Genomic DNA, 113583 nt, shown 5'->3' with positions numbered 1-113583 from the left:
GGGTTGAGTCATCGTTGTCTCTCCTGCGGTTGCAGTGGGTCGAAGGCACCCAGGCGCACGGTGCCGACGGTCTTCGCTCCCCGGTGGTTCTCCACCTCAGCGCGCCAGTCGCGACGCCCTCACCCTATCGTGCGCTCGACGATCTGCCGGAAGGGTGTGGTCCTCGGAAGCGTGCCGAACACACCGCCCCAATCGCCGGCCAGCCTGGACGCGACGAAGGCGTCCGCGACCTCCGGCGGCGAGTACCGGACCAGCAGCGAGGCCTGCAGGCACAGGGCCATCCGCGCCGCCAGCCGCCGGGCGCCGGCTTCCGCCTCGGACACATCAGCAAGCGCTTGCAGTACGTCGTTGACCGCGGCATCGAGCCGGTGATCGGCACCCTGGCAGGTGGCCAGCTCGGTCAGCCAGGCCTCCAGCGACTCGGGCCGGCGCAGGGCCCGCAGGACGTCGAGTGCGTTGACGTTGCCGGAGCCTTCCCAGATCGAGTTCAGCGGCGACTCCCGGAACAGCAGCGGCATCCCCGACTCTTCGACGTACCCGTTCCCGCCCAAACACTCCAACGCCTCAGCCACCATGAACGGCGTCCGCTTACACACCCAGAACTTCGCCAACGGAAGTGCGATCCGCCGGAAGGCGGCAGCCTGAGCATCACCCGCGAGCGAGGCGTCAACCGCGGCGGCTAGGCGCATGCCTAGAGCGGTGGCGGCTTCGCTCTCCAGGGCGAGGTCGGCGAGGACGTTTTGCATTGCGGGCTTTTCGCTGAGGAGGCTGCCGAAGGCTGAGCGGTGGCGGGTGTGCCAGACGGCCTCCACGAGGGCGCGGCGCTGGAGGGCGGCGGAGCCGAGCACACAGTCGAGGCGGGTGGCGGCGACCATCTCGATGATGGTGCGAACCCCGGCGCCCTCGTCGCCGAGCCGGTACCCGACCGTGCCGTGGAACTCGACCTCGCTGGACGCGTTCGACCGATTGCCGAGCTTGTCCTTCAGCCGCTGCAGGGCAAACGCGTTCCGGTTGCCATCGGCAAGGACCCGCGGTACGACGAAGCAGCTCAGCCCCTCCGGCGCCTGCGCGAGCACCAGGAAGACGTCCACCTGCGGCGCCGAGCAGAACCACTTGTGCCCGTTCAGCTGGTACTCGCCGTCGTTCCCGGTCGGCGTCGCGGTGGTGAGGTTCGCGCGGACGTCGGACCCGCCCTGCTTCTCGGTCATCCCCATCCCGGCGAGCACACCGGTCTTCTCGGCCGCGGGCAGCCGGCGTACGTCGTACTGGGTGGAAGCGAGTTGCGGGATCCACTCCTTGGCGAGCCGCTCGTCGGCCTTCAGCGCGGGCACGGCGGCGTACGTCATCGAGATCGGGCAGCCGTGGCCGGGCTCGACCTGCGACCAGAGGTAGAAACCGGCGGCGCGGGTCAGGTGCGCCGACGGACGGTCGCTTGTCCACGGCGCCGCCTGCAGGCCGAAACCGACGGCCTGCTCCATCAGCCAGTGCCACGCCGGATGGAACTCGACCTCGTCGACCCGGTGCCCGTAGCGGTCGTGGGTGCGCAGGACGGGCGGGTTCTGGTTCGCCGGAAGCGCCCGGGACAGCGCCTCCTCGGACCCGGCCAGCTCACCGATCCGGTGCAGGGCCGGATCGTCCGCGAGCGCGGCGTACGGGCGCAGAGCGTCACCGAGCGCCGCGTCTCGGGTGAAGAAGTTCACTCCGCGCAGTGGGGGAGCCTGGTTCGTTACCGCGAATGGGTCCGCCATGTCAGTACGGTAAGCGGTATGGCACGTTCTGGGGCAGGACCCACGGGTGGGAGCTCCTTCTCATCGGCATGGACCTGGGTCCGCAAGATCCCCGCGACGACCTGGAAGCTGCTCAGCCAGACTGTCGGCGTCTGCCTGCGCTACCGGGTCACCGGGCTCGCGGCCGAGGGGGCGTTCTTCGCCATCCTCTCGCTGCCTCCACTGATCTTCGGGCTGGCCGGAAGCCTCGGCTACATCGCCAGCCGGTACTTCGAGGTCGAGACGATCGACGAGATCAAGGAGCAGATCGCCGACCTGGCGGCCCGGGCGCTGACCGTCGACTCGGTCCAGAGCGTGATCGTGCCGACCCTGGACCAGGTCCTCAGCGGCGGCCGGCCGGACGTCATCTCGATCGGTTTCGTGCTCGCGCTCTGGTCCGGCAGCCGCGCGCTGAACGTGTTCGTCGACACCATCACGATCATGTACGGGATGGGCGGCAAACGCGGCATCGTCCGCACCCGCGCACTGTCGTTCTCGCTGTACTGCGCCGCCTTGGTGATCGGCGTGATCGTCCTCCCGCTGGTGCTGGCCGGACCGGACGCGGTGGCCGCGCTGCTTCCGCATCGGCTCGACTTCCTGAACCAGCTGTACTGGCCGGTGGTGACGATCCTGTCGGCCGGCTTCCTGAACACCCTGTACCACCTGTCCGTGCCGGTGCGGACGCCGTGGGTGTCGGACCTGCCCGGGTCGTTCCTGGCCTTGTCGATCTGGATCCTGGGCAGCTTCATCCTGCGCTGGATCCTGCAGAGCACGGTCGGCGGTACGTCGATCTACGGCCCGCTGGCGGCGCCGATCGCCGTACTGCTGTGGCTCTACATGACGGCGATCGCGGTGCTCATCGGGGCGGCGCTGAACGCGGTGGTCGACCGGTTGTGGCCGCACAAGGCCCGGGCGACGGAGCCGGCCGCGCAGGCGCCGACGCGCAAGGACGCCGAGGACGAGGTGGAGCCGGTGATGAAGGCCGAGCCGGAGCCGCGCCACGAGCACACCCTGACCCCGGTCGACCGGCCGGCGCCCGTCGTCACGCCCGACGGTGCGAAACCGGCGCCGACCGAGGCGGAAGAAGAGGAAGCAGAGCGCAAGCCGGCGCCGGTGGGAAAATCCGGTGCGCAGAGTGAATCCGACGACCTACGCTGACGACATCAGCCGGTCCTTGATCAGGACCCCGGGACTTCGAAGGGAGGCGGACGCCATGAAGGTCGATCAGGCCCGCCGGGCCGACACCGCCTCCCGTACTGTCCGTCCGCTGAGCTGACCTCGCGGCCGGACCCTCCGAAAGGTTCGCCGCATGTCAGCAACGCTCCAGGCCCTGGGACTCGACAGCTCCACGGCCGAATTCCTCGCAGCCGTTCCGGACGGGCTCGTACCGGGTCGGGTCGCCCGGGTCGACAAAGGCCTGGCGACGGTTCTCACCGAGGACGGTCCGGTCCGCGCGACGTGGTCCGGTGCGCTCCTCGCTGCGATGGCCAGTGACCCTCAGGCCGGCCCATGTACAGGGGATTGGGCCGTACTGCGGTACTGGCCGGACGACCGGATCACGCTGGAGTTCCTGGGCCCACGCCGTACGGCGATCGTCCGGGCAGAGGCCAGTGGTACCTCGAAGGGCCAGGTACTGGCCGCCAACGTCGACGTCGTCGCCATCGTGGTCGGCCTGCATCCGGAGCCGAACATCGGCCGGATCGAGCGCTTCCTGGCCCTGGCGTGGGAGAGCGGTGCGCGACCGGTCGTCGTACTGACCAAGTCAGACCTCGTCGGTGACGCGGATTCGATTGCGGAGGACGTGGCGCAGGCCGCGCCGGGTGCCGACGTACTGGTCTGCAGTGCGACGACCGGAGACGGGCTCGCGTCGGTGCAGGCGTTGCTGGCGGGTGATGCGACTGTTGCGCTGCTCGGGTCGAGCGGTGCGGGCAAGTCGTCGCTGGTGAATGCACTGGCCGGTGTGGAGTTGCTGGACGTGCAGCAGATCCGTGACGACGGCAAGGGGCGTCACACGTCGGTCCGGCGTGAGTTGATCGTGCTGCCGAGTGGTGGCGTTGTCATCGACACACCAGGGCTGCGGGGGATAGGGCTGCAGGAGTCAGGGGAGGGTTTGACGGCTGCGTTCCCGGATATCGCGGCGTTGGCCGCACACTGCAAGTTCAAGGACTGCGTGCACGTGACGGAGCCCGGCTGTGCGGTGCGCGCCGCGCTGGAGGACGGGACACTGCCTCACCGCCGCTACGAGAGCTGGATGAAGCTCCAGCGCGAGGCAGCCTTCATGGCTCGCCGCTCCGACGCCCGCCTCCGCTCCGAGGCCAAGAAGGAATGGGCCCGCGCCTCCAAGTCGTACCGCCGCGACTTCAAGCCTCGGCCGTGATGAAAGGATCGGGGGCATGGATCGCGCAGTACTGGTCACAGGTGCCTCCCGAGGAATCGGCGCAGCCACGGCTCGAGCATTCGCCGCCGCCGGCGACCGGGTAGCGCTCCACTACAGCTCGTCCGCCGAGGCCGCGGCGATGGTGCTGAAGGAACTGCCGGGGTCGGGACATGTGCTCGCCCAGGCCGACCTCGCCGATCCGGACGCGATCCGGACCATGGTCGACGACGCCGCCGCGGCACTGGGCCGCATGGACGTCCTCGTGAACAACGCCGGCGTCTACCACCCGCACCGGATCCGCGAGACCACGTACGCCGAATGGCAGCGGGCCTGGGCCGACACCCTCGCGGTGAATCTGGTCGGCCCGGCGAACGTCGCATGGTGCGCGGTCCGGCACATGGGCCGCGGCGGGCGGATCGTGAACGTCTCGTCGCGCGGTGCGTTCCGGGGCGAACCCAACCAGCCCGCGTACGGCGCCTCGAAGGCCGGGATCGTGTCGTTCACCCAATCACTTGCTCGCGCCCTCGGCCCGGACGGGATCGCGGTGACCGCGATCGCACCAGGTTGGACCACCACCGACATGGCGTCCGTGCACCTCGCCGGCGAGGGCTACGACCGTCGCCGGCTGGAGAGTCCGCTGGAGCGCGTCGCCGTACCGGACGAGGTCGCCGCGGCCATTCTCTACCTCGCTTCACCGGAGGCCGAGTTCGCCACCGGCACCGTCCTCGACTTCAACGGCGGCTCCCACCTGCGCATGTAAACGGCCCTAGTCGGTTGCTCAACCTCCGCCACCGCTGTCGCCGCCTCCGCCGCCGTCACCCCAGCCGGCGTCCAAGCCCCCGTCGTAACCACCTCCGTGGGTGCCGGTATCGCCCCAGCCTCCGCCGGACCCGGTCTGTGCATCGAAACTGGCGATCGCGATGTAGCTCGAGCCGGCCCCGGCCGCGAAGTAGCCATGCCCGTACGGCGCAACCGCCGCACCGGCCTCCCAGTATGGGACCCGCCGGCTCCGGAACTGGACGAACCGGACCTCAGGCTCCTCCCCGGCCCGAATCCGCGCGGCGTCCTGCGCGCACGCCGGAACGGTTCGCGTCCCGACCTTCGGCTGGGTCCAGACCACGTCGGTCGTCGACGGACCGTGCTGCGGATTGAAGAAGCACGGCACCCTGCGCTCGGGCACCGGCTCGCCGCGCACCCGAGCCTGCACACAGACGATCGCGTATCGCCCGGTCGCCAAGGTGTCGGTCACCGCGCTGATGTCGTCGGGTTTGCGGATTCCCTTGACCGTCCGCTGTGCCGCCTCGTACGCGTCGAGCGCGACCTGGTAGTCCGCCCGCCCATCGGCGTCGAGCGTCTGCCCGGCCACCTGCGCGTCCAGGCGCCGCAGTTCCTCCCCGAGCAGCGTCACATCTTCGTCGGCAAGCGTGCGGATCTGCTCCAGCTCCTCCGCATCACCTTGCCGCGCGGCCCGCCGGTCCCACACGTACCGACCCGCCAGCACGACCCCGCCGCCCCCGAAGGCGGCCAGCAACCACCACACCCACCGACGGTACCTCCGCAACCATTCGCGGGGCAGCCCTTGGCGTGGACCGGCCGGCGGCTCCCGGAAAAGGGGTCGGTGGTTGGGGCGGCGGGTTGTTAGGGTCGCGGACGTGCATCGGATCATCACTCCGCCGGCCGCCGCTTAGCGGACGGCCGACCTCACCGCGCCCAGGTTTCTGACCTGGGCTTCTTCGGGCTGTTCGCAGACGCCCCGATCTTTTCGTGCGAACACCCTGGAGTGTCTGATGCATCACCGTCTCGCGCCGTCGTCGGCGCGCGGTCTCCTGTACGTCGCCCTCGCTGGAATCGCCTGGGGCACCGGCGGCCCCACCGGCGCCTTGCTCTTCCAGCACAGCGGCCTGAACTCGACAGCGATCTCCTTCTGGCGCCTGCTCGGCGGCGCCGTCTGGCTGGCAGCCGCCAGCTGGGTGCTCTGCCCGGCACGCCGACGCGGCCCGATCGTCGCGCAGTTCGCGGCCGCCCCGCTGCGCTACATCCTGAGCGGCCTCGGCCTCGCTGTCTGCCAACTCGGCTACTTCGCCGCCATCACGCGAGTCGGCGTCGCCGTTGCCACCGTCATCTCACTCGGCGCCGGGCCACTCTTCATCGCCCTCGGTGCTCGCGAGCGCATCACCGGCACCCTGCTGCTCGCCGTACTCGGCCTGGCCCTCCTCGTCTCCGACGGCGGAGGGACCGGTGGCGGGTCGATCGCGGGCGTCGCCTTCTCGCTGCTCTCAGCGGCCGGCTACGCACTCACCACATTGCTCAATCGCGACCAGCAGGACCCCATCACCAGTGCCTTGCTCGGTTTCACCACCGGCGCAGTCATCCTGTTGCCCTTGGCAATGGCCGGAGGCATCACCCCGGCAGCGGGCAGCTGGCCGTTGCTGGCGTACTTCGGCCTCGTCCCGACCGCGCTCGCCTACGCCCTCTTCTACACCGGCCTCCGAGCGATCCGCGCGTCCACCGCCGCGGTCATCGCGCTGATCGAACCACTCCTGGCAGCGCTGATCGGCGTACTGGCGTTCCACGAGCACCTGACCACGCTCAGTCTCACCGGCGCCGCCGTACTCCTCGCCGCGGTCCTTCTCCAAGCCCGCCGCGAGTAGCTTCTCAGCCGACCGGTCAGACCGGCTGACGCACGGGCGTCAGCCGGTCGCGACCTCCTCGGCAGCGCGGTGCAACCACTCCCGGACGCCGATCGGCCCGGCCGGGCTCGGGTTAGAGTCGCGTCATGTCGAGACGATCACCGCACGGCCCCGTCCCCGATCCCGCCGTCCTGCGTGCCAGGCTGGAGCGTGCCCGCGAGGCCGCCGCCGGGACGGGGTTGCTGATCGCGCCCGGATCGGACCTGCGGTATCTGCTGGGGCAGGCCGGCGGTTCGTTCGAGCGGCTCACCACGTTGGTCATCCCGGTCGACGGCGCGCCGACGCTCGTCGTGCCGAAGCTCGAAGCGCCCGGATTCGCCCACCTTCCCCTGGCGGAGTTGGGCGTCGAGGTCGTGACGTGGGTCGACGGTGACGATCCGTACGGCGTTGCCGCGGAGCGCCTGCGTGGATCGGACCGCGTGGCGGTCAGCGACTTCACGCCGGCGTTGCACGTGCTGGCGCTGCGCGAGGCGTTGCCGAAGGCCGAGCAGGTGCTGGCCGGACCGATCGTGCGTGAACTGCGGATGCGCAAGGACGCGGCCGAGATCGACGCCCTGCGGACGGCCGGTGCCGCGATCGACAGGGTGCACGCGCGCGTCGGCGAGTGGCTGCGGCCGGGCCGGACCAGGCCGAGGTCGGCGCGGACATCGCCGCCGCCATCGTCGAGGAAGGTCACGTGGCTGCCGACTTCGTCATCGTCGCCAGCGGCCCGAACGGCGCGAGTCCGCACCACAGTCTGTCCGACCGGGTGATCGAGTCCGGTGACGTCGTGGTCGTCGACATCGGCGGACCGGTTGCCGAGGGCTACAACTCGGACTCGACCCGGACGTACTCCGTCGGCGAGCCGCGGGAGGCGGATGTCGCCGGGACCTACGCCGTACTGCGGGACGCGCAGCAGGCGGCCGTGGACGCGGTACGGCCGGGGGTGTCCGCCGAGTCGATCGATGCGGCGGCGCGGGACGTGATCGCGGCAGCCGGATTCGGTGAGTTCTTCATCCACCGGACCGGTCACGGCATCGGGCTGGACGTGCACGAAGAGCCGTACATCGTCAGTGGCAACGGGCTGATTCTCGAGCCGGGGATGGCGTTCAGCGTCGAGCCGGGCATCTACCAGCCGGGGCGGTGGGGTGCGCGGATCGAGGACATCGTCGTGGTCACCGAGGACGGCGTCGAACCCATGAACCGCCGCCCGCACGACCTGGTGGTTGTCTGACGTCAGCCGGCCCGGAAGGTCTTGCGATAGGCGAGGGGGGAGACACCGAGTTCCGAGCGGAGGTGGTGACGCAACGAGGCGGCAGTACCGAGGCCGGCGGATTCCGCGACGCGGTCGACGGGCAGGTCGGTGGTCTCGAGCAGGTGGCACGCGTGCCGGATGCGTTGCTGCAGCAGCCAGGTGCCCGGGGACTGACCGGTCTCGGCCTTGAACCGCCGGCTGAAGGTACGCACGCTCATCTGGGCGTGCGCGGCCAACGCGGCGAGGCTCAACTCCTCGCCGAGCCGTTCCAGCGCCCACGCGCGGGTCGGCGCCGTACCGTCGCTGCCCTCCTCCGGGACGACACGTTCGATGAACTGTGACTGCCCACCGTCCCGCCACGGCGGTACGACGCAGTGCCGCGCGGCCCGGTTGGCGACCTCGCTGCCGAAGTCGCGGCGGATCAGGTGCAGACAGAGGTCGACTCCCGCGGCGAGACCGGCCGAGGTGACGACGTCGCCGTCGTCGACGAACAACAGGTCCTCGTCGAGTTTCACCTGCGGGTAGAGCGCCCGGAACATCTCGGCCCGGATCCAGTGCGTGGTCGCCGGCCGTCCGTCGAGCAGACCGGCCGCACCGAGCACGAACGCGCCGGTGCAGATGGAGGCGATCCGCGTCCCCGGCCGGATCGTGCCGAGCGCCTTCGCGAGGTCGTCCGGCAGCGTGCCTTCGTACCGCGGCTGGCGGATGTAGGTGCCGGGGATGATCACGGTGTCCGCCTCGGCCAGCGCCTCCGGTCCGTGGTCCGGGATCAGGCTGAACCCGGCGCCGGCGCGGATCGGGGCTCGCTCGAGTCCGCAGATCCGCACGTCGTACAGCGGCGTACCGTCGGCCTTGGTCGCGGCGCCGAACACGGTCGGCGGAATGGTCAGATCGAATCCGACGACCGGCTCCAGGGCCAGGACGGCGATCACATGCGGTCCGACCGCCTTCAGCCGGCGGGTCCGGGAGGTGTTGGTGCGCATGGCCATATCTTGACACATGATGGCGTTCTGGCCACTGGTCTGCCGGTACGCCAGACTGCACCCTGTCCGGGTGACGCAGATTCTGGAGAAGAAGACTGCCCGGGTGCACCTTGCCTGGGCAGTCGCCGCGGTCGGGTTCGTGACGCTGATCGGTGCGGCCGGGTTCCGCTCCGTGCCGGGGGTGCTGCTCGACCCCTTGCACGACGAGTTCGGGTGGTCGCACGCGACGATCTCGTCGTCGGTGTCGATCAACCTGTTGCTCTACGGCCTGATCTCGCCGTTCGCCGCGGCGCTGATGGACCGGCTCGGCTTGCGTCGTGTGGTGAGTGGTGCCCTCGTGCTCATCGCGCTGGGCAGTGGGCTGACCGTGTTCATGACCGAACCCTGGCAGCTTCTGCTCTGCTGGGGCTTGCTGGTCGGTGTCGGCACCGGATCGATGTCGATGACGTTCGTCGCGACGATCACCGGTCGCTGGTTCGTCCGTCGCCGTGGGCTTGTCACCGGCATCCTCACGGCCGCCGGCGCCACCGGGCAGCTCATCTTCCTCCCACTCATCGCCGGCCTGGCCAGTGCCTACGGCTGGCGTGTCCCCGCTCTCGTCGCCGCTGGTACGGCGTTGGCCGTCGTACCACTGGTGTTGCTGTTCCTGCGCGACTACCCGAGTGACGTCGGCCTGACGGCGTACGGCGCTCCAGAGGGCAGCACCGTGGGCCAACGGGTCCAGACGACGGGCAGTAGCGCGGTGCGGGCGCTGACTGCGTTGTGGTCCGCGATGCACCGGCCTGTGTTCTGGCTCCTTGCGGGCGGATTCGCCATCTGTGGTGCGTCGACGAACGGGTTGATCGGCACGCACTTCGTCACGGCGGCACACGACCACGGCATGCCCGTGACGACTGCTGCCTCACTGCTGGCCCTGGTCGGGGTCTTCGACGTCGGTGGCACGATCGTGTCGGGGTGGCTGACGGACCGCTGGGATCCGCGGTACCTGTTGATCGCGTACTACTCGCTGCGTGGGCTGTCGCTGCTCGTGTTGCCGTCCCTGCTCGGTCCGACGGCCGAGCCCAGCATGTGGGTGTTCATCATCTTCTACGGCCTGGACTGGGTTGCCACCGTGCCGCCGACCGTTGCGCTCTGCCGCGAGTGGTTCGGCGTCGACGGGCCAATCGTGTTCGGCTGGGTCTTCGCGTCGCACCAGATCGGTGCCGCACTCGCAGCCACCGGCGCCGGCGTGATCCGCGACGTGCAGGGCAGCTACAACCTCGCCTGGTACCTGGCCGGAGGGCTGTGCGCGGCAGCCGCTCTCATGTCCGCGAGCATCGGACGCCGCCTCGTAACCGCCTGAAGCTGTCGGCTAGCCTCGATCCAGGTCGAGGTCGGAGGGACGAGCGGGTGGACATCGAGCCGGGTGAGTTGACGGTCGGGCAACTGTCGCAGCGCAGCGGAGTGGCGATCTCCGCGCTGCACTTCTACGAACGGCAGGGCCTGATCGTCAGCCGTCGTACGGCGGGCAACCAGCGAAGGTACAAGCGGGACACGCTCCGCCGCGTCGCACTCATCCGGATCGCGCAGCGGGTCGGCATCCCACTCGCCGAGGTGGCCGCGATCCTCGCCCTGCTGCCGGAGAACCGCACGCCGACGCGCCAGGACTGGGAGCGCATCTCCGAGTGCTGGCAGGCCGAGCTCGACAAGCGCATCAAGCATCTGGAGCAACTCCGCGACGACTTCAAGGACTGCGTCGGCTGCGGCTGCCTCTCCCTGGACCGCTGCGCCCTGGCCAACCCGTACGACGCTCTGGCCGCCAAGGGCCCTGGTCCGCAGCGGCTGGTCGGCGCCGGTGGCGAGCCGTGCCACCCCGGGAAGTGCGCCTGATCCCGGTAGTTGTCCACAGGTGAGCGACCGGCACGAGAAAAGTGGGGGCGCGGGCGTCTAGGGTCGGTGCCATGGCTGACACCAGTTCGACCACCAGCACTCTGACCGAGGCGCGCGCGGAGATCGCCGGCGGCGTGATCCGGGCGATCGCGGGTGAGAGCGCGCGACTGCGGGCGGACCAGGAGACCGCGGTCGCGGCGCTGTGCGAGCCGAGTGCGCGGGTGCTGGTCGTGCAGGCGACCGGGTGGGGGAAGTCGGCGGTGTACTGGGCGGCGACGGCCATCCGCCGCGCCGAGGGTGCGGGGCCGACCCTGGTGGTGTCGCCACTGTTGTCGTTGATGCGCGACCAGGTCGCGGCCGCGAGTCGGGCCGGTCTGAGGGCCGCGACGTTGAACTCCAACAACATCGACGAGTGGTCGGGTATCGAGCACGACCTTCGTTCCGGGGTGATCGACGTACTGCTGGTCTCGCCCGAGCGGCTGGCGAATCCCGGTTTCGGGCGGCGGGTGCTCGACGGTTTGGCCGGACAGGTCGGGTTGCTGGTGATCGACGAGGCGCACGCGGTGTCGGACTGGGGGCACGACTTCCGGCCGGACTACCGGCGCGTGTCCGACGTCCTCCAGCAGCTCAACCCGAAGACGCCGGTGCTGGCGACGACTGCGACCGCGAACGCGCGGGTGACCGACGACGTGGCGCATCAACTGGGAGAGTCCACGCTGGTGCTGCGTGGCCCGCTGGCTCGGTCGAGTCTGCAACTGGCCGTTGTCGATGCGTTGTCGCCGTTGGACCGGTTCGCCTGGGTGGTCGACCATCTGCCGAAGCTGCCGGGGTCGGGCATCGTCTACACGTTGACCGTGTCCGACGCGCAGCGGCTGGCGGCGGCGATTCAGGAGGTGCACGGCCGGGACGTGCCGGTCGCGGCGTACACGGGCGGGCTGGACGCGGGGGAGCGGGAGAGTCTCGAGGACGCGCTGCTCGCGAACGAGTTGAAGGCGCTGATCGCGACGTCGGCGCTCGGGATGGGATACGACAAGCCGGATCTCGGGTTCGTGGTGCACGTCGGTTCGCCGCCGTCGCCGGTGTCGTACTACCAGCAGGTCGGTCGTGCCGGTCGTGGGATCGACCACGCGGTGGTGGCGTTGCTGCCGTCGGACGCGGATGCGGGCGTGTGGGACTACTTCGCGACCGCGACGATTCCGGTGCCGGAGAACGTGAACCGGCTGCTGCGCGGGCTGGACGGATACGGGCCGGACCAGCCCGCCACCGTTCCCGCGCTGGAGGCGGAGACCGGTCTGCGCCGCGGCCGGGTCGAACTGATGCTGAAGCAACTCGCGGTCGACGGCGTGGTCGAGCGGGTCGAGCGCGGCTGGGTGCGCACCGGTGCGGAGTGGACGTTCGACGCGGCGCACTACGACGGCATCGTCGCGGTCCGGCGACGCGAGGCGGACATCATGCGGGCCTACACCCGCGGCGAACGTTGCCTGATGCAACTTCTGCAGGAGTCGCTGGACGACCCCACGGCCGAGCCGTGCGGGCGGTGCTCGGTCTGCCTCGGCGGGTTGCCAGATCCGCTCGGGGCGAAGCCGGAGCCGGAGACGGTGCAGTCGATCATCCGGTTGCTGCGCGGCGAGGTGCACATCCTGGAGCCGCGCAAGATGTGGCCGGGCGGTGCGTTCGGCGCGAAGGGGCGGATCCCGCCGGCGCTGGCGGCCGAGCCCGGGCGGACGATCGTGTACGCCGACGCGCCCGAGTGGCGGGAGGTGCTGCGCGGCACCTTCACCGACGGAGCGCCGGATCCCGAGTCGCTCGAGGCGCTGAAGGCCGGCGCCGTGGCGGCGTTGTCGCGCTGGCGTGGTTCGTGGTCGAGCCGTCCGGAGGTCGTCGTACCTCTCGCGGCCGCGGGTCATGGACGCCTGACCAACGAGATCGCGGACCACGTCGCCACGGTCGGTCGCCTCGATCGGGCCGAGCTCACTGTCAACCCGGCCGGGTTCTCCGACGATCTGTCTTCCGCCGAGGAGGCGAGGGTCTGGCGCGACGGCATCCACGTCGACGACCCGACGGCGCAGGCCGTTGCCGGCCGGACCGTCCTCCTCCTCGCCGACGCAACCTCCTCGCAGTGGCCGATCACCGTGGCCGCGGCCAAACTCCGGGAGTCCGGCGCCGCCGCCGTCCTCCCGCTCCTGATCCACAAGCGTCCGTAGGCCCCGGCGCTCGAACGGTCGGCGGCTGCGCGCCGTGGTCAGCGCGCGGCCGGTATGCGCCGCGGTTGTCGGCAAGCGCCGTACCGGCTCGCCGGGCGTTACCTGACCGCGGCGAGTTCGGGGGTGGACTCCACGAAGGACTTGAGGTCGGAGACGAGCTGGACCCAGCCCCCGGACACCATCTCGCGGATGGCGCTGCCCGGTTCGAAGCCGGTGTGGACGACGGTGAGCTTCACCTGGTCGCCGACGGGTTCGAGCTCGAAGCTGGCCTTGGACAGTGGCTCGCTGCTGGCCCTCCGGTAGACCTCGTCATCCAGCTCGAAGGTCTTCGCGAACTCCGGCGTGACGTGGTGCCAGGTGTACGCGAGGCGCCGGTACGGATCGTGCTCGAGGACTACCTGGCCCGGCCCCGCCATCGTGATGTCACCCATGTGCCAGATCAGCTCCGAGCCGGCCTGCCAGTCGGTCTCGAACTGGACACCCCAGTACTGCTCGGTGAACTTCGGGTCGGTCAGTGCCTGCCACAGCCGTTCCGGCGTGGTCTTGATGTAGGTCGTGTAGACGAAGTCGTTGTCGCTCATGGTCTCGGCCTCCAGAGCCGTCTTGAGATCGGCGAACAGTTGCGCCCGCCGGCGGTCGTACTGGTTCATCCAGCGGTCGGCGATGGCATTGATCGGCTCGGCGTTGAGGTAGTGCAGCTTCTCCCGCCCGCGCCAGACGGTCGTGACGAGGTTCGCGCCCTCCAGTACGGCGAGGTGCTTGCTGACCGACTGCCGGGCCATGTCGAGACCGGCGCAGAGCTCGCGCAGGGTCTGCCCGTTGCGGGCGTTCAGCATGTCGAGCAACTGCCGGCGGCTCGGGTCGGCCAGCGCGCGGAACACTTCGTCGTCCATCGCCCCTCCGATCCAGTTGTGCAGCCGCCTGGCTGCACAACCGACAATAGGCAGCCGTACGGCTGCATGTCAACCGCCCGAATCAGGTTGACGCCGTTCGGAGGATGGACGGGTGAAGATCGAGAGCCTCGGGTTCCGGACCGACCTGCTGTTGCTGAAGCTCGGCGGGAGCGAGTTCGAGGACGCCGGCGAATACATCGTGGTGCGGACACCGGACAACCCCGGCTACTGGTGGGGGAACTTCCTGCTGTTCCGGGCGCCGTTCGAGCCCGGCGATGTGGAGCGCCGGCTGGACGCGTTCCGGTCGGAGTTCCCGGTGGCGGACCATGTTGCCTTGGGCATCGACAACGTCGACGGCCTGATCGGGGCCGAGGACGACGTGGTGGCGGCCGGGTTGGCCGTCGACCGGAACGTGGTGATGACGACGGGCGAGGTCGTCCCACCGAGCCGGCCGAACGACGAGTCGACGTACCGGTTCCTGAACGGCGACGACGACTGGGAGCAGTTGGTGCGGCTGAATCTGGCGACTGCGCCGGTGGCGGTCGACGACGGCTACATCGACTTCACCCGGCGTCGGGTCGAGTCGCAGCGGTCGCTGGTGGACGCCGGCCACGGCAAGTGGTTCGGCGCTTTCGACGGGGACCGGCTGCAGAGTTCGCTCGGGCTGATGTTCGACGGGCAAGGGCTGGCGCGGTTCCAGAGCGTGCAGACGCACCCGGACGACCGCAGCAAGGGCATCGCGAGCACGCTGGTCCACCATGCGTCGACGTACGGCCTCACCGAAGGCGGCGCGACGACGCTGGTGATGGTCGCGGATCCGGAGTACCTGGCGATCCGCATCTATCGCGCGCTCGGCTTCACCGACACCGAGACCCAACTCCAGTTCAGCCGCCGGCCGTCCTGATCCGGTCGTCGGTGCCGGGGCGTGGCAGGGTTGGGGTATGGCTGAGACTGACGTACGGCGTGGGGTCGTTCTGGTGACCGGTGGTAGCCGGGGGATCGGGGCCGCGGCCGCGGCGGCACTGGCCGCGGACGGGTGGGACGTCGGGGTGAACTACCGGTCCCGCGCGGACGAGGCGGCGCGGGTCGTGAAGGCGTGCGAGGACCTGGGTCGGCGGGCGGTCGCGGTGCAGGCCGACGTCACCGAGGCGGATCAGATCGAGCGGCTCTTCGACACGGTCACCGCCGAGCTCGGGCCGATCGGGGCCGTGATCAACAACGCCGGCGTTGTATCGCCGTCCGGGCGGGTCGCGGAGTACGACGTCGCCCGGCTGGAGCGGGTGTTCCGGATCAACTCGATCAGCGCCATCCTCGTCGCGGGTGCCGCGGTCCGGCGGATGTCCACGGCGTACGGCGGATCCGGCGGAGTCATCGTCAACGTGTCGTCGAGGGCCGCTGTGCTCGGGGCGGCGGGGGAGTACGTCGACTACGCCGCGAGCAAGGCCGCGGTCGACGCACTCACCGTCGGACTGGCGAACGAGGTCGCCAAGGAAGGCATCCGCGTCCTCGGCATCCGTCCCGGTCTGATCGAGACCGAGATCCACGCGGAAGGGCGGCTCGAGCGCATCGGCAGCACACCACCACTCGGCCGGCCGGGCAAGGCCGAAGAAGTCGCCGAGCTGATCACCTTCCTTGCCTCCGACCGCGCCTCCTACATGACCGGTTCCACCGTCGACGTGGCCGGCGGTCGCTGATCACCTGCCACACTTGGCGAGGTTCCAGACCTGAGGAGGAGGTACCGCGTGGGACTGCGGCCGGTGGATCTGGCGCGGCGGGCCGGGATCTCGACGCAACTGGTGCGCAACTACGAGGCGGCCGGAATCCTGCCGCCCGCGCCGCGGTCCGCGAGCGGGTACCGGCAGTACGGCGAGGAGCACTTGTCCGCGTTGCTCACCTATCGGGCGCTCGCACCGGGGTTCGGCGCCGAGGTCGCGACGGACATCATGCGCGCTGTTCACGCCGGTGACGAAGCATTGGTCTACCGGCTTGTGGATGCGACGCATGCCGGGTTGCATCAGCAGCGACTCGCGACGGATGCGATGAGCGAAGCGCTGGGTGCCGCGGCCGCCGAGTTCCTCGACGAGCAGCCGGTGTCCGGGCCGTCGTTGCTGGTGGGGGAGTTGGCCCATCAGTTGGGCGTGCGTACGTCGGCCTTGCGGGTCTGGGAGGCAGCCGGGTTGCTGACGCCGACGCGGGAGCCGGGGACGAAGTACCGGCGTTACGGGCCGGAGCAGGTGCGGGACGCCCGGATCATCCACATGCTCAGGCAGGGGCGGTACTACTTCGAGCAGATCAAACCGGTGCTCGAAGGACTACGGCGTACCGGGAGCACGGAGGCGTTGCGCGCCGCGATCGCGGAACGCCGGGCCGCCCACGACAACCGCACCAAGGCCATGCTGTACGGCGCCGCGCTGCTGCACCAGCTGATCGAGGACAAGCGGTCGCTGCAAGCCGGCTAGCTGGATCGGTTCGTCGAGAGACGTGGTCAGTGCGGGACGGCTAGGTGGGTCGGCTCGTTGCGGCCTCGGAGGGTCACCTGGGAATCGGGGTTCCAGTGGGCGGCTTCGTCCGCGGATGCCTCGTTCACAGCCGTCATGGAGGCGATCAGGCGAGTCGGTGTGGTCTTGGCAAGCTCGGTCAGGCGGGCGGCCTCGTTCACCGGGTCGCCGATGACGGTGTACTCATGCCGCCGTACGTCGCCCACCGTGCCCGCGACCACGACGCCCGCCGTCACGCCGATACCTGCTGTTGCCTCCGGCAACTCCTCGGCCAGGCGCCGGGCCAGCGCCCGCCCGGCCCGCAGCGCGCTGCCGGCGGCGTCCGGCAGCTCGGTCGGTGCACCGAAGACCGCCAGCGCCGCGTCACCGGCGAACTTGTTCACGAAGCCGCCGTGCCGGACCACCTCGTCGACCACGATCGCGAAGAACCGGTTGAGCAGTCGCACCACCTCGGTCGGCGGCCGGTCCGCCGCGAGCCGGGTCGAGCCGACGAGGTCGACGAACAGGACGGCGGCGAACCGCTCCTCCCCGCCGAGCCGGTCACTGTTCAGCGCCTCCCGCACCACCTCCGGACCGACGTACCGGCCGAAGACGTCCCGGATCCGTTCGCGCTCGCGCAGCCCTTCGGCCATCGTGTTGAACCCGGCCTGCAACGACCCGAGCTCGGTGCCGTCGAACACCGGGATGCGAACGTCGAGCTGTCCCTCGCCGATGAGCGTCAGCGCGTTCCGCACCGACCGGACCGGAGCCACCACGGATCGCGCCGACAGCATGGTGAGCAGCCAGCCGTTGAGCAGCACGACCATGCCCAGGGCAAGGATCATCACCGAGAGCCTGGTGGGGGAGACATCCTTCTCGATCAGCGCGAGTACGGCGGCCAGCATCAGGCCGGCGACCGGGACAGCCGAGCCGGCCGCCCAGAAGAACACGGTCCGCGCCTTCAGCCCGGCCGCGAGGAGTCGCCGCGGCGGAGACGAATCGGCCAGCGCCCGGGCGGCGACGGGCCGAAGGGCGAACTCGGTCAGCAGGTACGACACCGAGCAGGTGACGATCGCGCCGTCGAAGATGGTGACCGCGATCCGCAACGCGTTCTCGGGTTGGAGTACGAGCGTCATCACGGTGAACAGCACGCAGGCCAGCAGCCACAGGAAGAGCTCGATCAGGGTCAGCCGGAGAGGTAGCCGCAGCGTGGCGATCTGTTCTTTCCGGGTGGCCGGCCGCTCCTCGTCGACCCACCGGGTCACCCGGCGGGTGAGTCGCGTGCTCCAGACACAGCCGATCACGACCGCGATCAGGAAGTACGCCGGGATGGTGATCGTCTCGAGCAGCTGGAGCTTGTCGACGAGCGGCGGACCGGGCAGCACGAACACCGCCAGCGCGAACACCACCGCAGCGCCGATCAGATTGCTCCCGATCGAGAAGGTCATCATCAGGACCCGCAGCCGGATCCGCAGGACCCGCGGACTCTGGTCGACCGGTCCGAGCAGCCAGGATCCGAACGGACGCCGCTTGAGCACCAGTTCCGGACTTCCCTGGGACATCATGCTCACAGTCTGCTGGTAAGCACCTGTGAATCCGCAACCGCCTTGCCGCACAGCAGGATTGAAGACCTGGCTACCGTGGCCGTATGGCCGCACGGTGGCAGGTCGCGCTGGCTGCCCTCGGGGCGGCCGCTCTGGTCGCCTGCTCCGAGTCCGCGTCACCCCGTACGGCGCCCGCCCCGGCACCCACCTCCGCAGTCACCCCCGCTACCACTCAGGCGCCACCGGAGACGACTTCGCCGACTCCGACTCGGACGACGCCTGCGCCAACCCAGCCGCTGGTCCTGGCGATCCACCCCACCCGCGCAGCTCAGGACGTCGACCTGGCCACGGCACGCTCGATCGCCCGCGGCACTGTCAAGTCCTGGCGAGGCTTCCAGATCGGCTCGCTTCGCCAGGCCCAACGCTCGGCCACCACCCTCGCCATGGTGCCCGCCTCCGCAGCCGGGCCTTCGATCCGTCCACTGACCGTCGCTGGAATCGACCCGTTCAAGGAGCCCGCCCGGTATCCGCTGCGCACAACAGGACCTCAGCCCACCGCACCAGTCGTCGATCTCACCATCGGCGGCGACGTCATGCTCGGCCGCCGCGTAGCCACCGCCGCCGCCAGAACCGGTGATGTCTCCAGACCGCTGCGGGCAATCGGGCCTCGCCTCGCCGCCGCAGACCTGACCGTCCTGAACCTCGAGAGCACGCTGTCGCGCGCTGGTACGCCGCAGCAAGGCAACGACTCCTTCGCCGCCCCACCAGGTGTGGTCGCCGGACTGCGTGACGCGGGTGTCGACGTACTCTCACTCGCCAACAACCACACCGGGGACTTTCAGCAGCGGGCGCTGCTCGAGACCGTCCGGCTGGTGCGCGCCGGCGGCATTCAGCCGCTAGGGGCTGGAAGCAACCTCACCGAGGCGGCCCGGCCGGTGATCGTGGAGCGCGATGGAGTCCGCTTCGGTTTCGTTGCCTTCAACGCGATCGGCGAGACTCCGCGCGCGACAGCCACCAGTCCGGGTGTCTTCAGTCTGCGGATGCCGCCACGCACCGGACCGCTGAACATGGCCGATCTGGCCGCAGTGATCCGTGCCATCCAGAGGCTGAAGGCTGCTGTCGACGTGGTCGTCGTACTGCCGCATTGGGGACAGCAGTACACGCATACACCCGTGCCGGCCCAGCACACCGTGGCTGCAGCGCTGACGAAGGCCGGAGCCGACCTGGTGATCGGAGGGCACCCGCACTGGGTGCAGAGTGTGGAGTTCCCGCCGGGCAAGGTGGTGGCTCACTCGCTGGGAAATCTGGTGTTCGACATGGACTTCTCCCGCCAGACCCAGGAGGGCGTGCTGCTGGAGCTCACCTACTGGGGTAAGACGCTGAAGGCTGCCCGACTCACGCCTTACGTGATCGGCAGCGACTTCAGCCCACGTGTGGTGACCGGTACGCGGGCCGAGCAAATCCTCGCCAGTATGCGCTAGCTGGCGAGCCAGGCGGCGACCACGCGACCCACACGGCCGAGTTGAGCAGGTGACACGACGCGGGGCAGGTCTCGCGCGCTGTGGTACTCGGCGTACGGCGTACTGCCGAGACGGACCCCTGGCAGTCCGGAGCGGGCGAAGGACCAGTGGTCGCTCGATCGGTTGACACAAGCCCTGCTCTGTACGCCGGCACGCGTCGCAGCAGCCCGAAGCTGGTTCCGCAGAGTTAGGTCGTCCGCCTGGGCGGAGCAGATCGGTACGACGGTTCCGACCCCTACACGATCGAGGGAGACCATACCTCGCAACGCACTGCGCTGTGCTGCGGGCAGGGCGGCGACGTACGCGCGAGAGCCGTAGTGATGCCGGTTGTCGCCGTCGCCACGCGGTTCTTCGGCGCCGAAGGCAACGAACACGGTGGGGAGACTTTGCGGGAGTTGAGCGGTGCCGAGCAGCACGGCGATGCCGGAGGCGTTGTCCTCGGCACCCGGGGCTTGCGGGACGGTGTCGAGGTGGGCTCCGACGATCCGGTGCGGAGCGGCCGGGTTGAAACCGGGCTTCGTGGCGATCAGATTCCAGGTGGTGCCCGCGCGGACCGGGACACCCCACGAGACGCCTGCCGGCACTCGCAGCGGTTGGCGGCGGGTCTGGTACCCGGCGGCGCGGAAGCGCTGTTCGAGCCAGCTGAGGGCTTGCGCGTACGTCGTACTGGTGGCCTCCCGCGGACCGAGCCCGGCGAGGTGGCGGACGGTGCTCATGGCGGCGGCGCTGTCGAAGACCGCCGGTCGCGGAGCAGGAGTCGCCGGCGCCGGGGAGGCGGCCGACGGGGACGGTGTCGACGGGGACGGTGTCGACGGGGATGGTGACGACGGGGATGGTGACGATGGAGCTGGGGCGGAGGAGGTGGTGACCGGTGGTGGCGCCACGGAAGGTGTCGGGGCGCGGGTGGAGGCGTCGCCGGTGCACGCGGCGGCGGCCAGCAGGGTGACGACGGCGGCCAGAGGTCGGGTGGCGGCCCGCATGGGTCCATGGTGCCCGGTCTGATCAAACCCGGGCCTTTTGGCACGGTGGTGCTGCTGGCTCAGATTGGCCGTCGCTTCCGGGCCGGCCGTGGGTACTGTTCCTCGGACTACCTGACTCGGGGAGCATTCCGTGACGCACGATCGCCACTCCTACGCCGAACCTGCCCTGGTTCGGACCACCCACCTGGAGCTCGACCTCGAGCTGGACTTCGACGAGAAGGTGCTGGCCGGAAGTGCCACCCACACCCTTGACTGGGTCGGCGCCGGCGACCGGCTCGTGCTCGACACCCGTGATCTGACCGTGCTGGCGGTCGAGGGTGCGACCGCGGACGGGTGGGAGCCCCTCGAGTACAGCCTCGCCATCCCCGACCTGGAGCTCGGCTCCGCGCTGCGGATCCGCACCGCGCGGCACGAGCGGGTCCGGGTCAGCTACCGCACCGCGCCGACCGCGACCGGTCTGCAGTGGCTCGAGCCGTCCATGACCGCGGGTGGCGTGATGCCGTTCATGTTCAGCCAGTCGCAGGCGATCCACGCCCGCAGCTGGGTGCCGGTGCAGGACACCCCGGGTGTGCGGTTCAGCTACTCCGCCCACGTCACCGCACCGCCGGAGTTGATGGTGCTGATGAGCGCGGACAACGGTACGACGTCGCGCCGTACCGGCTCATACCACGTGGTGATGCCCGAGCCGATCCCGTCGTACCTGCTGGCGATCGCGGCCGGGGACCTGGTGTTCGAGCCGATCGGTGAGCGGACCGGGGTGTGGGCCGAGCCGGAGATGGCCCGGCGGGCGGCGACCGAGTTCGCCGACACCGAGGAGATGATGCGGGTCACCGAGGCGCTGTTCGGTCCGTACCGGTGGGGCCGTTACGACCTGCTGGTGCTGCCGCCGTCGTTCCCGTACGGCGGGATGGAGAACCCGCGGATGACGTTCGCGACGCCGACCGTGGTGATCGGGGACAAGTCGCTGGTCAGCGTGGTCGCCCACGAGCTCGCGCACAGCTGGTCGGGCAACCTGGTGACCCAGGACAGCTGGGACGACATCTGGCTCAACGAGGGCTTCACGTCGTACGTCGAGAACCGGATCGTCGAGGCGGTCTACGGCACCGAGTTCGCGCTGATGGAGACGGCGATCAAGCAGCACGCGACGGTCGTGAAGCTGGACCCGCTCACCCCGGCCGAGCTGGCGGTCGAGCTGCCGGGGCTGAACCACGGGTCCGAGTACCACGGCACGACGTCGTGCGGTCCGCTCAAGGGCTCGTGGTTCCTGTCCTGGCTCGAGGAGCGGTTCTCGCGGGAGGTCTTCGATCCGTTCCTGCGCGGTTACTTCGACCGGTTCGCGTTCCGCAGTATCAACTCCGGCGACTTCGTCGCGCACCTCGAGGAACATCTGCTCGCCGAGCACCCCGGCGTGGTGACCGACGACGAGCTCGCCGCCTGGCTCGACGAGCCTGGCATCCCGGCGTTCGCTCGGCGGGCCGTGTCCGCCCGCTTCCTGGTGGTCGACCAGGCAAGGAACCTGTGGCTGACGACCGGCGAGCTGCCGGCTGGTGCGGCGCAGTGGACGACGCAGGAGTGGCTGCGGTTCCTCGACGCGGCTCCGGACGTGCTGGGCGCGACGCAACTCCAGCAGCTCGACCGCGAGTTCGGTCTGACCGGTACGGCGAACGGCGAGATCGCTCGGCGCTGGTACCAGATCGTTGCCGCCAGCAGCTACGAGTCGGCGTACGCCGACCTGGCCTCCTTCCTGACCCAGGTCGGCCGGATGAAGCTCGTCCTGCCGGTCTACCGGGCGCTCGCCGGTACCGACCGCGCCTTCGCCACCGAGGTCTTCACCAAGGCCCGCCCCGGCTACCACCCCATCACCACAGCAGCAGTCCAAAAGATCCTCGGCCAGTAAGCCCGGCCCCCGTACCGGTTGGCCGGGTTCCTAGACGGCGAGGGTGCGGCGGTTGTCGGTGTGGGTGGGGTGGTAGCCGAGGCGAGTGTTGATGTGCTGCATCGGGGTGTTGGTACTGACGGTGTCGGTCACGAGGGCCTCGAGGTTCGGGAAGCGGTCGCGGGTCTGGCGGATTTGTTCTGCCTTCATCCAGAGCGCGAGACCGCGGCCGCGGTGGGCCGGGAGGACGGCGGTGCCGTAGTGCTGGGCCTCGCCGTTGCCGTCTCCTGGTACGACGAGTTCGGTGAACCCGGCGATAACGCCGGTGGACTCCTCGACGGCAGCGACGGTGATGAGGTGGTCGCCGCGCTGCTCGATCACCTGAGCGGCGTACCGGGTCCGCTCCACGTCCCACGCATCGTCGCCATACGTGATCCCACCCGTCGGCGCGTCGTCCATCCCGGCCCGCGCGTCGGTGAAGGTCTGCGCCAGCTCGTCCGGTACGACGCCGGCCCACGACACCAGCCGATAACCAGGCGACTCCGGTACGTCGAGGCGAGCGTCGGCGAGCCGCAGTCGCGCGTAGACCAGCGTGAAGCCGACCGTGAACCCGTGATGCTCGAGGAACAGGTCGGCCGGCGAGCCGACCCGGGCATCGGCAGTCACCATGCGTACGTCGTGATCGCGAGCGGCCGCCACGACCGCGCCGAGGAGATGGGAACCGACGCCACGCCGGCGTTCGGCGGGGTGGACGTTCAGTTCGAGTTCGGCCAGGTGCGAGTGCGATGTCCGGCTGTTCAGCCGGAGGAACGCCGACCCGACCGGATTGCCCTCGCTGTCGGCGGCGAGCCAGGCGATCCGGCGGCTGAACGGCCGGAAGTCGGGATCGGTGAGAGGAGTCAGTCTGATGCTCAAGGCGCCAACATAACGCCGACCCGGGATCACGTGCCGCCACGACCGCGGATCGGTTAGCGTGACGCGAACAGCACGCGGGGGAGAGGAGACGGTCGGGTGGACCACACGGGTGAGGTGCGGACGATCGGTGCCGACCATGTCGCCTTGCGCGAGCAGGTGCTCGCGGAGCTGCGCCGGAGGATCGTGGACGGTGACTACGCGCAGGGTGAGCGCCTGACCGAGACCCGCCTGGCCGACGACTTCGGCGTCTCCCGCAACCCGGTCCGCGAAGCGCTGCGAGTGGTCGAGGCCGAGGGCTTCGTCCACATCCTCCCGCGCCGCGGCGCGGTGGTCGCGACGCTCGACGAGACCGCGGTCCGCGATCTGTTCGCCGTCCGCGAGCAACTCGAGACCTTGGCTGCCGGGCTCGCGGCCGAGCGGGCGACGCCGAAGGACGTCGACCGGCTGCGCAGACTGCTCGACGACGCGAGCGCGGCGACCGAGGACAAGGACTTCGACCGGGTGGCCGAGCTGAACAGCGCCTTCCACCGCGCGGTGATCACGATCAGCGGCAATCGCTGGCTGCTGTCGATCTCGGCCGCGATGTACCACCACGTCCACTGGGTCTTCCGCGTCGGCGCCGCTCAGCGTGCGCCCCACTCGTGGGAGGAGCACATCCGCCTGGTCGAGGCCATCGCGGCCGGTGACCGCGAGGCCGCGACCACGGCGGCCCGCCTGCACGTGGAGGCGGCCGCAAGGGCGGCGCTGAACGGCCAGGCTCAGCGGCCGACCGCGTAGCCCTGCATTCCGCGCGGGTTCGCCGCGGCGGCCAGGACGCCGTCGGCCTCCTTGCGTACGGCGCACAGGCGGCCGAGGCTCCATGCGTCGCTTTCGGTGACGACGTGCCCGCGTCGTACCAACTCGTCGCGGATCGCAGGGCCCAGGCGGCTCTCCAGCACCAGTCCGCCTGGCTCGGTCGCGCGCGGGTAGAACGACGACGGGAAGCCGGTGGTGTGCCAGGCCGGCGCGTCGATCGCCTCCTGCAGGTCCATCCCTTTGCCCAGGTGCCGAAGCAGGAACAGCAGTTGCCACTGGTCCTGCTGGTCCCCACCCGGTGAGCCGCAGGCGAGGACAGGCTGATCGTCCCGCAGCACCAGGGTCGGCGTCAGAGTGGTCCGCGGCCGGACGCCTGGCCGGAGTGACGACGCCAGTCCTTCCTCGAGCCAGAACATCTGCAGCCGGCTGCCGAGGCAGAACCCGAGGTCCGGGATCGTCGGCGACGACTGCAGCCAGCCGCCGCTCGGCGTGGCCGAGATGACATTGCCCCACCGGTCGATCACGTCCACGTGGCAGGTGTCGCCGCGCGTCACACCCCCGGACGAGACGGTCGGTTCACCGGTCGTCGCGTCGCCGAGGTCCTTGCTCGCAGCAACCGACGGCAGGATCGGCTCGCGACCGTCCGGCCGTCCGGGCCGAAGCTCCCTGGACGCGTCCGGCCCGACGAGCTTCGCGCGCTCGGCGGCGTACGCGGGGGACAGCAGCGTCTTCAGCGGTACGTCGGCTCCGTCGCCGTACCAGGCCTCGCGGTCGGCGTACGACAGCTTCATCACCTCGACCGTGGTGTGCACGCCCTCGGCACTGTCCAGGTCGACGTCACCCAGTTCCGCGAGTACGGCGAGGGACTGAAGCAGCCCCGGACCCTGCCCCCACGGACCGGTCTTGGCGACGGTGTACCCGTTCCAGTCGAGCGTCGCCGGATCCTCCCAGGTCGCCTCGAACGCCGCCAGGTCGTCCCCGGTGATGAGCCCACCGTGATCGGAGCCGCTCGAGTCCCGGTACGGCAGCCGGGAGAACGTGTCGATCGCCTCCGCGACGAAGCCCTCACGCCAGGTCTTCCGGGCCTGCTCGACCTGAACCTGCCGATCCGGGCCGGCCGCTTCGGCCTCTGTGACCAGTCGCTCGAGGGTGGCGGCGTACGCCTCGTTGCGGAACATCCCGGTCGGCGGACGCCCGCCCTGCAGCCAGAGAGCGGCCGACGTCGGCCAATGCTCCTCGAACAGTTCCTGCACCGTCGCAACCGTCTCCCCGACCCGAGGCACCAGAGGGTGCCCGTTGCGCGCGTAGTCGACAGCAGGCTCCAGTACGACGCGAAGCGGCAGGCTGCCGTGATCACGCAGCAGGAGCAGCCACGCGTCGACTGCACCGGGCACAGTCGCGGCAAGGGGGCCTGATCCTGGGATGAGCGTGAGTCCGAGCGACCGGAAGTGCTCGATCGTCGCACCGGCCGGAGCGACGCCCTGACCGCACAGCACACGCGGTGTGGGGTCGTCGGCGGTGGCGATGATCGCCGGCACCTCACCGCCCGGACCGTTGAGGTGCGGCTCCACCACGTGCAGCACGAACCCCGCGGCGGCTGCGGCGTCGAACGCGTTGCCGCCGAGCTCCAGGATCCGCATGGCCGACTGCGAGGCCAGCCAGTGCGTGGACGACACCATCCCGAAGGTGCCCCGCAGCGTGGGCCGGGTAGTGAAGGTCATGGGGTAGCTCCTTCGACTGTGCGTACGTCGGGGCCGGTGCCGTCGTCGTGGACCAGGTGGCAGGCGACCTGGTGTCCACCCTCGCCGATCACCCGCTGCTCCGGAACGACTGTCCGGCATGTGTCGACCGCCACCGGGCATCTGGTGTGGAATCGGCAGCCGGGTGGCGGGTCGATGGCCGACGGCAGGTCGTCGCCGAGCAGCACCGGCTTCCGCGCGCGCTGCTCGGCCGGATCGGGTACGGGCGCCGCCGACAGCAGCGCCTGCGTGTAGGGATGAGCCGGTGCGCCGAAGATGCGGGCACGCGGACCGTGCTCGACCAACTGGCCCAGATACATCACCGCGACCTCGTCAGCCAGGTACTCGACGGCAGACAGGTCATGCGTGATGAACAAGCAGGCGAAGCCCAGATCCCGCTGCAGGTCCGCCAGCAGGTTGAGCACTGCTGCCTGCACCGACACGTCCAGTGCGCTCGTCGGCTCGTCTGCAACGAGGAGACGCGGCTCAGAGATGAGTGCGCGGGCGATACTGACGCGCTGTCGCTGACCACCGGACAGCTCGTGGGGTGCACGTTGCGCGACCTCGGGACGGAGCCCGACCCGCCGCAACGACTCGGCGACCTTCGACGGAATGTCCTTGCGCCGCATCAGCCGAAGCGGCTCACCGACGATGTCTCCGACCGACAGCCGCGGGTCCAGGGAGCCGGCCGGGTCCTGAAAGACGATCGACACGTCACGACGGTGCGGACGCAACTGCCGGCGGTTGAGGTGGGTGATGTCGGCACCGGCCAGCCGGATCGTCCCTCCGGTCGGCTCCAGCAGTCGCACGATGCAGCGGCCCACTGTGGACTTGCCGGAGCCGCTCTCGCCGACCAGCGCGACCACAGAGCCTTGGCGAATCCGCAGTGTCACGCCATCCACGGCGCGAACAGGACCGAAGTGCATGACGAGGTCTTCGACCTCCAGAGCAAGAGCGTCCATCAGACCTCCACCGGTTCCCTGACCGGGTTCCAGCACGCGACTCGGTGCAGACCAGGCGTCAGTTGCGGTTGAGACGCCGTACAGGTGTCGACCGCTCTCGGGCAACGGTCGGCGAAGGTGCAGGCGTCGGGCTGTTCGGAAAGGACCGGGACGAGACCGGGGATCTCGTTGAGCCGGTGTGTCCCGGCGTGACGTCCGGCTGCCGGTGACGCACCCAGCAGGCCGGCTGTGTACGGGTGCTGCGGGCGGGCGAACAGGTCGTGGACCTCGGCCGTCTCCACGACACGTCCGGCGTACATCACCGCGACTCGGTCCGCCAGGTCGGCGACGACGCCGAGGTCGTGGGTGATGAGCACGATGCTGGTCCCGAGCCGTTCCCGCAGCCCACGCAGTACGTCCAGGATGCCTGCCTGGATCGTGACGTCGAGGGCCGTGGTCGGCTCGTCGGCGATCAGCACCTTGGGGTCGCAGGCCACCGCCATCGCGATCATCACTCGCTGGCGCATCCCGCCGGAGAGTTGGTGCGGGTAGTCGCCGACGCGGCGCTCGGCGGACGGGATGCCGACGAGTTTGAGCAGTTCGATCGACCGCGCCCGGGCGGCCTGGCGGCTGAGACCGACGTGCGTGCGCAGCACCTCGCCGATCTGGTGGCCGATGGTGAAGACCGGGTTCAGCGACGTCATCGGCTCCTGGAAGATGTACGCCACTTCGCGGCCGCGGATCGAGCGCAGGGTCCGCTGGTCGGCACCGATCAGTTCGACGCCGCCGAGTCTGACCGACCCGTCGACCGTGGCCGTGCGGGGGAGCAGACCGGCCAGGCTCATCGCGGTGACGCTCTTGCCGCAGCCCGACTCGCCGACCACCGCGAGCACCTCGCTCTCACCGACCTCGAAGCTCACCCGGTCGACCGCGGACAGGGTTCCGTCCTCGGTCCGGAACGTGACGGAGAGGTCCTTCACCTCGAGCACTGTCGTCATCCGCGGCTCGCTTTCGGGTCGAGCGCGTCGCGCAGGCTGTCGCCGACGATGTTGAACGCCAGGGTGAGCAGCATGATCGCGACGCCGGGCATCACCGCGGCCCACGGAGCGCGGGCGGCGAACTGCTGGGCGTCGGACAGCATCGTGCCGAGGCTCGGAGCCGGCGGCTGGATGCCGAGACCGAGGAACGACAGCACCGCCTCGCCGAGGATCGCGGCCGGGATCGCGACCGAGGCCTGGACGATGATCACCGACGCGGCGTTCGGCAGGACGTGCCGGCCGAGGATCCAGGCGTCCCCGGCACCTTCGACGATCGCGGCCGCGACGAAGTCGAGCGACTTGAGCCGCAGCGTCTCGGACCGGACGATCCGGATCACGCCCGGGATCTGCGCGATCCCGATCGCGATCGCCGCGTTGCCGAGGCTGGCGCCGCGAATCGCGGCCAGCCCGACCGCGAGGATCAGGAACGGGAACGCCAGCACCAGATCGGTGAACCGCGAGATCAGTGCGTCGATCGCCCGGAAGTACCCGGCCATCAGCCCGAGCGGTACGCCGATCACCAGCGAGGTGGCCACCGCGAGCAGACCGACATGCAGGGACGCCCGCAGCCCGTACATGATCCGTGCGAGCACGTCACGTCCCAGGTCGTCGGTGCCGAGCAGATAGCCGGCGGTCCCGGGCGGTGCGAAGGCACGGTCCAGCTGCGTCTGCGTCGGCTCGTGCGGTGCCAGCCAGGGTGCGAACACCGCGAGGATCACCGCGATCCCGAGGACGACGAGGCCGGTGATCGCGAGCGGGTTGCGCAGCATCCGCCGTACCACCTTGCGGCGGTTGCTGCGCAGCGGCGTACCGGCCGTGACGGTGACATCGGTGATCGCCATCAGGCATCACCTCGCACCCGGATGCGCGGATCGATGACCGAGTAGAGCAGGTCGACGAGCAGGTTGATCAGGATGTACGCCGCCGCGGTGACCAGGACGACGGCCTGGATCACCGGGTAGTCGCGCTGGAAGACGGCATCCACGGTCAGTTTGCCGAACCCGGGCAGCGCGAAGATCCGCTCGGTGACGACCGCGCCGGAGATCAGTGCGCCGAGTTGCAGACCGACGATCGTGACCACGACGATCAGGCTGTTGCGGAGTGCGTGCCGGCCGATCACCGCGCGCGGCGGGAGACCTTTGGCCTCCGCCGTCCGGATGTAGTCGGCACCCAGCGCGTCGAGCATCGACGACCTGGTCTGCCGCATGATGACCGCGGCCAGGCCGGTGCCGAGGATCAGGGCGGGCAGGATCAGGTGGTGCAGGTTGGCCACCGGGTCGGTGAAGAACGGGACGAACCCGGACGCCGGGAACAGGCCGAGGGCGACCGACAGGTAGAGGATCGCCATCAGGCCGAGCCAGAAGTTCGGCACCGACAGGCCGAGCAGGGCCAGCGCGTTCGCCGCCCACTCGGCCGGACCGCCGCGTCGTACGGCGGCCACGACGCCCGCACCGATCCCGATCACACTCGCCACGACGATCGCCAGGACCGACAGTTCGATCGTGACCGGCAACGCGTTCGCGATCATCGTGGTCACCGGCTCGCCGGTCCGGATCGACTGACCGAGATCACCACGGGCCGCGTGACTCACGAACTGCCAGAACTGCACCAGCAGCGAGTCGTCCAGCCCGTACTGCTCCCGGATCGCCCGCAACGACTCCGGGTCCCGGTCCTCACCGGCCAGCGCGAGCGCAGGATCACCCGGCAGCGCGCGCACCCCGACGAAGACGACGATCGTCGCCAGGATCAACGTGACGATCGACTGCCACAACCGCCCGAGCAGATAGCGTTTCACTGCGCGAACCCGGCGAAGGCCGCGCGGAGGACGCCGTCGGGGAAGACCTGGATGCCGAGGACCTTCTTGCTGACGCCGGTCAGGTTGCGCTGGCGGTACAGGTAGATGATCGGGGCGTCCTGCTGCAGCTTGGTGACCACGTCGCCGTACAGCTTGATCCGCTCGGCCTTGTCGGTCGACTGGCGCGCGTCGGTCAGCAGCTTGTCCACCTCGGGGTTGCTGTAACCGGCCACGTTCTGGCTGCCCGTCGTACCGACGAAGTTGAAGATGTTCGCGTCCGGGTCGACCCGGCCGGACCAGCCGAGCTGGAGCAACTCGAAGTCACCGCGGTCCTGCTGGTCGAGCAGCGAGGCGTACTCGACCGGCTTGATCACCAGGTCGAACCCACCCTCCTTGACCATCGCCTGCAGTGCCTGGGCGAGCCGGAGGCTGTCGGGGTTGTTCGAGGTGATCATCGTGACCTTGTACGGCGTACTGGCGCCGGCCTCGGCCAACAGCTGCTTCGCCTTCGCCGGGTCGTGCGGCGGACACACCTGTGCGGCGTCGGAGGTGAACTCGCTCTTGGGTGAGATCGGCGAGCAGGCGACCGTGTTCAGTCCGTTGAAGATCGACCTGACCAGGGCCTCGCGGTCGATCGACAGCGCGAGCGCCTGCCGGACCTTGGGGTCCTTCGCGATCGGGGTGTCCAGCGGCGTCAGCGGGTTTCCGATGCCGTTCGCGTTGGCGATGTTGATCGTCAGGCCCTGGTAGCCGAGCGACTGTGACTGCAGCACCGTCATGCTGCCGTCCTTCTGCAGTGACGGCGCGTCCTGGGTCGACAGCGAGTCGGCGACCTGCGCGTCACCGGACTTGAGGTTGGCCGAGCGGATGCTCGAGTCGGTGATGATCCGGTACTCGATCGCGTCCAGGTGCACCTTCGCGGCGTCGTAGTACAGCGGATCCTTCACCACCCTGATCGAGTTCTGCGCGACCCGGCGGGCGAACTTGAACGGGCCGACACAGACCGGCGCGGTGGAGAAGTTCGCCCCGAGCTTCGCGACCGCGGCCGGGCTGAGCACCATGCCGGCCCGGTCGGCCAGTGCGGCGGTCAGCGGCGCGAACGGCTTCGACAGCTTGATCACCACGGTGTTCGGGTCCGGGGTCTCGACCGCGCTGATCGGGCCGAGCTCGCTCTTGCGGCCGGAGCCGGCCAGGGTGAGGCCGCGCTCGATCGAGACCTTCACCGCCGTCGAGTCGAGGGTGCCGCCGTCGGCGAACTTCACCCCTTGGCGCAGCGGGATCGTCAGGCGCAGGCCGTCGGCGGAGATCGTCGGGAGCGCGGTCGCGAGTTGCGGCACGATCTTCGCGTCCGGGCCGAGGTCGTACAGCTTCTCGCACATGGTGTGGAAGACGTACCGCGAGTAGAGGCTGCGCGACAGCGTCGGGTCCAGCTTGTCCGGATCGGCGGACAGCGCAACGGTCAGCGTGCCGCCGGGCTTCACCCGCGCCGGGTCCGCCGGGTCGCCGAACACGTCCTGACTCGTGGCGTCCTGACCGCCGCCCGAATCGCTGCCGGCCGGCTCGACGGGGGAGCAGGCGGTGCCGATCACGGCCAGCGCGATCACCCCGGCGGCGACTCCGGCGTACTTCGGGCCGCGGGACCGGCTGGAGCGGTTCAGTAGGAACGAAAGTCGACGAGTAGTAGTCATCACGTGCTCCTGAGTAGGCGGTCTCGTCGACTGTTTCATGTATACAAGGGGCCTGCGCAAGTGAATCGGCGAGTTCGGGGTGAACCTTTTACGAGTAGGCGCCGTACCTCGTGGTGAACGTTCCGAGCCGACGGCCGACCGGGCGCCGGAGGCTGCTGTGTGCCTCCGGCGGCCGTCGGGTCAGGCGTTCACCGGATACCGGAGGTCGCCCGCCGGGAGCGGTGCGCCGGTGAGCGACAGCGCCATCAAGTTCGGGCCGTCGTACTGCGGATGATGGATGCCGAACCCGGTGGCCTGGCGGAAGCCGAAGCGCGGGTAGTACTCGGCGTGGCCGAGCACCAGCACGGCATGCTCACCTCGATCACGGGCTGTGCCGAGGGCGGCGATGATCGCCGCACTGCCCGCACCTTGCCGCTGGTACGACGGCAGGACGGCGACCGGACCCAGCGACAGGACCGGGGTGTCGCCCACATGGCAACGGGTCAGCAGCGCGTGGGCGACCGGCCGATCGTCCACGGTCGCGACGAACGACAGGCCGTCGATCCAGGCGACCGGGTCGGCACGCAGTGCGTCCAGGAAGTCGACCTCGAACTGACGGCCGAACGCCTGCCGGGTGAGATCACGGATGGTTTCGATGTCCGCGCGCGTCTCGGCGCGGGTGGTCCAGGTGATGGACAACGGAAAGATCCCTTTCGGGCAAGGGGGCACCGCCTCAGGCGGAACCCAGAGTGAGCTGAATGACCGGAACGGCTGCCGCGCACGCGACAGCAGCCAATGACACGGTCATCAACTCACCTCCTCCTTCTGCCGAAGCCGCCGTCACCTTACCCCCGACCCGACCCGGAACGCACCGGTATTTGCCATCCAGAGGCCCCCGGGCGAACATCCAACTCGGCGGGGGTTCACCAGCCCATGGCCGCCGCGGTCACCAGTCCATGGCAGGCGCGGTCACCACTCCCTGGCCGGCGCGGTCACCACTCCGTGGCCAGGGCGGCGGTTGGGTCGGTGGTGGGTGGGGCAGCAGGGGTCCAGGTGCCGTTGATCAGGTGGTACGGGTGCCAGCGGCCCTGGTGGTCCAGGCGGAGTTGGACGTCCTCGCCCACGGTGATGCGATTGGCGGTGATGTCGATGGTGAGGTCTGCGGCAACGAGTTCGGTGCGGGCCCGGGCGAGCTCGGCGGCATCCGGCGTCCAGGTGTGTTCGAGCACGTCGAGTCCGGGCGCTCCGCCGTACCTCCAGGCCTGAATACCCAAGGCAAAATCGTCCCCGCCGCCGAGTGACGAGACGAGCTCCGGGAAGTCGGCGGCCAGACGTACGGCGTCCTGCCGCTCGTCGAGCGGCTGTGGCTCCGGCGTGCCGTGAAGCAGCGCGTTGAGCAGAGCCCGAGCCCGTCGCGACGCGTCCAGAACCAGCAGCGGGAGTGTCGCCGGCGCGAACCCTTGCGGCGGCTCGATCCCGCTCACCGCCAGCTCATCGAGCGTCACCTTGGCGGGCAGCTCCGGTACGTCGGGCAGCGTGCCGACGGGCTCGCTCGAGACATCCGCGACCGGCACCCCGGCCGGGGACTCCTCCGTCGGCTCGGATGCGCTCCGGCTCTGGAGCTGGTCGAGCAGCTCCTCCCGCGAACGCCCGCGCAGCAGCAGCAGAACGAACGGGTCGGAGTCGAGCAGCCAGGCGACCTGATAGCACAGACCGGCGGCGTGCTGACAGGGAAGCTCCCAGGCGTCGCAGGTACAGCTCGGATCGAGGTCGCCGATACCGGGGAGCAGCGGGACGCCCGCGTCGGCCGCGGCCTCGACGAGATCGTGCGGCATGTCGCCGTCGAGCAGCGCGGCGATGTGGCCGGCCCGCGCCGCGACCTGGTCGAGGAAGCGACGCCACTCGTCCTCGCTCAACTGGTCGACCCGGACGACGGCTTCGTAGGTGTCCTCGGGGGAGTAGACCGACGCCGCGATCCGCCCCGGGCTGATCGTGATCGTGCCGACCTGCCCGGAGTTCGCGTACCGCCGGCCTCTCCGCAGCTGGTCGTTGTCCAGCGAGGTGTCCTCCAGCGCCTGCACCCAGGCGCGGCCCCACCACGACCGCCCGCGCGTGCTGCGCCGCTGAGCCTCGAACGCGGGGAATCCCCGTGCTTCGGTCATCGCAGCCCACCTCGCAGCTCGACCAGGTCGGCCAGTTCGGCGTCGGACAACTCGGTGAGGGCCGCTTCGCCGCCGGCCAGAACGGCGTCGGCGAGCTCACGCTTGCTGTTCAGCATCGCGGCGATCCGGTCCTCGATGGTGCCCTCGGCAATCAGCCGGTGGACCTGGACCGGCCGGGTCTGGCCGATCCGGTACGCGCGGTCGGTCGCCTGGTCCTCGACCGCCGGATTCCACCATCGGTCGTAGTGCACGACGTGGTCGGCCCGGGTCAGGTTGAGCCCGGTCCCGGCCGCCTTCAACGAGAGCAGGAACACCGGTACGTCGCCGGCCTGGAACCGCTCGACCAGCTCCTCACGCTTCCGCACCGGCGTCCCGCCGTGCAGCAGTTGCGAGCCGATGCCGCGTTCGGTCAGGTGACGCTCGAGCAGACGCGCCATCTCGACGTACTGCGTGAACACGAGAACCGCGCCGTCCTCCGAGACGATCGTGGCCAGCAGTTCGTCGAGCAGTTCGAGCTTGCCGGAGCGTCCCGCCAGCCGAGCGTTCTGGCCTTCCTTGAGGTACTGCGCCGGGTGGTTGCAGATCTGCTTGAGGCCGGTCAGCAGCTTGACGATCAGCCCGCGGCGGGCCATCCGGTCGCTCGCCTTCACCTCGGCCATCAACTCACGGACCGTCGCCTCGTAGAGGGCGGCCTGTTCGCGGGTGAGCGAGACCGGCTGATCCGTCTCCGTCTTCGGCGGAAGCTCCGGCGCGATGCCCGGGTCCGACTTGCGCCGCCGCAGCAGGAACGGCCTGACCAGCTTCGCCAATCGCTCCGCGACCTCTTCGTCCTTGTCGGCCTCGATCGGGGTCGCCCACTGGTTGCGGAACGTCCCGAGCCGGCCGAGCAAGCCCGGCGTCGTCCAGTCCAGGATCGCCCACAGCTCGGAGAGGTTGTTCTCCACCGGCGTACCGGTCAACGCGACGCGCGCCTTCGACGGCACGGTCCGCAACGCCCTCGCCGTACCGGACGACGGGTTCTTCACATGCTGGGCCTCGTCCGCGACGACCAGCGCCCACCGATGACCGGCCAGCCGTACGGCGTCGCGCCGCAACGTGCCGTACGTCGTCAGGACGAAACCGTCATCGGCGCCGTCGAGTGACCGGGCCGAGCCGTGGAAGCGCCGTACCGGCGTACCTGGCGCGAAGCGCTGCACCTCCCGCTCCCAGTTGCCGAGCAGCGACGCGGGACAGACGACAAGGGTCGGGCCGGCGGTGTCGGCGGAGGTCTGGCGATGGAGGTGGAGCGAGATGAGGGTGATCGTCTTACCGAGACCCATGTCGTCGGCCAGGCATCCGCCGAGGCCGAGCGAGGTCATCCGGGCCAGCCAGCGGAGACCACGCAGCTGGTAGTCACGGAGGGTCGCCTGGAGGCCGGCCGGTGCCTCGATCGGCTCGTCGGCGCGGTCCGGGTCGGCGATCCTGGTCCGGAGGTCCTCGAGCCAGGGCGTCGGCTTCACCGCGACCTGGCGGCCGTCGACCTCGGTGGTGCCGGTGAGCGCGGCGCCGAGGGCGTCGATCGCGGTCACCGGTTTGAGGATCCGATCGCGCGCCTTCCGGGCGAGCTCCGGGTCGATCAGCATCCACTGGTCGCGCAGCCGGACCACCGGGCGGTTCGCTTCGGCCAGCTGGTCCAGCTCGTCCTCGGTCAGCGGGTCGTTGCCCAGCGCAACTTGCCAGCGGAACTCGAGGGTCGCGTCCCCGCCGAAGAAGCTGGGCAGATCACTCGGCGGCCCGTCGGACGAGGTGATCGCCGCCCGGGCCGTGAGCGCCCGACCGAGACTGCGCGGCCAATGCAGATCGACCCCGGCTGCCGTCAGCCGTTGCGCGCCACCCGCGAGCAGCTCGGCGACCTCTTCGTCGGACAGCTCGATCCGATCCGGTACGGCGGAGTCGAGCAGGCGGCCCAACGGCGCCCACACCCGCCCGGCCCGCCGGATCGCCAAGGTCGCGTCGATCCGTGCGCGCGGCCCGAAGCCGGGGATGTCCTCGGCCCACACGTCACCCGCGTCCCGGACCAGCGTCGGATCCTGCAGGCTGTGCAGTTGAACGACTGCCCGGAAGGCCATCGACTCGGGCAACTCGATCCGCAACGAGATCCGCACCCCGCTGTCGAGCCCCACCGACACCTCGTCGGCCCACGATCGCAACCGTTCCGCCGGCTGAGGCCGGGCACTGGTGAAGAGGTCGGTCCGGTGAGCTTTCGCCGCCGCGGGCGACCGCGGCATGCCGTCCGCGACGGCGTCGAGGAAACTTCGCAGCAGATCTTCGGCGACCGGCAGCCGTACTTCGGCCTGCCCGGGCAGCGGAAGGGCGCGGGCGGTCGGCGGCATCGCCTCGGCGAGCGCGAGCAGGCGGCTGACATCCGCGGCGTCCAGAGGTCCTACCCGCCAGGCGTCGTGGCCGTCGGGGGAGACGCCGGGCAGGAGCTTGCCTCGGGCCACCAACTGGAGGGCGGCCAGCGACGCGGCGCCCCAGAAGGCGGCCGACGAATGCGCCCCAGGCGTCTGGCGGGCGCGACCCAGCAGCGGGACCGCCTCGCCGACCGGAAGCTCGATCGCGCGGACGGTGATCGGCTCGGAATCGACGACCAGGTCGAGCTGCGACTGTTCACCGACGCCGAGCGGTAGTTCACCGCCGTCCGGATCCCAGAAGCACGCCCGTCCTTCTCTTGGCGGATCAGCCGGCCTGAAGACCACCGCACATCCAGCCAGCTCCTGCTGCCCCGCACCCGCCAACCCCATGCCCTCCTAGCTCGTCACCATGCCGATCACCGCAGCGCGCACCCGTCAGACCGCGACCACCTCCGCGTCGGCGGCGCCGGTGCCCGGCTGGTCGAACTGGGTCCGGTACAGCTCCTCGTAGCGGCCACCCGCTGCGAGCAACTCCGTGTGCGTGCCGCGCTCGACTATCTGTCCGTCCTCGATCACGAGAATCTGGTCGGCCGCCCGGATGGAAGACAGCCGGTGCGCGATGACGACCGCTGTCCGTCCTTCCAGCGCTTCGGTCAGCGCCGCCTGGACCGCGGCCTCGTTCGTGGAGTCCAGCGCGGCGGTCGCCTCGTCGAGGATCACCACCCGCGGCTGCGCCAACAGCAACCGGGCGATCGTCAGCCGCTGCCGCTCACCGCCGGACAATCGGTACCCGCGCTCGCCGACGACCGTGTCGAGCTGGTCGGGCAACGACCTGATCAACTCAGCGAGCCGCGCTCGTGACAGCGCGTCCCACAACTCGTCCTCGGTCGCCTCCGGTCGCGCCAGCAGCAGGTTCTCCCGGATGCTGTCGTGGAACAGGTGGCCGTCCTGGGTGACCATCCCGAGGGTGTCCCGCAACGACTCCGCGGTCACGTCCCGTACGTCGACACCGGCCAGCTTCACCGACCCCGAATCGACGTCGTACAGCCGGGGAATGAGCTGAGCGATCGTCGACTTGCCGGCCCCGGACGAGCCGACCAGTGCGACCATCTGTCCCGACTCGGCGCGGAACGACACGTCGTGCAGGACCTCGACGCCACCGCGGGTGTCGAGTTTCGCGACCTCCTCCAGCGACGCCAGCGAGACCTTGTCGGCTGACGGGTAGGCGAAGTGCACGTGCGAGAACTCGACCGACACCGGCCCGGGCGGAACGACCCCGGCGTCCGACTTGTCCTTGATCAACGGCTCGAGATCGAGCACCTCGAAGACCCGCTCGAAGCTGACCAACGCCGTCATCACCTCGAGTCGCGCACTCGCCAGCGCGGTCAGCGGCGAGTACAGCCGGGTCAGCAGCAGGGCCATCGCGACGACGGCACCCGCGTCGAGCTGGTCGCGCAGCGCGTAGAACCCGCCCAGCCCGTAGACCACGGCCAGGGCCAGCGCGGACACCAGCGTCAGCGAGGTGACGAACACCCACTGCACCATCGCCGTCTTCACCCCGATGTCGCGCACCCGGCGCGCCCGGATCGCGAACTCCAGCGACTCCCGCGTCGGCCGCCCGAACAGCTTCACCAGCGTCGCGCCCGGGGCCGAGAACCGCTCGGTCATCTGCGTGCTCATCGTCGCGTTGTAGTTCGCCGCCTCCCGCTCCAGCGAGGCCAGCCGGTTGCCGATCCGGCGCGCCGGGATGACGAAGATCGGCAGGATCACCAACGCGAGCAGCGTGATCTGCCACGACACCCGCAGCATCACCACGAGCGTGAGCACCAGCATCACCAGGTTGCTGACCACGCCGGAGAGCGTGTCGCTGAAGGCTCGCTGGGCACCGATCACGTCGTTGTTGAGCCGCGACACCAGGGCGCCCGTCCGGGTCCGGGTGAAGAACGCGATCGGCATCCGCTGGATGTGGTCGAACACCGCGGTACGCAGGTCGAGGATCAGCCCCTCACCGATCCGCGCCGACAGCCACCGCGTGAGCAGACCGATCCCGGCCTCGGCGACCGCGATGACGGCGATCAGCAGGGCGAGCTGAAAGACGACCCGGAACGGCTTCCCGCCGACAATCGCGTCCACCACCTGCCCGGCCAGCACCGGTGTGGCCACCGCGAGGACCGCGGCACCCACGCTGAGCACCAGGAACAGGCTCAGCGCGCGCCGATGCGGGCGCGCGAACGACAGGATGCGTTTCAGTGTGGCCCGCGAGAACGGGCGCTGCTCGTCCTGGCGGTGCATGGCGTGGTACATCGACGTCCATGCGGTCATTTCCATACTCACGGCGAGACTCCGGCGGCTCGGTTGTTCAGGAGGAGCCGATGATCCCGCAGACCACCGACAGTTTCCGACCGTAGAACCTCAACCATCCTTGAGGTCAACAAGCATCCTTTATTGGGTACGCTGTACGAAGTAGCCGGACGAGTGTAGCCACTCGGGAAGAATTGCGCACATGAATCAGGAGTACAGCGGCAGCGGCGACCCGGCGAAGAGTCTCGAGCTGCTCTGGCGCAGGCGACCGCAGCCGACCCGCGGCCCGAAGCCGGCACTCACCGTCGAGGGGATCGTCGAGGTGGCGCTGCGGATCGCCGACGCCGAGGGGATCGGCGGGATGTCCATGCGCCGGGTCGCCGAGGAGCTCGGCGTCGGCGCGATGACGCTGTACCGCTACTTCCCTGGCAAGGGCGAGCTCCTCGACGTCATGCTCGACACCGTGTACGGCGAGTTGCCGCGCCGCGAGGTGGACGGGGACTGGCGGGCGAAGCTCGACGAGGTCGCCCGGGAGAATCGCGGGTTGTACCTGCGGCACCCCTGGATGCTGCAGATCGCCGTCAGCCGGCCGCCGCTCGGCCCGAACGTGATGGCCAAGTACGAGTACGAGTTGTCCGCGGTCGAGGGGATCGGCCTGACCGACATCGAGATGGACGCGACGGTCGCCCTGATCAACGGTTACGTGCACGGCGCCGTCCGGACCGCGGTGGAGGCGCGGCAGGTGATCCAGCGGTCGGGGATGACCGACAAGGAATGGTGGCTGGCGCACGTTCCACACCTGGACAAGATCGGTGACGCCCAGAAGTTCCCACTCGCGTCGCGGGTCGGGAGCGCGGTGGGGAATGAGTTCGACGCCCCGTACGACGCCGAGCACGCGTTCGAATACGGTCTGGCGAGGCTTCTGGACGGCGTATCCGCGCTGGTGGCGAAGCGGTCCGGCCCGGAAGGGTGAATCCGGTTGTGAGTGAGTACTCACTCAGTTAGCCTCGACGCGTGACACCACGAGCGACACCACTGCCTCCCGACGAGCGACGCGCCGCCATCGTCAAAGCGGCCCTGCCGTTGCTGGAGGAGTTCGGCGCCGAGGTGAGCACCAAGCAGATCGCGGAGGCGGCCGGGATCGCCGAGGGCACCATCTTCCGTGCCTTCGGCAGCAAGGACGCGCTGATCGACGCTGTGATGGCAACCGCCTTCGACAACACCCACCTGATCACGGCGCTGGAACAGATCGACCGTTCGCTGCCGCTGGAGGAGCGGATGGTTGCCGCGGTCGAGGTCGGCCAGGCCCGGCTGCGCAGCGTCTTCAAGCTCATGTTCGCGCTGGGGCTGCGCCGGCCGCCCGACCTCAAGTCCATGCCGATGGACGAGGCCCGGCGCAAGCGCCAGTCCGACCTGGCCAACGCGGCGTTCGCCGACCTGATCCGGCCGGACGCCGACAAACTGCGCTTCCCGCCCGAAGAGGTGGTCCGCCGGATCGGGCTGATCACCTTCTCCGCCACCCACCCAATGATTTCGGGCGGCGTCGTGCTGTCCGCCGAGGAGATCGTCGACTTCGCGCTCGACGGTCTCCGGCGGCGGGACGACCGGCGACCGGCCGCCCGGGAGATCGCCGAGTTCGCTCTCGACGGTCCCCGCAACCACGACTCTGGGGATGACTGATGCTTCTTCGCATCTTGCGTACGCACTTACGCCCGTACGCGGGAAACCTGTCCCTGGTGGTCGTCCTGCAGTTGATCGGGACGATCGCCTCCCTCTACCTGCCCAGCCTGAACGCCGACATCATCGACAACGGCGTGGCCAAGGGCGACACCGGCTACATCATGGAGACCGGCGGCTGGATGCTCGGCGTCAGCCTGGTCCAGATCATCTGCACGGTGCTGGCCGTGTACTTCGGTGCCAAGACCGCCGCCCTGCTCGGCCGGGACGTGCGCGCCGCCGTCTTCCACCGGGTCGGGGAGTTCTCCGCCCGTGAGGTGAATCAGTTCGGCGCGCCGACGCTGATCTCGCGCAGCACCAACGACGTCACCCAGATCCAGATGCTGGTCGTCACCACCTGCACGATGCTGGTGGCCGCGCCGATCACCATGGTCGGCGGCGTGGTGATGGCGATCCGTGAGGACGTCGGCCTGTCCTGGCTGGTGGCCGTCGCGGTCCCGTTGCTGGCGGCATCGATCGGTCTGATCGCCAGCCGGATGGTTCCGCAGTTCCGCAAGATGCAGGTCAACATCGACGGGGTGAACCGGGTCCTGCGCGAGCAGATCACCGGCATCCGGGTGGTCCGGGCGTTCGTCCGCGAACCGCACGAGGTGGACCGCTTCCGGGCCGCGAACGCCGACCTGACCGACACCGCGATCCGGGCCGGCCGGCTGATGGCGCTGGTGTTCCCGGTGGTGATGCTGATCCTGAACCTGTCCAGCATCGCGGTGCTGTGGTTCGGCGCCTCCCGGGTCGAGAACGGGTCGATGGAGGTCGGCGCGCTCACCGCGTTCCTCAGCTACCTGATCCAGATCCTGTTCTCGGTGATGATGGCGACGTTCGTGATGATCATGGTGCCGCGCGCCTCGGTGTGCGCGGACCGGATCGCCGAGGTGCTCGACACCGAGTCCTCGGTCCGGCCGCCGGTCACCCCGATCCGCACCTTCACCGGCCGCGGTGAGCTGGTCCTCGAGAACGCCTCGTTCCAGTACCCCGGCGCCGCCGAGCCGGTCCTGCGCGACATCAGTTTCGCCGCCGCACCGGGGCAGACGACCGCGATCATCGGCAGCACCGGTGCCGGCAAGACGACTCTGCTGTCGCTGGTGCCGCGGCTGGTCGACGCCACCGCCGGCCGGGTGCTGGTGGACGGAATCGACGTCCGGGAGATCGAGCCGGAGGCGCTGTGGGAGCGCATCGGCCTGGTGCCCCAACGCCCGTACCTGTTCTCCGGGACGGTCGCCAGCAACCTGCGTTACGGCAACCCGCAAGCCACCGATGAGGAGCTTTGGGCCGCCCTGGAGATTGCCCAGGGCAAGGACTTCGTCGAGGCCATGCCGGAGGGGCTGAACGCACCGATCGCGCAGGGCGGCACGAACGTGTCCGGTGGTCAGCGACAGCGGCTCGCGATCGCCCGGGCACTGGTCCGCAAACCCGAGATCTACCTGTTCGACGACTCGTTCTCCGCACTCGACCTGGCCACCGACGCCCGGCTGCGGGCGGCGCTGCGACCGGTGACGGCGGACGCGTGTGTGGTGATCGTCGCCCAGCGCGTGTCCACGATCATCGACGCCGACCAGATCCTGGTCCTCGAGGACGGCGCGATCGTCGGCAAGGGCACCCATGACGAGTTGCTCGAGAGCTGCCCGACGTACGTCGAGATCGTCGAGTCCCAGCGTTCCGCGGAGGAGGCAGCATGACCGAGGAGCAGAAGTCAGCGCCTGCCTCGCCGAACGGACAGGCTCCGGCTGAAGGCGGTGCCCCGGCGACCGTGAAGGCGACCGAGCGGCCGACGACCGGCCGCGCGTTCGGGCCGCCCGGCGGGATTCCGGGGGACAAGTCGATGAACTTCGTCCCGTCCGCGAAACGGCTGCTCCGGCGGCTGCGCCCGCACCGGATTCAGCTGTTCGGCGTCATCCTGCTCGCGGTCGGCAGCGTCACGCTGTCGGTGCTGGGCCCGAAGATCCTCGGCAAGGCGACCGACATCATCTTCGCCGGCGCGATCGGCAAGCGGCTGCCGAGCGGTGTCAGCAAGGAGCAGGTGATCGAGCAGACCCGGGCCGCCGGCAACGACCGCCTCGCCGACCTGCTCCGAGGCATCGACCTGATCCCGGGCGTCGGCATCGACTTCGATGCCTTGCGCAACGTCCTGCTGCTGGTGCTGGGCCTGTACGTCGGCGCGTTCCTGCTTTCCTGGCTGCAGGGGTACATCCTGAACGGCGTCGTCCAGCAGACGGTCTTCGACCTGCGTTCGGAGGTGGAGGACAAGCTCAACCGGCTTCCGCTGAGCTACTTCGACGGCGCGCCGCGCGGCGAGCTGCTGAGCCGGGTGACCAACGACATCGACAACATCTCGACCAGCCTGCAGCAGACGCTGAGCCAGCTGCTCACCTCGCTGCTGACGGTGATCGGCGTGGTCACGATGATGTTCGTGGTCTCGCCGCTGCTGGCCCTGATCGCCCTCGTCACCATCCCGATCTCGATGGTGGTGACGGCCGCGATCGCGAAACGCTCGCAGGCCCGGTTCGTCGCGCAGTGGCGGCACACCGGTGCGCTGAACGGCCAGATCGAGGAGGCGTTCACCGGACACGAGCTGGTGAAGGTCTTCGGCCGGCAGAAGGAGATCGAGGCGAACTTCGCGCAGAAGAACGAGGAGCTGTACCAGGCCGCGTTCGGGGCGCAGTTCATCTCCGGCCTGATCATGCCGCTGATGATGTTCATCGGGAACGTCAACTACGTGGTGATCGCGGTGGTCGGCGGTCTGCGGGTCGCCTCCGGGACGATGTCGCTCGGCGACGTGCAGGCGTTCATCCAGTACTCCCGCCAGTTCACCCAGCCGCTCACCCAGGTGGCGTCGATGGCGAACCTGCTGCAGTCCGGGGTCGCCTCGGCCGAGCGGGTGTTCGAGGTGCTGGACGCCGAGGAGCAGGTGCCGGACGCGGCGGTACCGGCGAAGGTGACCGAGTCCCGCGGCCGGGTCGAGTTCGAGCACGTGTCGTTCTCGTACCACCCGGACAAGCCGCTGATCACCGACCTGAGCCTGGTCGCCGAGCCCGGCCAGACGGTCGCGATCGTCGGGCCGACCGGGGCCGGCAAGACCACGCTGGTGAACCTGATCATGCGGTTCTACGAGCTGAACAGCGGCCGGATCACCCTCGACGGCGTCGACATCACCAAACTGACCCGGCACGACCTGCGGTCGCGGATCGGCATGGTGCTGCAGGACACCTGGCTGTTCGGCGGCACGATCCGGGACAACATCCTGTACGGCAACCTGAACGCGACCGAGGAGGACATGCTCGCCGCGGCCAAGGCGACGTACGTCGACCGGTTCGTGCACAGCCTGCCGGACGGGTACGACACGGTGATCGACGAGGAGGGAAGCAACGTCAGCGCCGGTGAGAAGCAGCTGCTCACCATCGCCCGCGCGTTCCTGGCCGATCCGCAGCTGCTGATCCTGGACGAGGCCACCAGCTCGGTCGACACCCGGACCGAGGTCCTGGTGCAGCGGGCGATGGCTGCCCTCCGCTCGGACCGCACCAGCTTCGTCATCGCGCACCGCCTGTCCACGATCCGCGACGCGGACCTGATCCTGGTGATGGAGAACGGCGCCATCGTCGAGCAGGGCAACCACCAGCAACTGCTCACCGCCAACGGCGCCTACGCCCGCCTCTACAACGCCCAATTCACCGGAGCAGCCATCGACATCGACGACCAACCCACCCTGCCCACCCCCGCCGCCGCCACACCGCGCTGACCCGGAAGGGGACGCCACCCCAGCGTCCCCTTCCACCATGCCTGCGAGACGTCAGAATGCTTTTCAGCTCAGGCGCGGACAAGTGGAGGTGGCATGGGCAGCCGGGACGAAGGAGATCCGACGGCGGACTGGTTGGCGCTCACTGGGTTGAGCGAGTTTGCTGACGAGTTCGCGGACCTGTCGGACTCCCTGACGTCGGGCGGGCCGCCGCCGGAGGTCGGGCCGCCGGTGAGCGTGCGGGCGCCGATGATCATCGACACGGATGCCGGTGGGGATCCGGATGACGCGGTGGCGCTGGTGGTGGCGGCCCGGAGGGTGCCGGAGTTGGCGCTGGTCGTGACCAGTGACGAGTACGGCGGGGAGCGGGCGCGGTTCGTGCGGCATCTGCTGGACGTGGCGGGGCGGCCGGACGTGAAGGTCGTGACCGGATCGGATCTCGGGAACAGCCGGCTGTATGTCGTGGACGGGTTGTTTCCGGATGACGTGCCGAAGCAGCAGGGCGATCTGGTCGAGGCGGTGGCGGACGTCTGTGCGTCGACCGCCGGGCCGGTGCGGTGGGTGGGGATGGGGCCGCTGTCGAATCTGGCGAGGTTGCAGGACGAGCGCCCCGAGCTCGTCGCGAAGCTGCTGGTGACGCAGATGGGTGGCGCGATCAACTACCGGAATCCGTCGCAGGCCGAGCACAACTTCCGGATGGATCCGGACGCCGTGATCCGGTTGCTGCCGGCGCTCGAACTCTGGGGTCCGACGTTCGTGGTGTCCGACGTGACGTTCAACCCCGCGATCGAGATCACCGCCGACTCACCGATCTACCGGAGGTGGGCCGAGCCCGGCGCACCGCCGTGGGCGCCGATCCTCAAGCAGCACTGCGATCGGTGGATGGAGCGGTATCCCGGCACGATGCAGCACGACGGGCTCACCCTGGCCGCCGCAATGCTGTGGCCCGGGATCCGCTTCTCCAGGGAACGCGTCGCCCTGGACCACCTCGGCCGGATGACCCTCGCCGAGGACGGCACCGAGATCAGCATGTCGGTCAGCGTGGACTACGCCGCCTTCATGTCCTGGCTCGATGCCACCCTCAGCTGAGAGCATCCGCGCCCCGTTCTCAGTCCTTCGGGACGACCAAGTGCGGTCGCAGGGCCAGTAGGAGGCCCAGAGTGGCGTAGCCGATGAGCAGGTGGGTGCCGCCGACCCAGCGGGAGGCCTGGTCGCCGAAGACGATCATCGCCGGGAGCGTCACCATCACCCAGCTCTCCGCGACCAGCGGCCACCAGCGCAGCACGCCGCGCCAGCGACCGGCGAACGCGAGCTTCACCGCGATCACCATCATCCCGAGCATCGACAGCGGCCAGCAGATGTCCATCGGTATCAACCACGCCGCGTCCTGGTGCGCGGACGGCAGTACGCCGTGCAACAGCGACCAGGCACTCGCGATGGCGAGGATGACTGCCTCCACCTTCACCAGTGCGACGGATCCCCGGCTGAGCCCGGTCGCCCGGGTCTTGAACTGGATCGCCAGCAGGCAGAACAGGCCGAGCTGGAAGGCGAATCCGGTCAGGTTGCCGATCCGCTCGGGCACCCCTTCGTTCACCGTGCCGAACATGAAGATGCTCGCCGCCCAGGCCAGCGTCCCGGCGGTCAGTCCGAGGCCGAGCCGCCGGATCGTGCGCTCTGGCGGCCCACCGCGGACCTGAAGCGTCGGTGCGACGTCGGTGCGGGCTCTGGCAGGTGTTGTCGTCATTGCGGTTCCTCCCCCTGAGGTGCTTCTCATGGCCACCGAGTCTTCGCCGCCGGCCGACCTGCGAGACAGGGTCCGCGGTCCTTCGAGGTGTCCCGTCGTACGACGGGACAAATGACCCGCGACGGCGGGACACACTCTGGGTGACAATGCATCAGTGGGGGAGGACACCAGGAGGGGACGGGGGCCGGCTGTACTCGGGGCAGCCGCGCTCCTGCTGGTCGTCGCCACCGTGGTCCTCGACATCAGGAACGGTGGCGGCGCCCCGGCAGCGGCCGAGCTGGACGAGGGCTGGTCTGCCGGCGTGTCCGGGCTTGCGCAGGTCGTGCCGGGGCTGCTGCTTCTGCATCGCCTCCCGCGTCATCCGATCGCCTGGATCCTGACCGGCTCCGGCGTGCTGTGGATCGTCGACGGGTTCGCTTCGAGCTGGGCGACGTACGCGGTCTACACGTCGCCGGGGCTGCCGGGCGCGTCGGCGGCGTACTGGTTCTACTCCCGCTTCGGCGCGTTCCTGTTGCTCGGGTTGCCGCTGCTCATCCTGCTGTTCCCGGACGGCAAGCTCGCCACTGCCAGGCTCTGGCGCCGGCTGTCGATCGCCAGCCTGGCGCTGACCGTTCTGCTGCCGCTCCTGCTGATCGTTGCGCCGATGGACGTCATGCAGCGCTACCACAACGCGGCGCTCCCGCCGGAGATCACGCGGCTCTCGCTGGACCCGTTCAGCATCGGCCTTCCGTACGACGTGTGGGAACCGTTGCTCCGCGTTGCGTACACGGCCGTCCTGGTCAGTCTCGTCGTACCGTTCGCCGTCACGGTGCACCGTTACCGAGCGGCGACGCGGGAACGGCGGGCGCAGATCCGCTGGCTGATGTGGGCCGCGCTGGTGGACATGGTCGTGCTGATCGTCCCGTTCGAGAACCCACCGGCCGTGCCGGTCGTCCTGTTCGGCCTCGCCATCGCGCTCACCTCGGCGGCGATCGTCGTCGCGGTCACCAAGCACCGCCTGTACGACGTCGATCGGTTGCTCTCGGCCACCTTCCTGTACGGCGTTCTCGCGGTGCTCGTGGTCGGTGTCGACCTGGCCGTGTTCGCTATCGCCGGTGGCGTCATCGGCGAACGTGACGCGGCACTGGTCGCCATCGCGGTCGTCGCGGTCGTCTACGCGCCGCTGCGGAGCCGGCTGTGGCGCTGGGTGCGCCGGCTCGTCCGCGGCTCCCGCGACGATCCGTACGCCACCATGTCCACGCTCGCCGAGCGACTCGAGTCGGCGGCCGATCCCGACGAGCAACTCCGCGCGGTCGCCCGCACGCTGGCCGAGGCGTTCCGGCTGCCGTACGTGCGGGTGGAGATCGAGCGGTCCAGCGGTCGGCTGGCGATCGTCGAGCACGGCCGGGAGTCCGGTCCCACCCACGCACTCCCTGTGGGTTATCGCGGGGAGTCGGTCGGCCGGCTGGTGTTCTGCCCTGGCGACGGTACGGCGCTGTCGGAGCGGGACCAGCGACTGCTGGGTGACCTGGTGAGGCAGGCAGCCGCGGCGGCCCGGGCGAGCGAGTTGAGCACGGAGTTGCAGCAGGGCCGGAGTCGACTGGTCGCCGCCCGCGAAGAGGAGCGACGCCGGATCCGGCGAGATCTCCACGACAGCCTGGGCCCCAGTCTCGGCGCGGTCGCGCTGCGGATCGAGACCGCCCGGAATCTCGCCAGGTCCGCGCCGGCGGAGGCGGACCGGATGCTCGAACAGGCGACGACCGAGGTGGCTGCGGTGCTGGCTGAGGTCCGCAGGCTGGTTCACGACCTACGGCCGCCGGCGCTCGACGAACTCGGGCTGGTACGGGCGATCGAGCAGCAGGCGGAGCGTTTCCGGCTCGCTGGACTGGCGGTGTCAGTCGACGCGGACGCGCTGGGCCCGTTGCCGGCCGGCGTCGAGGTGGCGGCGTACCGGATCGCCTCCGAGGCGCTCACGAACGTCGCCCGGCACGCCGAGGCCCGCCGGTGTGACATCAGCCTGCGGGTCGACGGGAAGACACTGGAGTTGTCGGTGAGCGACGACGGGATCGGGATCGGCGAGGAGGTGACGGCGGGCGTGGGCATGCTGTCGGTGCGGGAGCGCGCCGCCGAGCTGGGCGGCGTCTGCAGCGTTACCTGCCCGGCGAGCGGGGGCACCGTCGTCCACGTGACGTTGCCGCTGGACGCCGTACCGGAGGTCGTTCATGGCTGAGCCGGTGCGGGTGCTGCTGGCCGACGACCATCCCGTCTACCGCGACGGCCTGGCCGCGCTGCTCGGCTCGCTGGACGGCGTCGAGGTCGTCGGTACGGCGGCCGACGGGGTGGAGGCGGTGGACGGCGCGCGCGAGTTGCAGCCGGATGTCGTCGTGATGGACGTGCAGATGCCGCGGCTGGACGGGATCGAGGCGACCCGTGCGATCACCGGGGAGAGCCCGCACATCGGGGTTGTCGTGCTCACGATGGCCGAGGAGGACCAGACGCTGTTCGCCGCGATGCGCGCCGGGGCCCGCGGCTACCTGCTGAAGGGCGCGAACCAGGCCGAGATCGTCCGGGCGATCACCGCGGTCGCCGAGGGCGAGGCGATCTTCGGCCCGGCGATCGCCCGCCGGGTCGCCGAGTTCTTCTCCGGCGCTCCGGTGGCCGAACCCGGCAGCCCGTTCCCGCAGCTCACCGCGCGGGAGAACGAGATCCTCGCCCTCGTCGCCGCCGGCCGCCCCAACGCCCAGATCGCCGCCGAGCTCTACCTGTCGCCGAAGACCGTCCGCAACAACGTCTCGAACATCTTCGCCAAACTCCACGTCGCCGACCGCGCCGAAGCCATCATCCGGGCCCGCAACGCCGGTCTCGGCCGGTAGGTGTCAGCCCGCCTGCTCGCGGGTGAGGCGGCGTACGGCGAGTTCGGCGAGGAGGGCCGCGGCGTCGGGGAGGATGGAGTCGTCGAAGGTGGCCAAGGGGGAGTGGTTGTCGGCGGCGGCGTCCGGATCCGGGGAGGCGCAGGCGCTGATGTTGAGGTAGACGCCGGGGACCTCGTTGAGGACGTAGGACATGTCCTCGGCACCACACCTCGGGTTCGGGCGTTCGCGGAAGCGATCTGGGCCGAAGAGGTCGACGATGGTCTGCCGGGCGAACAGGTACTCCTCCGCGTTGTTGACCGTGACCGGGTAGCCGAGGTGGTAGTTCACCTCGACGGTCAGCCCGTGCGCGGCGGCCATCGACTCGACCAGCCGCGTCGCCGCCTGCTGCACCTTGGTGCGGGTCTCCTCGGAGAACGTCCGTACGGTCGCGTCGAAGTGCACGTCGTCCGGGATGATGTTCTCCTTCGTCCCGCCGGCGATCCGCCCGACGGTGAGGACAACCGGGTCGAATACGTCGAACTGCCGGGTGATCATCGTCTGCAGCGCGGTCACCATCTCACAGGCCACCGGGATCGGGTCCTTGCCGCGGTACGGAGTCGCCCCGTGCGTACCTTCGCCCACGACGCGCACCCGCAACTGGTCCGCCGCGGCCATGAACGGGCCGGGCCTGCTGCTCCACATCCCCAACGGCTGGCCGGCGGACCCGACGTGCAGGCCGTACGCCGCCTCGGCCCGGCGACCGGCGGCGTCGAGCACGCCCTCCCGGATCATGATCGGCGCGCCGCCACTGGTCTCCTCGCCGGGCTGGAACATGAACACCACGTCACCGGCCAGCTCGGCCCGCATCGCCGACAGGATCTTCGCCGCACCGACAAGTCCGGCGACGTGCAGATCGTGGCCGCAGGCATGCATCATCCCCGGATGCTGGGAGACGTACGGGACGTCGACCCGCTCGGTGACCGGGAGAGCATCCATGTCTCCGCGCAGCAGCACGACCGGGCCGGGTCCGCGTCCGCCCCGCAGTACCGCGGTCACCGAGGACAGCTCCTTGCCGAGGGTGATCTCCAGCGGCAAACCCTCCAGGGCGCCGAGAACCAGCTGCTGTGTCTTCGGAAGGGCGAGGTCGTACTCGGGGACCTGGTGGAGGGCGCGGCGCAGGGCGACGATCTCGTCCCGGAACCCCTCGGCCAGCTCGACGGTCCGGCTCATGCCTTCGGGCCCAGGTTCAGCGCGGCCATCACGCGCTGGGCGCTGCCGCCAAGCTCGAGGAGCTCGACCAGGTCGAGCCAGCGCTCGGGGTCCTTCACCTCGCGCGGGATGGTCGCGTCGAACTGACCGACCGGGGCGTCCTTGGCCACCGCGACCACCTTCGGGGCCACGTCGAGATAGTCGCTCGCGTCCAGGATCTTGCGCTTCACCGCCGGGGACATCGGCGAGCTCGGGTCGGCCGCCGCCTTCCGGATACCGTCCAGGTCGCCGTACGCCGCGACGAGCGAAGCGGCCGTCTTCTCGCCGACGCCCTTCACGCCCGGCAGGCCGTCGGAGGCGTCACCGCGCAGGGTGGCGAAATCGGCGTACCGGTTGGCGGGGATCTCGTACTTCGCGAGCAGCGCCTTCTCGTCGTACACGTCGGCCCGGCCGACGCCGCGGGCGGCGGTGTAGACGACGCGGATGCCGCGGCTGTCGTCGATCAGCTGGAACAGGTCACGGTCACCGGTGACCACGTCCACCGGCATCGTCGCCCGGTACGCCAGGGTGCCGATCACGTCGTCCGCCTCGTGGTCCGGCGCGCCGACGACCGCGATGCCGAGGGCCTCCAGGCAGGCGCGGATATACGGCACCTGGACCTCCAGCCGGTCCGGCACGTCCTCGACCTGCTCACCCTTCGGGGTGACGAACTCGACCCGCTGCGCCTTGTACGACGGGATCAGCGCGACCCGCCAGGACGGCCGCCAGTTGTCGTCCCAGCAGGCGACCAGATGGGTCGGCCGGTGGTTCTCGGCCAGCCGGGCGATGAAGTCGAGCAGGCCGCGGATCGCGTTGGTCGGCGTACCGTCGGCGGCCTTCATCGTGTCCGGCACGCCGAAGAACGCGCGGAAGTACAGCGACGCGGTATCGAGCAGCATCAGCCGCTGCGCAGTCTCACCCATGGGGTGATGCTTTCATGCCGGGCGGTCGCGGCAGTAGGGTCTCCAGGGTGGAGGACCTGGACCGCAAGATCGTTGGGCTGCTGGCGAGCGACGGCCGGATGAGTTTCACCGACCTGGGCAAGGCGACCGGCCTGTCCACGTCGGCGGTGCATCAACGGGTCAAGCGGCTGGAGCAGCGCGGCGTCATCAAGGGATACGCGGCAACGGTCGACCACACGCAACTCGACCTGCCGCTGACCGCGCTGATCGCGATCCGGCCGATCGACCCGTCCCAGCCGGACGACTCGCCCGAACGGCTCCGCGACGTCCGCGAGATCGAGTCCTGCTACTCGGTCGCCGGCGACTCGAGCTACATCCTGGTCGTCCGCGTCGCCTCCCCGGCGGCTCTGGAGAACCTCCTGGCCGTCATCCGCGCCCGCGCCAACGTCTCCACGACAACCACCATCGTCCTCAGCACCCCCTACGAACGCCGCCCCCCGGCGCTGTGAAGCAGGCCCTACTGCTCGACCTGTTCAGCACGCTCGTGCCCGGCGGTGAGGCCGAACGCGCCGTGGTCAACCTGGCGATGGCCGACGTGCTCGGAGTCGACTCTGCGGCGTTCACCCGTGAGTTCGCCGCCACGAGGTACGGGCGCTTCACCGGTGTGTTCGGCGACCTGCCCAACACACTCCGCGTGATCGCCCGCCGCACCGGCGCCGACCCGACGGACGAACAGGTGCACGAGGCAACAATCCTGCGTCGGACCCTGACCCGTCGACTGCTCAACGCCTGCCCACCCGGCACCCTGAGCGCACTGGCCGAACTCCGCTCGGCTGGCTGGCGCATCGGCCTGGTCAGCAACATCACCGCCGAGACGCAACTCCAGTGGCACCAGAGCCCGCTCCCGCCGTACTTCGACACCACCGCGTTCTCGGCCGAGGTGGGAGCCGCCAAGCCGGAACCGGAGATCTACCTGACCGCCTGCAACGGCCTCGGTGTGGCGCCGACCGCCTGCGTCTACGTCGGCGACGGGAACGACAACGAACTCCCGGCCGCGGCCGCGCTCGGGATGCACGCCATCCGTACCACCGAACACTCCGACAGCGACCCGGCTTGGCGTGGACCGACGGTGGCGTCGTTCACCGAGTTGCCCGGGCTGATCGGTGCACCGTACTGACCGTTGGTCAGACGACCTCGAGGGGCGCGTGTGGGCCGTCCGGTTGCTCGATCAGGATTGCGTCGTCGGGGTGAATCACGCCGCCGGTGAGGACGACCGACATGACGCCGGTCTTGCGTACGACGGTGCCGTCCGGCTCGGTGTGGATGACCTGCTTCAGCAGCCCCGGCCGGAACTTGTTGATCTGCTGACACGGGCTGCGGAGACCGGTGAGTTCCAGGACGGCCTCGGAGCCGATCCGCAGCCTGGTGCCTCGGGGGAGTCCGAGCAGGTCGACGCCCCGGGTGGTGATGTTCTCCCCGAGTTCGCCGGGCTCGACGTCGTACCCGAGCTCCCGGAGCTCGTCGTGCAACTCGGCCTGGATGAGGTGGACCTGCCGGAGGTTCGGCCGGGCCGGGTGGAGCCGCTTGGGGTGCAGATGCTGGACCGTCGCACCGGCGTGGGCGTCACCCTCGACCCCGTGGCCCGCGACCACCCGGATCGATTCCACCGCCGGCTTGCTGAACCGATGCCGGGAATCCCGGCTGACCCCCACCACAGAAGCGCTCACACGCCCAAGTAGAACACCTTCGGTGCCACCCCTGCATCGGTGGCACCGAAGGTGGGATCGGTCAGTTGATCTGCAGCAGCTTCTGGGACTCGGCGGCCTCGCGGGAGGCGGCGGCGCGCTTCTCCGCCTCGGCCAGTGAGGTGCCGGCGTGCTGCTTCCACCACTCCTGGCCCTCGGCCGGCAGGGTGTCGATCGGGTCGTAGTACTCGTAGGTCCGGTTCAGAGCCTCCGGGTCCTGCTGCTCGATGCCGGTCCGGTAGTTCTTCTTCCAGTACGAGATGCCGCGCACCTCGTCGTACTCCGACACCTGGTGCACCCAGCGCTTGCCGACGTACGGGACGTCGCAGACGATGCGCGGCGTCGCGAAGCCGGGGAGGTAGCCGAGGATCCCGTGCTGCAGGTGTTGCGCGTCGCGCACCGAGACCCGCCAGTGCTCGGAGAACGGGATCATGTCGCACATGTAGAAGTAGTACGGCGTGATGGTCGCGCCGTCGAGCAGCGCGAAGCACAGGTCGAGGAGCTGAGGCACGGAGTCGTTGACGCCGCGCATCAGCACGCCCTGGTTGCGGACGTCGCGCAGACCGGCCTCGAACATCGCCTTGGTCGCCTCGGCGACCAGCGGCGTCACCGACTGGGCCGCGTTCACATGCGTGTGCATCGCGAGCATCACGCCGCGGCTGCGCGCCACGGTCGCGACCCGCTCGACACCGGCCCGTACGTCGTCCGACAGCCAGTGCTGCGGCATGCCCATCAGCGCCTTGGTGGCCAGCCGGATGTCGCGGATGTTCTCGATCTCCAGCAGGTGGGTGAGGAACGCCTCCAGCCGCGGCCACGGCATGTTCGCCACGTCGCCACCCGACACGACGACGTCCCTGACTCCCGGCGTACGGCGCAGGTAGTCGAGCATGTCGTCGAGCCGGGTCTGCGGCTTCGCGACGAACTTCAGCTTGTCGATCACCGGCGTGGAATTGCCGACCAGGTCCATCCGGGTGCAGTGCCCGCAGTACTGCGGACAGGTCGGCAGAACCTCCGCCAGCACCTTCGTCGGGTAGCGGTGGGTCAACCCCTCCGTGGCCCACATCTCGTGCTCGTGCAGCGAGTCCCGAGTCGCGTGCGGGTGCGACGGCCAGTCGGTCCGCCGGTCGCTGAAGACCGGCAGCATGTAGCGGCGGACCGGGTCCGCGTAAAAGGCCTCGGTGAACGTTCCCGCGTAGTCGTCCGTGGGGACGATCGTGTTCAGCATCTGCGGCGGCAGCAGCATCGACATCGTCGCCCGCTCCGCCTGGTCCCGGGTGAGGTCCTCGTAGAACCGCTCCTCGAGCAGGTCGCCCATCACGTCGCGCAACTGCTTGACGTTCTTCACGCAGTGCGCGCGCTGCCACTGCGCCGACCGCCACTCCTCGGCCGTGACGTCCTTCCAGCCGGGGATGCGGGTCCAGTCCGGCTCCACCAGCTCGGCCCGCCGGTACGCGTACGGCTGGCCGGCGAGATCACGCGGCTCCGGTACGGCGAGGTCGGGGCTGATCAGGTCGGTCACGAAGGCCTCCGGGGCTTCAGGGGCGATGCGGTCATATGTGAGGATAGCGATAGAACGTCCCGTAGATCCACCGATGTGCCGGAAGAATTCCCGTCGACCCGCAGTTTCAGTAGTCTTTTGCCTGACTCAGAAGGAGGCCTCGTGTCGTCTAGCCCGGTTGGACTGCACCGCGTGATCGCGCCGTCCGGCGTCTTGCCGCAGGCGGCGGAGAAACTCGATGCGCGTCCCGAGATCTGGCCGGACGAGGTCCGCATCGCGGTCGAGCGGCTGAACCTGGACGCCGCGTCGTACCGCCAGCTGGCCGAGGCGCACGGCGGCGACGGTACGGCGATCCGCCGGGCGGTGCTCGACATCGTCGAGTCCCGCGGCAAGATGCAGAACCCGGTCACCGGCTCCGGCGGCATGCTCGTCGGCGTGGTCGACGAGGTCGGCCCGGAGTCGCCGCTCGGTGTCGCACCCGGCGACCGGGTGGCGACGCTGGTCTCACTGACCCTCACGCCGCTGCGGATCACCGACGGGCTCGCCGACTGGGACGGCCGGAGCGAGCAGGTGCCGGCGCGGGGTCACGCGATCCTGTTCGCCCGCTCCATCGTGGCCAAGCTGCCCGACGACCTGAAGCCGGAGCTGTCGCTGGCGGTCATGGACGTGTGCGGGGCGCCGGCGTTGACCGCTCGCGTGGTGCGCCAGTATGTCGACAAAGGCACAAAACCTGTCGTGTCAGTTATTGGCGGCGCAGGTAAGAGCGGGTCCCTGTCGTTGGCCGCCGCCCGGGACGCCGGTGCGGCCCGGACCATCGGCATCGTGCCGGTGCGGCACGAATCGGAGCGGCTCACGGCTGCCGGTCTGGCCGACACGGTCGCGCTGGCCGACGCCCGCGACCCGGTGGCTCTCGCCGAGGCGGTCGAGAAGGCCGGGGGACCGGCGGACATCACAGTGGTGTGCGTCGACGTACCGGGGTGCGAGCACGGCGCCGTCCTCGCGACCGCTGCCGGTGGCACGGTGATCTTCTTCTCGATGGCGACCTCGTTCTCAGCTGCCGCACTCGGTGCCGAGGGGCTCGCCGCGGACGTGACCATGCTCGTCGGCAACGGGTACGTGCCGGGCCATGCGGAGTACGCGATGGACCTGTTGCGCAACGAGCCGGGTGTCCGCGGACTGTTCGAGAGCAGGCTGGCGGAGGATTGAGCCGTGCGCACACTTCTGACGAACGGTTCCGTCTATTCTCCCGCCGACCCTCACGCGACCGCGATCGCGTTCGACGACGGCGTGGTCACCTGGCTCGGTGACGACACCGGCGCCTCGTCGTACGCCGACGGCGCGGACGAGGTGATCGACCTCGACGGCAAGCTGGTCACGCCGGCCTTCGTCGACGCCCACGTCCACACCGCCCAGACCGGCGCGTTGCTCACCGGCCTCGACCTCGCCGGTACGACGTCGCTCACCGAGGCGCTCGACAAGCTCGCGGCGTTCGCGGCCAAGCTGCCGGCCGACGCGGTGATCGACGGCGCCGGCTGGGACGAGACGAAGTGGCCGGAGGGCCGCCCGCCGACCGCCGAGGAGCTGGATCTAGCCGCCGGCGGACGCCGCGTCTATCTCTCCCGCGTCGACGGCCACTCCGGAGTGATCTCCTCCGCCCTGGTCCCGGTCGCGACAGGAGATGGGTACGACGCGAGTGGCCGGGTGGAGCGCGACGCGCACCACGCCGTACGCGATGCGCTGAGCGAGCTGATCGGACCGAACCAGCGACGCAAGGACGTCGAGGCTGCACTGCGGGCGATGGCGTCGAAGGGGATCGGGGCTTTCCACGAGATGGCCGCGCCGCACATCGGGCCGCTCTGGGAGCTGCCGATCGTGCGGGAGGTCGCCGACCAGCTTGGTCTGTCGGCGACGCTCTACTGGGGTGAGCCCGGCGTCTTCGAGCACATCGGCACGTTCGGCCTTGCCGGGCTGGCCGGCGACCTCAACGCCGACGGCGCTCTCGGCTCGCGTACGGCGGCGCTGCGGGAGGCGTACGCCGATCGTGCCGATCACCGGGGTCATGCGTACCTGACTCCTGAACAGATCGCCGAGCATGTCGTCGCGTGTACCGAGCGGAACGTGCAGGCGGGCTTCCACTGCATCGGCGACCAGGCGCTGGACAACATCGCGCGCGGGTTCGAGCTCGCCGCCGAGAAGGTCGGCGTCCAGGCCCTCGTTGCCGCCCGGCACCGGCTGGAGCACGTCGAGATGCCGAGTGAGGACGCGATCGCGACGCTGACCCGCTGTGGTGTGGTCGCCAGCGTCCAGCCGATGTTCGACGCACTCTGGGGTGGCCCCGACGGCATGTACGCCGAGCGCGTCGGCGATCGCTGGCAGGGCATGAACCCGTTCGGTTCGCTGGCCCGTGCGGGCGTCGTACTGGCGTTCGGTTCGGACTCGCCGGTGACCGAGCTCGGCGGCTGGGAGGCCGTGCGGGCGGCCGCGTTCCATCACGAGAAGGCCGAGCGGATCACCGTGCGGGCCGCGTTCCAGGCGCACACGCGGGGTGGCTGGCGCGCGGCCGGGATCGACGACGCCGGCGTTCTGGCTCCCGGTACGGCGGCGACGTACGCGGTCTGGCAGAGCGATGCCGACCTGGTCGTCCAGACCCCGGACGAGCGCGTCGCGGCGTGGTCGACGGATCCGCGGGCCGGGGTGCCGGTGCTGCCCGACCTGAGTGAGGGCGCGCCGGTGCCCACCTGTCAGCGGACCGTCGTCGGAGGCCGCGTGATCCATGAAGTCGAAGGATGGTCCCAGTGACGCGTGCGGTGAAGAAGCTCGACCTGGATCCGGTCACCGTCCGGAAGGCACGGAGCCTGGCTCGTAAGGCGGGGCGGCCGATCGTCAACCTGGCCCGGCAGCACACGACAGTGTCGGTCGAGCGGGCGGTACTGCGGTTGGCCGGGCTGACCGGCGCCGACAGCGACGGCATTCCGTGGGTCAACCGGCTCGCGGACACGGTCCGCGCCGACGTCGGGCTGGAACACGGTCTCGCGCTGCCGGTGTGGGACGCATTGGTGCGCGGTGAGGCCGAGGACCTGAGTGTGCTCGCGCAGAAGGCCGCGTCCGGGTCGGTGACGTTCCGGCTGCCCGAAGGACGCGACGCCGTACGGGCGCGATCCACGGCGCGGAAGGCCGCGGCGGCCGGGCTGCGGCGGATCGACGCGCGGCGGCGGGAGCGGGACCGGCTGATCAAGCGGCACGGTGACCCGGAGCAGCGGCCGTGGATCTACCTGATCGTTGCCACCGGCGACATCTACGAGGACATCCCGCAGGCGCAGGCGGCGGCGCGGGAGGGCGCGGACATCATCGCGGTGATCCGGTCGACCGGGCAGTCGCTGCTCGACTACGTGCCTGAGGGCGCGACCCGGGAAGGGTTCGCGGGAACGTACGCGACGCAGGAGAACTTCCGGCTGATGCGGGCCGCGCTGGACGAGTCGTCGAAGGAACTCGGCCGCTACGTCCGGCTGACGAACTACGCGTCCGGGCTGTGTATGCCGGAGATCGCGACCCTGGCCGGGCTGGAACGGCTCGACATGATGCTGAACGACTCGATGTACGGGATCCTGTTCCGCGACATCAACCCGATCCGCACCTTCGTCGACCAGCGGTTCAGCCGGCAGATCCACGCCCGCGCCGGGATCATCATCAACACCGGCGAGGACAACTACCTGACCACCGCGGACGCGGTCGAGGCCGCGCACACCGTGACGGTGTCGCAACTGCTGAACGAGTACTTCGCGAAGGAAGCGGGCCTGGCGGACTGGCAGCTCGGCCTCGGGCACGCGTTCGAGATCAACCCGGACCTGCCGGACTCGTTCCGGCTCGAGCTCGCGCACGCGCTGCTGGCCCGGCAGCTGTTCCCGGACGCGCCGCTGAAGTGGATGCCGCCGACCCGGCATATGACCGGCGACGTGTTCCGCGGCTACCTTCTCGACGGGTTCTTCAACCTGGCCGGCGCCCTGACCGGGCAGGGCATCCTGCTCGTCGGGATGATGACCGAGGCCGTCGTCACGCCGTGGATCTCCGACCGCGACCTGGCGCTGCAGAACGTCCGATACGTGTTGGGTGCCGCAGGCAACCTTCACGAGGACTTCCGGCCGGCGCCGGACGGGTTCATCGCCCAGCGGGCCCGGCAGGTGCTGGCCGAATCGGTCGAGCTGCTGGAGGAGATCGTCGACGACGGCCTGCTGAACGCCATCGGCGACGGCACCTTCGGGTTGATGAAGCGCCCGCAGGACGCCGGCCGCGGCCTCGACGGCGTCGGGAAGCGCTCGGACGCGTACTACAACCCCGCCATCGAGCTGCTGGAGGAGGACCGGTGAGCATCATCCGGCCGTACGGCGACACCACCGGCGACGGCATGGTGCAGATGTCGTTCACGTTGCCGATCCCGCACGACAAGCGGGCCGAGGGCGCCGCCGTCCAACTGGCGAACAAGATGGGCATGGACCCGGCGCTGGTCGTGCACGCCAAGGCGATGGGACCGGACTTCACCTTCTTCGTGGTCTACGGACCGGTGAACCACCTGGTCGACACCGGCAAGGTCGAGGTGGTCGAGCGCGACTACCCGCTGCTGTCGCCGAAGGAGGTCAATCTCGCGATCCGCAAGCACCTGCGCCGCCGGCTCACCGTGGTCGGCGCCTGCATCGGCACCGACGCGCACACCGTCGGCATCGACGCGATCATGAACATCAAGGGGTTCGCGGGGGAGAAGGGCCTGGAGTACTACCGGGAGCTCAAGGTGGTGAACCTCGGCGCACAGGTCGCCGTACCGGAGCTGGTCCGGCGGGCCAAGGCGGAGAAGGCGGACGCGATCCTGGTGTCGCAGGTGGTCACCCAGCGGGAGGCGCACGTGCTGAACACCAAGGAGATGTCGGCCGCGTTCCGGGAGGCGTACTCCGAGGACACCCGGCCGGTGCTGGTTGCCGGCGGCCCCCGTTTCACCGAGCAGATGGCCGGCGAACTCGGTGTGGACCGGGTGTTCGGCCGCGGCACCACCCCCGGCGAGGTGGCCAGCTACCTCGTCGACGCACTCGTGACCCGGCGTACGACCTCGCACAGAAAGACCGCGTGAACAAGGTGTCAAAGGCAACTGTCGGGCTCACCGTCACCCATCGGCGCTACGTGCCGTACAGCCACGCGCACTACGCCGGGAACCTGGTCGACGGCGCGTACGTCCTCGGCCTGTTCGGCGACGTCGCCACCGAGGTGTGCATCCAGTCCGACGGCGACGAGGGACTGTTCGCGTCGTACTCCGACGTGCAGTTCCTGCAGCCGTTGCGGGCCGGCGACGTCGTCGAGGTGACGGCGACCATCACCAGGGTCGGGAACCGCAGCCGCGAGCTCGAGTTCAGCGCGTCCGTGGTCTGCCGCGGCCGGCCGGACAAGTCCGAGTCGGCGGCCGAGGTGCTGGCCGAGCCGCTCGTGATCACCCGCGCCACCGGGACGGTCGTCGTACCGGTTGCGTGACGATTAGTTGCCCTCGGTAACGAACACGTGGAGTGCCGAGACGGCTCTGTAACGTGACACCGGTGAGGGATGTTCGTTTTTCCAGGTAGGACAGGCGAAAGTGTTACAACGGCCTCAAGGAGCCGGTGGAGAGGTTGACACCACCGCCGTCAGCGAGCATCGTTTTGGGAGTCGTCACATCCCGTTTTGTCAACGGTCACACGAAGTTCGGCCACCGGATGATCCCGCGACGCTGACCAGGCCAGTGCCAGGCCTGAGTCGACGGGGGCTGAGATCGCCGGTGGTTAGCCCCCCGCGGGGCAGAGGTGGAAGAGGCTCGGCGGCCAGTAGACAACAGCCGGACGGTTCGCAGCCAGCGGATCGACGGTTGGTCCGAAGGAGCGCCGAGCCTCTTTCCTCTTTTCCGGCCCTTTGCCTTTCCCGGCCCCTTGCCGAGGGGATCTCACGTCCGCGCGTCCTGGCCGGCCCCGCTCCCTGTCCCCGATCGGTCCCGAATTGCTACTGACCGGATACATTTGCTTGTCCGGGACGTTGTACGGTCGTGCGACCGGCGTGCGCCGGGACAGTGAGGACAAGGGGTACCGCGTGGACCGGTTGAAGGCTCTGGGACGGGTCCTGCCGAGGGTCGCCGTGGCAGTCGCCGCCGGCGCCATGCTCGGACTCGCCTTCGAACCGCACGACCACCCGTGGCTGACCCTCCTCGCCGTACCCCTCTTCCTGGGCGCGCTGACCGGCGCCTCGGCCAAGGGCGGCTTCCTGATCGGCGCCGGCTTCGGCATCACCTACTACCTCGTCCTGGTGCCGTGGCTCAGCGTCATCGGCGGCGACGCGGCGATCGCGCTGGCGATCCTCGAGGGACTGTTCTACGCGGTCTTCGGGGCGTTCGCGCCCCAGGTCCTGAAGCTGAAGTGGTGGCCGCTGTGGATCTCGTGTCTGTGGGTGGCCACCGAGTTCGCGACCGCGTCGATCCCGTTCGGCGGGTTCCCGTGGGGCCGGCTGGCGTGGGCCTTCGCCGACTCGCCGCTGGGCAAGCTGGCGTCGCTGGTCGGCATCCCCGGCCTGAGCTTCGCCGTCGCCCTGCTCGGCGTCCTCGTGTACGCCGTACTGCGGCCGAAGACCGCGCTCAGGCTCCGGGCCGTCGCGCTGGTGGCCGGCGTCGCGGTCGTCGGCGGCAGCGCGCTGATCCCCCTGTCCACCGAGGGCAACGGCAAGGTCGTCAACGCCGCGATGGTGCAGGGCAACGTGCCCGGCAAGGGCCTGGAGTTCCTCGGCCGCGCCCGGACCGTCACGCGCAACCACCTGAACGCGACGCTCGACCTGCAGAGGCGGGTCCAGGAGGGTTCGGAGCACAAGCCGGACATCGTGATCTGGCCCGAGAACTCGACCGACATCGACCCGTTCAAGGACACCGAGACGCGGGCCGACATCGAGCAAGCCGTCGAGGCCGTCAACGTCCCGATCCTGGTCGGCGCCGTACTGGAAGGACCCGGCCCGAACGAGCGGCAGACCACCGGCGTGGTGTGGGACCGGAACGGGCCGGGTCAGATCTACGCGAAGCGGCACCCGGTGCCGTTCGGTGAGTACATCCCGTTCCGCGAGCAGTTGCTGCCCTACATCAAGCGGCTGGAGATGGTCGGCCGGCAGACGGCGCCCGGCACGGTGCCCGGCGTGATGCCGATCGCGGGCGTGACGTACGGCGACGTGATCTGCTTCGAGGTCGCGTACGACGACGTGGTCGCGGACGTGATGAAGGGCGGCGCCCAGGTCCTCGTCGTCCAGACGAACAACGCGACGTACGGCGGCACCGGCCAGCCCGAGCAGCAGTTCGCGATCACCCGGATGCGCGCGATCGAGACCGGCCGGACCGTGCTGGTCGCGTCCACCAGCGGGATCTCCGGCGTCATCCGGCCCGACGGCACCGTCGAGCACAAGTCGGCACAGTTCGTGCCCGACGTGTACGTCGCGTCGGTCCCGGTCCGCGACGCGCACACGCTGGCCACGAGGCTCGGCGGCTGGCCGCAGTGGATCTTGACCGGCCTGGGGATCCTGGGAGTGGTCCTGGCGTTCGTGGCTCGCCGCAGGCGGCCCGCCGACGGTCCGCAGACGCCGCCGGCGGCCACTCGCAGCCGCGAGAAGGTCCCGGCCTGACCGCTCGGGCCGGCGCGCAACACTGGAGGGGATCAGGCTGGCCGTGGCACGTCAGCTCCCGGGCTTGGTGAGGAAGGGGTAGGACATGCCGTGGTTGGTGGCGCTGGCGCTGCTGGTGGTGCCGATCCTGGAGATCTACGTGATCATCCAGATCGGCCAGGTGATCGGCGGCTGGCCGACGGTCGGGCTCTTGCTGGTGGAGAGCGCGCTGGGCGCGTGGCTGATCAAGCGTGAGGGGCGGCGGGCCTGGAACGCGCTGCAGAAGGCCCTGCAGACCGGGAAGATGCCCGGTCGGGAGTTGGCCGACGGCGCCCTCGTTCTGATCGGCGGCACGTTGCTGCTCACCCCCGGCTTCGTCACGGACGTCTTCGGCTTCTTCTTCGTCCTGCCGTTCACCCGGCCGCTGGCCCGGCGTGGCTTGTCGGCGTTCCTCGGCCGCCGGCTGACGACTCAGCTCGGCGGCGCGAGCTTCCCCGGCTTCGTCCCGGGTGCCGGTACCACCGGCCCAGGACCCGGTCCGACGCGACCAGGCGCTTCGGACGACGTGATCCAGGGCGAGGTCATCGACCCAGACAAGAAGTAGTCCGTCTGTCCCCCGCGTGCTAAGCCGCCGCTTCCTTCGTCGCTTCGCTCCTCAGCGCGCCCGCTACGCCCGCTCCCACCCGCCCCCGGCTTATCGCCGGTGCATTCCTTGCCGGCTGCCGCCGGCGTTAGCGGGCTTATCGCCCGCAGGCGACTACAGGCGGTCTGTGGTGGGTGGAAGGACTGTTGTGACCTCGTGGAGTAAGAGGTCGACCTGCGATCGAGCGGGCTTATCGCCCGCAGGGGACTACAGGTGATCTGTGGTGGGTGCAAGGCCTGTGACCTCGTGGAGTAGGAGACATCGACCTGCGATTGATCTGATCCGACCCGCTGGAACCGGAGTCCGGCGCCTGGCTGGCCCAGCCGAACGCTTGCCCTGGACCCGTGGCTCACCTTGACTCCAGGTCTCACGGCTACCATCACCCGCGTCTTCGGCGGGACGGGCGCCGGCCGGGTCGTCGAGCGCGAGCGACAGCGAGCAACCGCGGGCGGCCGCCCGCAGGCTGGCGGTGATAGCCGGCAAGGGATGCACCGGCGATAAGCCGGGGGGTGGGAGCGGGCGTAAGGGACGCGCTGAGGGCGGAGCACGAAGGAAGCGGCCACGTAGCACGCGTGGGCGGGCAGAGCGGGCGCGGTGGGGAGCGGAGCACGAAGGAAGCGGCTGCGTAGCACGCGTGGACGGTCCGCTAGCCGGCGAACGGGCCGCCGAAGGCCAGTTTGGTGAAGCGTTCGGCGATCCGCTGGTGGGTGGGCCCGTCGGGGTGGAGGTCGTCCGGCAGCGGGAAGTCGGCGTGGTCGTCCACGCCGTACAGTTCGCGGCCGTCGAGGTAGTGCAGGTTCGGGTCGTCGGCGGCGCGTTGGGCGACGATACGGGCGAGTTCGTCCCGGATGACGTTGAGGGTCAGTTTCCCGGCCGGTACGTCGGCCGGGTCGCCGGTCGCCGCGAATCGCAGCTCGCCTCGGCTCAGGGCGTCCAGGTCCCACATGGTCGGGCCCGGGGTGTCCTCGTGCATCGGGCAGAGGATGGGGGAGACGACCAGGAGCGGCGTGGCCGGGTGGCCCTCGCGGATGGTGTCGAGGAAGCCGTGCACCGCGGGCCCGAAGGCGCGCCGGCGCATCACGTCCGCGTTCACCACGTTGATCCCGAGTTTCACGCTGATCAGGTCCGCGGGCGTGTCCCGTAGGGTGCGCGCGATGAACGGCTGGAGCAGCGCGCTGCCGCCGAAGCCGAGGTTGATCAGCTCGACCCCGGCCAGTGCGGCGGCGTGGGCCACCCAGGTACCGGTCGGGCCGGTCGCGTTCGATCCGTGGCTGATCGAGCTGCCGTGGTGCAACCAGACCCGCCGATCCGTGGCCTCGGCCGGCTCCACCGGCGCATCGGTGCGCAGGGCAACGAGTTCGGTGGTCTCGATGTGCGGCAGCCAGATCTCCACCGTCTTCGGCTCGGTGGCCAACCCGCCGACCCGGACCGTGCCGATCGCACCGGTCTCCTGCACGGTGGCGCCGGTGGTCAGGTCGACGGTCAGCACGTTGCCGCCCGGCACCGTCGCCTGCGCGACGAGGCGCCCGTCGACGAGCACGTCGTACAGGCCGTCCGGGGTTGGCGGCGCGCCGGTGTACCTCCGCTTCGTCGGCCGGGTGTCCAGCTCGATGGCCGTGGCCCGGGTTGTGAACACGACCCGCACGCCCGACGGTTGCGGCTCCACCATCTCCAGTTGCGGGTCGTCGTACTGCCGCCGCGCCCAGGCCGGCAGCCGGTGCGGCAGGACGCCGACCTCGGTCTCCTCCAGGTCGAGAGCTCCCCGCAACAGGTCGGCCGTGATCGGCGTGGTGATCCAGTTGTGCATGGACAGCAGTCTTCAGGACACCGGACGCGCGCCCTGCCAGGGGGCACACCCGGTGATTCGCCACGCACCGTGATCGGTGAACGCTCGATGACAGCGAGTCACAACGGGCTGTCAGGTGCGAACATATCGCTCGGGCATGCCAAAATGGGAATGATCCGGGCCGGCCGACCGTTGGCACGGATGACGATCTCGGAGGTTTGACATGTCTAATCGCGTACTGCGTGGTTCGGGGCTGGGTGGGGTCAGCTTCGAGGATGATCGTGGTGTCGAGTTCGCGCCGCGCCAGATGATCACGTACGACTGCCCCCGCGGCCACGTGGTCGAGGTCACCATGGCGCACGACGCCGAGGTGCCCGCGGTCTGGGAGTGCCCGCACTGCGGCAGCGAGGCCGCCCGGTCGACCGGTGAGAAGCCGGAGCCGAAGCAGGAGAAGCCGGCCCGTACGCACTGGGACATGCTGCGCGAGCGCCGCAGCATCTCCGAGTTGGAGGAGCTCCTCGCCGAGCGGGTCGAGCTGCTCCGCAAGGGCGAGATCGGCCCCGCCCACCTGCACCGCACCAAGCGCACCGCCTGACAGAGCATCGACGGGCCCCTCACCGCAACGACGCGGCGAGGGGCCCGTTTTCGCGCGCCCGTGAACCCGTGGCCGGGGGTGGAGGTCAGATGAGCGTGGGTTGGGCGTTGCCGGCTTCGCGGATGCCTCGGCGCATGTCGACCCTGCTCAGCAGGGCGAGGCCGACGACGAAGAACAGGCCGAGGGCGACGATGGCCGGGCGGTAGGAGCCGGTGATCTGGTGGACCAGGCCGAAGACCAGGGTGCCGAGCCAGGACGTGCCGCGTTCGCCGGCCTGGTAGAGCGAGAAGTACTCGGCCTCCCGGCCCTCCGGGATCAGCTGGCTGAAGGCCGACCGCGACAGCGCCTGGGTGCCGCCGAGAACGATCCCGATCGCCACCCCCATCGCCAGGAACGGCACGATCTGCCGGGCCGGCAGCATGAACCCGGCGATCACGATCAGGATCCAGAACACCAGCCCGCCCATGATGGTCCGCTTGGTGCCGAACCGCCGGGCGAACCGCCCGAACGCCAGCGCCCCGAAGAACGCGATGAACTGCACCAGCAGGATCGTCGCGATCAGCACCTGGGTCTCGAACCCGAGCTGCTTCTCGCCGTACGTCGAGGACACCGAGATCACGGTCTGGATGCCGTCGTTGAAGAACAGGTACGCGACCAGGAACAGCAGCGTCATCGGGTAGGTCCGCATGTGCCGGAGCGTCGCGGCCAGCTGACCGAAGCTCTGCCGGACCAGGCTGCCGCTGCGCACCGGTACGACGTGCACCGGCGGCCGGTTGCGCAGCTTCACGAACGGGATGAACGTGAACGCGCCCCACCACAGCCCCGCGGACAGCAGGCTCAGGCGGACCGCCGTACCTTGACTGAGCCCAAGCGCCTCGTGCGCGGTGACCACGGCCAGGTTGATCGTCAGCAGGATGAACCCACCCAGGTAGCCGAAGGCCCAGGCGCGGGACGAGACGTCGTCGCGGTCGTCCGGACCGGCGATGTCGATCAGGATCGAGTCGTACACCACCAGCGACGCACCGAGGCACAGGTTCCCGATGAAGAGCAGGAATGCGCCGAGCTCCCACCTGCCGCCGCCGACGAACACCATGCAGCAGGCCGCCAGCGCACCGGTCCAGGCGAACCCGCACATCAGCAGCTTCTTGCGTTCCAGCCGGTCGGCGATCGCGCCGACGACGGGCAGGAAGAGCGCCGACACCAACGTCGCGACGGTGACCACGTAGAAGGCGAGCGAACCGGGTGAGATGCCCAGCCCGAGGACGTCCAGGTTGGTGTCGCACGGCCGTTCCGCCGTACCGACGTACCCGCAGGCCGCCGTCTCGGCGACCGAGGTCAGGTACGGCGCGAACAGCACCGTGCCGACCGTGGTGACATAGCCCGAGTTGGCCCAGTCGTACAGGCTGAATCCCCAGTACTCGCGCTTGTCGACCGCCGCCGGGGCGGAGAGAAATCCCATGCGCAGGAGTGTGTCAGGTCGCAGGGACGAACCGGCGTACCCGCGGATAACACTTCAGCCCCACTGGCCCCGCTCGACCAGGACGTCGCGGAGCAGGTCGGTGCGGTCGGTGATCAGACCGTCCACACCGGCGTCGAGCAGGCGGTTCATGTCGGCCGGGTCGTCGACCGTCCAGACGTGCACCTGCTTGCCGAGGGCATGGGCCCGTTCGATCAGCCCGGGGGTGAGCACACGCAGCCGGCCGTAGCGTTCCGGGATCTGCAGACATGCCCCGCCCGACTTCAGCGGGAACGGCAGGAACCGGATCAGCGCGGTCTCCCAGTCGCCGTACCCGGTGCAGAGGCGGGGTCCGAGGATGCGGCGGATCCGCCGAACCCTCGACTGGGAGAACGACGAGACGCAGACCCGGTCGATCGCGTCGGCCGCGCGCAGTACGGCGGCGGCCGGCTCGAGCCCGTTCTCGGCCTTGATGTCGAGGTTGAACCTGATTCCCGGGAAGTGCTCGAGCAACTCGTCCAGCCGGGGAATCGGCTCGTTGCCGTTGATCTTGGCCTGGCGCACCTCGGACCACGGCAGCTCGGCGACCACACCCGTCCGGTCCGTGACCCGATCGAGCCGGCTGTCGTGGAAGGCGATGACGACACCGTCGCTGGTCGCGTGCAGGTCCGTCTCGAGGTACCGGTAGCCGAGCTTGACCGCGTGCTCGAACGCGCGCAACGAGTTCTCGTAGCCGACGTTGTCCGGGTGCAGCGCGCCGCCACGGTGGGCCATCGCGATCGGCCCGTCGTGGTCGAGGTAGGGGTACACGTCGGAAAGTATGTACCGTTTGCGTGGTGACGGTACTCAGCCCCCGCCCCGACCTGTGGACCCTCGACCCCGGCGTCCTGCATCTCAACCACGGTTCGTACGGCGCGGTGCCGCGGCGGACCCAGGACGTGATGGCCGCCCTGCGGGCCGAAACCGACGCGAACCCGATGCAGTGGTTCCGCTCGGTCGCCGCCCGGCTCACCACTAGCCGCCTGGAGTTGGCGTCGTACCTCCGGACCGATCCGGCCGGGTTCGCGCTGGTGCCGAACGCCAGTGCCGGGGTGACCGCGGCGCTGGCGGCGCTGCCGATCCCGGCCGGCAGCCGGATCGTGCTGACGAACCACGCGTACGGCGCGGTGCGGTACGCCGCCGAGCGGTTCGCCCGGGCGAACCAGGCCGAGGTGGTCGTGGTCGACGTACCACTGGAGGCCGACGACGCGACCGTGGTCTCGCTGATCGCCTCCGCGCTGGAGCGGGCCGCCGTACTGGTCGTGGATCAGATCAGCTCGGCGACCGCGATGGTGTTCCCGATCGCCGACCTCGTCGCGGTGTGCCGGGCGCGGGACGTCGCGGTCGTGGTCGACGGCGCGCACGCGCCCGGGCTGATCGACGCCCCGGCGGCCGACGGCGCCGACTTCTGGACCGGCAACTTCCACAAGTGGCCGGCCGCGCCCCGCGCGACGGCCGGTCTCGTGGTGGCGGAGCAGTGGCGTACGGCGGCCCTGCCGCTGATCGTGTCCTGGTCCGAGTACGACGAACGCCTGCCGGAGCGCTTCGACATGCAGGGCACGTACGACTACGCGCCCTGGATCGCCGCACCCGAGTCGCTGCGGATCCTGGAGGAACTGCAGTGGCCGGTACGTCGTTCACAGCTCAGCGACCTGGTCGACGAGGGCGCCCGCCTGGTCGCGAAGGCGCTCGGGACCGGGATCGGCGAGGTGGCGCGTCCGGCGGCGACGATGCGGCTGGTGGAACTGCCGAGATCCGTCGCGCTGACCGACGCCGAGGCGTTCAAGACGAGGGTGTCGCGTGAGCAGAAGGCGGAGATCACCCTCACCGGCTTCGACGAGCGGGTCTTCATCCGCCTGTCCGCCCACGCCTACAACTCGCTCCAGGATTACCACGAACTGTCGGAGCGGCTGCCCAGAGTTCTCGCGTGACTGACTACCTCCTGGTCCGCGGACCCGTCACCCCTTGACCGCGCCGGAGGTCATCCCGGCGACGATCTGGCGGTTGAAGAACAGGAACATGATCAGCGGCGGGATCGTGATCAGCAGGATGTCCATGAACAACAGGTTGTACTGCGTGCTGAACTGGCCGGAGAAGTTGTAGAGGGTCAGCTGCACGGTCGCGTTCTTGTCGCCGGGCAGGAAGTACAGCGGGTTCACGAAGTCGTTGAAGACGCTCACCGACTGCACCACGACGACGGTGACGATGACCGATCTCAGCAGCGGGAAGATGACCCGGAAGAACAACCGCAACGGCCCGGCCCCGTCGATGATCGCGGCCTCGTCGAGTTCGCGCGGAATGGTCGCGACGAACGCCCGGAACAGCAGGATGCAGAACGACAACCCGAACGCGATCTCGATCAGGATCAGCCCCGGCAGGGTCCGGAACAGGCCGAGCCCCTGCAGCACCCAGATCGTCGGCACCACGGCCGGCGGGATGATCAGCCCGGACAGCACCAGGAAGTTGATGAACGGGTTCCACCGGCTCTTGCGGCGTTGCAGAACGAATCCGGCCATCGCCGCCAGCACCACCATGCCGGCCACGCTGGCGACGGTCAGGATCGTGCTGTTGATGAAGGCGATCACCAGCATGTAGTCGCGGGCCTCGACCACCTCGACGAAGTTCTGCACGAACCGGAACTGCTGCGGCCAGGAGAAGTCGAGGGCCGCGGCCTGCTGCCGGTCCTTCATCGCGGTGAGCACGATGAACGCGAACGGGATGACGAACACCACGATCGAGGACAGGATCGCGACGACGCTGAGCAGGTAGCTGCGGCCCGGTCTGTGGTTGACGAGTTCGGCGGTGCTCACATGTCCACCTCTTTCCGGTTCAGGAACCAGCTCAGCGGCAGCACGATCGCGGTGACCACCAGGAACAGGATCACGTTGCCGGCCGTCGACAGGCCGTAGAACCCGGCCTGGTACTGCTTGTAGATCACCGACGAAATCACGTCCGAGGTGAACCCGGGACCGCCGCGCGTCATCGCCCAGATCAGCTCGAAGGACCGCAGGCCGCCGATCAGCGACAAGATGATGACGGTGACGGTGGCGGGCTTGCACAGCGGGAGCACGATCCGGCGGAACGACTCCCACGACCCGGCGCCGTCGACCCGGGCGGCCTCCATGTACTCACGCGGGATCGACACGATCCCGGCGATGTAGATCAAGGTGGCCAGCCCGACGCCCTTCCACACGTCGACGGCCGCGATCGACATCAGCGCCCACTTGGGGTCGGTGAGCCAGCCGGGACCGTCGATGCCGATCACGGCGAGGGCGCCGTTGATCAGGCCGCGTTCGGGGTTCATCAGCACCTGGAACATCAGGCCGACGCCGATGGTGCTGACCAGCACCGGGAAGAACACGACCGAGCGCAGGTACCCGCGACCGACGATCCGCGACGTCAGCAGGACGGCGAGCAGCAGGCCGAGCACGACCTTCGAGCCCGAGGTCACCGCCGCGAAGATCAAGGTGTTGGTGAAGCCCTTGACCAGCGCGGGTTCCTGGAAGAACGTGACGAAGTTCTCCAGTCCGATGAACTTCGACTCGAACAGACTCCAGCGGGTCAGGCTGTAGTAGAACGACGCGAAGGTCGGGACCAGGAACAGCACGCTGTAGATCACCGCGGTCGGCAGGTAGAACCAGTACGAGTACGGCGTGTAGACCTTCCCCCCGGCCGCGGACGCGGCCGGGGTCGTCTCGGCACTCGACCGAGCCCGAGCTGAGAGGATCGCCACCGGCCTCACCAGCCCTCCAGTCCGAGCTGCTGCGCCTGCTTCTTCACATCCTCGTCGTACCGCGCCGCACCGTCCTTGGCCTTGCGGATCCCGGACCCGACCTCGACGGTGATCTGCTCCAGCGACGGGCCCTTCACCGGCGACAGGAACTCCAGCGCGAGGCTGGACCCGCCCTCCTTGTCGAGGTACGGCTGCATGTCCTTGATCGACTGCGGTACGTCGGCCGGCAGCTCACACCCGTTGACGGCGTACGGGCCGGTGGGCACGCCCGCGCTGGTCAGCGACTTGCAGCCGTCGGGGCTGGCCACGAAGGCGAGGAACTTCTTCGCCGCCTCGAGCTTGTCGCCGGTCGTGGTGTTCGGGATGTAGATACCGCCCGGCGTCCACACGGTCAGCCCGTTCTTGCCCGCGTCGTCACCAGGCAGCGCGAACAGCCCGACGTCCTTGGCCGCGTTCGGGTAGGTGGCGACCATGTCGTTCACCACCCCGGACAGGATCGGGTAGTGCACACCCTTGCCGGTGGCAAGCATCTTCAGGCCGTCCGGCAGCTTCGCCGAGGCGAAGTCCTTGTTCTGGTAGCCGAGGTCGTGGACCTGCTGGGTGTGCTCGAAGCCCTTCAGGGCGGCCGGCGAGGTCGCGTACTTCGCCTGGTTCTTGGTGTACCTGTCCGCGAAGTCCGGCTCGGCGGCGGCCACGTTGTGGAAGTCGCCGAGGACGAACAGCTGCGACGTCCAGGTCTCGCCGTAGGTCTGGATGACCGGCGCGATCCCGCCGCCGGCCGCCTTGATCTTGGCGTTGTTGGCCATGAACTCGGCCCAGGTCTTGGGCACCTGCAGCCCGAGCTTCTGGTAGACCGGGATGTTGTAGAGGACCGCGCCGCCCATGAACCCGCCGGACGGCACGCCGTACACCTGGTCGCCGGCGGTCACCGTCTTGGTGAAGTTCTCGTCCAGGTCGCCGATGTAGGGCTGGTCGCTGATCGAGACGAGGTTCTTCTGCGGCGCGATCGCCTGGAACAGCGACCCGGTGTTGTACGCGAAGACGTCGGTCATGTCGCCGGTGGACAACCGGGTCTTGACGATGTTGTCGCCCTCGGTGCCGGCCGGCCGGGTCTCCAGGTTGACCGTGATGCCGGGGTTCTTGGCGGTGAAGTCCTTGCTGAGCTGCTGGGCCTCCTTCAGGTCCTGCTCCTGGTTGCCGATCAGATAGGTGATCTCGACCGAGCCGCCGCCCGAATCGTCACTGGAGCCGAGGCTGCCCGCGCTGCACGCGGTCAGGGCGAGCGAGCAGACCGCGAGGACGGCCAGTCCTCTCGTACCTGGGCGGAACGTCATCATGACCTCCAAGGGGTGTTTCTTCAGGGCATCTGCATCGGGGCGGGGGTCGGGGTTGGGGTGGTCAGTTGCTGTCGAGCAGGGCGTCGAGCCTGGCCTGCAGGGCCTCGGCGCTGGGGCCGAAGCCGCGCGGGCTGATCGCTTCGACCAGTTGGCCGGCCGGCTGGTCGAGGTAGCGCTCGAGCCGCGCGGCGAGTTCGGCGTCGTCGGTGACGGTGTCGGTTTCCTTGGCAGCGGCAACGATCGCGTCCCAGCTGGGTTCGTGGTCGATGAGTTGCCGGATGGTCGCGTCCGTGGGCAGCGCGGGCGTCTCCGCGACAGGGTCGTCGGCGGTCCACTCGTGCGTACCGTGTCCGACCTCCACCGGTGCGCTCTCACCCGGTACGTCGACCCGCGCACGCGACCCGACCGGCACGGTCACACTGAGCCGCACCTGGCCGTCGGACCGCGTCCACGAGACCGCGGCCTCGCCGTACGGCGTGAGGTGCTTGGCCGACGCGCTGGTGAGGTGCGAGGTGTAGAGCGGCCGCACCTCGATCGTGCGGTAGCCGGGGTCGCCGGCGGCCAGCCCGGCGACGCGGCGGTGCATCCAGTCCGCGACCGCGCCGAGGGCGTAGTGGTTGAACGACGTCATCTGGCCGGGGTTGATGCTGCCGTCGGGCAGCATGCTGTCCCAGCGTTCCCAGACCGTCGTGGCGCCCATCGTCACTGCGTACAGCCAAGAGGGGCAGCCTGTCTCTAGCAGAAGCCGGTACGCCAGGTCGGGATGTCCGGAATCGGCCAACGCGTCGGCCATCAGCGGCGTACCGACGAACCCGGTGCTGATCCGGAAGCCCGCCGTCCGCACGAGGTCGGCGAGGCGTGCGCCGGCGCGCTTGCGCTGGCGATCGGTCGGCAGCAGCGCCCACTGCAGGGCGAGTGCGTAGTTGGTTGCCGCGTCGCTCAGCACGCGGCCACCCTCGGTGGCGTACTCGGCCGCGAACGCCGTCCGGACCCGCGCGGCCAGGTCGGCGTACTCGCGCGCCAGCTCGGCGTCGCCGACGACCTGAGCGGCCTTCGCGACCACCTCGGCCGAGCGGGCCAGGTGGGCGGTGGCCAGCACGTCCGGGTCGGCCTTCGCGCGGAACGGGTTGTCCGGCGGCGCGGTCGGGTCGAGCCAGTCGCCGAACTGGAATCCGCCGGCCCACAGCAGGTCGTCGCCGGCCAGTTCGGTCATCCGGTCCACCCAGGCGCGCATGCTCGGCAGTTGCCGGGCGAGCAGACCGGCGTCACCGGTACGTTCGTAGATCACCCACGGCACGATCGTTGCCGCGTCACCCCAAGCGGCCGTGGCCGGACCGGCGTGCTTGAGGATGTCCGGTACGACGAACGGCACCGAGCCGTCCTTCTGCTGCTCGACGGCCAGGTCGGCCAGCCAGTTGGTGAGGAACCCGGCGGTGTCGAACAGGAAGCTCGCGGTGGGGGAGAAGACCTGGATGTCACCGGTCCAGCCGAGCCGCTCGTCGCGCTGCGGGCAGTCGGTCGGAACGTCGACGAAGTTGCCGCGCATACCCCACACGACGTTCTCGTGGAAGCGGTTGAGCAGCTCGTGCGACGACTCGAACCAGCCGGTCCGGCGCAGGTCCGACCCGACGACGACGGCCTCCAGGTCCTCGAGCCGCAGATCGGGCACGCCGGTCACCTCGGCGTACCGGAACCCGTGGAAGGTGAGTGGCGAGTCGAGGGTGGTCTCGTCGGGGCCGGCCAGGACGTAGGAGTCGGTCGCCTTGGCGGTGCGCAGCGGGCGGACGCCGAGTTCGCCGTTCTCGAGCACCTCGGCGTGCCGGAGCACGATCTCGTCGCCCTCGGTACCGCCGCGGACCTTCAGCCGGACGCGGCCGACGACGTTCTGGCCGAAGTCGACCAGGGTCTTGCCGGACGGCGAGGTGCTGATCTCGACCGCGGGGACGACCTCGGTGATGCGGACCGGCGGTCCGTCGGGCGCGACCAGGAGGCTGAGGTCGGCCTCGAGCACGTCGACCGGAGTGGGCTCACCAGGTGCCCGCCGCAGGTCCGTGCGCTGGCCGTCGTACAGGTCGTCGGCGATGATCGCGCTCTCGCGGGAGGTCCAGGTGCCGTCGCTGGCGAACGTGTGGACCTGGCCGTCGGCGGTGGTGACCTCGAGTTGGGCGAGGATCGCGACGCGGTCGCCGTACAGGGAGTTCTTGCCGTGGAAGCCGAGCCGGCCGCGGTACCACCCGTTGCCGACCAGGAACTCGAGCCGGTTCTCGCCGGACCGGATCAGGCCGGTCACGTCGTACGTCTGGTACCTGAGCCGCGCCTGGTACGCCGTCCATCCGGGCGCGAGCTCGTCGTCGCCGACCCGCTCGCCGTTCAGCTCCGGCAGGTAGATGCCGTGCGCGGTGGAATAGAGGCGAGCCTTCACGATGTCCGTGGGCAGTTCGAACTCACCGGCGATCAGGGGCGCGGGGGAGCCGTAGCTGTTGTCGCGGGGACTGACGAACCGGGCGCTCCAGTCGGAGCCGCTGAGCAGACCGGCCTCGACGGTGGCGGGCTGACTCCACTCGCTCCAGTCGTCGTTCCCGCGGACGCGGACCCGGACCTCCGCCGACTCGCGTGACCTGAGCGGGTCGCCGGGCCAGGGGACGAGGATCTGGTCGGGGGACTGCACCGTGTACACCTGGGTTGTGGCGGTGTCGGATACCTTCCCGGCCCCACCACCCCCGTGGCTGATCTCCACCTCGTAGGCGGTCTGCGTGTACCCGGTGTCAGCGGCCGGGATCTGCCACGACAGTCGCGGCGTCGCGGTGCCGATGCCCAGCACGGGCCCGGTGTCGGTGCGGTGCTCGAAGCGGAGATTGGTCGGTGCGGAGAGGTTCGACATGAGACTCCAACCGGCGTGTGAAACGATTCATTGGCTGCGGTGGCGAAGGGCCTCGAGGTGTTTCGGATTGATGGCGAGGACGTTTCGCCTGTTCCCTGATCCTGAGGCCGTCAGTCGCCGGGGACTAGCCCGATGTGCACTCGTGGTAGCACAAAATGCACCTTGGCGCGTATCGTGAGGCATGGCCGACGAGCCGGTGACAACCAGCGGGACGCTGCTGCACTTCGTCGAAGGGACGCTCGTGCACGCGGGCCCGCACCTGCATGAGAACAGTCATCCGCTGCACACGCACAGCTTCTTCGAGATCGCCCTGATCACCGGCGGCGAGGGCGTTCACCACAGCCTGGCCGGCCGGCAGCAACTCGAGGTCGGCGACGTCATCCTGTTGCGTCCGGGGGTGTGGCATCAGTACGACGAGTGCCGCGGGCTGCAGGTCTACAACTGCTGCTTCGCGGCCGGCCTGGTGCAGCGCGAACTTGCCTGGACCCGCGAGGATCCACTGCTCGGATATCTCTTGTGGACTGGACCTTTCTCGGCACAGCGGCGTGGCATGCTGACCACTCGCCTCGACCCGGCGACGTTCAAGGAAGGGCTCGTGCACCTCGAGGAACTGCGGCGGCTGCGCAACCAGTCACCGAGCCGGCATCGCGGCGATCTGGTCGGCTGGTTGTCGCTGTACCTGAGTTGCCTGGCGCGGACCGTCGCCGAGCGCGACGAACTCGGGGAGCAGACCCATCCCGCCGTACTGGACGCGATGCGGATGATGGAGGCGGACCCGGCGCGGCAGTGGATGCTGACCGATCTGGCCAACGCGTTGCACCTCGCGCCGGGGTATCTGGTCCGGTTGTTCAAGTCCGCGACCGGACTGCCGCCGATGGCGTATCTGAACCGGCACCGGGTCGAGCTCGCGGCCGACCAGTTGCTGCACACGGACCTGCCGATCAGCCGGATCGGCGAGTCGGTCGGGTGGCCGGACCAGAACTACTTTGCCCGCCGATTCAAGTCGCACTACGGGCTCACCGCGTCGGCGTACCGGCAACGTTTCAACGCGCGGAGGCTCAGTCCTTCCGCCCGCTGATCAACAGTTCGATGCCGTCGAGGATCCGGTCGAGACCGAACTCCAGTCCCTGGTTCGGACTGCGGTCGGCGGTCCGCAGTGCTGCGGCCAAGTGGGGGAACCGGGCGGCCTCGGTGGTGAGGATCTCGGCCAGGGCCCGGTTGATGTCGTCCTCGGCCAGTCCGGTCGTGATGGTCTGCTGGGCGAGGTTCCGGACGTGGCTGACCAGGACGAGGATCGAGTCGAACTGCTCGCTGCCGTCGAGTCCGGAATCGGCCAGTTTCTCGATCCCGCGATCCATCCAGGCGAGCTCGTTCGGCCCGAGCAAGCGGCGACCGACGGTGGACTGCAGCAGCCACGGGTGCCTGGCGAACGCCGCGTAGAGGTCGAGAGCCCAGGTCTTCAGTGCCTCGCGCCAGGGCAGGTCGCCGTACTCGGGCGGAGGCCCGATGGCCAGGTCGCTCATCACCGCGACCAGCTCGGTCTTGCCGGGGACATGCCGGTACAGCGCCATCTTGGTGACCGGCAATGCGCCGGCGACCCGCTGCATCGAGACCGCGTCGAGGCCTTCGGCGTCGGCGATCCGGATCGCGGCCTCCGCGATGCCGGCCAGCGTCACGGCCAGTTTCGGGCCGCGGCTCGGCGGCTGCTGCCGGCCCCAGAGCAGTTCGGTCATGACGTCCTCTCCCGTGGGCTTGAACTGTGTCTACCATACACATTACTGTGTCCGGTGGACACAATTAGGGTGACGGAGGCGACGTGAAGGTTCTGGTGTCGGGTGCGAGTGTGGCCGGTCCGGCGGTGGCGCACTGGCTGGGGCGGTACGGGTACGACGTGACGGTGGTCGAGATCGCGCCGGCGCTGCGGGAGGGCGGCTACGCGGTCGACTTCCGCGGGCCGGTGAACCTGGAGGTGCTCTCCCGGATGGGTGTGCTCGAGGATCTCCGGGCGCGGCAGACCGGTGGGAGTCCGATGCGGTTCGTGGACGAGGCCGGCCGCCAGTTGCTGCGGCTGCCCGGTGAGTTCGCCGGGGGAGAGTTGGAGGTACTGCGGTCGGAGCTGTCCCGGGTGTTGTACGAGCACTCGCGTGACAAGGCGTCGTACCGGTTCGGCGACTCAATCGCGGGACTGACAGAGCATGCCGGTGGGGTCGACGTACGGTTCGAGAGCGGGATCGAGGAGACGTACGACCTGGTGATCGGGGCCGACGGGCTGCACTCGATCGTGCGCCGGCTGGCGTTCGGGCCGGAGCAGGACTACGTCCGTCACCTCGGCTACTACATCGCCGGCTGGGACGTGCCGAACACGCTCGGGATCTCCGGGGACGCGCTGATGTACAACGTGCCGGGGCGGCTGGCGAGTGTCGGCGCGGACCAGCGGGATCCGGGGAAGGCCGGGACGATGTTCCTGTTCAAGTCGCCGGCACTGACGTACGACCGGCGGGACAGCGAGCAGCAGAAGGCGATCATCTCGTCGGCCTTCGCGGACCTCGGCTGGCATGTTCCGGAGTTGCTCGCAGGGTTGCCGGAGGCAACGGAGTTGTACTTCGACTCGATCAGCCGGGTGGACGTGGACCGCTGGTCGACCGGCCGGGTCGTGCTGCTCGGCGACGCCGGGTACGGCGCCACGGTCGGCGGGATGGGGACGAGTACGGCGATCGTCGCGGCGTACGTCCTGGCCGGGGAGCTGGCCACGTCGGGCGGTGACTACCGGGCGGCATACCGGCGTTACGAGGCGCAGTTGCGCAAGCCCGTGTCGAGGACCCAGTCCGGCGGGAACCGGACCGGGAAGTTCCTTGCCCCAGGCACCCGTTTCGGCATCGCGGCGCGGAACCGGTTGCTGTCGAAGCCGTTCCTGCTGAACCGGATGCTCAGGATGGGGGAGAAGGTGAGCAATCTGGTTGAACTGCGCAACTACTCAGTCGAGCAGCGGCAGTTCGTCCAGGAATAGCTCCCACGAGTCGGGGAACCAGCCGGGGATCCCGAGCACGGCCAGGTAGAGCCAGATCACGACCAGCACGCACAGGAACAGCGCCAGCGTGCCGAGCGCCTTCAACCAGGCCGGCTGCCTGCCGGTCCAGGCGGTGAGTTCCTTGACCCAGTCCTTCACCTTGAACAGCAGGCGCTGGGCCCACTCGAACTCGCTGGCCAGGACGGCGAGACCCGCGATGAACAAGGGGATGCCGCCGGGGCCGGGCAACCACCCGGTCAACGGCGCGGCGATGATCAGTATCCCGCCCACCACCCCCACACCGATCCGGTAGATCAGGTGCTTCTTCGGATCCGCCCGTATCCGCCGCCGCCACTCCCACCGGTCGTCGTCAGCGTCCAGCGTGAAGTTGTGATCAGTGCGGTCGGAACCCCTCTTCTCGGCCACGCCCCCAGCGTACGTGCTCCGGCAACAATCCCGTCCCACCCCACGTCCGACACACCCCGCGCATTCGAGCGGAGAACCCCTCGACTTGCCCCTTCTCCCCCCGATACACGATGGAAGAAGGGACAACACCACAGGACAACCCCCCGAATGCCCCCACCGCCGAGCCCACGGCGGCGGGAGTGGCGCCGCCCTGCGGGATGGGGTGGGGGGAGCGTCAGCCGACGCCGCCGGGTCAGAAGTTGATCATGTGGCCTTCGAGGCCGTGGAAGGCTTCTTGGAGGGCTTCGCTGAGGGTGGGGTGGGCGTGCACGTTGCGGGCCAGTTCCGTGGTGGTCAGGTCCCACTTCTGCGCCAGGGTCAGCTCGGGCAGCAGCTCGGTGACCTCGGGGCCGATCAGGTGGGCGCCGAGCAGTTCGCCGTACTTGGCGTCGCTGATCACCTTGACGAAGCCGGTGGCGTCGCCGAGGCCGTGCGCCTTGCCGTTCGCGGTGAACGGGAACTTCGCGACCTTGACGTCGTACCCCTTCTCCTTGGCCTGCTCCTCGGTGTAGCCGAAGCTGGCCACCTGCGGCTGGCAGAACGTCGCCCGCGGGATCATCACGTAGTCGAGTTCCATCGTCTCGTGCCCGGCGATGGTCTCAGCCGCGATCACCCCCATCGCCTCGGCCGCGTGCGCGAGCATCAGCTTCGCGGTCACGTCGCCGATGGCGAAGATGTTCGGCACGTTGGTGCGGCAGAAGCCGTCGATGTCGATCGCGCCGCGGTCGGTCAGCTTGACGCCGGCCTTGTCCAGGCCGTACCCGTCCACGCGCGGCTGGAAGCCGATCGCCTGCAGCACCTTGTCGGCCTCCAGCGTCTGCTGGTTGCCGTCCTTGCCGGTGACGGTGACCTTGACCTTGTCGCCGGAGTCGTCGATCGCGTCGACCCGGGTGGAGGTGAGCACGTCGACACCGAGCTTCTTGTAGGCGCGGGCCAGCTCCTTGGACACCTCGGCGTCCTCCAGCGGCACCATCCGGTCCAGGAACTCGACGATGGTGACCTTCACGCCGTAGTTGGCGAGCACGTAGGCGAACTCGACGCCGATCGCGCCGGCGCCGGCGACGATGATCGAGCCGGGCAGCTCCTCGGTGAGGATCTGCTCCTCGTAGGTCACCACGCGGTCGCTCAGCTGGGTGCCCGGCAGCAGCTTGGTGGTGGCGCCGGTGGCGATGATGCAGTTGTCGAAGGTGACGGTCTCCGACGATCCGTCGTTCAGGCTGACGTCCAGGGTGTTGGCGTCGGTGAACGAACCCCAGCCGTCGAACTCGGTGATGTTGTTCTTCTTCATCAGGAAGTGGACGCCCTTGACCCGGCCGTCCGCGACCTTGCGGCTGCGCTGCACCGCGGTCGGGAAGTCGAAGCTGACCTCGCCGCTGATGCCGAACGTCTTCGCGTCCGCGCGGAAGATGTGCGCCAGCTCGGCGTTGCGCAGCAGCGCCTTGGACGGGATGCAGCCCACGTTCAGGCAGACACCGCCCCAGTACTTCTTCTCGATGATGGCGGTCTTGAGCCCGAGCTGGGCGGCGCGGATCGCCGCGACGTACCCACCCGGACCCGCGCCGAGGACAACAACGTCAAAGTGCGAGGCCATGAAGTGCACTTTAGTGGGTCGCGCCAGCCGTCCCGAGCAGTGGTACGGCGCCCGGCCGCGAGCGTGACCGGGGTCACCGAACCGGCCGTCCCGCGGTCACGATCGGCCGACCGTGACCCGCCGTTGGTCACAGTCTGTGAGCCGGGGTTCCGCGCGGACCGTTCCGCGCCTACGCTGGGGCAGGCGCGGGGCCGTCACCTCCTGCGCTCGCGTGAGGCGATCGACGATGGGGGCCTGATGGTTGTGGGGAGCCGTCGGGGGCTGCGGTTGGCGGCACTCGGCACACTGCTCACGGTGTTCGCGCTGCCCGCGTACGCCGACGACCCCACCCCACCGCCTCCGGCGTCGGTGACCGACGTGAACCGGTCGCTGGAGCAGCTCCAGGCCGAGGCAGCCGCCGTCCAGGCCGATTTCGCCAAGGCCACGATCGCCTACACGAACGCGCTGAAGGCCGCGCAGACCGCGGAGGCCGCGGCCAAGCAGGCGGAGTCCCTGGCGTCCGCGTCGAAGGGCAGGGCGGAGGTGGAGCGCCGGCGGCTCGGGTTGCTGACCGCGCAGGCCTATCAGACCGGCATCCCGACCGTGCTCGGCGCCGAGTCGATGCTGTGGTCGCTCGCCCCGGTCGCGGAGAACCTGCAGGAGATCGCCGACCGGCAGACCGCCATCCAGCAGCTCGGCAGTACGCAGGTCACGCAGTACCAGACCGCGATGGCCGCCGAGAACGAAGCGGGCAAGGCGAAGTCGGAGGCCGCGGGCAAGCGGGCCGCGGCGAACGAGGCCGCGGCCAAGGCCAAGCAGCTCAGTCAAGAGGTGCAGCAGAAGGCTGCCGACGCGTCGCTGATGATGGAGAGCCAGTTCGCCGACCTCGACGGTGCGTCCGCGCTCTCGAAGCAGTTGCAGCTGGCCCGGAACCAGCAGGCTCTCGCGCGCTGGAAGGCCTACCTGACCGAGTTGACGACGGCCAGGATCACCCCGCCGGCGGCCGCCGTACTGAAGAACCCTGCCAAGCTCCCGCGCGGGTTCCAGCCCCTGACAGCTGCCGGCGCGCCGGTGGCCGGTGCTGCGTCCGTGGTGCAGGGCGGCCGGGCCGTTCGGGTGCTGCCCGCTGAGACGATCCGGGCGGTGAACCAGGCCTTCAGCCTGCTCGGCAAGCCGTACGGCGTCGCCGCGACCGGCCCGGACAGCTACGGCTGCCTCGGTGCGGCCCGGGTCGCCTGGCAGCCGTACACGACCCTTCCGAACCTGGTCGGCAAGGTGTACCCGAACTATCAGGCGGTGCCGGCGTCTCAGATCCAGCCGGGCGACCTCCTGGTGATGGGCAGCAGGTCACTCGGCCTGGTTCACATCGGCGTCGCCCTCGACAACGGCGAGATGATCGCCGCCGACGAGGCCAAGGGCGCGGTCGTGGTCACGCGGGTCCCGGACAACCTGTACGCCGCTCTGCGCCCGACACTGGGCAAACCGGTGAAGGCTCAGGTCGCGCCGGTGGCGACGTCGGAGGCGTACGCGTTCCGGTGTGGCAACACGGCGACGTCGTACAACGTCGGGACCGGCTCCTGGACCTGGCCGCTCGCCGACGGCACCTACGAGATCGGTACGTCGTACGGTCAGGCCGGCTCGATGTGGTCGAGCGGGTACCACACCGGCCAGGACTTCCCGGCCGCGGTCGGTACGCCAGTCCGCGCCGTGACGTCCGGTGTCGTCCGGGTCGAGCGGCCGGCGTGGGCCGGCAACCTGGTGCGCGTCGACCACGGCAACGGGCTCGAGACGTGGTACGCACACCTGAGCTCCGTGGACGTGGCCGACGGTACGCAGGTCACCGCCGGACAGCGCATCGGGACGGTCGGCTCGGAGGGCAACTCGACCGGTCCGCATCTGCACTTCGAGGTCCGCCTCGGCGGAGACCCGGTCAACCCCATGCCATTCCTGGCGACCGGTAGCGCGACCGTCGGGTGGGGTGGATACAGCAACGGCATGATCCCCGCCGGCAAGCTGTGCGCGCTGGGCTCCGGCCACATGCTGCGGTGTGACGCCGCGGCCGCTTACCTGCAACTGGCTCGTGCCTACCGGGCCGAGTTCGGCAGGACGCTGTGCATCACCGACTCGTACCGCTCGTACGCGTCCCAGGTCAGCCTCTACGCCCGCAAGCCTTCACTCGCCGCGTTGCCCGGCACGTCGAACCACGGCTGGGGCGTGGCTGTTGACCTCTGTGGCGGTGTGGATCGCTTCGGCACGGCGCAGTACCGCTGGATGAAGACGCACGCGGCCCAGTTCGGCTGGGTCCATCCGTCGTGGGCGGACCAGGGCGGCAGCCGCGAGGAGCCGTGGCACTGGGAGTTCGGCAAGCCGGCTGTCTCCTAGCGGCAGAACCCCGGAACCGGACGTCCGGCTTGTTCGTGGGAGCAGCATGAGATCCAGGTACGACGATGTGGCCGCGGAGTACGACGAGTGGGTCGGAGCGGGCTCGGCGCTCGACGACTCGACTTTCATCGAACTGACCGGAGACGTGGCAGGCCAGGAGGTCTGCGTGGTGGCGTGCGGCCAGGGTCGCGAAGCGCGCTACCTCGCCGGCCAAGGTGCCGTCGTCACCGGCGTCGACCTGTCCGAGAAGCTGCTCGAGAGGGCCCGGCAACACGAGGAGACCGAACCTCTGGGCATCTCGTACCGGCATGGCGATGCGCACACGCTGGACGGACTCGCGACCGACTCGTTCGACGGGGTCGTCTGCTACATGTCGTTGATGGACATCCCGGACCTGGACGCAGCCCTGCGGTCCATGGCCCGCGTCCTCGAGCCCGGCGGCTGGTACGTCGTCGCGATCACGCATCCGTGCTTCAAGACACCCGCAACCGGCGAGATCGTCGACCACGTCGACCACAGCGTCAGGCGCACGGTCGGCAAGTACTTCGTCGAGGGCTACTGGGACGGCCCTGGCGTCCACCGCGACGCCCTACCGGTCGGTGCCTACCACCGGACCCTCAGCACCTACGTCAACACCCTCAACGCCGCCGGCCTGGTCATCGACCAGCTTCGAGAACCACCCCAAGACACCCCGGTCTGGCGCGAGGTCCCCCAACTCCTCTACATCCGCGGCCACCTCTCAACCGGCTCTGGACAGGAACTTCGCGGCCAGGACGGCGGTGAGGAGTAGGAGTACGGCGTGCGAGGCAGTCTTGAACTTCAACCGAGTTGAGGTCAACTACCGCTCGGCGATGTCTCCGAGGACGGGTTTGACGTCGACGATCGGGGTGTCGTCGAGGGCTTCCAGGTGATCGACCTGGAGACGCAGTTCGTCGGTCGCGACGACGGTGACGCGATGGAGACCGAGCGGGTTGGGGCGGTCGGGGGAGCGGGTGCTGAAGACTCCGGTCTCCGGCCGGCTCCGGTCGTCCCGTGGATGGACCCTGAGCACGTCCCGGTCGGCACGGTCGAACCAGGTGATGACGATGATCTCGTCGCCGGCACCGAGGTCGCGCAGGCCGTCGCGGACCGACTCGTCGAACACCAGCCAGGCGCTGGGCGCACCCTCGTCGGGCTGCCGTGGGGCCTCGTCGCGGGTCCTGAGCACCGACTCCACCCGGCCGATCGGCCGGACCACGAACTGGCGCGTCATCAGAGGGGGAACCGGTAGACGGTCTGAAGGAGTTCGCCGGGGATGTGCACGTGCAAAGCGAGACCCGGGTGCGCTGTGGTGTCGACGAGGCCGCCGCCGGGCGGCTCCGGCTCGAACGGGAGGGGCACGGTCGAGCGGATGCCCGGAGCGCCGAGAACGGGGTGTCCGGCGAAGGTGGTGACGATGGCGTTGTGGACATGCCCGGTGAGCAGTGCGGTGATCGGCTTTCCGGTCAGGACCGCCTCGAAGGCGTCCCGGGATCGCAGCATCCACTGGTCCATCACCGGGTGGTGCAAGTCCAGCGGCGGGTGGTGGAAGGCCACGAACACCGGGCCGTCGAAGGACTCGCGAAGTACACCGTCCAGCCACACGAGTGACTCGTCGGACAGCAGGCCGTGGTCCTCACCGGGCACGGTGCTGTCGACCAGGACGAAGCGCGCACCCGCGACCTCGCGCACCTGGTGGACCGGATGGTCCGCGCCCGGCGAGTCGACGTACGACGCCAGACCCGCGCGGAGTGGACCGCTCACGTCATGGTTGCCCGGCAACACCAGCACCGGCACGTCCAGCTTCAGCTCGGCGGCCAGTTCGGCGTACTCGGCCTCCAGCCCGTGGTCGGCCAGGTCACCGGTCACCAGGACGACGTCCACCGGCCGGCGGAACTCGCGCAGGTACGACGTGACCCGCCGCAGCCGTGAGCGTGCCTCCTCCGAGCCGTCGAGATGCGGGTCACTGAGGTGCGCGATCACGTACATGTCTGCACCCTAACCGCAGAAACCGGCCGGCACGGGAACGCTCTCCAGGGCCGGTGAACGGGTTCTTACCGCGCGATGACGGACGGGGGGTGGGCTTGGCGGGGTCGGGCCGGTCTGGGAGATTGGTCGGCATGGCTGAACAGGTGGACGTGGTCGTGATCGGACTCGGCGTGGGTGGCGAGGAGACGGCGGGACGGCTGGCTGAGGCCGGCCTCACCGTGGTCGGCCTGGACCCGCGGCTGGTCGGCGGCGAATGCCCGTACTGGGGCTGCATCCCCAGCAAGATGATGATCCGGGCCGCGAACCTGATCGCCGAGACCCGCCGGGTGGACGGCATGGCCGGTACGGCGACCGTCCGGCCGGACTGGGCGCCGGTGGCCAAGCGGATCCGCGAGGAGGCGACCGACACCTGGAACGACCAGGTCGCGGTCGACCGGCTGGAGAAGAAGGGCGTCACGTTCCTGCGTGAGCGCGGCACCATCACCGCGCCCGGGACGGTGAAGGCGGGCGATCGGGAGTTCGAGGCGTCCCGCGGCATCGTGATCGCGACCGGGACCGTCCCGGCGATCCCGCCGATCGACGGTCTGGCCGGTACGCCGTACTGGACGAACCACGAAGCGATCGAGGTGGAAACGCTGCCCGCCTCGATCGTGGTGCTGGGCGGCGGCGCGGTCGGGCTGGAACTGACCCAGGTGTTCGCCCGGTTCGGCGTCGAGGTGACCGTCGTCGAGGGCGCCGGCCAGGTGCTGCCGATGGAGGAGCCGGAGTCCGGTCAGCTCGCCCGCGAGGCGCTCGAGCGCGACGGCGTCACCTTCCACACCGGCGTGCACGCCAGGCAGGTCGTGTACGTCGACGGCACCTTCACGGTCACCCTGGACGACGGCGCCACGGTCGCCGGTGAGAAGTTGCTAGTGGCAACGGGACGCCGGGTCGACATCAAGGCACTCGGTCTGGACAAGATCGGCCTCGACCCCGAGGCGCGGCGGATCGACGTCGACGAGCACGTCCGGGCCGCGGACGGCGTGTGGGCGGTCGGCGACGTCACCGGTGTCGGCGCGTTCACGCACAACGCGATGTACCAGGCCAACGTCGCGGTGTTCGACATCCTCGGCAGCGCCGACGCACCGGTGGCGAGCTACCACGCGATGCCGCGGGTGACCTTCACCGATCCGGAGATCGGCGCGGTCGGAATGACCGAGAAGCAGGCGCGCGAGGCCGGGCTCGACGTGAAGATCGGGTCGAGCCAGATCCCGTCGTCGTCCCGCGGCTGGATCCACAAGGCCGGCAACGAGGGGTTCGTCAAGCTCGTGGTGGACAGCGAGCGTGGCGTCCTGGTGGGCGCGACGAGCGCCGGACCGACCGGTGGCGAGGTGCTCGGCGCGCTCGCGGTCGCGGTCCACGCGGCGGTTCCCGTTCACTCACTGCAACAGCTCATTTACGCCTACCCGACGTTCCACCGTGCGATCGGGGACGCCCTCAAGCAGTTGTGAGACGCCTTGTTGCGATCCGGTCGCAACAAGATCAAGAATGTGCACGTGCATGTTCCTGACGGCTTCTTCGACGCACCGACGTCCATCGCCACCGGTCTGATCGCGGCCGGTGCGGTCGGATTCAGCCTGCAGCGGGCGAACCGGGAGATCCGCGAGACCGGGCCGGCGCTGGCCGGCCTGACCGCGGCGTTCGTGTTCGCGGTGCAGATGGTGAACTTCCCGGTCGGTGCGGGGACGAGCGGTCACCTGCTCGGTGGCGCGCTGGCCGCGGCCCTGGTCGGCCCGTGGTCAGCCGTACTGGTGATGTCGACCGTGCTTCTCGTCCAAGGTCTGCTGTTCGCCGACGGCGGCCTGACCGCGCTCGGCACGAACATCACGCTGATGGGCGTGGTCACCGTGCTGGCCGGCTACATCCTGACCCGCGCGGTCCTGCAGGTGCTGCCGCGGAAGATGGGCAGTGTGGTGCCGGCCGCGACGCTCGGCGCGCTCGTGTCGGTGCCGGTCGCCGCCTTGGCGTTCACCGGGCTGTACGCGATCGGCGGCGCGGTCGACATCCCGCTCGGGAAGCTCACGACCGCGATGGTCGGCTGGCACGTCCTGATCGGTATCGGTGAGGCGGTCATCAGCGCCGCCGTGCTGAGTGCGGTCGTCGCGACCCGCCCCGACCTGGTGTACGCCGCGCGTCACCTGCAGCGGGACCTTGTCCTGGTCGATGCCGACGGCAACACCTCGACCGTGTCACCGGACAGGCCGATCGCGGCCAAGCCGGCCGGCCGGACCCTCGGCGTCGGGGTCGCGGTCACGCTCCTGGTGGCCGGTGGTCTCAGCCTGTTCGCGAGCGCGCATCCCGACGGACTCGAGTTCGTCGGCGCCTCGCTGGGCTTCGACGGCGCGGCCAAGGACTCCGCGGTCGCGGGCAGTCCGCTGGCCGACTACGGCGTCAGCGGTATCGGAAACGCCCAGGTCTCCGGTGCGCTCGCCGGCATCATCGGCGTTCTCGTCACCATCGTCGTCGGCCTGGCGATCGCCAAGCTGGCCTCGCTCCGCGCAAACCGGGCTTCATGAGTGGTGACGGTCTTCTCGTCGCGGTGGACAGCCGGGTTCACCGCATTCCGGCGCAGGTGAAGATCGTTGCGCTGTTCGTCTTCGTCCTCGCTGTCGTCTCCACACCCGCCTCGGTCTTCTGGGCGTTCGGTCTGTACGCCGGGATGCTCCTGGCCGCCGTGGTCGTGGCAAAGCTGCCCCCGCTGGTGGTGACGCGGCGGCTCACGGTCGAGACGCCGTTCATCGTGTTCGCGCTGCTGCTCCCGTTCGTCGCGACCGGGCCGCGGGTCGACGTACTCGGGCTGGAACTGTCCGAGTCCGGCGTACTCGGGGCGTGGAACGTGCTCGCGAAGGGCACGCTCGGTGTGGTCGCCGCGATCCTGTTGTCGGCGACGACCGGGCCGCGTGAGTTGCTGGCCGGGCTCGAGCGGTTGCGGCTGCCGTCCACGCTGGTCGCGATCCTGTCGTTCATGGTGCGGTATCTGAGCGTCGTGTCCGACGACCTGCATCGGATGCGGATCGCCCGCGAGTCGCGTGGCTACACCGGCGGCCGGGCCGGCCATCTCAAGGCGGTCGCCGGGGGAGTGGGCGCGCTGTTCGTCCGCAGTTTCGAGCGGGGTGAACGGGTGCACCTGGCCATGCGGTCGCGCGGCTACACGGGCCGGATGCCGTTGCTGAGTTCCGCCGGCGCGACGTCGGCCCAGTGGCTCGAGGGGCTGGCGATCTCCCTGACCGCGGTGCTCATCGCAGTCGCCGCTAGAGTGGCCGCCCTGTGAACGGTCCCGCGATCCATGTCGAGCGTCTTGTCTTCGCCTATCCCGACGGACGGCAGGCGCTGTACGGCGTCGACTTCACCGTCCAGCGCGGTGAGCGGGTCGCGCTGCTCGGCCCCAACGGCGCCGGGAAGACCACGCTGGTGCTGCACCTCAACGGGATCCTCGGCTCGGTGGCCGGCGGGACCGGCAGCGGCCGGATCCAGCTCGGCGGCACCGACCTGCACCGCGAGCACCTTCCCGAGGTACGGCGGAAGGTCGGCCTGGTGTTCCAGGACCCGGACGACCAGTTGTTCATGCCGACCGTGCGGGACGACGTCGCGTTCGGCCCGGCGAACCTCGGGCTGCGGGGAGCGGAGCTGGACGAGCGGGTGCACGAGGCACTGGTCCAGGTCGGGATGCAGGATCACGCGGACCTCGCGCCGCACCATCTGTCCTTCGGCCAGCGCCGGCGGGTGGCGGTGGCGACGGTCCTGGCGATGCGGCCGGAGGTGCTGGTCCTGGACGAGCCGTCGAGCAACCTCGACCCGGCCGCCCGGCGGGAACTCGCCGACATCCTGGCCGGCCTCGACGTGACGCTGCTGATGATCACTCACGACCTGCCGTACGCGCTGCAGCTGTGCGAGCGAAGCCTGCTGATGGACGGCGGCAGAATCGTTGCCGATGGCAAGACCCGGGACCTGCTCAGTGACGCCGACCTGATGAGTGCGCACCGGCTGGAACTGCCCTACGGCTTCGACCCGCTGTCCGTGCCCGGACCCGAGCGCAAGGGCTGACGGCTGCCCGCGTCCTGGGACGCCTCAGCGGAAACGGGGTCTACCGGAATCGGCAACCGGTGGTGAATTTCTTACCAGCCTCTTGCGTGTTACTCGCGGGTCAGCGATGGTGACAATCAGTACTTCCGTCGCCACCCCTCGTACACATGCAAAGGCGGTCCGCCCCATGAAGTCCATCGCCAGCTTGCTGTCCGCCGCGGCCCTCGGAACCGCGATGCTCCTCAGCCCCGGTGTCGCCCACGCCGCCGCCCCCGACTACGTCGCCCTCGGTGACTCGTACGCCTCGGGGGTCGGCACCCGGAGCTACACCACGGAGAGCGGCTCCTGTCAGCGCTCGCTGAAGGCATACCCGTACGTCGACGCCACCCGGATCGGCGCGAACCTGACCTTCGTCGCCTGCTCCGGCGCCCGCGTCGCCGACGTGAGCACCAAGCAGGTCGGCGCGCTGAACAGCGGCATCGAACTGGTCACCGTCCAGGTCGGTGGCAACGATGCCGGGTTCTCCACCGTGATCACCGAGTGCGCCAAGCCGTCCTGGCTCGCCGACTGCACCGGCGCGATCAACAACGCCCAGTCGTTCATCAACAACACGCTGCCCGGCCGGCTGAACGGCCTGTACGGGACGATCAAGAGCAAGGCCACGTCCGCCCGGGTCATCGTGGTCGGCTATCCGCGCCTGTTCAACGGCATCGACTGCAACGCGGGGACGTTCTTCAGTCCGACCGAGATGACCCGGCTGAACCAGACCGCCGACCTGCTCAACTCCAAGATCGCCGCCTCCGCGAGCGCGGCCGGCTTCGGCTTCGTCAACCCGACCGAGCACTTCATCGGCCACGCCGTCTGCGGCAGTCCGGAGTGGATCAACGGCCTGTCCAACCCGGTCAGCGAGTCCTACCACCCGAACGTCGCCGGCCAGACCGCCTACGCCAACCTCGTCCAGCCCGCCCTCACCTGACCCGTCTCAGAGCTGCCTGGCTGACCCACCGGACCGGGGTTGGCCACCCGAATCCCGGGGGCCGGCCCCCGGTTTCGTGAGTGGACCCATCAATTGGGGCTGCGCGGAGCGCCGGTTCGTGGTGTCATGCTGGGGTGGCACGGAGGTCTGTGGACTGGCTCCTGGCGGCTCGGTCGCAGGCCAACTGCCTGGCACGTCCGGCGGACGAGGCCGGCCCCGGAGGGGTGGCCGACGTCGTGCGCCGGACGGGGGGACTGCAGGCACAGGCGTGGCGCGGCGCCGCGTACGCCGTCCGGGCCCGCTCGACCGCGACCACCTTCGCCGACGTGCCCCGTGCTCAGGAGTTGGACCGGACCGTCGTCCGCGGCTGGTTCATGCGCGGCACGCTCCAACTCGTCGCGACCGAACACGCCGGCCCGTTACTCGGTCTGCTCGGCCCGAAACTCGTCAAGGACACCGAACGCCGGTACGGCGAACTCGGCCTGACCGGCGCGATCCGGTCCGAAGCGGCCGACTTGATCGAGGAGCACCTGCTCGCCAACGGCCCGACGACTCGCTCGGGTCTGGCCGGCGTACTGGTGAAGGCAGGGCTGATCGCGGAGCCGAAGGGGCAGCAGGTGTATGCGCTGATCCGGAACGCGGGGCTGCTCGGCCGGGTGTGTTACGGGCCGGGACACGACAAGCACGAGACGTGGGTCGCTGTCCGCGACTGGCTGGGGCAACCGCTGGCACTCGAAGGCGATCTCGAGGAAGTCGCTCGGCGCTACCTCATCGCGTACGGGCCTGCTACGGCACGCGATTTCGCCACGTGGTCGGGTCTGCCCGTGCCGATGGCCCGCAAGGGTTTGAAGGCCGTCGCGACGCTGTCCTTCGACGTCGAGGGAGTCGCGTTCTCGGCGGTCGAGGACCTGCCGGGATGCCGGGACCTGCGGCTGCTAGGGGAGTTCGACCCGTACCTGCTCGGGTACGACGACCGCCGGCACGCGCTGGCCGAGGAGTACCGCAGACACATCCATCCCGGCGGCGGCATGCTGCGGCCGGCCATCGTCGAGGCCGGCCGGGTGATCGGATCGTGGCGGCACGCCGACCGGTCGTACCAGCTGTTCGAGCCCGGTCCCGAGTCGGCCGCACTCGCGGCGGAGCTCGAGGACGTGGCCCGGTTCGGCGGTTGATCGTATATGCCTCATCGGGTATATATGGGCTCATGACCGAGACCTTGAGCACGGAGAACGGCCGGACCGTCCTGCGGATGCGACGCGAACTGCGGCATCCGGTCGAGAAGGTCTGGCGGGCGATCACCGAGCCCGCCCAGCTGGCCGGGTGGTTCCCGGCCGCGGTCGAACTGGACCTGCGGCTGGACGGGCCGATCACGTTCACGTTCGAGGAGGATCCCGGCGCGCCGGTCGACGAGCAGAGCCGCGGGGTGATCCGCGCGTACGACCCGCCGCGCCTGATCGAGTACACCTGGGGCGACGAGGTGCTCCGCTGGGAGCTGATCCCGTCCGGCGGCGGGTGCACGTTGCACCTGACCGCGACGTACGACGACCGGCCGGGGTCGGCGAGTTTCGCCGGCGGCTGGCTCCTGTGCATGGACGCTCTGGAGCAGGTGCTCGGCGGATCGGCGCTGCCGGAGAAGGACTACGCCGAGCTGCACGAGCATTTCGCCAAGGTGTTCGGCCTCGACCAGGGCGTCGTACTCGAGGACGGGGGAGTCCGGTTCGAACGGCAACTCGTCCGGCCGAAGGAGCTGGTCTGGCAGCTGCTGTCGGGTGCGGCCACCGCGACCGTCGGCAGTCCACCGCCGTCCGGATTCGTTGCCAAAGGCATTGATACCGGACCGGTGACCGGCGTCGCCGAGCCCGAGCGGCTGACCTACACCTGGTCACAGGGCGACGTGAGCTGGACGCTCCGGGACGGCAACGGCGGAGCCCGCCTGGTGCTTGCCCAGACCGGCCCCGCCGCCGACTACCTCGATGCCTGGCACGACCTGATCGAGGCCCTGGCCGCCGAGCTAGTCACCCGCGACGTATCGGCGTAGGTGTTCCGCGGTCAGGGTCGGGCTGCTCTCGACCAGATCGGCGGGTGTGCCGGTGAAGACGACACGCCCGCCGTCGTGGCCCGCGCCCGGCCCGACGTCGATCAGCCAGTCGGCGTGCGCCATGACCGCTTGGTGGTGCTCGATGACGATGACTGTGTTGCCCTCGTCCACGAGTGTGTCGAGCATCGCCAGCAGTTGGTCGACGTCGGCCAGGTGCAGACCTGTGGTCGGCTCGTCGAGGATGTACACCGAACCTGTCTTGCCCATGTTGATGGCCAGCTTCAGCCGCTGGCGCTCGCCACCGGACAGCGTGGTGAGCGGCTGGCCGAGACCGATGTACCCGAGGCCGACGGTCGACAGCCGGTCGAGGATGCTCCGGGCCGGCCCGCGAGTGAAGAACTCGCGGGCTTCGGTCACGGTCATCCGCAGTACTTCGCCGATGTTCTTGCCGCGCAGCCGATAGGCCAGCACCTCCGCGGTGAACCGCGCGCCGTCGCAGTCCTCGCAGACCGACGCGACGTCGGCCATCATGGCCAGATCGGTGTAGACCAGACCGATGCCCTTGCAGGTCTTGCAGGCGCCCACCGAGTTGGCGCTGAACAGTCCCGGCTGCACGTTGTTCGCCTTGGCGAACTCGGCCCGGATCGGATCCAGCAAACCGGTGTACGTCGCCGGATTGCTCCGCTTCGACCCGCGGATCGGCTCCTGGCCGGCGACGATCACGCCGTCGCGTCCGGCCAGCGAGCCGTGGATCAGTGAACTCTTCCCCGATCCCGCGACACCGGTGACCACGGTCAGCACGCCCAGCGGTATGTCGACGCTGACATTCCGCAGGTTGTGCAGGGTCGCGTTCTCGATGGACAGCGTGCCGGTCGGACGCCGTACGTCGTCCCGGACGTCGACCCGGTGGTCCAGATAGCGGCCGGTCAACGTGCCGGACTTCTTCAGGCCGTCGAGATCACCGGCGTAGCACAACCGGCCACCCGCCGGCCCGGCACCGGGTCCGAGGTCGACGATGTGGTCGGCGATCCGGATCGTCTCCGGCTTGTGCTCGACCACCAGCACCGTGTTGCCCTTGTCCCGCAGTTGCAGGAGCAGGTCGTTCATCCGCTGGATGTCGTGCGGATGCAGCCCGACGGTCGGCTCGTCGAAGACGTAGGTGACATCGGCCAGGCTCGATCCGAGATGCCGGACCAGTTTGACCCGCTGGGCCTCACCGCCGGACAAAGTGGACGACTCGCGATCCAGGCTCAGGTAACCGAGCCCGATCGTGACCATCGAGTCCAGCGTCTCCCGCAACCCGTCGAGCATCGGCCCGACGCCCGGAAGGTTGAGGCCGGCAACGAACTCGGCGAGGTCACTGATCTGCATCGCCGAGCACTCGGCGATGGTCCGGCCGGCGATCCTCGCCGAGCGGGCCGCCTCGTTCAGCCGGGTGCCGCCGCAGGCCGGACAGGTCGCCTGCCGGATCGCCCGGTCGGCGAAGGCGCGCAGGTGGCTCTGCATCGACTCGCGGTCCTTGCTCAGAAAGCTGCGCCTCAGTTTCGAGACCAGCCCCTCGAAGGTCAGGTTGCTCTTGCCGACCTTGACCTTGGTCGGCTCCTGGTACAGGAACCGCTCCCAGCTGTCGGCCGGGTAGTCCCTGAGCGGAAGGTCGGGATCGAACAGCCCGGTGGTGGCCATCAGCTGCCAGTGCCAGCTGTCGACCGCGTACCCGGGCGCCTTGATCGCGCCCTGGTTCAGGCTCTTGTCCCGGTCGACGAGCTCGTCGAGCTCGAACTCGGTGGTCCGGCCGAGCCCTTCACACTCTGGGCACATGCCCTCGGCCAGGTTGAAGCTGAACGCGGAGGGCGGTCCGACGTACGGCGTCCCGGCCCGGCTGAACAGGACGCGGAGCATGGTGTGGGCGTCGGTCGCCGTACCGACCGTGGACCGGGAGTTGGCCCCGATCCGCTCCTGGTCGACGATGATCGCGGCGGAAAGGTTGCGCAGCGCATCGACGTCGGGACGGCTGCGGCTGGGCAGGAAGTTCTGCGCGAAGGCGGAGTAGGTCTCGTTGATCAGCCGCTGTGACTCGGCGGCGATGGTGTCGAAGACGAGCGAAGACTTGCCGGAGCCGGAGACCCCGGTGAAGACGGTGAGCCGGCGCTTGGGGATGTCCAGCGAGACACCGCTGAGGTTGTTCTCGCGGGCTCCCCGCACCTGGATGACGTCATGGCTGTCGGCGGCCGTGGGACCGGCGCACCCGGTCGATTCGGTAGCAGGCATCCTTCAATTGTGACATTGAACCGTCCGTATGAACTTGTCTCCGACGCCGCCGTTTGCCGTGCGGCGAAAAGCTTATACGTCCCACGAAGGTTTGCGGGCGGCCAGGTGCGGCACGTGACGCGCGGGGCACTGATCACCCGCTGAATTCCTGACAACGTGGCCAGGTGTGACAATGGCGGCATGCGTGCCACCGTCAAAGATGTCGCCAGACTGGCCGGGGTGTCCCCGAAGACGGTGTCGAACGTCATCAACGGTGTCGTGTACGTCCGGCCGGAGACACGTGCGCGGGTCGAGCAGGCTCTCGACGAACTCGACTACGTTCCCAACATGAGCGCCCGCGGGCTGCGCAACGGCCGCTCCGGCATGATCGCGCTCGCACTGCCGGACCTGCTGCGGCCGTACTCCGCGGAGATCACCCATCTCGTCGTCGAACTGGCCCACGAACGCGGCTGGGGTGTGCAGATCGAACAGACCGCCGCCGAGCCGGACCGCGAGTTCGAACTGCTGTCCAAGGCACGCGCCTACCTGGTCGACGGCCTGATCCTCAACCCGGTGAACCTGGGTGACAGCGCAGTGACCACGGCCGGCCCGCTGCCGCCCGTCGTACTCATCGGCGACGTCGACCAGGATGTCGTGAGTCAGGTCGCGATCGACAATGTGGCCGCGGCGCGGGACATGACGAAACACCTGCTGGCCCGGGGATGCCGGCGGATCGCGGCGGTCGGTACGCCGGAGATTCCGCGCGGGTCGAGCGGTGTCGGCGTCCTCGGTGGGGCGGCCGATGCGCCGGGGACCGCGGCGTCCAGGTTGCGTACGGCGGGGTATCGGCAGGCGCTCGACGAAGCCGGCGTACCGCACGACCCGGCGCTCGAGATCAACCTGGATCGGTGGCGGCCGGAGGGTGCGGCGACCGTGGTCGGGAAGTACCTGACCGAGCACGAGTTGCCGGACGCCTTCTTCTGCTTCACCGACACCGTCGCGTCGGGCACGTTGTCGGCGTTGTGGGCGGCGGGCGTCGCCGTACCGGAGCAGACCCTGGTCGCGGGGTTCGACAACATCCTCGAGAGTCAGTTCATGATCCCGCCGCTGACCACGGTCGACTTCGACCGGCGGGAGTTCGTCCGGTCCGCCCTCGACCTGCTGGCCGAGCGGATGGCCGACAAGGACGCCGCGCCCCGGCGGGTGATCATCCCGCACCGCATCATCGAACGGGCCAGTACCGCACGCTGATCCACAAATTTCCTCAAAGAACTACACAGAGGAGTCTTGTCGGCACGTTCTAACGATGTAATGATCGGTCCCGCCCGCCCAAGGAGACCGAATGGCCAGATCAGACTTTTCTCCGACGCCACCGCCCCGGTCGTTGCTTTCCCGGCGCCGCTTGCTCCACGGAGCCGCGGCGCTCGCCGGTGGCGGAATGCTGCTCGGCTGCGCGCCGAGTGCGTCCCGACCGGCGACCGACCTCAGTTACTGGCACCTGATGACCGGTGGTGACGGCATCGTGATGGCGGGCCTGGTGGACGCCGTCAACGCCCTGAACCTCGGCTTTCGGGCCACCCAGACGGTGCTCGCCTGGGGACCGCCCTACTACACCAAGTTGGCGATGGCCTCGGCCGGCGGACGTGCCCCGGATCTCGCGATCATGCATGCGTCCCGGATCGCCGGCTACGCGCCGGGCGGTCTGCTGGAGCCGTGGGACCTCGACCTGCTCGCCGAGGCCGGGATCCGCGAGAGCGACTTCCCGCCGCTGGTGTGGCAGAAGGGCATCTACGACGGGAAGCTCTACTCGATCGCGCTCGACACGCACCCGTTCGTGCTCTACTACAACACCGAGCACGCCGCGAAGGCCGGAGTCACGGACGCGCTGCGGACGATGAAGAGCCCGGAGGAGTTCACCGAGGTCGCGTCGAAGCTGCAGAAGGTGACCGGAAAGCACGGGTTGTCGTACGGCTATCTCGGCGACGGCTCACAGATGTGGCGACTGTTCTACACGTTCTACCGGCAGCTGGGCGCCGACATCAGGTTGGTGCCCGGTCAGCAGGCACAGGTGGACGAGGCCGCGGCGGTCAAGACGCTCACGTTCGTCCGCTCGCTGCTCGACGACACCATCGCCAGCCGCAGCGGTGACGGCGGTACGGCGACCAGCGAGTTCCTGCACGGCGAGAGCGGACTCCTCTTCGGTGGCGTCTGGGAGTTGCCGGTCATCAAGGACGCGAAACTGCCGTTCGACGCCCAGCCGATCCCGACCCTGTTCGGCACCGACGCCGCGTACGCCGACTCGCACACGTTCGTGCTGCCACGCCAGTCGAAGGTGTCGCCGGAGCGCCGCAGGCACGTGTACCGAATGGTCGCGGAGATCCTGAAGCGGTCGGTGAAGTGGGCCGGTGCCGGCCACATCCCGGCGTACCAGCCGGTGGTGCGGAGCGCGGAGTATCAGGACCTGAAACCGCAGTCGAACTACGCGGACATCCCGGCGTACGTGAACTACGACCCGGACGCCTGGTTCGGCGGAGCGGGCAGCGACTTCCACAAGTACTTCGCGGAGAACGTGCAGAACGTCTACCTGGGCAGCGGGGATCCGGCGGCCGGGTTCGAGGGTTTCGTGAGGCGGCTGAACGTGCTGCTCGACCGTCCGCAACCGGTGTGAGAGGAGAGTCACCGATGTCGACCGCCATCGACAGTCCAGCGGCCGGTGCGCCGGTCGTTGCCGCTGGCCCCGATTCCGGCCGGGCCCGGGCCCGGCGTGGGGAGACCATGACCGGATGGGCGTTCGCGGCGCCGTTCGCCGTACTGTTCGTGCTCTTCCTCGTCGTGCCGGCGTTGTACGGGCTCTACCTGAGTTTCACCGGTGCGACGCTCACCGGATCGGGTGGGGAACTGCTCGGCTTCGCCAACTACACCGAGGCATTGCGCGATCCGGACATGTGGCGTTCGCTCGGCAACACCGTGTGGTTCACGGTGCTGAGCACGATTCCACTCGTCGTCCTCTCGCTCGCCTTCGCATTGCTGGTGAACCTCGGCCTACCGGGGCGCTGGCTGTGGCGGCTGTCGTTCTTCATGCCGTACCTGCTCGCCTCGACCGTCGTGGTGATGTTCTGGAACTGGATGTACAACCCGAAGCTCGGGCTGATCAACGGGGTGCTCGCCGAGTTCGGGATCGCGCCGGTGGCGTGGCTGCAGGATCCGAACGTGGCGATGATCTCGGTCGTGGTCACCACCTTGTGGTGGACGATCGGGTTCAACTTCCTGCTGTACCTGGCCGCCTTGCAGAACATCCCGGAGCAGCAGTTCGAGGCGGCCGCGATCGACGGCGCCGGCAAGTGGCGGCAGCTGTTCTCGATCGTGATCCCGCAACTGGCCCCGACGACCGCGCTGATCGTGACCCTGCAGATCCTCGCGTCGCTGAAGGTCTTCGACCAGATCTACATGCTCACCAACGGCGGGCCGGCCGGCTCGACCCGGTCGATCGTGCAGTACATCTACGAGTCCGGCTTCACCGGCTACCGGTTCGGCTACTCGTCGGCCATCTCCTACCTGTTCTTCGCGATCATCGTGCTGGTGTCGATCGCGCAGTACAAGCTGATCAACCGCCGGAGTGTGTCATGAGCACCTACACGTTGAGCCGTGGAATCAAACAAGGGCACAAACCTGGCGAGAATCCGTGGAGCGTGTCCAGGATGGTCGCGCTGCTGGTGCTGGCGTTCCTCGCCGCGACCTGGCTGGTGCCGTTCGCCTGGGCGGTGCTGACGTCGCTGAAGAGCGAGGCCGACGCGGGAGCGTCGACGATCACGCTGACTCCACCGGACGGCTTCAGCTTCGACGCCTACCGGAAGGTGCTGTCCGCCGGCAACATCCCGGCGTGGGCGTGGAACAGCCTGATCACCTCGGTCGCCATCACCTTCATCACGGTGGCGACCTCGGCGCTGGCCGGGTACGCGTTCTCGCGGATCGACTTCCGCGGCCGGCGCTGGCTGTACGCCGCGATCATCGCGGCCATCATCATCCCGCCACAGCTGCTGATCGTCCCGCTGTTCCGGCAGATGCTCGCCTTCGACCTGGTCGACACCTACTGGGGGATCATCCTGCCGCAGGCGTTCGCACCGGCGATGGTGCTCATCCTCAAACGTTTCTTCGACCAGATCCCGGTCGAACTCGAGGACGCCGCGCGGGTCGACGGCGCGAACCGGCTGCGGGTGTTCTGGTCGGTCGTCCTGCCGCTGTCACGGCCGATTCTCGCCGCGGTGGCGATCTTCGTGTTCATCGGTGCCTGGAACAATTTCCTCTGGCCGTTCATCGTCACCACCGACGCGGACCTGATGACGTTGCCGGTCGGCCTGCAGACCGTGAAGAGCGCGTACGGCCTGCAGTACGCGCAGAACATGGCCTCGGCGATCCTGGCGGCACTCCCACTGGTCGTGGTGTTCCTCTTCTTCCAGCGCCAGATCATCAAGGGAATCGCCACCACCGGCTTCGGCGGCCAGTAGAACCACTCCCTTCGGTGGGCGTGCGTTTCGGTGGACAGCAAAGCTGGACAGCGATTTCAGTGCGCGGGATTCCTGTCACGATCCCTTGAAAACGTCGTCACTCTCAGCAAGGCTTCCCTGATCACTTCCGCGTCGTTTCCGGGTGCGGGAAGGACGGGGGAGTGAGCGACTGCTGCGTCCTGCCGGCAGTCGGTCCGTCCAACACTCGGGGGTAACGATGAGGAGAAGGGGGAAGTGTGTCAGCGATGACAAAGCTCGCCGAGCAGTGCCGTGATGTGAGGAGTCACGGCAAGGCAGGGCTCGGGCGGGCTTCGATCCAACCGGCGGTCTGCACCGGCATCCACGAGGTGACCTCGTCGATCCCGTCGGTGAAACCGCGACGCGTGGCGGTGCTGCGGTTGAGCAACGGCATGACCACCACGCTGCGACTCGGCGAGGGCGCTGCGGCGCCGGAGCGGGGCGCCACCGTGTTCGTCCGGGGTGGCCGGGGGATGGGTGATCAACCCGCCTCAGGTGGGGTCATCCTCGCGTCGACCGACCCCAGCTGAACACAAGGGCTGAGTCAGTGACTCGCCGGTCTCAGGTGTCAACGCCCAGCTGAGGCCGGCAAGTCCCTGGAGCAGCCCTAATCTTTGTCCGGCATCGGATCGGTCAGGGCACGGACCTCGATCGGCGAGAACCGGGCTTCCGGCAGTTTGGCCGCGAGCTCGGTCGCCCGCTCCAGACTGCAGTCGACCAGGTAGTACCCGGCCAGCACTTCCTTCGCCTCGGTGAACGGCCCGTCGGTCACCGCGGGTACGCCGTCCTGCACCCGGACCACCCGTGCACTCGCGGTGGTGAGCCCGTCGGAGGCGACGAACTCACCGTTCGCCTGCATCTCCTCGAACAGCTTGCGGTGCGCGTCGTACACCGCGTCCTTTCCCTCCGCGTCGAGCGCGTCCCAGGTCTCGGTGTTCCCGTAGATCAGCAGCATGTACTTCATCAGTGCCTCCGGTTCCGGTGTCCTGGGTACGTCGGAACGCCGACGCCGACCTCGACATCTCCGCGGTCGACACGCTAGTCGATCACCAGGTCGCGCCGGCCGGCTCCCGGGTGGTGGTGTTGATCCGGTTGAACAGGTTGGTCAGCCCGATCATCAGGATGATCGCGGCGAGCTGGGTCTCGTCGTAGTGCTTGGCCGCCTCGGCCCAGATCTCGTCGGTCACCGCGTCCGGCCGGTCGGCGATCCGGGTCGCGGCCTCGGTCAGCGCGAGCGCGGCCCGTTCGGCGTCGGTGAACAGGTCGCACTCGCGCCACGCGACGACCTGGAACAGCCGCTCGTCGCTCTCACCGTTCTTCTGCGCCGACTTCACCCCGCCGTACACGCACGGCCCGCACCCGTTGATCTGGCTGGCCCGCAGGTGGACGAGTTCGAGGATGGTCTGCGACACGCCGCCTTTGTGGACGGCCTTGAAGATGTTCTGCACGCCCTTGGTGGCGTCGGGCAGCAGCATGGCGGGGTTGGTCATCCGAGCAGTCATGGGAGGTTCTCCATCAAGGGTTGTTTGTTGTCTTCATTCCCCTGACGGACGCCGGCCGGCGGATGTGACACGAGCGGCCTCGAGATCTCTGGCGACTCGTTCCTCCACCGGTACGGCGGGATCGGAGTACTGGCCGGTCAGGCAGATCGGGCCTGCCCACCGGAGCCGTTGCAACGTGGCGAAGACCGCGGACCAGTCGGACATCCCTTCGTCGGCTTGGACGAAGTACGTCGTCCAGCCGGCGTCGGTCCTGATGTACTTGGCGTTCTTGAGGTTCACGATGCCAAGCCGGTCGAAGCCGAGCTCGAGGGTGACCGCGGGATCGTCGCCGGCGAGTGCGTCGTGGGCCGCATCCCAGACCAGCTTGAAGTTTTGGGGGAGGCCGTCGAGCAGTTGCAGTACGCCGAGCGTCGACGAGACGAACCGCCCGTGATGCGGCTGGATCCCGACCTGTACGTCGTACTGTCCGGCCGGCACCGCTGTCGCTTCGAGCAGTTCGCGGGTACGTCGTACCGAGGCCGCGTAACCGTCTGGACCGAGCTCGGCCATGATCCGGATCATCGGTACGCCGGCCTCGGCGCAGGCGGCGAAGACCCGCTCGGACAGGTCGCTCGCGACGCTGATCGGTTCGATGCCTTCGGCCCGTAACTGCTCGGTGAACTTCGGCAGCTCGGCCTCGGCCGTCGTCGGAGTGACGTAGGAGCTGTCCCGGACCGGAATCTCGGCGCCGCCGAAGCCGAGCCGGGCGATCAGCCGTCCCAGCTCAGCTCCGGCCAGCCCGGACCACGGCTTGGTGAAGACGGACCACAGATAGGTCATGTGGTTACTCCTCAGCGGTAGTCGAGGTCGATCGACTCGGCGCGGATGCGTTCCTCGTCGACCACGACGCCCAAACCGGGGGCGGTGGGGACGGTGGCGACGGCCTTGGCGATGGTCAGCCCTTCGACGTACAGGTCGGAGAGCAGTTCCGGCCCGTTCAGTTCGGCGGGCAGGGCGAGTTCCAGCTGGCTGAAGACGTGCAGCGCGGCCGCGAAGCCGATGCCGCTGTCGGTGAGCCCGCTGGCCAGGATCTCGACTCCGCCGGCCAGGGCTGTCTGGGCGGTTTTCAGGGCGTTGCGCAGACCTCCGGACTTGCAGACCTTGATGACGACCAGGTCGGCGGCGTCCAGCCGGATCGCGCGCGCCAGGTCCTGGGCGGAGAAGCTGCCCTCGTCGATGGCGATGGGCAGGTCGATCAACCCACGCAGGCGTTGCATGGCAAGGGTGTCGGTGCTCGGCACAGGCTGCTCGACGCAGTGGATCGTGCGAATGCCCGCCGTACGGTCCGTGAGCTGCTTCAGCAGGCTCGGGCGGTACGACTGGTTCGCGTCGAGCCAGAGTGGTTTGCCGTCGGCGGCCTCGGCCACCGTTTCGATCGCCGCGGTGTCGGCATCGAGGTCGCCGCTGATCTTGACCTTGTACGCCGAATAGTCCGAAGACTGCAGCGCATGGTCGCGGACGGCCTCCTGGTCGCCGACCCCGATCGCGGAGCACAGTGGGATGTCGTCGTACACCTTCCCGCCGAGCAGCGCGTGCACGGGTACGCCGGCCAGCTTGCCGGCCGCGTCGTGCATGGCGACGTCCACGGCGGCCCGGGCGAACGGGAAGCCGTTCGAGACCGCCGGGCTGAGCCTCTTGGTCGCGCGCTGGTGGAAGAGTTCGACGTCGAACGGGGTGAGCTCGAGCAGGATCGGCGCGAGGTGCCGTCTGATCACGACGGCCATGGTCTCGGCGGTCTCGTAGCTCCAGCTCGGCAGCGCCCGCTGCTCACCCCAGCCGACCACGCCGTCCTGGGTGGTCAGCTTCACGAACACCACCGCGGTGGACTGATCCGGTTGTTCGCCCGGAGAGCCGACCGGCCCGCTGCCGAGGACGAACCGGCGCGCGAACGGGACCGCGACCGGGAAGACATCGACCTGACTGATCCGCGACATGGTTGCCGTCCTCCCCGGCCGCTCAGGCCGCGATCGACCAGGCGGCCGGGTCGACGAAACTCGGTCCGCGGGTGCCGTCCTCGAGGAAGCGCAATACATCGGCCAGCACGTAGCCCGCGAGTGTGCGATGACCCTCTTCGGTGTCGCCTGCGATGTGCGGACTGAGCAACAGGTTCGGTGCCTGGAGGATGGTGGAGTCAAACGTCGGCGGCTCGGAGTCGTACACGTCTAAGGCGGCGTACACGCGGCCGTCGAGGACGTGGTCGAGGAGTGCCTGCTGGTCGATCGCCGGGCCTCTCGAGGAGTTGACGAAGACGGCGCCGTCGGGCAGCTGCTCGATCAGCTCGCGGGTGATCATCCCTTTCGTTTCCGGAACGTTGGGGACGTGGATGCTGACGAAAGGGCTCTGCAGTGCGTCGTTCAGCGTGGTCGTGCGGACGCCGAGCTGGTCCGTACGCTCACGTGGGAGGTACGGGTCGTAGACGGCGAGGTCGCAGCCGAAGGGTTTGAGGAGGGTGATCAGGGCGCGGGCGGTCGAGCTGGCGCCCACGACGCCGACCTTGGCTCCGGCCAGCTCGTGACCGCGGAACGCGGATTGCTTCCAGCCGCCCTGACGGATCGCAGGGTCGAAGCGTGGGAGGCGGCGGGCGAGAGTGAGCATGGCGGCCAGGCAGTACTCGCCGACGGACCAGGCGATTCGCGGTCCGGCGGAGAAGACGGCGACACCTTGCTCGAGGACGGCCGGGTCGACGAGGTTCTTCACCGAGCCCGCCGCATGCGCGACCACCGTGGGACCGTTGCCGTCGGCCCACAGCTCCTTGTCGAGGCGCGGCGTACCCCAACTGGTGAGGAGTACGTCGGCCCCGGCAGCGAGACCGGATACGGCGACCGGGTCGAGCGCCGGCGGCTTGCCCGGCGACCCGGGGGCGGCCGCATGCTCAGGGCCGGCCCAGACGACGTCGAAGCGATCATCGAGCAGCCGGCGGGTGTGCGGGTCGATAACGTCGGCGGCGCGTTCGGGTGAACAGGACAGCGAGTCTTGGCACCGTGCCGTCTCCTTCGGATGGGCGTCAATGTTGACGGTAGGCGCTTTCCGTTATGCAGGTCCAAGCCCGATTCCGTATTGGCCGATACCGCGCGGGTATGAGTACGGTGCCGGGTATGGATTTCTCGTTGCCGCAGGTCCGCGGGTTCGTCGCCGTGGCCGAGGAACTGCACTACGGCCGGGCGGCGCAGCGGCTGAACATGACCCAGCCGCCGTTGACCCGCCAGATCCAGGGGCTGGAGCGTGCGCTCGGGGTGCGGTTGTTCGACCGGACCGGCAGGGGAGTGCGGCTCACCGCGGCGGGTGACGTGTTCCTCGAACACGCTCGGCGAGTGCTGGCGCTGCTCGAGGTCGCCCCGGAGGCGACCCGGCGCGCGGCCGACGGCCAGACCGGCACCCTGCGGATCGGATTCACCGCGATCGGGGCGTACGCCGTACTGGCCGGCTTCCTCGCGATGGTCGGGAAGCGGACGCCGGCCGTGACGTCCGAGCTCACCGAGTTGGTCAGCCCGGCGCAGTTCGCGGCGCTGGCGGCGATGGAGATCGACATCGGCTTGGTGCGGCCGCCGATCCCCGCCGGGTTCCAGTCGGTGCTGGTGCATTCCGAGGACTTGGTGCTCGCCGTACCGGCAGATCATCCCTTGGCCGAAGGGGAGCCACCGGTCGCGCTGGTCGACGTGACCGACGACTACATCGGCTACAGCCCCGAGGGATCGCAGTACCTGCACGACATCTGCGCCGCCATGATCGGCATGGATCGGTACGCCGTGAGTCAACTCGCCTCTCAGGTCCCGACCATGCTCGCTCTCGTCCGCGCCGGCCTGGGCTGCGCCCTCGTTCCACGCTCCGTCATGGCCATGCGCGTCGAAGGCGTCCGCTACCGCGAACTCGACGCGGCCGACGCCCACTCGGTCACCCTGCACGCCTGCTGGAACCCCGACAACCCGAATCCGGCGCTCCGGCGCCTGGCGCAGTCCTTCGGGAGAATCCGCACCTCGACCCCTCTGGGTGAACGCGTCGGGTAGGGTTGGGCCGACAGTACGACGGACTGAGGAGGTGGGACCGATTACCGCAAGGGCAGGTTGGTTGCTCCCGCCTCGAGAGGTCGGCGTCGGTCGCTGACTGCGGGAGCCTCGTAGTCGAAGGGTTTCCGTGTCTGTTTCTTCTGTTCCTTCCTTTGAACTCGGCGGTGTCGTCGACCGGTTGCGTGCGGCCGGGTGCGTGTTCGCCGAGGACGAGGCCGCTCTGATCGCCTCCACCGCCCGGGATCTGACCGAGTTCGACGCCATGGTCGAGCGTCGGGTCGCCGGGTTGCCGCTCGAACATGTCCTCGGCTGGGCGTCGTTCCGCGGGGTCCGGATCGCCGTCGATCCCGGTGTGTTCATCCCGCGTCGCCGTACCGAGTTCCTCGTCGAGGAGGCGCTGCGGGTCACCGCACCGGGTGCCGTGGTCGTCGATCTCGGCTGTGGCTCAGGTGCGCTGGGTGCGGCGATCGCGGCCGAGCGGCAGGTGTCCTTGTACGCCGCCGACATCGAGCTGGCCGCGGTGCGGTGTGCCCGGCGCAATCTCGTCGCGTGGCGTGGCTCGGTGTATCAGGGTGACCTGTTCAACGCGTTGCCGGACGAGTTGCGTGGCCGGATCGACGTACTGGTGGCGAACGTGCCGTACGTGCCGACCAACGAGATCCGGCTGTTGCCACCCGAGGCTCGCCTCTACGAACCGCACGTGACTCTCGACGGCGGCCCGGACGGCCTGGCCACGCTGCGCCGCGTCGCCGCGGCTGCCTCCGACTGGCTCGCGCCCGGCGGACACCTGTTCGTCGAGATGAGCGAACACCAGGCGCCACTGGCCAAGGCCGTGCTGGTCGAGCACGGGCTTGGCGCGGACATCACCTCCGACGAGAACCTCGGCGCGACCGTTGTCCACGGCATCAGACCCGGCGCTGAACGTGCAGGAGATACTCCCGGCGGTTGAGCGGGTCGTGATCGGTGCGGGGGCGGGACGGGACCGGCCCGGTGACGGGCTGGTACCGCTCGAACGCCGACTCCAGGACGCCCTCGCCGCGCGTGAGCGCCGGGAGTTGCTGCTCGAGTTGATACACCGCGGCGGCCGGAATCTCGCCTTCCAGGGTTGAGGTTTCGGCCGCCAGTGCCGGGACGTGCGGGACGGCTCGCAGCCTGGCGAGCGCGGTGAGGACGGCACGCGTCGTGTCGGTCGGGATCTCCAACCGGAACCGGTGCATCGGCTCGTGGACCGTCGTACCGGCCTGCCGCAGCGCCGTCATCAGGACGAGCGGCGTGAGGAATCGGAAGTCGCCGGCGGTGCTCGACATGCTCTTGTCGAACACGGCATGGGCGTGACTCTGCCGCGCCGAGTAGCCCGAGTGCGTCATCACCACCCGCGCGTCCGGGATCTGCCAACCGTGCAGCCCCTGCTGGAGCGTCTCGCGGACCGTCTCCTCGACCGCCTTGATGAAGGCGTACGGCATCGACCCGAGCTCGACCTCGAGTGCGAAGCTCACCCCGGCGTTCACCGGGGCCGGCTCGACCCGCAGGCCGACCGTCGCCAGGAACGGGTTTTCGTCCTTCTTCTTGAACTCGACCGCGTGCCCGGTCCCCTCGATCCGCTCGATGCAGATCGTGGTCGTCTCCCGGAAGTCGACGTCGATGCCGAACTCGGTCGCCAGCGTGGTCTGGATGACCTCCTTCTGCACCTCGCCGTACAAGGACACGTACGTCTCCTGCCGAAGGTCGTCCTGGCGCAGGTTGATCAGCGGGTCCTGCTCGGCCAGTTGAGTGAGCGCGACCCGCAGGTTGCCCTTGTCCGACGGCCGGACCGGCGAGATGACCGTCTCCAGCGTCGGCGGCGCGAAGAAGCCGTGGTCTCCGGGCGACTGCCGCCACCTGCCGGCAGTCGTCTCCAGAAGATCGCCGCAGCCCACCCGGTCGCCGACCTGGACGTCGGCGAGACCCCACAGCCTGGCGATCTGGCCGGCCCGCACCTCGGTGGCCGTAGGTTCGCCGACGACCTCGAGCGCGGTCAGCTTCGCCTCGCCTCCGTTGCCGAACCGCAGTCGTTCGCGGACCCGCGCCGTACCGGAGAACATCCGCACGTACGCGATCTTCTCCCCGGCCGGGCCTCGCTCGACCTTGAAGACGGAACCGTCGAGCGGCTCGTCCGCGGTCGGCGCGAGCGGGAGGAACTCGCGGATGCCCTCGGTGAGTGCGTCCGTGCCGGCGCCGGTGATCGCCGAGCCGAAGTACACCGGGTGCACCAACGCCTGCTTGGTCTGTACGGCGAGCCGCTGCCGGAGAGCGTCGTACGTCACGGCCTTCTCGTTCTCGACGTACGTCGCCAGCAACTGGTCGTCGTTCTCGGCGAGCACCTCGAGCAGGTCGCCGTACGGATCGTTCGGCCCGTACGGCGTGAACGTCGCCGACCGGGTGCCGAGGCCGTGAGCTGAGCCCATCGGGACGATCGCGGCCGAGAGCTTGTCCGCGATCGACTTCAGCACCGCGTCGTACTGCGCGCCGGCACGGTCGGCCTTGTTGACGAAGATCAGCGTCGGGATCCGCAGCCGCTGCAGCGTCCGCATCAGGACCCGGGTCTGCGCCTGCACGCCTTCGACCGCGGAGACGACCAGGACGGCGCCGTCGAGGACGCTGAGCGCCCGCTCCACCTCGGCGATGAAGTCCGGGTGACCAGGTGTGTCGATCAGGTTGACCGTGACGTCGCCGATCGGGAACGACACGACCGCCGACTTGATGGTGATACCGCGCTGGCGTTCCAGCGCGAGCGAATCGGTCTGGGTGCTGCCGTCGTCGACGCTGCCGATCTCGTCGATGACCCCGGCGGCGTAGAGCAGCCGCTCGGTCAGACTCGTCTTACCGGCGTCGACATGCGCCAGGATCCCCAGGTTCAGTAATTTCACAAAGCTTCATGTCCCTTGAACAGGTGTCAGTACCAACCGCGACAGACATGAAGCGAGGTCGCATCGCTGCACTCCTTTACACCAGACACCTGCTAGAACCCCTCGAGTACATCAGCCCCGCCAACCCCCAGCAAACGATTAAGCCCCCGGCTACACGTAGCGTGAATCCATGCCGCCCCGCTCGTGGATCGCCTGTGCTCGACGCCGCTGAGGCCGCCGTCCTCGCCTCCGGGGTCGTCGGCCCGATCGCCGGCGTCGAGTCCGTCCAGGGTTTCGTCGGCAATCAGACGTTCCGCCTGTCGACCGAGGCGGGCGAGACGGTCTACCTGAAGTCGGGGGACACGGTCGAGGCTGAAGCCGGCGCCTGTACGTTGGCCCGATCCGTCGGCGTACCGGCTCCCGAGATCCTCGCGGTCACGGCGACGTACCTGATCTGCGCCGAAGTCACCGGCGTCCCGTCCGCCTCCGACGCAGTCGTCACGTCAGCCGGCCACGCCCTCCGCAGGCTCCACACGATCCGCGGAACCGACATCCCCTGGCCCGACCGCCTCCTGCACTCCGTCGACCACCTCGACGCACTGGCCGGCATCATCCCCGCCGACCTGGCCCGCCGCCTCCGCACCACCATCCCGGCGTTCGCCGAAACCGTCGCCGATGTCGAGCCCGTCCTGCTCCACGGCGACCTCCACCCTCGCCATCTCCATGCCGTCGGCGACCAACTCACCGGCATCCTCGACTGGGGCGACACCATGTACGGCGACCCCCTCTTCGACCTCGCCCGCTTCTCCATGACTGGCCCCGCCGCAACCCGCACCCTCCTGACCGCCTACGGCCTCGAACCGACCCCAACCACTCACCACCTGTTCTCCATGTACCGCACCCTCTGGTCCCTCATAGCCCTCCACGCCGAACACAAGGCAGGCGGCACCTGGTTCGCCCCCCACCTGCAAACCATCAGGACAGAACTGGCCCCCAACTGATCAGCGTGCCGACGTGTTCGCCCGCGGTGGTGGCCGGTGCTGTCGGTCGCTGTTGAAGCCGAACTGGTTGGGGCCGGCGATCGCTTGGCCGGAGAGCTTGAGGACGAGCCTGCGGTACATGGTGCTCCCTGCGAGAAGGCGGTGATGATGGGTCCGAAAGTCTTTGAAGACGAGATGTCGAGTTCTGGTTGGTCGGTTCGACGCGTTGGCGAGACGGTACCTACGGACCACGGGAGAGATCGATGGAACTCAGTGTCAACATCTTTGTCAGTCTGGACGGCGTCATGCAGGGGCCGGGCGGGCCGGACGAGGACCGGAGCAACGGCTTCGAGTACGGCGGGTGGCTGGTGCCGCACGCCGGCGAGGGGCAGCTGGAGCCGGTCGACGGGTGGTTCCGGGAGGCGGACGCGATCCTGCTCGGCCGGTCGACGTTCGAGATGATGCGTGCCTTCTGGTCCCAGGTCACGGTCGAACCGGACAACATCGTGGCGACCGCCCTGAACACCTGGAAGAAGTACGTCGTCAGCAACACCCTGTCCGACGAGGACGCGGCCTGGGGCGACACCACCGTGCTGCGCGGCGACGACGTCGTGGAGCAGGTACGGCGGCTGAAGGAACAGCCCGGCCGGGAGCTGCAGGTCCACGGCAGCTGGCAGCTCGCCCGCACCCTGCACGACGCCGGCCTGGTCGACACCTACCGGCTGATCCAGTTCCCGGTCGTGGTCGGCAAGGGCAAGCGGCTGTTCGAGGACGGTGCCGTACCGTCGACGTACAAAATCACCTCGGCGGAGGTGCTGAAGGGCGGTTCGGGCGCGGTGTCGCTGACGCTGCGGCAGGACACCTTCGGCTCCATCGGCACCGGTGACATCGTCGTCGAGGACGGCAAGGAAGTCTTGATCTGACGCTGTCGGTGGCGTGTCCTGGCCATCGGGGCTGATGGCGATTGGGGACGGTATGGACATGCTGAAGAACCGGGCGATCCTGGATGCCGGTCTGGAGGACTGGCGCAAGCTCGCTCAGGGCCTGCATGCGCGGTTCCTGACGGAGTCTTTCGCCGACGGCCTGCGCTTCGTGCAGGCCGTCGGCGAGCCGTGCGCGGAGGTCCGGATCGGTGACGGCTTTGTCGATGTGAAGCTGATCAGCAAGGACGCCGTCTACCGGGACGACGAGGGCAACGAGCGGATCGTCTCCTGGGTGACGCAGCGGGACGTCGACCTGGCCCGGCGGATCAGCCGGATCGCGCAGTCGACAGGGGTCACCGCGGATCCCTCGGCGGTCGCGCAGTTCGAGCTCGCGTTGGACACCGCCGACCTGGCGGCGGTCGGTCCGTTCTGGGCCGCCGTACTCACCGGAAACGCGGAGTACGACTCGGGCGACGTCGTCGATCCGACCGGCCGGGTGCCGAACCTGTGGTTCCAGGACACCGACGCGCACGAGACGCCGCGGCAGCGGTTCCACGTCGACCTGTGGGTTCCGCATGACGTCGCCGAGGAGCGCATCGCCGCCGGTGTCGCGGCCGGCGGCCGGATCACGTACGACGGCGAGGCGCCGGCGTTCACCGTCCTGGCCGACCCTGAGGGCAACAAAGTCTGCATCTGCACCTGCCTCGACCGCTGAGAAAATCAGCAGCCGTCCCGGCGGCCGTTGGCTAGAGTCGGGACATCTTTCGTCGAGGAGGTGGGTCATGACCTGCATGGCAATCCGGTTCCGTACCGACCCCTCCTTGTCCACGCCTGAGTGAGACTCCGGACCGGTCGGTACGTCGCGGCGTAGGCCGCGGGTCCCGTGCGCCCTCGCGCACGCCCGTATCGACCGAACCGGAGTCTTCCGCATGTCCTCACTGGACACACAACTGAACGCTGCCCTCAGCCGCGCGCTCACCGGCGTCACGTACGACGCCCTGCGCGCCCGCGTCGCCGCCATGTCGGCCCGCTACCGGGCCGAGCTGGTCGACGACACCACGCTCGGGATGGCCGACGACCTCGACTGTCTCGCGTACGCCGTCTTCCGCATGCCGGCCACGTTCCACGCGACTCGTGCCGCGTTACGAGCCGCGGACCGCCACGTCGGCTCCTTCGGTACCCACCTGGATCTCGGCGGCGGGACCGGCTCTGCCGTCTGGGCCGCTGCCGATATCTGGCCCAGCATCACCTCGGAGATCGTGGAGCGGCAGCCGGCTGCGATCCGGCTGGGCCGCCGCCTGATCGCCAACCTTGCCGCCAGCAACCATCGCTGGACGGCTGCCGACCTTCGGCGCTGGACCCCGGACGGCTCGGTCGACCTGGTCACGATCGCCTACGTCCTCAACGAGCTCACCGAACCGACCCGCCATCGACTGATCGCCGCCGCGGCCGAGACCGCGGGGACTGTGGTCATCGTCGAGCCGGGCACCCCGCGCGGCTTCCACCGGATCCTGGCGGCACGCGAGCAGCTCGTCCACCACGGCCTGACAGTCGCCGCGCCGTGCCCACATCAGCGCACCTGCCCGCTGATCACGACCGACTGGTGCCACTTCGCCGTACGACTGCCACGGACCGAACTCCACCGGATCATCAAGGACGGGACCCGCAACTACGAGGACGAGAAGTTCACCTACCTCATCGCCACTCGAGCCCCCGCGCGGCCGGCCGAGGCGCGCGTTCTCACCCGGCCCACCCGCCCCAAAGGACAGGTAGTCCTCGACCTGTGCCGGTCGGACGGATCGCGGCGTCGCGTGGCCGTACCCAAGTCGTCCGAGCACCATCGCACAGCTCGTGCGGCTGCCTGGGGTGACGCCTGGGCTGAGAGTTCATAGCGGCCACATCAGCAGGCCGAAATGCGGGGAGAACTCCGCCGTCGCGGTCTTCATGACAGGTCAAGGCTACGGACAACCTCTACCTCAGGGTGCGATGACGAGCGAGGTGATGCGGCCGTCGTCGAGGGTGAAGGTGAACTCGAGGTCGACAGTCCCGCCGGGGAAGTTCTCCTTGAGGTGGTGCGGCGCCACGAAGGTGTTGGCGCCGAGCTGCCGGGGCTCGACGAGCTCGGTGGTGTACGTGTACTCACTGGCCGCCCGTCTAAGCCACTCCCGGATCTCGTCCGGCCGTTCGCGCCGACCTGGTCGGCGGGCATCTCGACCGGCTGCGGGCGTCCCTCGACCGGAGCAGGGCGGCGGTCAACTCACTCCAGCGGCTGCTCCGGCCGGACCGGGGTGAGCTTCAGGTCTCGTTGCGCTCCGAGCCCGCCAAGGTGGTTGCCGCGATCACCGATGTGGTTGACCTCAGCAGCGTTCTCGAGTGGTACGCGTGGGCCGTCGAGCACGCTCTCGCCGTCGACGGCCCGGTCCGCGAGACGTACGCCGTAGGTCCGCGAGACAGCCCAATCCGGCCACGTGGCGCACCGAAATCGGCTGGCCGGTGTCAGACTTTCCGCTTAACCCGGCCGCCAGACGTACGCCGTCTTCCCTCCGCCGAAGCCACAGGCCTTGTAGAACGCGTGCGTCGACACCTTCCGCGACCCCGTCATCAGCATCACCTTGTAGCAGCCGGCGTCCTTTGCCGCCTGCAACGTGCCCGCCATGATGCGCTTGCCCAACCCCCTCCCACGTCGGTCGGCGTCAACCACCACGTTCTCGATCACCGCGTACGGCGCCGCGCCGCGTGTGAGATTGGGGATGACGTTCAGGTACGTAGTCGCCACCACCAGCCCGTGGTCGTCGAGGACGAAGAGCCGCAGGCCGGGCGTGCGCAAAATCCCCGCGAACACGTCGGCGTCGCCACCGTCCCGGCGTACCGGATCCCCCGGATGCAGTTGCCGGTACAACCGCATGACGCCGTCGAAATCCTCAGCCCGAGCGTCCCGAAACATCGGCAGCGGGCTCATCTGGTGGGTTCGTGGAAGCGGTTGGGTGGGATGACGGCGATGGGGACCACCTCGAGCAGGAGTTCGGGGATGACCAGGCAGGGGACTTGGATGAGGATGCTGGCCGGGGCGGTTTCGGCGGGGAAGAATTCGGCGCGGACCTGCTGGATGGCGGGGAGGTCGGCGCGGTCGAGGAAGTAGATGGTCATGCTGACGATGTCGCCCAGCGTGCCGCCGGCGGCCGCGAGGATCGTCTCGACGTTCTCGAAGCTCTTGCGCAGTTGGGCGGAGGCGTCCCCAGGGCCGACGACCTGGCTGTTCTCGTCCCACGCGACCTGGCCGGTCACGTGGACGACGCGACCCTCGGGTTGGATGACGCCCTGGTTGAAGGCTCGCCCGTGGGGCGCCCACACACCTTCCGGGTTGAAGTGTCTGACCATCCACGGAGTCTAGACAGACGTCAGGGCTGCCCAACGAGGATGCAGAACGGGTGCCCGGCTGGGTCGGCGAGCACGTAGAGGGGCTCGCCGGCTTCGTCGGTCCGATCGAGCAGCACTTCGGCACCGAGCTCCTCTGCGCGTTGCTTGTGGCGGTGCAGTTCCTCGAGCGAAGGTACGGCGTAGTCGATATGCAACTGCATCGGTACGTCGGGAGACGGCCACGTGGACCGCGGCAGCCGCTCGACCTGCTGGAACGCCAACTGCCGATTCCCGTCGTCGTCCACCAGCACCAGCCAGTCGGCGTCGTCCACGGACCCGTCGACCGGCGGCTCGTCCCCGGCCCGGTATCGCAGCCCGAGCAATTGACGATAGAACTCGGCCAGTCCGCGGGCATCCGTCGTATCCAGCACCGTGTGCATCAGTCGCGGGTACATCCGACCCTCCCGGCCACTCGACAAATCCTCATCCGACCACCCAACGGTGCCCCCGGGCAACACCCGTCAGCCGCGGTCACGCACCGCCCGGCGCGGCTGGGGCGGGACGCCGAAAGGGTCGAGGCATCGAAATCGGGTCGTGCGAGGCAGGTCGGTCCGGCAGGATCGGAGTGTGGACGGTCGGGGATTGGCTCGCGCGTATTACGACGACGTGGTCGGTCCGTTGCTCGCGGCCAAGTGGCCGGGGCTGCGACATGCGGCAGGCCGGCTGGGGAGCGGGTCCGACGTACTGGGGCTCGACGACGCGACGTCACGCGACCACGACTGGGGTCTGAGGCTGACGCTCCTCGTCGACGAGGCTTGTCGCGACGAGGTGGACGCCTATCTCGCCGCCGAGTTGCCTGACATGTATGCCGGTCTGCCGACGCGGTTCCCCTTTCAGCGGCCAGACGGACAGCGTCCATCACGTCGAGGTGGACTCCCCGGAAGGATTCGTCACGAATCGGCTCGGGTTCGATCCGTGCGCCGGAATGTCGGCAACCGACTGGCTGACCGTGACCGGTCAGGCGGTCCTGGAGGTGATCGGCGGACCGGTCTTCGTCGACCAGGTCGGCGACATCACCGCGATCCGCGAACGGCTGCGGTGGTACCCGGACGACGTATGGCGCTACGTCCTGGCCTGCGACTGGATACGGCTCCAGGAGGAGATGCCGTTGATGAGCCGGGCCGGCGATCTCGGCGACGACCTCGGTTCGCGGGTGATCGCGGCGCGGCTGGCCGATGTCGCGGTGCACCTGGCGTTCATGATCGAGCGGCGTTGGCCGCCGTACCCGAAGTGGCGCGGGACACTGTTCTCCCGGCTGCCCTGCGCGCGGGAAGTGGGCGACGGGCTCCGCAAGGCGTTGAAGGCGGACCACTGGCGGTATCGGCAGCAGCAACTGGCTCGCGCGTTGGAGCATCTGCTGAATCGCCAGCGCGCGGTCGGACTTCCGGCACCCGCGCCGGCGACGGTCGACTTCTGGGACCGGCCCTACCTCCACCCGAACGGCGCGATCATCGAGACCCTGCTGGCTGACGCGGCCGCCCTTCCCAGAGGGCGGGGCAGCATCGAGCAGCGCACAGACAACGTCGCGATCCTCGTCGACTCCGCCGCCCGGCGAGCGGCGATCACTGAGCCATAGCCCCGCGGAAGGCCCGCCGGTAGCTGTCGGGCGGTACGGCGACGACCCGCTTGAACTGACGCCGAAGCGTCGTCGCCGTACCCATCCCGGTCGCCACCGCGATCGCCTCGACGCTCTGATCAGTTGTCTCCAGCAACTCCTGCGCACGCCGTACCCGCTGGGTCAGCAACCACTGCAGCGGCGTCTGCCCGGTCACCGCGCGGAACTGCCGGCCGAGCTGACGCGGACTCGTATTCGCCTGCCGAGCCATGTCGACCACCGTCAACGGCTGATCCAACCGCTCGAGCACCCACGCCAGCAGGTGGGAGAGCCGGTGATCGCCGCGGACCTCCACCGGCGTCGCCACGAACTGCGCCTGACCACCAGATCTGTGCGGTGGTACGACGAGACGCCTGGCGACTGTGTTGGCGACCGCGGCACCGTGGTCGAGGTGGATGAGGTGGAGGCTGAGGTCCACAGCCGCGGCCTTACCGGCCGACGTCAGGACGTCGCCGTTGTCGGTGTAGAGCACGTCCGGATCGACTTGGGCCAGCGGATACCGCTCGCTCAACTCCGCGGTGTGCGCCCAGTGCGTCGTTGCCCGCCGACCATCCAGCAGACCCGCGGCACCGAGGACGAACGCTCCGGTGCACAGCGAGGCGATCCGCGCTCCGGCCTGATGAGCCGCACGGACGGCGTCGATCAACTCGGCCGGCGGCGGTTCGTCGACATCGGCGCAGGCCGGCACGATCACGGTGTCGGCGCCGGCCAGGCGATCCAGCCCGTGATTCGGTTCGACCGCGAACGGGCCGACCTGGACCGGTCCCGGTCCGCAGAGCTGGACGTCGTACCAGCTGTCCACCCCGGCGGGTGGATTGCCGAAGATCTCGTAGGCGACGCCGAGCTCGAAGTGCAGGAGATGACCGGCGGTGGCGAGCGCGACGGTGTGCATGTCCGAAAGTGTACGCATGGTGTCGTTCCGGACTCTCACGGCGGACAGCGCCGTACGGCGAGACTCGTCGTACCCGAGAGTTGGAGGAACACGAATGTCTGCAGTTGTGGTCTATGGAGCGACCGGGCACACCGGCCGCTTCGTGGTCGCCGAACTCGCCAAGCAGGGCTTCACCCCGATCCGGGCCGGCCGCCGGTCGGCGGAGCGTCAGGCGACCGTGGACGACCCGGGCTCGCTCGACCGTGCGCTCGACGGCGCGGCGGCGGTCGTCAACTGCGCCGGACCGTTCGCCACGACGGCCGGCCCGCTGATCGAGGCGGCACTTCGGGCCGGGATCCCGTACGTCGA

At 69.2% G+C, this 113583-nt stretch carries 106 protein-coding genes and 1 riboswitch (2 of these 107 cut by a window edge); of the genes, 59 read left to right on the top strand and 47 right to left on the bottom strand.

Annotated features, from left to right (window positions below; genetic code table 11):
- Both ACYVOK_RS10185 and ACYVOK_RS10180 read right to left on the bottom strand, forming a co-directional pair.
- On the bottom strand, window positions 1–12 hold the start of the coding sequence (locus tag ACYVOK_RS10185) for a glycine hydroxymethyltransferase (protein WP_460662047.1). The gene continues 1437 nt to the left of window position 1, outside the view; 12 of the gene's 1449 nt are visible here — the first part of the coding sequence; it begins with the start codon at window positions 10–12; its stop codon lies beyond the left edge, outside the window.
- 28 nt (window positions 13–40) lie between these two features.
- A riboswitch (ZMP/ZTP riboswitch) is annotated at window positions 41–122 on the bottom strand.
- Window positions 120–1748, bottom strand: coding sequence for an acyl-CoA dehydrogenase family protein (locus tag ACYVOK_RS10180; RefSeq protein ID WP_460662046.1), 1629 nt, complete (start codon window positions 1746–1748; stop codon window positions 120–122). It overlaps the preceding riboswitch by 3 nt.
- Before the next feature lie 18 nt (window positions 1749–1766).
- Here ACYVOK_RS10180 and ACYVOK_RS10175 point away from each other — a divergent pair, with 18 nt between their 5' ends.
- From ACYVOK_RS10175 to ACYVOK_RS10165, 3 genes are all read left to right on the top strand, one after another.
- Window positions 1767–2924 carry a YihY/virulence factor BrkB family protein gene (locus tag ACYVOK_RS10175; protein WP_460662045.1) on the top strand — a complete coding sequence of 386 codons (1158 nt, stop codon included), beginning with the start codon at window positions 1767–1769 and terminating at the stop codon, window positions 2922–2924.
- Between the two features lie 151 nt (window positions 2925–3075).
- The gene (rsgA, locus tag ACYVOK_RS10170; protein WP_460662044.1) at window positions 3076–4143 is read left to right on the top strand and encodes a ribosome small subunit-dependent GTPase A; all 1068 of its coding nucleotides are present in this window, start codon (window positions 3076–3078) and stop codon (window positions 4141–4143) included.
- Between the two features lie 16 nt (window positions 4144–4159).
- Window positions 4160–4903 carry an SDR family NAD(P)-dependent oxidoreductase gene (locus ACYVOK_RS10165; protein ID WP_460662043.1) on the top strand — a complete coding sequence of 248 codons (744 nt, stop codon included), beginning with the start codon at window positions 4160–4162 and terminating at the stop codon, window positions 4901–4903.
- An 18-nt stretch (window positions 4904–4921) separates the two neighbouring features.
- On the opposite strand, the gene ACYVOK_RS10160 is transcribed toward ACYVOK_RS10165, so the two are convergent.
- Window positions 4922–5683 carry a hypothetical protein gene (locus ACYVOK_RS10160; RefSeq protein ID WP_460662042.1) on the bottom strand — a complete coding sequence of 254 codons (762 nt, stop codon included), beginning with the start codon at window positions 5681–5683 and terminating at the stop codon, window positions 4922–4924.
- Window positions 5684–5930: 247 nt separating this feature from the next.
- On the opposite strand from ACYVOK_RS10160, the gene ACYVOK_RS10155 reads away from it, so the two are divergent.
- The 3 genes from ACYVOK_RS10155 to ACYVOK_RS10145 all read left to right on the top strand — a co-directional run bounded on the left by ACYVOK_RS10155 (window position 5931) and on the right by ACYVOK_RS10145 (window position 8046).
- The gene (locus ACYVOK_RS10155) at window positions 5931–6794 is read left to right on the top strand and encodes an EamA family transporter (protein WP_460662041.1); all 864 of its coding nucleotides are present in this window, start codon (window positions 5931–5933) and stop codon (window positions 6792–6794) included.
- A gap of 125 nt (window positions 6795–6919) precedes the next feature.
- Entirely contained in the window at window positions 6920–7585 is a 666-nt protein-coding gene (locus ACYVOK_RS10150) for an aminopeptidase P family N-terminal domain-containing protein (protein ID WP_460662040.1), read from the top strand.
- Window positions 7480–8046 (top strand): M24 family metallopeptidase, encoded by a 567-nt coding sequence (locus ACYVOK_RS10145; RefSeq protein ID WP_460662190.1) that lies wholly within the window; start codon window positions 7480–7482, stop codon window positions 8044–8046. Before ACYVOK_RS10150 ends, ACYVOK_RS10145 begins: the two co-directional genes overlap by 106 nt.
- Window positions 8047–8048: 2 nt before the next feature.
- Here ACYVOK_RS10145 and ACYVOK_RS10140 read toward each other — a convergent pair whose 3' ends face one another.
- Complete coding sequence (locus ACYVOK_RS10140) at window positions 8049–9050, bottom strand: GlxA family transcriptional regulator (protein WP_460662039.1); 1002 nt, start codon at window positions 9048–9050, stop codon at window positions 8049–8051.
- 70 nt (window positions 9051–9120) lie between these two features.
- On the opposite strand from ACYVOK_RS10140, the gene ACYVOK_RS10135 reads away from it, so the two are divergent.
- The 3 genes from ACYVOK_RS10135 (at window position 9121) to ACYVOK_RS10125 (ending at window position 13123) form a co-directional block, all read left to right on the top strand.
- Window positions 9121–10392 carry an MFS transporter gene (locus ACYVOK_RS10135; RefSeq protein ID WP_460662038.1) on the top strand — a complete coding sequence of 424 codons (1272 nt, stop codon included), beginning with the start codon at window positions 9121–9123 and terminating at the stop codon, window positions 10390–10392.
- 47 nt (window positions 10393–10439) lie between these two features.
- Complete coding sequence (soxR, locus tag ACYVOK_RS10130; protein WP_460662037.1) at window positions 10440–10919, top strand: redox-sensitive transcriptional activator SoxR; 480 nt, start codon at window positions 10440–10442, stop codon at window positions 10917–10919.
- Window positions 10920–10990: 71 nt separating this feature from the next.
- Complete coding sequence (locus ACYVOK_RS10125; RefSeq protein ID WP_460662036.1) at window positions 10991–13123, top strand: RecQ family ATP-dependent DNA helicase; 2133 nt, start codon at window positions 10991–10993, stop codon at window positions 13121–13123.
- 98 nt (window positions 13124–13221) lie between these two features.
- On the opposite strand, the gene ACYVOK_RS10120 is transcribed toward ACYVOK_RS10125, so the two are convergent.
- A complete protein-coding gene (locus tag ACYVOK_RS10120) occupies window positions 13222–14016 on the bottom strand; it encodes an ArsR/SmtB family transcription factor (RefSeq protein ID WP_460662035.1) in 795 nt (264 codons plus the stop codon).
- Between the two features lie 112 nt (window positions 14017–14128).
- Here ACYVOK_RS10120 and ACYVOK_RS10115 point away from each other — a divergent pair, with 112 nt between their 5' ends.
- From ACYVOK_RS10115 to ACYVOK_RS10105, 3 genes are read left to right on the top strand one after another with little or no spacing between them, the layout of a single operon-like run.
- Window positions 14129–14920, top strand: a complete 792-nt coding sequence (locus tag ACYVOK_RS10115) for a GNAT family N-acetyltransferase (protein WP_460662034.1) — start codon at window positions 14129–14131, stop codon at window positions 14918–14920.
- Between the two features lie 37 nt (window positions 14921–14957).
- A complete protein-coding gene (locus tag ACYVOK_RS10110; RefSeq protein WP_460662033.1) occupies window positions 14958–15710 on the top strand; it encodes an SDR family oxidoreductase in 753 nt (250 codons plus the stop codon).
- Between the two features lie 48 nt (window positions 15711–15758).
- Complete coding sequence (locus tag ACYVOK_RS10105) at window positions 15759–16475, top strand: MerR family transcriptional regulator (protein WP_460662032.1); 717 nt, start codon at window positions 15759–15761, stop codon at window positions 16473–16475.
- A 26-nt stretch (window positions 16476–16501) separates the two neighbouring features.
- On the opposite strand, the gene ACYVOK_RS10100 is transcribed toward ACYVOK_RS10105, so the two are convergent.
- A complete protein-coding gene (locus ACYVOK_RS10100; protein ID WP_460662031.1) occupies window positions 16502–18058 on the bottom strand; it encodes an adenylate/guanylate cyclase domain-containing protein in 1557 nt (518 codons plus the stop codon).
- Window positions 18059–18141: 83 nt separating this feature from the next.
- Here ACYVOK_RS10100 and ACYVOK_RS10095 point away from each other — a divergent pair, with 83 nt between their 5' ends.
- Entirely contained in the window at window positions 18142–19518 is a 1377-nt protein-coding gene (locus ACYVOK_RS10095; protein ID WP_460662030.1) for a CapA family protein, read from the top strand.
- On the opposite strand, the gene ACYVOK_RS10090 is transcribed toward ACYVOK_RS10095, so the two are convergent.
- Entirely contained in the window at window positions 19515–20273 is a 759-nt protein-coding gene (locus ACYVOK_RS10090; RefSeq protein ID WP_460662029.1) for a M28 family metallopeptidase, read from the bottom strand. The two genes, ACYVOK_RS10095 and ACYVOK_RS10090, sit on opposite strands and share 4 nt — an antisense overlap.
- On the opposite strand from ACYVOK_RS10090, the gene ACYVOK_RS10085 reads away from it, so the two are divergent.
- Both ACYVOK_RS10085 and ACYVOK_RS10080 read left to right on the top strand, forming a co-directional pair.
- Entirely contained in the window at window positions 20266–20559 is a 294-nt protein-coding gene (locus ACYVOK_RS10085; RefSeq protein ID WP_460662028.1) for a hypothetical protein, read from the top strand. The two genes, ACYVOK_RS10090 and ACYVOK_RS10085, sit on opposite strands and share 8 nt — an antisense overlap.
- A 108-nt stretch (window positions 20560–20667) precedes the next feature.
- Window positions 20668–22434 (top strand): M1 family metallopeptidase, encoded by a 1767-nt coding sequence (locus tag ACYVOK_RS10080; RefSeq protein WP_460662027.1) that lies wholly within the window; start codon window positions 20668–20670, stop codon window positions 22432–22434.
- Window positions 22435–22464: 30 nt separating this feature from the next.
- On the opposite strand, the gene ACYVOK_RS10075 is transcribed toward ACYVOK_RS10080, so the two are convergent.
- Window positions 22465–23328 carry a GNAT family N-acetyltransferase gene (locus tag ACYVOK_RS10075; RefSeq protein WP_460662026.1) on the bottom strand — a complete coding sequence of 288 codons (864 nt, stop codon included), beginning with the start codon at window positions 23326–23328 and terminating at the stop codon, window positions 22465–22467.
- A 96-nt stretch (window positions 23329–23424) separates the two neighbouring features.
- Here ACYVOK_RS10075 and ACYVOK_RS10070 point away from each other — a divergent pair, with 96 nt between their 5' ends.
- Window positions 23425–24105 (top strand): GntR family transcriptional regulator, encoded by a 681-nt coding sequence (locus ACYVOK_RS10070; RefSeq protein WP_460662025.1) that lies wholly within the window; start codon window positions 23425–23427, stop codon window positions 24103–24105.
- Here the strand turns inward: ACYVOK_RS10070 and ACYVOK_RS10065 are convergent.
- From ACYVOK_RS10065 to ACYVOK_RS10020, 10 genes are all read right to left on the bottom strand, one after another.
- Window positions 24087–25844 (bottom strand): gamma-glutamyltransferase family protein, encoded by a 1758-nt coding sequence (locus ACYVOK_RS10065; protein ID WP_460662024.1) that lies wholly within the window; start codon window positions 25842–25844, stop codon window positions 24087–24089. The two genes, ACYVOK_RS10070 and ACYVOK_RS10065, sit on opposite strands and share 19 nt — an antisense overlap.
- The gene (locus ACYVOK_RS10060; protein ID WP_460662023.1) at window positions 25841–26824 is read right to left on the bottom strand and encodes an ABC transporter ATP-binding protein; all 984 of its coding nucleotides are present in this window, start codon (window positions 26822–26824) and stop codon (window positions 25841–25843) included. The genes ACYVOK_RS10065 and ACYVOK_RS10060 overlap by 4 nt, the downstream gene beginning before the upstream one ends.
- On the bottom strand, window positions 26824–27801 hold the full coding sequence (locus tag ACYVOK_RS10055; RefSeq protein WP_460662022.1) for an ABC transporter ATP-binding protein: 978 nt from the start codon (window positions 27799–27801) through the stop codon (window positions 26824–26826). Before ACYVOK_RS10055 ends, ACYVOK_RS10060 begins: the two co-directional genes overlap by 1 nt.
- Window positions 27798–28682, bottom strand: a complete 885-nt coding sequence (locus ACYVOK_RS10050) for an ABC transporter permease (RefSeq protein WP_460662021.1) — start codon at window positions 28680–28682, stop codon at window positions 27798–27800. The genes ACYVOK_RS10055 and ACYVOK_RS10050 overlap by 4 nt, the downstream gene beginning before the upstream one ends.
- Entirely contained in the window at window positions 28682–29635 is a 954-nt protein-coding gene (locus ACYVOK_RS10045; RefSeq protein ID WP_460662020.1) for an ABC transporter permease, read from the bottom strand. The genes ACYVOK_RS10050 and ACYVOK_RS10045 overlap by 1 nt, the downstream gene beginning before the upstream one ends.
- A complete protein-coding gene (locus ACYVOK_RS10040) occupies window positions 29632–31323 on the bottom strand; it encodes an ABC transporter substrate-binding protein (protein WP_460662019.1) in 1692 nt (563 codons plus the stop codon). Before ACYVOK_RS10040 ends, ACYVOK_RS10045 begins: the two co-directional genes overlap by 4 nt.
- A gap of 180 nt (window positions 31324–31503) precedes the next feature.
- Entirely contained in the window at window positions 31504–32001 is a 498-nt protein-coding gene (locus ACYVOK_RS10035) for a GNAT family N-acetyltransferase (protein ID WP_460662018.1), read from the bottom strand.
- 293 nt (window positions 32002–32294) lie between these two features.
- Entirely contained in the window at window positions 32295–33464 is a 1170-nt protein-coding gene (locus ACYVOK_RS10030) for an SWIM zinc finger family protein (protein WP_460662017.1), read from the bottom strand.
- Entirely contained in the window at window positions 33461–36247 is a 2787-nt protein-coding gene (locus ACYVOK_RS10025) for a DEAD/DEAH box helicase (protein ID WP_460662016.1), read from the bottom strand. Before ACYVOK_RS10025 ends, ACYVOK_RS10030 begins: the two co-directional genes overlap by 4 nt.
- Window positions 36248–36292: 45 nt before the next feature.
- Window positions 36293–38179, bottom strand: a complete 1887-nt coding sequence (locus tag ACYVOK_RS10020; protein WP_460662015.1) for an ABC transporter ATP-binding protein — start codon at window positions 38177–38179, stop codon at window positions 36293–36295.
- 181 nt (window positions 38180–38360) lie between these two features.
- Between ACYVOK_RS10020 and ACYVOK_RS10015 the strand changes: the two genes are divergently transcribed.
- The 5 genes from ACYVOK_RS10015 to ACYVOK_RS09995 all read left to right on the top strand — a co-directional run bounded on the left by ACYVOK_RS10015 (window position 38361) and on the right by ACYVOK_RS09995 (window position 44714).
- The gene (locus ACYVOK_RS10015) at window positions 38361–39131 is read left to right on the top strand and encodes a TetR/AcrR family transcriptional regulator (RefSeq protein ID WP_460662014.1); all 771 of its coding nucleotides are present in this window, start codon (window positions 38361–38363) and stop codon (window positions 39129–39131) included.
- A gap of 41 nt (window positions 39132–39172) precedes the next feature.
- The gene (locus ACYVOK_RS10010; RefSeq protein WP_460662013.1) at window positions 39173–39838 is read left to right on the top strand and encodes a TetR/AcrR family transcriptional regulator; all 666 of its coding nucleotides are present in this window, start codon (window positions 39173–39175) and stop codon (window positions 39836–39838) included.
- A complete protein-coding gene (locus ACYVOK_RS10005; protein ID WP_460662012.1) occupies window positions 39838–41571 on the top strand; it encodes an ABC transporter ATP-binding protein in 1734 nt (577 codons plus the stop codon). The genes ACYVOK_RS10010 and ACYVOK_RS10005 overlap by 1 nt, the downstream gene beginning before the upstream one ends.
- Window positions 41568–43628, top strand: a complete 2061-nt coding sequence (locus ACYVOK_RS10000) for an ABC transporter ATP-binding protein (protein WP_460662011.1) — start codon at window positions 41568–41570, stop codon at window positions 43626–43628. Before ACYVOK_RS10005 ends, ACYVOK_RS10000 begins: the two co-directional genes overlap by 4 nt.
- 93 nt (window positions 43629–43721) lie before the next feature.
- Window positions 43722–44714 carry a nucleoside hydrolase gene (locus tag ACYVOK_RS09995; protein WP_460662010.1) on the top strand — a complete coding sequence of 331 codons (993 nt, stop codon included), beginning with the start codon at window positions 43722–43724 and terminating at the stop codon, window positions 44712–44714.
- A gap of 19 nt (window positions 44715–44733) precedes the next feature.
- Here ACYVOK_RS09995 and ACYVOK_RS09990 read toward each other — a convergent pair whose 3' ends face one another.
- Complete coding sequence (locus tag ACYVOK_RS09990; RefSeq protein WP_460662009.1) at window positions 44734–45369, bottom strand: hypothetical protein; 636 nt, start codon at window positions 45367–45369, stop codon at window positions 44734–44736.
- Window positions 45370–45523: 154 nt separating this feature from the next.
- On the opposite strand from ACYVOK_RS09990, the gene ACYVOK_RS09985 reads away from it, so the two are divergent.
- Together ACYVOK_RS09985 and ACYVOK_RS09980 are read left to right on the top strand one after the other, a co-directional pair.
- A complete protein-coding gene (locus ACYVOK_RS09985; protein WP_460662008.1) occupies window positions 45524–47578 on the top strand; it encodes a sensor histidine kinase in 2055 nt (684 codons plus the stop codon).
- A complete protein-coding gene (locus tag ACYVOK_RS09980; RefSeq protein WP_460662007.1) occupies window positions 47571–48221 on the top strand; it encodes a response regulator transcription factor in 651 nt (216 codons plus the stop codon). Before ACYVOK_RS09985 ends, ACYVOK_RS09980 begins: the two co-directional genes overlap by 8 nt.
- 3 nt (window positions 48222–48224) lie before the next feature.
- Here the strand turns inward: ACYVOK_RS09980 and ACYVOK_RS09975 are convergent, their stop codons facing one another.
- Entirely contained in the window at window positions 48225–49430 is a 1206-nt protein-coding gene (locus tag ACYVOK_RS09975; protein WP_460662006.1) for a M20 metallopeptidase family protein, read from the bottom strand.
- Window positions 49427–50347, bottom strand: a complete 921-nt coding sequence (locus ACYVOK_RS09970) for a 5'-3' exonuclease (protein ID WP_460662189.1) — start codon at window positions 50345–50347, stop codon at window positions 49427–49429. Before ACYVOK_RS09970 ends, ACYVOK_RS09975 begins: the two co-directional genes overlap by 4 nt.
- 71 nt (window positions 50348–50418) lie before the next feature.
- On the opposite strand from ACYVOK_RS09970, the gene ACYVOK_RS09965 reads away from it, so the two are divergent.
- Together ACYVOK_RS09965 and ACYVOK_RS09960 are read left to right on the top strand one after the other, a co-directional pair.
- Complete coding sequence (locus ACYVOK_RS09965) at window positions 50419–50859, top strand: Lrp/AsnC family transcriptional regulator (RefSeq protein ID WP_460662005.1); 441 nt, start codon at window positions 50419–50421, stop codon at window positions 50857–50859.
- Window positions 50856–51527, top strand: coding sequence for an HAD family hydrolase (locus ACYVOK_RS09960; RefSeq protein WP_460662004.1), 672 nt, complete (start codon window positions 50856–50858; stop codon window positions 51525–51527). Before ACYVOK_RS09965 ends, ACYVOK_RS09960 begins: the two co-directional genes overlap by 4 nt.
- 7 nt (window positions 51528–51534) lie before the next feature.
- Here ACYVOK_RS09960 and ACYVOK_RS09955 read toward each other — a convergent pair whose 3' ends face one another.
- Together ACYVOK_RS09955 and ACYVOK_RS09950 are read right to left on the bottom strand one after the other, a co-directional pair.
- Window positions 51535–52077 (bottom strand): MOSC domain-containing protein, encoded by a 543-nt coding sequence (locus tag ACYVOK_RS09955; protein ID WP_460662003.1) that lies wholly within the window; start codon window positions 52075–52077, stop codon window positions 51535–51537.
- A 61-nt stretch (window positions 52078–52138) separates the two neighbouring features.
- Complete coding sequence (locus tag ACYVOK_RS09950) at window positions 52139–53614, bottom strand: KamA family radical SAM protein (protein WP_460662002.1); 1476 nt, start codon at window positions 53612–53614, stop codon at window positions 52139–52141.
- Between the two features lie 141 nt (window positions 53615–53755).
- On the opposite strand from ACYVOK_RS09950, the gene kdd reads away from it, so the two are divergent.
- The 7 genes from kdd (at window position 53756) to ACYVOK_RS09915 (ending at window position 61835) form a co-directional block, all read left to right on the top strand.
- Window positions 53756–54799 (top strand): L-erythro-3,5-diaminohexanoate dehydrogenase, encoded by a 1044-nt coding sequence (gene kdd / locus ACYVOK_RS09945; protein ID WP_460662001.1) that lies wholly within the window; start codon window positions 53756–53758, stop codon window positions 54797–54799.
- 3 nt (window positions 54800–54802) lie between these two features.
- A complete protein-coding gene (locus ACYVOK_RS09940; RefSeq protein ID WP_460662000.1) occupies window positions 54803–56392 on the top strand; it encodes an amidohydrolase in 1590 nt (529 codons plus the stop codon).
- On the top strand, window positions 56389–57957 hold the full coding sequence (gene kamD, locus ACYVOK_RS09935; protein ID WP_460661999.1) for a lysine 5,6-aminomutase subunit alpha: 1569 nt from the start codon (window positions 56389–56391) through the stop codon (window positions 57955–57957). Before ACYVOK_RS09940 ends, kamD begins: the two co-directional genes overlap by 4 nt.
- A complete protein-coding gene (gene kamE / locus ACYVOK_RS09930) occupies window positions 57954–58709 on the top strand; it encodes a lysine 5,6-aminomutase subunit beta (RefSeq protein ID WP_460661998.1) in 756 nt (251 codons plus the stop codon). Before kamD ends, kamE begins: the two co-directional genes overlap by 4 nt.
- Window positions 58706–59104: a 3-aminobutyryl-CoA ammonia lyase gene (gene kal / locus ACYVOK_RS09925; protein WP_460661997.1), complete on the top strand. Its 399-nt coding sequence runs from the start codon at window positions 58706–58708 to the stop codon at window positions 59102–59104. Before kamE ends, kal begins: the two co-directional genes overlap by 4 nt.
- A gap of 585 nt (window positions 59105–59689) precedes the next feature.
- Window positions 59690–61252, top strand: coding sequence for an apolipoprotein N-acyltransferase (gene lnt, locus ACYVOK_RS09920; RefSeq protein WP_460661996.1), 1563 nt, complete (start codon window positions 59690–59692; stop codon window positions 61250–61252).
- An 85-nt stretch (window positions 61253–61337) separates the two neighbouring features.
- Window positions 61338–61835: an FxsA family protein gene (locus tag ACYVOK_RS09915; protein ID WP_460661995.1), complete on the top strand. Its 498-nt coding sequence runs from the start codon at window positions 61338–61340 to the stop codon at window positions 61833–61835.
- 685 nt (window positions 61836–62520) lie between these two features.
- Here the strand turns inward: ACYVOK_RS09915 and ACYVOK_RS09910 are convergent.
- The gene (locus ACYVOK_RS09910; RefSeq protein ID WP_460661994.1) at window positions 62521–63681 is read right to left on the bottom strand and encodes a GDSL-type esterase/lipase family protein; all 1161 of its coding nucleotides are present in this window, start codon (window positions 63679–63681) and stop codon (window positions 62521–62523) included.
- 202 nt (window positions 63682–63883) lie between these two features.
- Between ACYVOK_RS09910 and ACYVOK_RS09905 the strand changes: the two genes are divergently transcribed.
- Window positions 63884–64255 (top strand): RNA polymerase-binding protein RbpA, encoded by a 372-nt coding sequence (locus ACYVOK_RS09905; RefSeq protein ID WP_130448290.1) that lies wholly within the window; start codon window positions 63884–63886, stop codon window positions 64253–64255.
- An 85-nt stretch (window positions 64256–64340) separates the two neighbouring features.
- Here the strand turns inward: ACYVOK_RS09905 and ACYVOK_RS09900 are convergent, their stop codons facing one another.
- Window positions 64341–65714: an MFS transporter gene (locus ACYVOK_RS09900; RefSeq protein ID WP_460661993.1), complete on the bottom strand. Its 1374-nt coding sequence runs from the start codon at window positions 65712–65714 to the stop codon at window positions 64341–64343.
- A 54-nt stretch (window positions 65715–65768) separates the two neighbouring features.
- A complete protein-coding gene (locus ACYVOK_RS09895) occupies window positions 65769–66521 on the bottom strand; it encodes a glycerophosphodiester phosphodiesterase (protein ID WP_460661992.1) in 753 nt (250 codons plus the stop codon).
- A 26-nt stretch (window positions 66522–66547) separates the two neighbouring features.
- On the opposite strand from ACYVOK_RS09895, the gene ACYVOK_RS09890 reads away from it, so the two are divergent.
- The gene (locus ACYVOK_RS09890) at window positions 66548–67681 is read left to right on the top strand and encodes an aminotransferase class V-fold PLP-dependent enzyme (protein ID WP_460661991.1); all 1134 of its coding nucleotides are present in this window, start codon (window positions 66548–66550) and stop codon (window positions 67679–67681) included.
- Window positions 67682–67708: 27 nt separating this feature from the next.
- On the opposite strand, the gene ACYVOK_RS09885 is transcribed toward ACYVOK_RS09890, so the two are convergent.
- The 4 genes from ACYVOK_RS09885 to ACYVOK_RS09870 all read right to left on the bottom strand — a co-directional run bounded on the left by ACYVOK_RS09885 (window position 67709) and on the right by ACYVOK_RS09870 (window position 73701).
- On the bottom strand, window positions 67709–68560 hold the full coding sequence (locus ACYVOK_RS09885) for a carbohydrate ABC transporter permease (RefSeq protein WP_460661990.1): 852 nt from the start codon (window positions 68558–68560) through the stop codon (window positions 67709–67711).
- A complete protein-coding gene (locus tag ACYVOK_RS09880; protein ID WP_460661989.1) occupies window positions 68557–69483 on the bottom strand; it encodes a carbohydrate ABC transporter permease in 927 nt (308 codons plus the stop codon). The genes ACYVOK_RS09885 and ACYVOK_RS09880 overlap by 4 nt, the downstream gene beginning before the upstream one ends.
- A gap of 5 nt (window positions 69484–69488) precedes the next feature.
- Window positions 69489–70817: an ABC transporter substrate-binding protein gene (locus ACYVOK_RS09875; RefSeq protein WP_460661988.1), complete on the bottom strand. Its 1329-nt coding sequence runs from the start codon at window positions 70815–70817 to the stop codon at window positions 69489–69491.
- 64 nt (window positions 70818–70881) lie between these two features.
- Window positions 70882–73701 carry a family 78 glycoside hydrolase catalytic domain gene (locus ACYVOK_RS09870; RefSeq protein WP_460661987.1) on the bottom strand — a complete coding sequence of 940 codons (2820 nt, stop codon included), beginning with the start codon at window positions 73699–73701 and terminating at the stop codon, window positions 70882–70884.
- Between the two features lie 181 nt (window positions 73702–73882).
- Here ACYVOK_RS09870 and ACYVOK_RS09865 point away from each other — a divergent pair, with 181 nt between their 5' ends.
- Complete coding sequence (locus tag ACYVOK_RS09865) at window positions 73883–74779, top strand: helix-turn-helix transcriptional regulator (RefSeq protein WP_460661986.1); 897 nt, start codon at window positions 73883–73885, stop codon at window positions 74777–74779.
- On the opposite strand, the gene ACYVOK_RS09860 is transcribed toward ACYVOK_RS09865, so the two are convergent.
- Entirely contained in the window at window positions 74760–75434 is a 675-nt protein-coding gene (locus tag ACYVOK_RS09860; protein ID WP_460661985.1) for a TetR/AcrR family transcriptional regulator, read from the bottom strand. The two genes, ACYVOK_RS09865 and ACYVOK_RS09860, sit on opposite strands and share 20 nt — an antisense overlap.
- Window positions 75435–75517: 83 nt before the next feature.
- Here ACYVOK_RS09860 and ACYVOK_RS09855 point away from each other — a divergent pair, with 83 nt between their 5' ends.
- The gene (locus tag ACYVOK_RS09855) at window positions 75518–76708 is read left to right on the top strand and encodes an FAD-dependent monooxygenase (RefSeq protein WP_460661984.1); all 1191 of its coding nucleotides are present in this window, start codon (window positions 75518–75520) and stop codon (window positions 76706–76708) included.
- Here ACYVOK_RS09855 and ACYVOK_RS09850 read toward each other — a convergent pair.
- On the bottom strand, window positions 76676–77134 hold the full coding sequence (locus ACYVOK_RS09850; protein ID WP_460661983.1) for a PGPGW domain-containing protein: 459 nt from the start codon (window positions 77132–77134) through the stop codon (window positions 76676–76678). The genes ACYVOK_RS09855 and ACYVOK_RS09850 overlap by 33 nt on opposite strands.
- Before the next feature lie 232 nt (window positions 77135–77366).
- Entirely contained in the window at window positions 77367–78764 is a 1398-nt protein-coding gene (gene lpdA, locus ACYVOK_RS09845) for a dihydrolipoyl dehydrogenase (RefSeq protein ID WP_460661982.1), read from the bottom strand.
- A gap of 237 nt (window positions 78765–79001) precedes the next feature.
- Between lpdA and ACYVOK_RS09840 the strand changes: the two genes are divergently transcribed.
- Window positions 79002–81125, top strand: coding sequence for a peptidoglycan DD-metalloendopeptidase family protein (locus ACYVOK_RS09840; RefSeq protein WP_460661981.1), 2124 nt, complete (start codon window positions 79002–79004; stop codon window positions 81123–81125).
- Window positions 81126–81171: 46 nt separating this feature from the next.
- Window positions 81172–81915 (top strand): class I SAM-dependent methyltransferase, encoded by a 744-nt coding sequence (locus tag ACYVOK_RS09835; RefSeq protein WP_460661980.1) that lies wholly within the window; start codon window positions 81172–81174, stop codon window positions 81913–81915.
- Between the two features lie 48 nt (window positions 81916–81963).
- Here ACYVOK_RS09835 and tsaA read toward each other — a convergent pair whose 3' ends face one another.
- On the bottom strand, window positions 81964–82377 hold the full coding sequence (gene tsaA, locus ACYVOK_RS09830; protein ID WP_460661979.1) for a tRNA (N6-threonylcarbamoyladenosine(37)-N6)-methyltransferase TrmO: 414 nt from the start codon (window positions 82375–82377) through the stop codon (window positions 81964–81966).
- Window positions 82377–83132: a metallophosphoesterase gene (locus tag ACYVOK_RS09825; RefSeq protein WP_460661978.1), complete on the bottom strand. Its 756-nt coding sequence runs from the start codon at window positions 83130–83132 to the stop codon at window positions 82377–82379. Before ACYVOK_RS09825 ends, tsaA begins: the two co-directional genes overlap by 1 nt.
- Before the next feature lie 131 nt (window positions 83133–83263).
- Between ACYVOK_RS09825 and ACYVOK_RS09820 the strand changes: the two genes are divergently transcribed.
- From ACYVOK_RS09820 to ACYVOK_RS09790, 7 genes are all read left to right on the top strand, one after another.
- On the top strand, window positions 83264–84622 hold the full coding sequence (locus ACYVOK_RS09820) for a dihydrolipoyl dehydrogenase family protein (RefSeq protein WP_460661977.1): 1359 nt from the start codon (window positions 83264–83266) through the stop codon (window positions 84620–84622).
- A gap of 45 nt (window positions 84623–84667) precedes the next feature.
- Window positions 84668–85687 (top strand): energy-coupling factor ABC transporter permease, encoded by a 1020-nt coding sequence (locus ACYVOK_RS09815; RefSeq protein ID WP_460661976.1) that lies wholly within the window; start codon window positions 84668–84670, stop codon window positions 85685–85687.
- Window positions 85684–86442: a cobalt ECF transporter T component CbiQ gene (cbiQ, locus tag ACYVOK_RS09810; protein ID WP_460661975.1), complete on the top strand. Its 759-nt coding sequence runs from the start codon at window positions 85684–85686 to the stop codon at window positions 86440–86442. The genes ACYVOK_RS09815 and cbiQ overlap by 4 nt, the downstream gene beginning before the upstream one ends.
- Entirely contained in the window at window positions 86439–87215 is a 777-nt protein-coding gene (locus ACYVOK_RS09805) for an energy-coupling factor ABC transporter ATP-binding protein (protein WP_460661974.1), read from the top strand. The genes cbiQ and ACYVOK_RS09805 overlap by 4 nt, the downstream gene beginning before the upstream one ends.
- Before the next feature lie 166 nt (window positions 87216–87381).
- Window positions 87382–88170, top strand: a complete 789-nt coding sequence (locus ACYVOK_RS09800; RefSeq protein ID WP_460661973.1) for an SGNH/GDSL hydrolase family protein — start codon at window positions 87382–87384, stop codon at window positions 88168–88170.
- A 149-nt stretch (window positions 88171–88319) separates the two neighbouring features.
- Window positions 88320–89342, top strand: coding sequence for a winged helix DNA-binding domain-containing protein (locus ACYVOK_RS09795; protein WP_460661972.1), 1023 nt, complete (start codon window positions 88320–88322; stop codon window positions 89340–89342).
- A 32-nt stretch (window positions 89343–89374) separates the two neighbouring features.
- Window positions 89375–90208, top strand: coding sequence for an SRPBCC family protein (locus tag ACYVOK_RS09790; protein ID WP_460661971.1), 834 nt, complete (start codon window positions 89375–89377; stop codon window positions 90206–90208).
- Here the strand turns inward: ACYVOK_RS09790 and ACYVOK_RS09785 are convergent.
- Complete coding sequence (locus tag ACYVOK_RS09785) at window positions 90182–92476, bottom strand: ATP-binding cassette domain-containing protein (protein WP_460661970.1); 2295 nt, start codon at window positions 92474–92476, stop codon at window positions 90182–90184. The two genes, ACYVOK_RS09790 and ACYVOK_RS09785, sit on opposite strands and share 27 nt — an antisense overlap.
- A 180-nt stretch (window positions 92477–92656) precedes the next feature.
- Here ACYVOK_RS09785 and ACYVOK_RS09780 point away from each other — a divergent pair, with 180 nt between their 5' ends.
- From ACYVOK_RS09780 to ACYVOK_RS09760, 5 genes are all read left to right on the top strand, one after another.
- Window positions 92657–93706 (top strand): LacI family DNA-binding transcriptional regulator, encoded by a 1050-nt coding sequence (locus tag ACYVOK_RS09780; RefSeq protein WP_460661969.1) that lies wholly within the window; start codon window positions 92657–92659, stop codon window positions 93704–93706.
- 91 nt (window positions 93707–93797) lie between these two features.
- Complete coding sequence (locus ACYVOK_RS09775) at window positions 93798–95123, top strand: extracellular solute-binding protein (protein WP_460661968.1); 1326 nt, start codon at window positions 93798–93800, stop codon at window positions 95121–95123.
- Window positions 95124–95137: 14 nt separating this feature from the next.
- Entirely contained in the window at window positions 95138–96082 is a 945-nt protein-coding gene (locus ACYVOK_RS09770; protein WP_460661967.1) for a carbohydrate ABC transporter permease, read from the top strand.
- 71 nt (window positions 96083–96153) lie between these two features.
- Complete coding sequence (locus ACYVOK_RS09765; protein WP_460662188.1) at window positions 96154–96960, top strand: carbohydrate ABC transporter permease; 807 nt, start codon at window positions 96154–96156, stop codon at window positions 96958–96960.
- A gap of 236 nt (window positions 96961–97196) precedes the next feature.
- Entirely contained in the window at window positions 97197–97508 is a 312-nt protein-coding gene (locus ACYVOK_RS09760; RefSeq protein ID WP_460661966.1) for a hypothetical protein, read from the top strand.
- 77 nt (window positions 97509–97585) lie between these two features.
- Here ACYVOK_RS09760 and ACYVOK_RS09755 read toward each other — a convergent pair whose 3' ends face one another.
- The 5 genes from ACYVOK_RS09755 to ACYVOK_RS09735 all read right to left on the bottom strand — a co-directional run bounded on the left by ACYVOK_RS09755 (window position 97586) and on the right by ACYVOK_RS09735 (window position 101240).
- Window positions 97586–97942, bottom strand: a complete 357-nt coding sequence (locus ACYVOK_RS09755; protein ID WP_460661965.1) for a YciI family protein — start codon at window positions 97940–97942, stop codon at window positions 97586–97588.
- Window positions 97943–98024: 82 nt separating this feature from the next.
- Window positions 98025–98480 (bottom strand): carboxymuconolactone decarboxylase family protein, encoded by a 456-nt coding sequence (locus tag ACYVOK_RS09750; protein WP_460661964.1) that lies wholly within the window; start codon window positions 98478–98480, stop codon window positions 98025–98027.
- A gap of 33 nt (window positions 98481–98513) precedes the next feature.
- Complete coding sequence (locus ACYVOK_RS09745; RefSeq protein ID WP_460661963.1) at window positions 98514–99299, bottom strand: sugar phosphate isomerase/epimerase family protein; 786 nt, start codon at window positions 99297–99299, stop codon at window positions 98514–98516.
- An 11-nt stretch (window positions 99300–99310) separates the two neighbouring features.
- Entirely contained in the window at window positions 99311–100453 is a 1143-nt protein-coding gene (locus ACYVOK_RS09740; protein WP_460661962.1) for a mandelate racemase/muconate lactonizing enzyme family protein, read from the bottom strand.
- Window positions 100454–100475: 22 nt separating this feature from the next.
- Entirely contained in the window at window positions 100476–101240 is a 765-nt protein-coding gene (locus ACYVOK_RS09735; RefSeq protein WP_460661961.1) for a hydroxyacid dehydrogenase, read from the bottom strand.
- Between ACYVOK_RS09735 and ACYVOK_RS09730 the strand changes: the two genes are divergently transcribed.
- The 3 genes from ACYVOK_RS09730 (at window position 101229) to ACYVOK_RS09720 (ending at window position 103472) form a co-directional block, all read left to right on the top strand.
- Window positions 101229–101477, top strand: a complete 249-nt coding sequence (locus ACYVOK_RS09730) for a hypothetical protein (protein ID WP_460661960.1) — start codon at window positions 101229–101231, stop codon at window positions 101475–101477. The genes ACYVOK_RS09735 and ACYVOK_RS09730 overlap by 12 nt on opposite strands.
- Before the next feature lie 137 nt (window positions 101478–101614).
- Window positions 101615–102523 (top strand): LysR substrate-binding domain-containing protein, encoded by a 909-nt coding sequence (locus tag ACYVOK_RS09725; RefSeq protein ID WP_460661959.1) that lies wholly within the window; start codon window positions 101615–101617, stop codon window positions 102521–102523.
- A 127-nt stretch (window positions 102524–102650) separates the two neighbouring features.
- A complete protein-coding gene (locus ACYVOK_RS09720) occupies window positions 102651–103472 on the top strand; it encodes a putative protein N(5)-glutamine methyltransferase (protein ID WP_460661958.1) in 822 nt (273 codons plus the stop codon).
- On the opposite strand, the gene ACYVOK_RS09715 is transcribed toward ACYVOK_RS09720, so the two are convergent.
- Window positions 103429–105429 carry a GTP-binding protein gene (locus ACYVOK_RS09715; RefSeq protein WP_460661957.1) on the bottom strand — a complete coding sequence of 667 codons (2001 nt, stop codon included), beginning with the start codon at window positions 105427–105429 and terminating at the stop codon, window positions 103429–103431. The genes ACYVOK_RS09720 and ACYVOK_RS09715 overlap by 44 nt on opposite strands.
- A 194-nt stretch (window positions 105430–105623) precedes the next feature.
- On the opposite strand from ACYVOK_RS09715, the gene ACYVOK_RS09710 reads away from it, so the two are divergent.
- The 4 genes from ACYVOK_RS09710 to ACYVOK_RS09695 all read left to right on the top strand — a co-directional run bounded on the left by ACYVOK_RS09710 (window position 105624) and on the right by ACYVOK_RS09695 (window position 109203).
- Entirely contained in the window at window positions 105624–106409 is a 786-nt protein-coding gene (locus ACYVOK_RS09710) for a phosphotransferase family protein (protein WP_460661956.1), read from the top strand.
- A 242-nt stretch (window positions 106410–106651) separates the two neighbouring features.
- Window positions 106652–107311, top strand: coding sequence for a dihydrofolate reductase family protein (locus tag ACYVOK_RS09705; protein WP_460661955.1), 660 nt, complete (start codon window positions 106652–106654; stop codon window positions 107309–107311).
- 58 nt (window positions 107312–107369) lie between these two features.
- Window positions 107370–108026 (top strand): VOC family protein, encoded by a 657-nt coding sequence (locus ACYVOK_RS09700; RefSeq protein ID WP_460661954.1) that lies wholly within the window; start codon window positions 107370–107372, stop codon window positions 108024–108026.
- A gap of 214 nt (window positions 108027–108240) precedes the next feature.
- A complete protein-coding gene (locus tag ACYVOK_RS09695; protein WP_460661953.1) occupies window positions 108241–109203 on the top strand; it encodes a small ribosomal subunit Rsm22 family protein in 963 nt (320 codons plus the stop codon).
- A 365-nt stretch (window positions 109204–109568) separates the two neighbouring features.
- Here the strand turns inward: ACYVOK_RS09695 and ACYVOK_RS09690 are convergent, their stop codons facing one another.
- From ACYVOK_RS09690 to ACYVOK_RS09675, 4 genes are all read right to left on the bottom strand, one after another.
- The gene (locus tag ACYVOK_RS09690; protein ID WP_460661952.1) at window positions 109569–109709 is read right to left on the bottom strand and encodes a hypothetical protein; all 141 of its coding nucleotides are present in this window, start codon (window positions 109707–109709) and stop codon (window positions 109569–109571) included.
- Window positions 109710–109820: 111 nt separating this feature from the next.
- Entirely contained in the window at window positions 109821–110216 is a 396-nt protein-coding gene (locus tag ACYVOK_RS09685) for a GNAT family N-acetyltransferase (protein WP_460661951.1), read from the bottom strand.
- 50 nt (window positions 110217–110266) lie between these two features.
- Window positions 110267–110689: a RidA family protein gene (locus tag ACYVOK_RS09680; protein WP_460661950.1), complete on the bottom strand. Its 423-nt coding sequence runs from the start codon at window positions 110687–110689 to the stop codon at window positions 110267–110269.
- Window positions 110690–110709: 20 nt separating this feature from the next.
- A complete protein-coding gene (locus ACYVOK_RS09675; RefSeq protein ID WP_460661949.1) occupies window positions 110710–111123 on the bottom strand; it encodes a VOC family protein in 414 nt (137 codons plus the stop codon).
- Between the two features lie 473 nt (window positions 111124–111596).
- On the opposite strand from ACYVOK_RS09675, the gene ACYVOK_RS09670 reads away from it, so the two are divergent.
- The gene (locus ACYVOK_RS09670) at window positions 111597–112304 is read left to right on the top strand and encodes a DUF4037 domain-containing protein (protein ID WP_460661948.1); all 708 of its coding nucleotides are present in this window, start codon (window positions 111597–111599) and stop codon (window positions 112302–112304) included.
- On the opposite strand, the gene ACYVOK_RS09665 is transcribed toward ACYVOK_RS09670, so the two are convergent.
- Window positions 112291–113235, bottom strand: a complete 945-nt coding sequence (locus ACYVOK_RS09665; RefSeq protein ID WP_460661947.1) for a helix-turn-helix domain-containing protein — start codon at window positions 113233–113235, stop codon at window positions 112291–112293. The two genes, ACYVOK_RS09670 and ACYVOK_RS09665, sit on opposite strands and share 14 nt — an antisense overlap.
- A 94-nt stretch (window positions 113236–113329) precedes the next feature.
- Here ACYVOK_RS09665 and ACYVOK_RS09660 point away from each other — a divergent pair, with 94 nt between their 5' ends.
- Window positions 113330–113583, top strand: partial view of a saccharopine dehydrogenase NADP-binding domain-containing protein gene (locus tag ACYVOK_RS09660; protein WP_460661946.1) — the beginning only. Its footprint extends 712 nt past the window's final position; 254 of the gene's 966 nt are visible here — the first part of the coding sequence; its start codon is at window positions 113330–113332; the stop codon falls past the right edge of the window.

The organism is Kribbella swartbergensis (genome assembly GCF_054784135.1).
Note: the sequence above shows the minus strand (reverse complement) of the source record. Positions and strands in the feature narration are given on the sequence as shown.

What these genes read in the sequence shown, in the direction of transcription:
- ACYVOK_RS10090 (WP_460662029.1), bottom strand. Translation starts at nt 20,273, where the DNA reads ATGAGCACCGTCCGCCACCTCGCCGGGCTCGGTCCGCGGGAGGCCACC.
- ACYVOK_RS09675 (WP_460661949.1), bottom strand. Translation starts at nt 111,123, where the DNA reads ATGTACCCGCGACTGATGCACACGGTGCTGGATACGACGGATGCCCGC.
- ACYVOK_RS09700 (WP_460661954.1), top strand. Translation starts at nt 107,370, where the DNA reads ATGCTGAAGAACCGGGCGATCCTGGATGCCGGTCTGGAGGACTGGCGC.
- cbiQ (WP_460661975.1), top strand. Translation starts at nt 85,684, where the DNA reads ATGAGTGGTGACGGTCTTCTCGTCGCGGTGGACAGCCGGGTTCACCGC.
- ACYVOK_RS09835 (WP_460661980.1), top strand. Translation starts at nt 81,172, where the DNA reads ATGAGATCCAGGTACGACGATGTGGCCGCGGAGTACGACGAGTGGGTC.
- ACYVOK_RS09730 (WP_460661960.1), top strand. Translation starts at nt 101,229, where the DNA reads ATGCGCGACCACCGTGGGACCGTTGCCGTCGGCCCACAGCTCCTTGTC.
- ACYVOK_RS09695 (WP_460661953.1), top strand. Translation starts at nt 108,241, where the DNA reads ATGTCCTCACTGGACACACAACTGAACGCTGCCCTCAGCCGCGCGCTC.
- ACYVOK_RS09915 (WP_460661995.1), top strand. Translation starts at nt 61,338, where the DNA reads ATGCCGTGGTTGGTGGCGCTGGCGCTGCTGGTGGTGCCGATCCTGGAG.
- ACYVOK_RS09995 (WP_460662010.1), top strand. Translation starts at nt 43,722, where the DNA reads ATGGGCAGCCGGGACGAAGGAGATCCGACGGCGGACTGGTTGGCGCTC.
- ACYVOK_RS09865 (WP_460661986.1), top strand. Translation starts at nt 73,883, where the DNA reads ATGGCCGACGAGCCGGTGACAACCAGCGGGACGCTGCTGCACTTCGTC.
- ACYVOK_RS09765 (WP_460662188.1), top strand. Translation starts at nt 96,154, where the DNA reads ATGGTCGCGCTGCTGGTGCTGGCGTTCCTCGCCGCGACCTGGCTGGTG.
- ACYVOK_RS09785 (WP_460661970.1), bottom strand. Translation starts at nt 92,476, where the DNA reads ATGCCTGCTACCGAATCGACCGGGTGCGCCGGTCCCACGGCCGCCGAC.
- ACYVOK_RS09770 (WP_460661967.1), top strand. Translation starts at nt 95,138, where the DNA reads ATGTCGACCGCCATCGACAGTCCAGCGGCCGGTGCGCCGGTCGTTGCC.
- ACYVOK_RS10015 (WP_460662014.1), top strand. Translation starts at nt 38,361, where the DNA reads ATGAATCAGGAGTACAGCGGCAGCGGCGACCCGGCGAAGAGTCTCGAG.
- ACYVOK_RS09790 (WP_460661971.1), top strand. Translation starts at nt 89,375, where the DNA reads ATGACCGAGACCTTGAGCACGGAGAACGGCCGGACCGTCCTGCGGATG.
- ACYVOK_RS10060 (WP_460662023.1), bottom strand. Translation starts at nt 26,824, where the DNA reads ATGGACGCTCTTGCTCTGGAGGTCGAAGACCTCGTCATGCACTTCGGT.
- ACYVOK_RS09780 (WP_460661969.1), top strand. Translation starts at nt 92,657, where the DNA reads ATGCGTGCCACCGTCAAAGATGTCGCCAGACTGGCCGGGGTGTCCCCG.
- ACYVOK_RS09685 (WP_460661951.1), bottom strand. Translation starts at nt 110,216, where the DNA reads ATGCGGTTGTACCGGCAACTGCATCCGGGGGATCCGGTACGCCGGGAC.
- ACYVOK_RS09910 (WP_460661994.1), bottom strand. Translation starts at nt 63,681, where the DNA reads ATGCACAACTGGATCACCACGCCGATCACGGCCGACCTGTTGCGGGGA.
- ACYVOK_RS09680 (WP_460661950.1), bottom strand. Translation starts at nt 110,689, where the DNA reads ATGGTCAGACACTTCAACCCGGAAGGTGTGTGGGCGCCCCACGGGCGA.
- ACYVOK_RS09750 (WP_460661964.1), bottom strand. Translation starts at nt 98,480, where the DNA reads ATGACTGCTCGGATGACCAACCCCGCCATGCTGCTGCCCGACGCCACC.
- ACYVOK_RS10040 (WP_460662019.1), bottom strand. Translation starts at nt 31,323, where the DNA reads ATGACTACTACTCGTCGACTTTCGTTCCTACTGAACCGCTCCAGCCGG.
- ACYVOK_RS09975 (WP_460662006.1), bottom strand. Translation starts at nt 49,430, where the DNA reads ATGAGCCGGACCGTCGAGCTGGCCGAGGGGTTCCGGGACGAGATCGTC.
- ACYVOK_RS09990 (WP_460662009.1), bottom strand. Translation starts at nt 45,369, where the DNA reads ATGACGACAACACCTGCCAGAGCCCGCACCGACGTCGCACCGACGCTT.
- ACYVOK_RS10125 (WP_460662036.1), top strand. Translation starts at nt 10,991, where the DNA reads ATGGCTGACACCAGTTCGACCACCAGCACTCTGACCGAGGCGCGCGCG.
- ACYVOK_RS09825 (WP_460661978.1), bottom strand. Translation starts at nt 83,132, where the DNA reads ATGTACGTGATCGCGCACCTCAGTGACCCGCATCTCGACGGCTCGGAG.
- ACYVOK_RS10165 (WP_460662043.1), top strand. Translation starts at nt 4,160, where the DNA reads ATGGATCGCGCAGTACTGGTCACAGGTGCCTCCCGAGGAATCGGCGCA.
- ACYVOK_RS10025 (WP_460662016.1), bottom strand. Translation starts at nt 36,247, where the DNA reads ATGGGGTTGGCGGGTGCGGGGCAGCAGGAGCTGGCTGGATGTGCGGTG.
- ACYVOK_RS10030 (WP_460662017.1), bottom strand. Translation starts at nt 33,464, where the DNA reads ATGACCGAAGCACGGGGATTCCCCGCGTTCGAGGCTCAGCGGCGCAGC.
- ACYVOK_RS10100 (WP_460662031.1), bottom strand. Translation starts at nt 18,058, where the DNA reads ATGATGTCCCAGGGAAGTCCGGAACTGGTGCTCAAGCGGCGTCCGTTC.
- ACYVOK_RS10140 (WP_460662039.1), bottom strand. Translation starts at nt 9,050, where the DNA reads ATGCGCACCAACACCTCCCGGACCCGCCGGCTGAAGGCGGTCGGACCG.
- ACYVOK_RS09705 (WP_460661955.1), top strand. Translation starts at nt 106,652, where the DNA reads ATGGAACTCAGTGTCAACATCTTTGTCAGTCTGGACGGCGTCATGCAG.
- ACYVOK_RS10120 (WP_460662035.1), bottom strand. Translation starts at nt 14,016, where the DNA reads ATGGACGACGAAGTGTTCCGCGCGCTGGCCGACCCGAGCCGCCGGCAG.
- ACYVOK_RS10065 (WP_460662024.1), bottom strand. Translation starts at nt 25,844, where the DNA reads ATGACCTTCACTACCCGGCCCACGCTGCGGGGCACCTTCGGGATGGTG.
- ACYVOK_RS09860 (WP_460661985.1), bottom strand. Translation starts at nt 75,434, where the DNA reads ATGACCGAACTGCTCTGGGGCCGGCAGCAGCCGCCGAGCCGCGGCCCG.
- ACYVOK_RS09820 (WP_460661977.1), top strand. Translation starts at nt 83,264, where the DNA reads ATGGCTGAACAGGTGGACGTGGTCGTGATCGGACTCGGCGTGGGTGGC.
- ACYVOK_RS09905 (WP_130448290.1), top strand. Translation starts at nt 63,884, where the DNA reads ATGTCTAATCGCGTACTGCGTGGTTCGGGGCTGGGTGGGGTCAGCTTC.
- ACYVOK_RS09875 (WP_460661988.1), bottom strand. Translation starts at nt 70,817, where the DNA reads ATGACGTTCCGCCCAGGTACGAGAGGACTGGCCGTCCTCGCGGTCTGC.
- ACYVOK_RS10155 (WP_460662041.1), top strand. Translation starts at nt 5,931, where the DNA reads ATGCATCACCGTCTCGCGCCGTCGTCGGCGCGCGGTCTCCTGTACGTC.
- rsgA (WP_460662044.1), top strand. Translation starts at nt 3,076, where the DNA reads ATGTCAGCAACGCTCCAGGCCCTGGGACTCGACAGCTCCACGGCCGAA.
- lpdA (WP_460661982.1), bottom strand. Translation starts at nt 78,764, where the DNA reads ATGGCCTCGCACTTTGACGTTGTTGTCCTCGGCGCGGGTCCGGGTGGG.
- ACYVOK_RS09755 (WP_460661965.1), bottom strand. Translation starts at nt 97,942, where the DNA reads ATGAAGTACATGCTGCTGATCTACGGGAACACCGAGACCTGGGACGCG.
- tsaA (WP_460661979.1), bottom strand. Translation starts at nt 82,377, where the DNA reads ATGACGCGCCAGTTCGTGGTCCGGCCGATCGGCCGGGTGGAGTCGGTG.
- ACYVOK_RS09870 (WP_460661987.1), bottom strand. Translation starts at nt 73,701, where the DNA reads ATGTCGAACCTCTCCGCACCGACCAATCTCCGCTTCGAGCACCGCACC.
- ACYVOK_RS10020 (WP_460662015.1), bottom strand. Translation starts at nt 38,179, where the DNA reads ATGACCGCATGGACGTCGATGTACCACGCCATGCACCGCCAGGACGAG.
- ACYVOK_RS09745 (WP_460661963.1), bottom strand. Translation starts at nt 99,299, where the DNA reads ATGACCTATCTGTGGTCCGTCTTCACCAAGCCGTGGTCCGGGCTGGCC.
- ACYVOK_RS10055 (WP_460662022.1), bottom strand. Translation starts at nt 27,801, where the DNA reads ATGACGACAGTGCTCGAGGTGAAGGACCTCTCCGTCACGTTCCGGACC.
- ACYVOK_RS09740 (WP_460661962.1), bottom strand. Translation starts at nt 100,453, where the DNA reads ATGTCGCGGATCAGTCAGGTCGATGTCTTCCCGGTCGCGGTCCCGTTC.
- ACYVOK_RS09980 (WP_460662007.1), top strand. Translation starts at nt 47,571, where the DNA reads ATGGCTGAGCCGGTGCGGGTGCTGCTGGCCGACGACCATCCCGTCTAC.
- ACYVOK_RS09840 (WP_460661981.1), top strand. Translation starts at nt 79,002, where the DNA reads ATGGTTGTGGGGAGCCGTCGGGGGCTGCGGTTGGCGGCACTCGGCACA.
- ACYVOK_RS10050 (WP_460662021.1), bottom strand. Translation starts at nt 28,682, where the DNA reads ATGGCGATCACCGATGTCACCGTCACGGCCGGTACGCCGCTGCGCAGC.
- ACYVOK_RS10175 (WP_460662045.1), top strand. Translation starts at nt 1,767, where the DNA reads ATGGCACGTTCTGGGGCAGGACCCACGGGTGGGAGCTCCTTCTCATCG.
- ACYVOK_RS09725 (WP_460661959.1), top strand. Translation starts at nt 101,615, where the DNA reads ATGGATTTCTCGTTGCCGCAGGTCCGCGGGTTCGTCGCCGTGGCCGAG.
- ACYVOK_RS10150 (WP_460662040.1), top strand. Translation starts at nt 6,920, where the DNA reads ATGTCGAGACGATCACCGCACGGCCCCGTCCCCGATCCCGCCGTCCTG.
- ACYVOK_RS09970 (WP_460662189.1), bottom strand. Translation starts at nt 50,347, where the DNA reads ATGCTGCTCGATACCGCGTCGCTGTACTTCCGCGCGTTCTTCGGCGTG.
- ACYVOK_RS10180 (WP_460662046.1), bottom strand. Translation starts at nt 1,748, where the DNA reads ATGGCGGACCCATTCGCGGTAACGAACCAGGCTCCCCCACTGCGCGGA.
- ACYVOK_RS09800 (WP_460661973.1), top strand. Translation starts at nt 87,382, where the DNA reads ATGAAGTCCATCGCCAGCTTGCTGTCCGCCGCGGCCCTCGGAACCGCG.
- ACYVOK_RS09900 (WP_460661993.1), bottom strand. Translation starts at nt 65,714, where the DNA reads ATGGGATTTCTCTCCGCCCCGGCGGCGGTCGACAAGCGCGAGTACTGG.
- ACYVOK_RS10000 (WP_460662011.1), top strand. Translation starts at nt 41,568, where the DNA reads ATGACCGAGGAGCAGAAGTCAGCGCCTGCCTCGCCGAACGGACAGGCT.
- ACYVOK_RS10095 (WP_460662030.1), top strand. Translation starts at nt 18,142, where the DNA reads ATGGCCGCACGGTGGCAGGTCGCGCTGGCTGCCCTCGGGGCGGCCGCT.
- ACYVOK_RS10110 (WP_460662033.1), top strand. Translation starts at nt 14,958, where the DNA reads ATGGCTGAGACTGACGTACGGCGTGGGGTCGTTCTGGTGACCGGTGGT.
- ACYVOK_RS09665 (WP_460661947.1), bottom strand. Translation starts at nt 113,235, where the DNA reads ATGCACACCGTCGCGCTCGCCACCGCCGGTCATCTCCTGCACTTCGAG.
- ACYVOK_RS09775 (WP_460661968.1), top strand. Translation starts at nt 93,798, where the DNA reads ATGGCCAGATCAGACTTTTCTCCGACGCCACCGCCCCGGTCGTTGCTT.
- ACYVOK_RS10005 (WP_460662012.1), top strand. Translation starts at nt 39,838, where the DNA reads ATGCTTCTTCGCATCTTGCGTACGCACTTACGCCCGTACGCGGGAAAC.